Source organism: Serratia sp. Ae19-1 (assembly GCF_059801225.1).
This window is the reverse complement of record NZ_JBCHWD010000011.1, coordinates 1-88,940: the sequence shown is the minus strand read 5'-3', so window position 1 is coordinate 88,940 and position 88,940 is coordinate 1. Positions and strand designations below refer to the sequence as shown.

Sequence of the window (88,940 nt, the reverse complement as noted above, 5' to 3'; positions counted from 1 at the left end):
CACTTCCTGCGCTTATGTTGCACAGAAGGAGTAAGTACGGAATCTCTTGTCTTTTTTCGCGCACGGGTTATACTCCCATACAGAAGCAACAACTTCTGCATGATTTGTTAAGGACCCCGTTAATCTCGCGATGCCGCCAAGTATCTAAGATTATCGGGGTTTTTGCTTTTCTGGGCTTTGCTAACTAACCACCCAGAACCTGCCACCTTCTTCGGCGTGACAACCTAATAAATTCATTTAGAACAATAAGTTCTCCGACTTTATCACCACAACAATGCAGGATCAATTTTTAGGATCTATCCGGCAGCAGGATCAAACATCACCTCTGGAGCGATGCGCTTCTGCGTCTCGTTTTAAGCTTTCGAACAGCTCAAGTGGTACAAGATAAAATGCCGGCGCGCTACGGTTCAGAATAGCAATAGCATCACCCTCTGCTGACTCGACAGTCCCTAACGGATCCCTTTTGAACTCCGTGATACCAGCGACTTTCGTGCAATGTATCGGATGTGCCATAACTCCTCCTGATTTACAGATAGCACCTACGAATTATTGTATCGTAGCATACAATCAGACACTTAAAAGCATCATTAACTAATATTATGATCGCAGATCAAATCCAGTTAAGTGTCGCCTTACATGATATAGTACATCAACACACAGAATATATCTCTAAATTTCAAATACATACGGCTCTTAGTGGATGATGTCTAAACTCGTTTCTTCAAAAAAAAATTCCAACTCGCTCCCCAGGTTTTAAACCTGATATCCAACAGCAGAGAACCGATGACAATCAAGAACGGCAATCTGCAGTATGTAGCGGTAAACCAAGCTTTTCTTCGATTATTAAAACTCCCCAACGATTATCCGATTGTAGGAAAAACGTTGGACCAGCTCCCTACCTCCTTAGCTTACCTCTCACAACGAATACATAAGCAGGAGGAACTCGTTATGGAACATGAAGATAAGTTTTCTTCAATCGTTACGCATCCAATAGGTGAGAGCAACTCCATACATGCCCTATGCTTCGAATCTAGACCCTATTACGACGATGACGGGATCTGCTCAGGAACGATGCTTCAAGTTAGGCCTGTTGATATTTTTGGGCCAGACAGCTTGCTATCGGGAGACGTTCCCAAATCGTTGGTATACAGGGTACCGTCTGAGATATTCACAAATGCTGAATGGGAGGCCATCTTCTTAATCTCTCTAAAATACAGCAGGAAAATGATGTCTCGAATATTAGGAACCTCTCTTAAAGCGGTAGAACACAGAATCAGCCGATGCCTGCTGAAAACCGGGACCTCGTCTGGAGCCGAACTATTAGACTTTTGCAAAAAGAATAACTGGGATGCATATGTTCCCCCTCGTTTTTTAAAGCCTCGGTTTCGACTATTCAGAGCTGCTCCTGATGCGTATCTAGTTGACTCATCACTAAGCAGACAGTAGTCTTCAAAGATCACAGTAAATCCTGTGATCGGGCGTGAGAACCCGTATCTACACGTGCACATAGACACGCACAAGCGTGTTTTTTTGTGTACTGAACCAGCACATCTTCGTAATGGCGGTTCAGGTAGGGCAACCGTAAGGTTGGCCGGTACCGTGTAGGCCGGTTTCTCACCCCTGCCTGGGCTGCCACCAGAGCGTGAGAACTCCTTGGTAGCCGACATAGTATCTACACGGGAGCTTCATCTATGATGTGCAAGAACCTATCAAAAATTTCTATATCCCCCTTAGCAAATGAACATGCCTTTATAGGCCTAGCTGCTAAAGCTCACCCTCATCAGAAATCCTTCGCCCATACCACATGTCGCGACAAGGTCCATGGGGTTTCTCCCCATTAAAGGGGATGCATATTGCGCGTAAATTTACTACGTATAGATTTGCTAGGGGACTTAACGATGATTAATGAAAACACTATTAACGCCCTGCATAGCGTATTTCCTGAGCTTTCCAGAAAACAGTTAGAAATCGTTACTCTGTATGCTCACGGTAATGCATATGAGACAATCGCTGACATTTGCAATATTTCTGTTGAGACAGTCCGCTCGCATCTGAAGCGAAGTACTAAAGCTCTGAACTTAAAAAGTAACGATGCAATGCGTGCAGTTATATTGTCACGCTCATATTTTTTCATGATTTCATTGATGATCACAAATTAATCAAAAAATGCACCCTTGAGGGTGCATTTTTAGGATTCAGCCTATTTACACTTTACTTCATTATACAGAGAAACAAAAATACGCACAGTTCCTTAAGTATTGCCGCCAATTTTACTTAAGGGACTAACCTACAAGAGCATCCTGAGCCATGAAGGCGCTAGAACTACAGCATGCAAACTTAAGTGTTTGTTAGTAAGACTGTTTCGCCTTCATGGTTGAGTATGTTCGACCCCATTGAACTTGAATTATCCTTTCATGGATCAATTCTGCGCGAAGCGTTCAAAAATGAATATTGAGACTGTATGTAACCAACAATGGTATCTTGCTCTCTATATTACCGGGGGCAAAAACCGCGAGAACTTATTCGACTGGCTACACGACAGGAGAATAACTCCATGGACACCTTTATCCTTAACGCAAATACGGCGTGCGGATGCCCCGCATGTTTTCAGAAAAAGGATCTCGGCCGTTTTCCCAGGATATTTCTTCCTTAAGGCAGATTTCGAATCACAGAAAATAGATATGATTCGGGCGCACTCTGCATTCTGCGACTTTGTGAAATTCGGCAGTAAAATTGCCCCTGTGAATACAAGGGTAGTCGAAGCATTAATGAAGAAATACCCCGACCCGACTCATCACCCTGCTGCAAGAGCTGAACTCGAAGCGGCATCAGATATCTGGCTGACAAAAAGCCAATACAAACGCCTTACGCAGTTAGATAAAACGGATCATCCCATATCCCGGACTGCAATGCTGTTCGATATGATCACCCATGCTGATGCGTGGGGATTTTAAAATGTACTTAACCGAGCCTCTTAAGCTGGTTCAAACCAGTTTTACACCATCCCTTTAGTTTCCCCCGTTCACGGGGGCTTTTTTTCACCGTTTTCCGGCAATGACGTCTGGGCTGGCCCTGCCCAATGAACACCCTCTGTTCCTGTAGCCAGCCTGCTTTCAGGCTTCTTTCATTCTGGCGGAATGAAGGTACAGACGTCATTGCCAGAAACCGGAACCAGAGAGAGACAAACCATGCAATCCACCCAGGAACAGGTCAGCCATCTCTTGTGGTGCATTCTCGTAGCCTTACGTACGGCAGTCGAAAACCATCACATAACCTCAGAGCGTGGCAAACGTAGATTCATCACAGAATGGCTAAGCGGAGCACGAAGAATACCAACATTCAAAGGGATGGGTAGCGAGTTTATGACTATCCGGCAGTTGCTCGAAACCGAACGAAATCGTCCCATTGATGACGTCCTGACTGCGCTCTGGACCAACGCTGTTTCAACCGGGAACTGTGATCTGTTTCGTTTTCGGGCAGTCCTTAATTCACTTCTCGGCCTTGGCTGGAAGCACTGCCTTTGCCCCTGGCCTGAGCAGGTTGTAACTGAAATCATGGAACGCCAGCGAAATCGTAAGAACCACATCCTACAGTTCACCCGTATGGAAGAAGCATTTACCGCGACAGGCTCAATGACTTCCCCCGTCACGCTTCAACTCCTCCTAAAAAAAAATGAAGATGATGAGGTAGAAAAGTCTTTCTATCTCGATCGTTTCTCTGTTGTCCGTGGCCGCGATATCTCACTACCCAAAGCCACTCTTCGCACACTCTATATCGGACATCACACACTGCCGGAGTCAGCATGGGGTGCCCGTGAAGGTGTCCGCTACGGGGATGTATGGCGCCCTGACCTTCATTAATCTTTTTGCCGAGGCTTAATCATGAAAACGCATATATTGGGCGTCCCGACTCGTCACATCCAGCTCTCTTTCATATCTGTATTTCACTAACAACTAACTCCTGAGTAAAAACATGAAACGTATTACCCTTACCGTATTGCCGCTTATTCTGAGCGCCTGCTCGTCCTCACAGCCCGATCAGCGTATTGACATAACTCACGGCAAATCAGCCTCTGTACAAAAAGTGGTTTCTCTCAGGATGGATGCGCCGCTCAGCCAACCTGTTACTTTCGACAACTCAGACAATGTCCGCTATGTAAATTCGGTCACTACTGAAGATGGGAAAATCATCAGTAAGGAATACCGCACTCTCTCTTATGGGACCACGGTCAGGGCTGTCGTCAGCGATGCAGGGGATGACAAACAACTCGTTTCACTGGCGGTACGACACGCCTGCCATCCCGAATTATCAAAACTCCCTGCTGGCTCAGCCGAGGAAGGGATAGACCTGCCCTCGCAAAATTACATAACTCAGCAGCAAAAAATTCTGATAGCGCGCGGAGACGATGTTCTGATCAGCGGTACCGGTTTTGACGCGAACTGTGCTTTTCCACGTATTACCGTTCACCCCACCGAATAACCCCCGGGGACCATCATGAAAAAACTTGCCCTGCCCCTGTTAATACCGTCGCTGTTAAGCAGCTGCGCGGGATTTAATAACCGTAACATTGCTCCTGACACACCTGCGCTCGTGTTTGTCGACGGCCAGATCAGCGATAGTGCCGATATCATTACACAGACACAGCGGCGAATTGCGCCTCCGGCGGCCACTCCCGTTCCCGTACGCCAGCCGACATCTTTAGCGGTAACATCGCAGACCTCCCCGCTGCCGCAACCAACAATGATGGCCTCCTCCGCAAAACAAGTCAGCTCAGTGAGCCCCATCATGAATCCAGCGCTGCCGGCACTCACATTTACCGGCACACCAGGTCCCGTTGCCGTTCTGTCATTATCACCGGTGCGTAACCTCACTTTCGAACAGTGGGTCAGGCGCATCATTCCGACTGGCTGGACGCTGAACTATGAGAATGGCCTGCGACCTGTACTGAATACCCGTATCGTCTCGGTCGACACCAATGACCAGTGGACCAGGGTGCTCAACCGTCTGCTGACAGAGCAATCCATCCAGGGTCAGCTGGACTGGGATCGTCATGCCGTCACATTGCAACGAAAGGGGCAAACCGCTCAGATGCCCGTCCCTGCACTGTCCACTGGAAACCTCCCTGCTCCGCCACAGGCGTCTGGCGCGCCGAGAAATCCGTTCAGCGGACCGGAGGTGACCCAACCCATACCGACGGCAGCGGTTAAAACCAGCACATCCTCTGTAACAACAAAACCGGTGAAGGCACCAACAGCGGTAGTTAAAGCACAACCAGCCACCGGGGAACCAGTCGCACCTGTGGTTCAGGGCAAAACCTGGCTGGCGCCATCGGGAACGACTCTTCGGGAAATGTTGATGAAATGGGCGCAGGATACCCGCTGTGAATCAGGCGCATCATCGCACTGGACGGTTATCTGGCCAGTATCCGTGACGGATTATCGGCTTGACGCACCACTGACCTTCCGCGGCTCATTTGAAACCATGCTCGGTCAGATGTTCGATCTTTACCGTTCAGCACAGAAACCGCTTTATGCTGAAGCTTCCCGCATGCAGTGCGTGGTATCTGTCACAGACACTCCGGCAGGTCGGTGATGGGCTGGGTCATACTGGCAATCAGCATGATATTTTTCCTGATTGTCGGTGATATAGATTCGCAACAAAATCAGACCAGCCGGACTGCAATACAGACGCAGAGCGGCCAGCTTTATGCCACCCAGATCCTGACCATCGCCAACCGCGTTAACGACTGGCGTTACAAAACTGGCCAAACGAACGGCACAGTTCCAGTTGACCAGCTGGGTCTTCCCTTTACTCCCGACGCTCGGATCCAGTACCGGTTACTTCAGAGTAGATTGTGGGTCTGGATGCCGGAACAAGCTGGACTCGTTGATGCCTTACGGGCACAGAGTCGCGGTTCGGCACTCATCGGCACCATGAGAAGCGGCCAGTTAATCTGGCTTTCGGGTCTGGCCACCGGGCTCACGGCTCCACAGGGCGTTCCTGAAGGCGCTGTGGTTTACCTCAACTAATCCGGATTTCCCCCATGAAGAAAACCCTTTTGCGGCGCCTGCTAATGGCGTCCTGCTTTGCCATGCTCGCAGGCTGTACCTTCTCTGAAATCAACAAAATGCAGACTAAGGCACAATCTGACGCCACGGTAGCCCGCGCACAGGCACAGCTCCCGCGAACACAACATCAACAACCACTGACCTGGACGGAGCGTCAGTGGATTAATCCGAGTCCTATCCCGGTCGCCGTTCGTGAACGGAACCACCAGGCTCCGTCATGTAATATCACCCAGGCAAAAAATACAATTACGCTACAGGAACTGGCACAACGCATCACCGCGCTGTGTGGAACCCCCGTTATTTTTACTCCTGACGCCCTTGATATCAGCCAGAGCAGCGTCAGTACCGGCGTCACACGCCAGATGAGTGGCACACTACCACCACCTGATGACAGCGGTCGGACGCCACTGGCCAGTCTGGGGGGTGTAAATTCTTTGCCGACTGGAGGAACCAGCCAGCCCCTCAACCTTACCGGACTGATGTGGCAGGGAGACCTGGGCGGACTTCTGGATCTGATGGCCAGCCGTAGCGGTCTCTACTGGCGAATGGATAATGGAACTATCGTGTTCTATCTGATGGAAACCCGGACCTATTCGCTGGCCATGCTGAACACTAAAACGTCCAGCACGTCGAGCGTCAGCTCAGGGACGACCAGCAGTATGGGAGCCACCAGTGGTACAGATAACTCCGCCTCCGGCGAATCCACAACCTCCCAAAGCACAACCACGGGGCAGGAATACGATTTGTATGCTGATCTGCGAAAAGCTGTGGAGTCGATGCTGACCCCGAACAAAGGTCGCTACTGGCTGTCCTCCTCCAGCTCATCACTGATTGTGACAGACACGCCGTCAGTACAAGCCGCTGTGGCCCGTTATGTGAACGAGCAAAATCTCATCATGAACAGGCAGGTAGCCCTGAATGTTGAAGTCCTGAGCGTCGGTAACTCACGAAACGAAGATTTCCGGATTGACTGGAACCTGGTGTACAAATCACTGCACTCTGCTGGCGCCACGCTTAACAACGCGACAGGGGATCTCACTGGTGGTATTTCTGCCGGCGCGTCCATTCTTGATACCGCTACTGGTAATGCCGCGAAGTTTGCTGGCTCCAGCCTTCTGCTGAAAGCATTGTCAGAACAGGGCGATGTCAGCGTCGTCACTTCTCAGTCCAGTACCGTGACTAACCTAACGCCCGTGCCTATTCAGATGGCAGATCAGACGGTCTATGTAGCGCAGTCGGCTACAACGACAACCACCGATGTCGGCGCCACTACAACGCTGACTCCTGGGATGATCACCACCGGTTTCAACATGACCCTGTTACCGTTGATTCAGGAAACAGGTAACGTTCAGCTACAGGTAAACTTCAACCTGTCAGATCCACCGACCATCCGTAACTTCACGTCAAAAGACGGGAACTCTTACATCGAGATGCCATATACCAAACTGCGCTCTCTGAGCCAGAAGGCAAATCTCCGGGCCGGGCAATCGCTGATCCTCACTGGTTTTGATCAGAACAATACCTCCGTCAATAAATCCGGCACCTTTACGCCAGGGAACCCGCTCCTGGGCGGAAGTCAGTCAGGTAAAAACGAACGGACCACCCTGGTCATCGTGATCACACCGACATTCCCGCAAAGTTCCGGAGGCTGAAATGAAGGATGAGGATTACCTGTTTACAATCCGGGATGGAAAATCCCGCAGTCGTTACTGGCTGGCGGGGATGGACTGGGCGCCAACGGAAAGACAGAAATTTCGGCTGCCGTCATTTCAACTAATAAAATCACGTTCCGGAAGAACAGACGGCGTTGGCGTCCACACCTCAACCGGTCAATTCAATACACGGGAAAAAGGGCAATCAGTCGCAGGGAGTGGCAGATTGCCCGTCCGTTATCGCCGTCACCAGCTCTTTTCGCTGGCACTCGCGTTCTGTGCCAGCACACGAAATGGATACGGTATTTATCGGCTGAGTAGTACCGACTTCGTGTTTCTGGCCAGTATTAATGGTGTGCCTGCCGTCACTGCCGATAAAACAGGGAGTGCGGACAAAATGCAGGGGCTGCTGACACTGTTCCTGAGCATGAACGAACCGCCCCCAGAAGGCTGGGACTGTCTGGCATCAGTGGAAAACCCCCTTGATGCTAACAGCCTCTTTGCCGGACTATCTGCACGCAGGCGACAGCAATGCCGTGTGTATGTAGATGGGCTCCGGAGACAACGCTGGTTACTGGCTTGCGCGATACTACTGCTCAGCACAGGCGCCATTGCCTGGTGGCAGACGGCCACACCACCGGAGGAACCGGTACTCACCGCTGAAGAAATACAGGCCAGGGCGCGCGCAATGTTCGCCAGTCAGGCAAAACCTAAGGTTTTGCCTCATCCTTGGGCACGCGAGGTAACAACCCAGGCTCTGATCGACGATTGTCAGAGAAAGACCGATCCGGCGCTACATGTTCTGGGAAGCTGGAAACTGGCATCCGGGACCTGCACTCCTGAAGGGATAACCCTTTTGTACCAGATTATGCCCGGTGGCACAGTCGAGGGATTTCTCGCTCGCAGTCAGGAGGTCTTCGGTGTCACGCCAGTATTCAACCTTAAGGAGGGGGGACGGGAAGCCCGAATTTCATTACCGCCCCCGGACAGACCACTCAGAGATGAAGCAGTGCCTGACAGTTCATTGCAGCTCATCCGCATCCTCTCCTGGTTCCAGCGTCAGCAAATCACACTCAACATCACCGATGTAGCCATGCCTCCAGTCCTGCCGGGGTCGAACGGAGAACCGCCTCCTGTGCAGGACTGGCAGGAATACGCTTTTAGTTTTTCCGCGCCCCTCCCCGCCATCATCTTATTCGACGGTCTGGATGAAACTGGTATCCGACTTACCCGTTTAACATTCGAGCTGAACGGAAGTGCGTTCAGCTATACCACTGAAGGTAAAATTTATGCGTCAGCAAAGTAAGTTTTTTCGGCAGGCGACACTCTGGCTCCTGCTGCCAATATTCGGGCCTTTACCCGTTCAGGCCTCCCAGTCCACGAACCAGCAGGTATCACCGCCAGTAGGGAACGTGATACCCGGTGTGACGAAGGGACAGCTTGAACAGCTGCATATCCGAAACGTCATTCTTCAGGCAGAAGTTCAGGGCGCGCAACTGCAGCGTCAGCTTGAGGAAAATCAATCCAGCGTCGGTACTACTGCCACCGCCCTTCCCGGTGCCTCCTTCGGCGATACTTCACTGCCTGGCCAGCCTGCACGTCCGGTTACTGTGAGTAATCGCCCTGTCGTGCTGGAGATTAACGGCCGCGATAAAAACCTCCGCGCCACACTGCAACTGCAATCAGGACTGTCATTGGTTGTATCACCCGGAAGCCGTATTCCAGGGATGGAGAGCACAGTCAAAAGCATTACCTTAGCTGGCGTCACACTCAGCGATGGCACACTGCTTGCCTTTGGGGACTAACCATGAGCGCTATTACTGCAGAATCTCTTCTGCTGTTTGATGACGGTGACAGGAAAGAAATCCTCATTGATACCAACCAGCGAGTCGACCCAGGTGTACAGGCCGCGCTGATGGACTTAATGAACAAACATCCAGGGATCAAACATCGGTTTGTCACTCTCTCAGACTTACGAGAGGCGCGGAAAAAGCAGGAAGCTCAACCGCAGGCCAGCGATAAGACAGGATTAACTCTGGCAGACCTGGATGGAGACAGCAGCCAAAGTGAGCAAAGGATCCTGAACTATTTTTCAGTGGCCAAAAAGCTCGGTTCCTCAGATATTCACTTTCTGATTTCAGATTCACTCTTCCAGGTCAAAATGCGTGTCCACGGCTATTTGCATGTGGTGGATGAACGTCGGCGGGAGGAAGGTATATCCCTCTGTGCCACCTGTATTCTCTCGATGTCGGATGTATCAGAAACCAGCTTCTACCCACACCGTGAACAGGATGCACGACTCTCCCCGGCCATGATGCGGAAAATAGGTCTTTTTGGTGCCCGCTACAGTCACCGCCCAACTGGCGATGGGCTGATTGCGGTTATGCGACTTATTCCGGATGACGGTAACAACGTACCTGACTTCCTGCAACTGGGTTATCTACCCGAACAAATCAAGCTGCTTAAACGCATGATTGACCGACCTGAAGGGAAGATCATCCTCTCGGGGCCAACTGGTTCCGGTAAATCCACCACGCTCCGTACCGCCTGCCGTGAATATCTGGATACCAACCCCGGGCAACACCTTCTAACCATCGAAGACCCACTTGAGGGGCAAGTCGTGGGAGCTGTTCAGACGCCAATCATCTGCGACAAATCAGATGAGGAAGCAGTACGTATCGCCTGGGGAAAAGCTATCTCGTCAGCTCTGCGACTGGATCCGGACGCCATTATGGAGGGTGAAATGCGTGATCTTGTCTCGATGCTGGCCACCATTTATGCCGCCCAGACCGGACACCTAGTGATGACAACCCTGCACACAAACTCAGCACTCGGCATCCCGGAGCGTATGGTTACGCTCGGTGTTAACGAAAATCTGTTGTGTGATGCCCAACTTTTAATCGGACTAATCAGTCAGCGTCTGGTACCCACACTATGTCCGGAATGTCGTATATCCTGGCAGGATAAGGTCAACACCTTAAGTGACGAGGAAAAGGACTGGCTGGAGAAATACTGCAATATTGAAGGCGTCTGCTCGACCGACAGGCTCTATTTCCATAACCCGGCCGGGTGTGAAGCATGCACACAGGTGGTGGAGATCAACGGCCAGGTGCGTGGCAAAGTCGGTCAGGGTATCAGGGGACGTACCGTCATTGCCGAGGTTATCGAGACCAATAACCGTCTTTTTAAACTGCTGAAAACTGACGGCAAGGTCGCAGCTCGCCAGTTCTGGATAAACAACATGCAGGGGATCAGCCGTGTCCGGCACGTCCTTCATAAAATCAACGACGGACTGGTCGACCCGCTGATGGCCAACCGGATCATTCCACTCGATGAAGATGAACGTCTGGAGGTGGATGATGCGTGAAATGCATTTCCTGAAACGACTCCGCTATACCCTGGTTCGTAAGACGTTCAGCGGACAGTACCGAGTTCAGTTCTATGAAGCGCTGCGGTTTCTGATTGAAAACCGACAGAAACTAAAGCCTTCTCTGGAGAAAATGCGCAATGCCTGGACGAACTTCGGACAGAAGTGGCATCCCTACGTTGAGCTGACGGACGACTGCATTGATGCGTTAAGGGAAAACAGCGGGGAAAAAACGCTTGAGCGTACACTCACCCGATGGCTACCTGCCGCAGAAGCTTCCGTTATAAGCGCCGGCATACGCAGTGAGTCACTTCCACGCTCACTAAGATACGCCTGTGCCCTGACACACGCTGGTAAGCGTATTCGTGCAGCTGTATGGCAGATGGCCATCTATCCGATTGGCTTTGCCATCATGTTGTCCAGTTCCATCTATGTACTGAATACCGAGCTACTTGCCACGCTTACAGAAATCAGCCCGCCAGAGAGCTGGACCGGGGCACTAGGGTTTCTTTACGGGATCTCAGTGTTTTTCAGTGAGTATGGAGTGATAACCGGCGTCGTGGCCACCGCGTTAATTATCTGGACGGTATGGTCCCTCCCGCGCTGGCATCGCCCTGACAGGCTTCGTCGTGTATTCGACGGGCTGATGCCATGGTCGGTTTATAAGGATATTCAGGGCGCGACCTTCCTGTTGAACATTGGAGCACTACTACAGTCCGGCGTAAGAACCAAAGACGCGCTGGAGATCCTGCAGGAAACTGCATCCCCCTGGCTTGCAGTCCGAATCGACGCAATTACCGAACACGTACGTGAAGGTAAACATTTCGGACTGGCCCTGAAGGACTGCGGTTACGATTTCCCGTCGCAGGAAGCGGCCAACTTCCTCTCCCTTCTCCAGGGTGATGGAGACGATGAAATCATCATCAACTACGGTCAGCGCTGGCTTGAGCAAACCCTGGAGCGCGTAGCAAAACGTGCTGTCGTTGTCCGCGGATTCATGTTCCTGTCAATGATCATGATGCTTCTGCTTCTGGTCTTTGTCGTTATGGATATCAATGCCCTTAGCAACTCGTCGGGCTCTTTTTAAATGAGGAAAAACCATGCAATTTAATTCTGAACCAACTTCTCAGCCATACAAACCAACCAAGACGGTTACGCACCCCCGCGGCTGGGGCTACCTGGAGCAGGGCAGTCTTGCTCTAATCGTGCTGGCCGTCATCGGATTCGTGCTTGCGGGATACTTCGCCCTCAAAAATAACGTCAACGTAGGTAAGGAGTCGTCGAACATTCAGTCGCTCATCACAAGCACCCAAAACATGATGAAAGGAGGAGATGGATACACATTCACTTCCGGTGCCAAAATGATGGGCTCGCTTATCCAGATGAAACTACAGCCTAAAAGTATGACTGTACGTGGTACCCCCTCTTCCGGCACCGCAACGCTTTATAATGGATGGGGGGGAGCCGTGACACTGTCACCTGTCACAGTCTCCGGGTTCTCAAATGGATTCTCTTTGACCTACGAAATGGTTCCTCAGGGTGCCTGCGTCTCGCTCGTCACAGCACTCAGTCGCGCCAAAATTGCTGATGCGATCACCGTCAACTCCACGGCGCACAGTGATGGGGTCGTGACAACTGAAGAAGCCAGCGCGCAATGCACAGCTGACAATGGCAGCACAGGTACCAACAAGCTGATCTTCACGATGAACAGCTAAGGAGACAACATGCGGAGAGAACGTATTCTCTCCTGCCGCCTGGTAATGACGCTGCTCATTCTGTCCTTTTCCTCCGGCCCATTGATGGCCAGCACGAACTCCCCGCCTGCGACTTTTGATGCCTGCTTTAACAATGCCGGTGCCCGATACCAGATCGAGCCACTGCTGCTTAAGGCAGTGGCCAAAGGGGAGTCTTCGTTCCGTCCATGGGTCACAAACACCAACCGGGATAAAAAGGGTAATCCGGTCAGCACGGACTATGGGTTGATGCAGATTAACTCAACCCATGTTCCTAAGCTCGTCCGGATGGGTGTCATCCAGGGGGCAGAAGACCTGCTGAAGCGCCCCTGTCTGAACATTCAGATAGGGGCGTGGATCCTGGCCAGCCACTTTCAGGTATGTGGTGTGACCTGGAATTGCCTCGGGTCTTACAACGCTGGATTCCGTAAGGATCGGCACGAAACCCGTGAGCAATATGCCAACCGTATCTGGGGGTTCTATCTGGAGCTGAAAGGTCTTCGAGTCTGTCGACAGGTGAAAGGAAAGCGAATATGCGAACCATCATAGTTACGAGTCTGACGACAGCATGGAGTCTGCCGTTACTACTGGGGTTCGCACTCATTGGCAGAGTCCTGATGTGCCGCGTGCTCGAATTTCTGGAGGAGCACCCGATAAACGTTAAGGAACAGAAAACAACCTTGATGGCAGGGATTTGGCTCTTCGCTACTTTCAGTATGATCGCTGCCCTTGCACCGGTTCCTGTTGCTGATCGGGCAGCTGCCATAGTGATGATGGCCTTCCTTCTTCAGGCCGGGAGCACAGACGCAGTCAGTGGATATCTGCCACGAACCTTCACAGTACGGCTGTTACTTGGGGGATTGCTCTGGGGAGCAGCATCAGACGTTTCAGTTGAAAGTATATCTACACAACTGGCGGAGATCGCAGCAACAGTCAGTCTGATGGCACTACTGAGTGTCCTGGTAAACCGGGGCACTCAGCGTCTGGGTCAGGGGGATTTATGGCTGATAACTGGCCTGACTGCCTGGATGGGTGGGAAAGATGCTGCACTGGTTACTCTGTTTGGAGCAGCAGCCTTTGTTCTCTGGCTGCTAACCTGGAATGTATCGGGGAAAAAAGAGGGACCGCTGGGACCCTGGCTTTGTCTTAGCGGGAGTATTTTCCAGCTCACTCTTCTGTATCAACCTGTATGGATATCGATTCTATGAAAAAGCATGATCGTGGCTGGGCAAATCTTGATGTCGCTCTGTCGCTCCTTGTTGTGATGGCAATGGCCGTCTTTGGACTCACTAAATACAAGGACTGGCAACAGGAGAAAAACTGGCAGGTTGAAGCAGCCCATATCAGTACCTACGCAGCAGCTGCGCGTGGCTACGTCGGGCGAAACTATGCCACGCTGTTAAGTGCAACCAGCACTACCGCGCCGACAGTGATCACCACAGCCATGCTTAAAAATACCGGTTTTCTGCCGTCCGGTTTTACCGAAACAAACAGCCAGGGTCAGCGTATGAACACGTACCTGGTCAGAAACGGGCAAAACACGGAATTGTTGCAGGGAATGGTGGTATCAAGCGGTGGAAGTGTATATCCGGCCAAAGCATTGAGGCTGATATCGAGGGACATCAAAACCGGATTCGGAGGATACATCGATGACGGTAAAACTGCCACCGGTGCCTTGCGGACTTGGAAAATCCCGCTGAGTAGCTACGGAGCTACTTCCGGAAATGGACATATCGTCGTGCTCCTCTCAACAGATGAGTTATCTGGTGCACAGGAGGATAACGACAGGTTGTACCGTTTTCAGGTTAATGGCCGCCCCGACCTGAATAAAATGCATACAGCAATAGACATGGGGGGAAATAATCTGAACAGCGTCGGTACCATTAATGGTAAGACAGGAACATTCAGCGGAAATGTGAGTGGTTTAAACGGTATTTTTTCCCAGAATATTACAGCGGGAGCACAGGTAAAAGGAGCTACAGTCCGTGCTGACAGTGACATCAGCGCCGGACGCAATATTACGGCAACAAACGAGGTCTCTGGTGCCACAGTTAAAGCAACAGGCAACCTTTCAGCTGGCGGTGTTTTGCAACTGGGTCAGGTAAACGTTGCAGGTATAGCCTGTTATCCGAATGGGCTGATAAGCCGTGATGCCAGTGGTGGCGTACTTTCCTGTCAATCCGGTGTGTGGAAGGGTACAGGCATAACCGAGGGTAATTACACTGTTCTCGGGACGTTTAAAGGTTCTTACTCCGGTACGAATAATACAGGAAAGCAATATCGCCTGTACGTAACAGGCGGCAATCCACCTAGCAAAAAAATCAACTATGGAGATGCTGATAACTGCGTTAATACATACTCGCTCGTCGCTGAAGTTGGGGGGCTGTACGTTGCAAGAGATTTAAATGGCAACTCTCAGTGGCAAAAATCAGGGACAGTGAACTTTGAAGTCCCGGATGGGTCTTCATTCTCTATTGTCTCAAATGGAATGATGTCTTACGGCTGTGACTACGGATCGTTCACTGTCTTTCGTTTCCAATAACCTTGCCAGTCTGATATGAGAAATGTGCTGGTTGTGTAACATGTTGCAGATTATTTACCTGTACTCTGTCGTCTTAGCTTACCAACAGTCAAACTCCACAACTCTGAATGTTAGTGGGATTTAGCGATAAATAACGGCAGTTAAGCAGCCTTTTGATCAGTGGTAGGTGACGAGATTGAAACTCCCAGGTGAGCATCCGTAAGAGGGTAAGGGGTTTGACGTTACACTAAACGTCGATCCCGCTGGGATAATGAAGTTTATAGTTCCGGATTTACTCCAATCTGAGTTAGCGGTACCAGCCGATGTAATGATACGTCCGTCAACCATACCTTTAAGATCCCATGTATTACGGCAATTGTCACCGTCTTTAATTCCTCTATCTATAGTGGAAACGCCGCCGGAAGCGTAAACCGTCATCGGGCGGCCAGTATCGTTAACCGATGTGTAAGTGGAAACAAATGCCCCTAGCGAAGAGTAACTACCGTTATAAATGGAGCCGGAAATCCACACATCGGATTGACAGTGTTATTGCATTTTTCGCACAAGGCTTTATTTTCTTCGCCTTTTGGGAGTAATGATGTCTTCTGTTGTGCGTATTAGAAAAATGTCTCTCAGTCGGGGCCTCGATAAGTATTACGAGTCGGTATCAGTTCACAAAAAGGGACATCTTCAGGAATTTTACCGGGTCAACGTCATTAAGCGTCACCCACTGGCTAACCGGAACATGGATGAGATCACCACAGTTGATATTGCAGCCTACCGTGATGAAAGGCTGATGCAGTTCAACCCAAGGACTGGGAACCCTATCACTGGCAATACAGTAAGGCTTGAACTGGCGCTTTTATCATCTCTATTCGGGATCGCTCGCGTGGAATGGGGAACCTGTCGAAGCAACCCAGTCGAACTGGTACGTAAACCTAAAGTATCCAAAGGTCGTGATCGCCGCCTGACATCCAGTGAAGAGCGCAGACTGTCCCGTTATTTCCGGGAACGAAACTTAATGCTGTATATAATTTTTCATCTCGCGCTTGAGACAGCCATGCGGCAGGGTGAAATCCTTAACCTGCAATGGGAATACATCGACCTGCAGCACGGCGTAGCACATCTGCCCGATACCAAGAATGGCTCATCACGAGATGTTCCTCTCTCACGTAAGGCTCGTAACCTGCTTCAGATGATGCCGGCCCAGCTAAAAGGTAAGTTGTTTTCCTATACGTCATCCGGTTTCAAAAGCGCCTGGCGGAATGCCCTCAAGGAACTCTCTATCGAGAATCTGCATTTTCATGATCTACGGCACGAGGCCATCAGCCGTTTCTTCGAACTCGGTACGCTGAACGTTATGGAGGTCGCAGCTATATCAGGCCATCGCTCGATGAATATGCTAAAACGCTACACCCATCTGAGAGCTTACCAGCTGGTCAGCAAGCTGGACGCGCGACGGCGCCAGACTCAAAAGATCGCCCCCTACTTCGTGCCCTATCCTGCCCAGGTTGAGCAGGACAGCGAAGAGTCAGGTGACATCAAGGTAATGCTATGCGATTTCGAAAATCTGACGGTATCAGCGCCGACTCGCGAACTTGCATTGGCCCGCGCCAGCGAACTGCTACTGCGGACACTGGCTCTTGCAGCCCAGCGCGGCGAACGAGTCCCCGCGCCGGGGGAGCTTCCTGTCAGGACAAATAATCACATCATGATATGTCCGCTTAACCCCGACCAGGCACTGTCGGCCCTGGTATAACTTTTCTTCTGGAGGGGCTGTGTTTTTGATTCTCCTTTCAGCAGTACCACTAACGCTACTGCTGTATTGCCCGATAATGACAATCGTCAGTGCCGTGACGCCCTGGAAAGGGTTCCGAACGGCCTTGGTTCGACATCGTAAGAAGCATTACACAACCCTGCATCTGTCGACATTTGACCGGGTTGGCCATCTTAATCTCCGGCGTGCGGCACGCTTTCACCGGAGCTTTCTGGCCACGTTGCAGCTGGCGCTACAAAGAGACAGCACGCCGGTGTACTTCACATCCCATCTGATGCGACCGGCACACCTGAAAAGCATGACTATCCTGATGTCAAAAATGGGGGAAACGCACCGCTGGCGCTGCACCACAGTCACGATACCTCCAGCCATCAGAAACGGGATACGGCTGCAAACATTTTTACAGGAATGGCGCTGGATAACCGTACCTGAAACCGGCGTGCTTGTACTCATTCGGCCGCGCCGGAAAGCGCGGTAAAAAAGCAAATACACAAACGTAATTAAAACGAACACGCAAACGCAGTCGATCTACACGATCGAATTAACTCGTTATACATACGCGTCACGATTAATTATTCTCTAACCCGCTGAGAAACAAAGTCTAATTTCACTTAAGGGGACCATGTGGCAAACAGTCTTACAGCAATTTTCACCTCGCTTCTGGCGCTCCCCGACCTTGATCGGAACAGGATTGCAGAACTGCTTCAGCGCAATGATAAGAAGCCCATGCAGACCACATCACTTCGGTTGCGACCTGGTACCCGTCAACTGATTGATGAGCTGTCAGGCAAAATTGGAATTTCTCAGTCAGAGTTGCTGAATATGGTAATTGAAGGCTCTTTTCGCGATATCTTCCTGCCATTCAGTAATACTGCAATCAGCGTTATAGACCGCTTTGAGCTACTGATGCAGTCACACGAGCTTAGCCCGACAGACATCGCAGAACTGCTGTCGTCATGGAATGTTCGGGTTAGTGTGCTACAGGACAGGGAACGTACAATGGACTATCTGTCCACCCCGCTTCTCCAGGCGCTCGCTGACTGGTTTTTCGTTTCTCCTGGCTGGTTGCTTGGAAGCAACGTTCCCCCTGTCGACACAGGCAGCGCGAGTCATCAATGGCCACAAACGGAAGAAACTTTCCGGGAGGTAATTATTCCTTCAGCCGAAAATAATAATGACAGCATTATTTTCTGGAAGACTGAAAATACAACTGAGGATAAAGATCAGGAACGAAACGGCATATTAATTAAGAAGAAAATATCTTCATCTCAGCTGACATATTTTCCGGTGCTATCCATTATTACGCGCACCCTGAATACAGAGCAGGAATGCTGGAAAGAGCGACTCCTCAGGGAACACGCAGCAACAGGTACTATCCGTCCCGTCACCTTAGGTGCAGGGCTGGCAACAGCACTTGAACACGGAACAACGTTACCCGTACTTATATTCAGACAGCTTTAAACCACGCTGAAAATCTGAATTAAAAAAGAAAAAGAAAATTTTGATGCTGCCGCATCAGGACCTTCTTTTGCCCTAAATCCAGACAGGACTACAGGAAATTTACTTATGAAAAAGACTCACATTGCAAAAACACTGATATCTTCCGCCGTCATGATGGCATTTCATGCGGGAGCTGCAACCTCTTATATGGAAGCCCGCAGCGATGCGATGGGCGGGACTGGCGTAGCTTCCGCACATTACGGTACAGCTGCCTTATCCAACCCGGCACTCCTGACGAAATTTGGCGCGAACGATGACTTCAGCCTGGTGCTGCCGTCCGTAGGTGTCCAGGTAGCAGACCCAGATAATGCCATCGATAATACCGATGACGTAAAGGATCTGTGGAACAATTTTGACAATGCAGTTGACCGCCAGAGCGGTGTCAGCGAAAGTGCAGCCGCATTACGCAACAAGCTGGAAGACCTGAAGGACGTAAAAGCAAACGGACAGGTCGGGGCATCTGTCATTGCTACCACTCCTAATAAAGTGCTTCCATTTGCGGTTGTCGTGAAGTCCTGGGGCACCGTTTCCGTAAACGGCAAGGTCAGTGATCACGATCTACAGTATCTCGATAATATCGCCAGCGGCGCCATCCCGTCAGATACGGTAGACAAGGATGCACTAACGTCCCGCGCTTATGGTCGGGCTGCCGTTATCACCGATGTCGGTGTGGCTATGGCGCACGAATTTGAAACAGCGGGACATAGCTGGTCACTGGGGATCACGCCCAAGTATCAACGCATCGATCTTTTCAACTACAGCGCAAAGGTAAACGACTTCGACAAAAATGACCTGAATTCGGATGACTACCGCAATACTAAAACCGGATTTAACGCCGACATCGGTCTGGCAACAAACCTCGGCGACAACTGGATGCTGGGTCTCGGGGTACAGAACATCATCGCCCGCACCGTTGACACTAAAGCAGTGAATGGTGAGAAAGAAACATTCAAAGTAAAACCACAGGCCACTGCAGGCGTGGCATGGAGTAACAGTATCCTGACCACCGCTCTCGATGTGGATCTGACCGAAGCAAGCCGCTTTGAGCGGGATGACAAACGCCAGTTCGCCAGTGTGGGTGCCGAACTGAATGCCTGGAACTGGATGCAGGTACGCGCGGGTTATCGTCAGAACATGGTCTCCAGCGAGGGCAACGCTTTCACTGCGGGTCTGGGCTTCTCTCCTTTCGACGTAGTACATCTGGACCTGACCGGTATTGCAGGAACCGATCGTACCTACGGTGCGGTCGCACAGTTGCAGTTCACGTTCTGATAGTTTAGGGGAAGCCCGCAATGGGCTTCCTCTGCCGTTTCTTTGTGTGTTATCCCCTGTGCACTGGCTGTAATCCCCCCGAAGTTTCTCCCGCTGAGACCGTTGAAGATGAAATCTTTCCGATATGTACATGTATTGCATCAGATCAGCAGTGTTGCTTTCAGCAGCCTGATAACTGCGCCAGCCACCGGTTTTTTTATTCTGTTCATGTTATTTGGATTCAACCACTCGCTCGCCGACACCTTCCTTGAACAGGCCCGATCACTTACCGGTGATGCACCACCAGGCATGGTAAGAGAATGTAAACAATCAAACGATAGCGGCCCGCCATCTCCTCTTGTAATGCCTCAGGTATGCAAAACGGTATTAATTGATGAGGATGACTGGAAAGAGCGTGTTGACGATACCATCAGGCAGTTTTATCTCACTTTCTCTGTATTCGGACTTTTATTCTGGATGACCGCAAATAATCAACCATCTGAATTAATTGGCTGGATACGCAGGAAAAGTAAACATCAAAATTAACGGCATCATAAGCCTCGCCCACTGAATCTTCTGGCTTTAATCTCCGTCGCCCCCCGGCAAGGTAACTACCATGAATTATTTAATGCTTCCCGGCGTGTTGGCCATCTCCCTGCTCGCCGGCTGCCAGTCCTGGACTACGCCATCAACGTCTCCAGTTTCTCCTTCCCCCGACCGTTACGGCGCGGCCTCATCCGTTGCCGTTACCCGTCACACACAGTATCAGATGTGGAATAACGGTGTCTGGTCCGGTTCGAAAACCGCGCCATCATCCATGGAGATCGTTCGCTCCAACAGCGCTGACGTCTCTTTCGACTGGGAAGGTGATGCTGTGGAGCTACTGGATGAACTGGCGCGGGCACGTGGCCTGCAGTTCAACTACAGCGGCGTTCGCCTGCCCTTGCCCGTAACATTGCACGTTCGTGGCATGACGTTCAGCAATGTGTTGCGCGTTATCGAAGCGCAGACCGCATGGCGCGCAACCCTGAATCAGTACCCTGGGCTGCTCCAGCTCAACTTCATGCAACCGGAGACCAGAAAGAAATGAAATGCTTTCTCTTGTTACTATTCCCTGCTCTGCTCCTGACTGGGTGTGCAGGAGAGCGGCCGGCTTCACCGACAGATACAGGGGCACCACCTCCGGATATGCAGGCCTGGCTCAACCCGGAGCGACAAAGACCAGAAGGTCTGTCCGAAACGCGCTGGCAAATGCTTACTGATGCTGGCAGAACACTGGGATTCCGGGGAGGAAAATCCCAGCGGGCATGGGAGTTAACCCAGGCACTCAACGCCCGCGAATCCACCCTCAATGCCCTTTACGATTTCCGTCCACTTATCAGCCCTGAAGGCTGGCTTCCTCCGGTTATTGATGAAGCGCAGGACGTAGCACACATCACTCCTGATCAAATTCGCACAGCCACAAAAGTCTGGACCATCATCCGACCGGAGCGATTCGTCAGTAACCCGCCCAGCTGGCGCAGCTGGTTACTACGCGGTCTGGCCACCACGGCAACCCCTGGCACAGAAGGTCTGGTTGTGCCGGAAGACAGCGCCCAGAGAAAGGTCTGGGAAGACGCACTGAAAAAAGGCTGGCAGGAAGGTCGCGAAAATGCCGATCTGACCTTTGAGGCCAGCATGAATCAACTCACCCGGGACTATCGCGGCATGATGCTTTATTCCCTGCTCTGGCGACGGGGCATGATTTCCCGGCCGGAAGTCACCGAGCAGCAGCAGACTGTTACTGGCAGTGGTCAGAAGCTCGTTACCGGCGATCGTGTTCGCCGACTCAAATCACATGCATCGTTTGAGCTACAGAAATCACGCTGGCGCCCGTCCGTTACCATCCAGTAAGGAGTTTTCCTTTTGAACATATCAGCTATCCCTGACTCGTTCGGGCTTTTCCCGTTCAGCGGTGCCTATACCGCCGACGAGTTCAGGACATTTTTTGCCTGGTGTTCGGCACATGGAGTCAGTGATGTGGATCTGGTTGGCGGCTCACCAGTTTCAGTGAGTCGTTATGGCCGACGTGAGAGAGTCTCAGACACCATACTGCCGAATATCATGCTGGGAAATATGCTTGACGACCTGCTGGGGCCAGAAGTGCGCCCCCGAGTGCAGGGTGGAAGACCGCTGGACAGAGCCATTCAAATCGACGGCGACATGCATGGGCGATATGGCCTGGAAAGGGGGGAACGCGTGCGGCTACGCGCGCACATCATCCAGGGGACATCTGCCCGGGAAGAAAAGGCTCTCTCCGTCACTCTGCGTGTGATCCCCCACATCATTCCCGATTTTCTGAAGCTGGGTATCGAGCCCGATCTGGCGGCGGCAATGCTGCCAAAAACCGGGCTGGGTCTTATTTGCGGTGAAACGGGTTCGGGTAAATCAACGTTGCAGGCGTCGTTGTATCGCCACTGCCAGGACACACAGCCCGATCGCAAAATTGTGACCTACGAAGATCCAGTAGAGTACATTCTCGGCCGCCCCGACGACCTTCTGCCGCCGCATCAGGCTCAGGTAAGACGTGACGTCGCAAGTTTTGCAGATGGGCTTCGCTCCGCAATGCGCCGAAACCCGGAGGTCATCGGTATCGGGGAAATTCGTGACACGGAAACAGCAGAGGCTTCTGTCCAGGCCGGTGAAAGCGGACATTTAACCATCGGTACACTGCACTCTAAATCACCAGGTGAAACCCTGAACCGACTGCTTGGTCTGTTCCCGCCTCAGATTCGTGATGCACGCGCCTGGGAGATGCTTGGGATGTTACGGTTTATCGTAGTCCAGGTACTTGTCAGAACGACAGACGGCAAACGCCGGGCTCTCCGGGAATACATCGTCTTCGACGATGAGCTACGCGATGCACTACAGAATCTCCCGTCAGAGAAGTGGCCGGCCCACATCGATAACATCCTGAGACTGGAGAAAAGGCGCATTGTCGATCAAGTGCGTGAAGGTTACGTAACGGGTGATATAGACAGACACGAAGCGGCACTCTACCTACCGACACAGGAGCTTAGACATTGAAACGAGAAGGATTCTGGCGCTATGCCACACCGCCTGTCACCTTTTTTGGTATCCCGCTGCCGTTCCTGTTGCTGTATCTGGTCTGGTTTCGCTGGCCGTCCATGAAGACGCTGTATATCTGTTCCGCCATTCTGGGATTCTTTGTTGCCCTGAATTTCTTTGGCTGGAGTGTACGGGCTATCTGCCTGCGCGTAATAAGTACCTTCAGGGGAAAGATTGCCTCCGGTCGCCCCTGGTGGTACCGGCATTTTGTTGAAAAACCACGAGACTGGACTGGTCTCTGAACCCGATGTAACCCGTTCGTTCCCCATAGCGCTCCCGCGCTACTCCCTCAATATCTTCCAGGAATGTGACCATGCAAAAAAGTCACCGCGTATGGCTTGCCGTACCTCACGAAGAGAAGGACGACGCCATCAACGCCCACCCGCGTCTCAGCGATGGGCAGAAAGCCCTTAAATGGGACGATGAGCACCGCCTCTGGTATGCCCGACCAGGAGCCGACCTGACCAGGTTCGAGCGATGGATGCCCCGCCCCCATGAACTGTCGATGAATGCGGACGATCCGGTAACAGAGTTTGCTCAAAAACTTGAAGAAGCAGGGCTGCTGGTTAAGGGGCTCCCCGTGATGGATGGAAGCCTTCAGCGCGTACCGACGAAACAGGACAAGAAAGGTTCGAAAAGCGGAGCTTACAAGGCTTACCTGGACGGGCGCCCTGCCGGATGGTACCGCGATTATCGCAGCGCCGACGCTAAACCGACGCAGTGGGTGTTTTCAGGTGGTGGCGAGATGGATCCGCTTGCGCGTCTTCATCTCCGTGCACACGCCCAGCAAACGCGTGAAGACAATGCCCGTGCTCTGGAGCAACAGTACAACCGGCAGGCGGAGTACGCCGCCCGATATGTTGACCGCTACCCGCAGGCTACAACGAACGCCTATCTGACCCGTAAGGGTGTGGAGGCTGCGCCGGGTATAAGAATCAACGATAAGCAAGAACTTGTGATCCCCTTCAGCAATGCGCATGGCGACATACGCTCTTACCAGCGTATTCCGCTCACCGGCGGAAAAGACGCCCGCATCCTTAAAGACAGTGAAAAAACAGGTAACTGGTTTGCACTGGGGACGCCACAGAATGGCCTGCCTTTGCTGTTTGCTGAAGGATATGCCACAGCAGCCTCTCTGCATGAGGCATCAGGTCTGCCGGTACTGATGACGGTTGATGCGGGAAACATGATTGCCGTTGGCCAGAATGCTCGTGCCGTCTGGCCTGACAGTCCTTTTATTTTCTGTGCAGACAATGATCATCAGCTGAAGAATGCGCAGACAGGACAACCTGAAAATAAGGGCATCCTGAGCGCTGAGAAAGCGGCAGAACTCACGGGCGGCAGAGTCATCGTCCCTGATTTCACCGAAGAAGAAAAAGCACGCTTGCTGACGGACTTCAACGATCTCGATATCAGCAGGGGCAGAGAAGCCTTCCGTGAGCACATCAGCGACCGCCTCAGGTCTGCCGGCATCGATATCCGGACAGACTACGCACCCAACGATGCACAATTTCTCTCACAACAGGACCCAAAAATGGAAAATCTGGAAAGCCAGGAATCCGGCCAGTCTTCGATTGCCCCGGATGAACCTGTCGTTATTCCGTCTGAAAGCCACAGGCAGGATGAGTCAGTAAACCCAGCGCCTCCCGCCCCGCCTGAACCTGAAATAATCTCTCCGGCAGCGGTGATGCCGCCCGATGAAGCCAGTATCAGTGCGGCACCGGTTGAGAATAAGGCTGAACACGATGAACCCGCCCCCACGTCCCTGCGAGACGCTGATGTTTTAATTCCTGATACGCAGAGCACCACGGACGTGACGATCGCGACATCTTCTGCGGATGCCGGTCAGCGTAGTCATAGTGCCATCGAATCAGGATCGAATATACCGGTCCCTGGCCTCGATGATTATGCAGACATACGCGCGCAGATGGACGACCCACAATTTGCTGAATGGGTGAACAGTCAGTCTGATGACATTCCCCATATGCCTGCTCAGGAACGACAGACAGACCATGAACTGTCAGAAACGGGCAAACAAACCCTGAAGCCTGAGGCAGCGTCACATGAAACAGACGCTGAGTCTCCGGAGCCGATCGTTCCTGAATTACCAATCCCTCCACAGTCCCACGAAGCAACATCAACCGGGCAAAAACAGGAGCAGACGCAAACTGCCGATGTGGATCCAAACACGTCAGAGCCCTCCCCGGGCAGGAAGGAAACGGCAGAGAGTGAGATGCATGAAGCGGATGGGCTTGTCTACGGGCCGCGAAGGCCGGAACCGCTTCAGCGAGAAGATCTCGATGAAATCATTAAAGCCCTGTCAACGGAAGAACAGCGTGACAATAAGGTGCTTTACCGTCTCGGCGGGGAAGATGCGTTTCACGATCTCGGCAACCGTCTCGAAATGTGTAACGGTGCGAGTGAGGACAAGCGCAAGGTGCTCGCCGCGCTGGCCGTGGCATCACGCTATTACGGCGGTGTGGTGGAGCTCACCGGCAGTACGCAGTTTAAAGAGCAGGCCATGCGGCTCATTATTGAATATGACCTCGATATCCGAATGAAGCTGCCTGCGCAGCGCGCGCAGCTTGAGGCTATGCGGCAACAGTTTGGGGCAACCAGGGATTCAGTCACAACACATATTCCTACGCCGGACCTGAACCGACAGACTCCATCACCTGATGCCGCATCGCCAGTGTCACCGGCAACAGCCGCCCCCGAAGCTGTTACCCCTGACGCTCCGGGCATACCCGAGCCCCCCGTATCACCCACGCCGTCAGCACAGGCAACTGCCGCAAAGCAGCCTGCCGTTTCACCCTCAACAGAGCCTGTAGCGCCTAAGCAGGCCGACAGCATCCGGGTCCCTGATATGCCCGCTGAGCCCGCCCCCTCTGCACTGAAACCAGGCCAGAGCGTCACGGCGGTCCTCAAGAACTTTGGTGAAGCGATGTACGAAAATAAAGAGCAAAAGGGCAAGAGCTTCTTTATCGAGCTACAGAACCGCGGTGGAAGTCATACCTACTGGGGGCAGGATTTACGGGAGTTGATCGCGCACCACAAAACCGGCGATGTGGTCACGCTGACGCTCAATTCCCGTGACAGCTGGCAGGTACCTGGTGAGGAAAAAGAGCGCGTAAAAAATAACTGGTCATTGACGTCCGCCTCAACAGGTCTTGCCGTGGCACATGATCGACCGGAGCAGGGACAGCCTCTTCGGGCTTTCCCGGTCGATACGTTTGGCCGCCTCACACAGCAAATCCGACAGGCTTGGCCTGAGTACACCACAGACCTGAAGCTGCCACCTCGCCTGGAAGAGCGTCAGTTTTATCTGGGCGAAGACAGGCATCCTGTAAAGTCACCGGTAGCCGCGGCCAGCATTTCGCCACCGTCCACGGAAGCACCAGACAGGCTGGTACCCGTCATGGCCTCTATGGACACACAGTCAAACCAGTTAGATCTGCTGCTTGTCCAGTCTGCGGGGGAACACCTGCAGGGGATGGTTCGTCTGGATGGCACGCTGTATCCGGCACTGGCCACGCCAACCACAGACAACAGTCAGCTGGTTATTAATGCCATCACCGATGACGGTCCCCGCTTTGTAGGCTACGGACAGGCGGTGAATTTCGAACCCGACGGCACCACCCGTGCCGCACCTCAGCTGATGACGTTCCACCTGAAAGGTCGGGAAGAGGATACACCGCTTCCCGCCCGGCTCTACACACCGGAAAAACAGGCAGATACCTTGTTCCAGCGCCTCGGTTTTGAACAGACCTGGAAACAATGGGATGACGCCCGAAAGCCGGAGGGCAGACAGGAAAAAGCGCTTCATCAGGAACACTCCCACAGCCCCGGCCGCTAAGCCGATAAGGAGAGAGAATGCGATATCACATGCTTAAAGCCGGACTTTTGTCCGGCTTCATGCTTTTTTCTGCCGCCGCTGCGGCGGCAACCTGCCGAGCAGGAAGTGCTGCTGAAGCGGGTAGCCAGGCTGGTTATGAGCGAGCCAGGGCAGCCGCAACAGCCTGGGAACAGCGCGAAAGCAATGTCTCATCCTCCCTGCAGTCCTGTCTGTCCCGTATCAAGAACGTCAAGGTGACCCTGCCGCAATTCCCCGGGCTCGATGAAATCATTTCGCAACTGGAAAATAAGGTCTGCGAAGCGGCCCTGGATAAAGTCAACGAACAGATCCCAGACAACATCGATCCCTGGAAAAACTTCAACTCCTGAAACCTATGACAAAACAGACACAATCAGCCCCCCCTGCAAAGGGGCGGGCCCCCTCCCCTGCGGAGGATCCGCTGAAAAACGCCGTGAACATGATGAAAACGGCAGAAAAACGCCAGAAAATGGCACCAGAGCTGATGAAGAGTAACCTCCTGCTGGGGAGTGGCCTGCTTATCAGCATCATCCTCAATGCTGGCCTGACCTGGGCTCTGATACAACAGCCACGGGATTACTTTGCCACCGACAGTGGGCGCCTGGTTCGCCTGGCTCCCACTTCCGAACCAGCATGGAGCCAGGACGATGCCATCGCCTTTGGCAGCAAGGCTCTGATGCGGGCCTTCAACCTGGACTTCGTTCATTATCGTGAACAGGTATCCTCTACAGCATCGCTGTTCTCTGAAGCAGGACACGCCAGTTACATCCAGGCGCTAACCAACTCCAATATCTACGATGCCCTGAAACGCGAGCGTATGAATCTTACCGGTTCCGTAGGGGCTGGTGTCGTCATCCGGCGTGGGCGTCTGTCTGACGGAACCTGGTTCTGGACAATGCAGTATCCGGTACGTTTGCGCCTGGTTGGGCAGACGACCAGCAAGCCTGAACAACCGTTTGTTTTCGAAATTACCATCCAGCGCGTAGATCCACGACAGAAACCCGTCGGGATGGAAATCCGCCAGATGATCTCACGCAACGCTCCCCGCAACCTCTGAGGCTCCCGCCATGAAACTTCGTTATCTCATGACCACACTACTGCTGTGTGGTCCGGCCCTCGTAGCCGCCGCTGACAATACTGGCTGGCAGGATGCCAGGACGCCTGGTGCAACAACTGCCGCCGCTCCTCAGGGGGCAGAAGCGCAAACAACAGGTGTACCGGCAACCCGGATTAGTGGAGAGCTCCCGCCCCCGGAACAAAGCTCGCCGCTGGTAGATGAGGCAGCAGGTTTAGACTCGCCTCTGTCAGCGGATGAGATACGCGAATTGAGGCTTCGACTGACCGACAACGAGCGTTCTGTAAATGCCCCAATGATAAGCGTGGTTCCGCGTATCAGTTCATTAACCCTCAATCTTTCTCCAGGCGCCAGTATCCCGCTGGTACGCACGGCCATGAATAACCAGAGCGTCGTCACCCTGACGGACATCAGTGGCGCACCGTGGCCACAGTCAGATCCGCCAATTAATGCCAGCCCGAAGAGTTTTGATGTGAAGTTCAATGCTGGAACCAACATGCTGGCCATAACACCACTGCGCCCGTGGGCTGCGGGGAATATTTCCGTATATCTGAAAGGGCTTGATGTTCCAATCATGATCAATGTGACAAGTGGTGAGACAGACACCCGTACTGCCAGTCAGGAGATCGACAGTCGGCTGGATTTACGCGTCCCGCGTCTGGGTCCTGGCTCAGCAGCCCCGGGCGTACCCGTCGATAAAATCGCACTCCACAGCGCCACGTTGCAGGCTTTTCTGGATGGCACACCACCAGAAGATGCCCGTCGCCTTAAATTCCAGGGCAACGTCCCTGACACTGCGATCTGGCAAAGCGGTGATGATCTGATGGTCCGTTCCCGCGCAATGCTGCGCGACGAGTTTGAACAGACACTCTCTTCAGCGGATGGTACGCATCTCTGGAAACTCCCCGTCACCCCGTTACTGACCTTCTCAGTAAACGGGAAATCCGTTCACGTCACGCCGGAGCTTCAGTAATGAGCGCAGAACAGGATGCCGGTAAGAACGGCAAAAAACTTTTTTCAATAATTGGATTTAGTGCCCTGGTTTTAGTGACCGCGGGTTATCTGGCCATGTCGTGGCTGACACATGACCCTTCAGGAACAGATTCTGCCGTCAACCTTAACGGTACGGCCTCAAGTGCCGTAACCACCACGACGGAGAGCCCGCGTTACCGTGAACTGCTTAAAGCCTCAAACGATTTAGGCGCGCAGGAAGCCGCACGGACCGATTCATCCTTCATCGCCAGTCTCCCGGTCGGCCTTGAAGTCACGGAACCCCCTCCGGATAAGGTGCCAGAAACAAAACCGGTGGACCTGCCACCTCCGCCGCCAGCAGCATCACGCCATGCGGAAAACCCGGCCGGAGAAGAGCAGGCAAACGAAAAGCGCCAGGCTCAACTGCAAAAACTGCTTAAGCGGATCAGTGACGCACAGACTGGCGGCGATGCACCGGTGCTGGCAACTGCCCTGGCAAGTGTTACGCAGACATCGCCAGCGACTGGCACAAGAAACCTGGCAGAGACAAAAACTGAAACAGAGAGTGCACAGGTCTTCATCCACGCACTTACGCGTGCGGCCGGTTATATGGAGACTGCCGTGGATTCAGATAACCCCAACTCAGAGGTTGTTGCGGTTATTCCTGCCGGGCCGCTGGCTGGCGCAAGACTTCACAGTTCGTCAGTAAAACTTGCCGGCAATGGACTGGATATCAGATTTACCAGTATGAGTTGGAACGGCATGGAGCTGAACGTCAATGCAAGCGCACAGAGTGAGAAAAACCTGATGTCTTCTGTGGCCTCCGATGTTAACCATCGATGGGGAACACACATCGTTCTGCCCGCTGTACTGGGAGGTCTTGGTGATCTTGGCGGTCTGTACAAGGATGCTAACACTCAGGTTATGCAGTCCAGTGTCGGTACCGTCACCGGACGAGTGGGTAAACCTGATGGCAGCACAGTGGCTGGCGTAATGGTTGGCGGCACAGCCCAGACCGGGGCGGAAGTCATCAAACAGGAGATGGCCCGTGAGCCGTTCCGCCAGGTCACCGTGAAGCAGAAAGAAGTTATCTCCATTCTCTTCGTTGACTCGGTTACTTCTGACGACATTGTCAGCAGTAATAAAGCGGCTCGTCCCGCAATCAATAGCACCTTATCAGCACCCGCTGCCGCAGAGCAGCAAACCGAAACCCGCCTGCAGGAAGCCATCGCGCGCCGCCAGGCTGAAATCCGTCGTCAGTATGGCGATACCGTACCCGTGAGGAACAATGATGAACCAGAAAATTGATATGCCTGAAGAAGAAACACTGGAAAGCGAGGATGATTTTGGCACGCCAGATCCTCGCGAGAAACCGCCCTTCTGGAAGCGAGACCTGCTGTTTGGCTATTCTCTGCCGTGGCTTCTCGGGATAACGCTTCTGGCAGTGGCCAGCCTCTGGTACCTGTTCGGTCCATCACTGTCATTGACGAATAATACGCCGTCTGAAACCAGCTTCAGTGAAGTTGAAAATACACTCGACGGTGCACAGCATAGTACGGTTGAGTCTGTTCCGCAGCAGGCTGTCTCGCCAGCCGCGGCGCAACCGGCGGCACATACGTCCCTGCCAATGGCTCAGGACGACAGGGCGAGCATGATGACGGATATCCGTGACGAGCTGAACGATCGTGACCGCAAGATAAATGACTCTCTGACGTCGCTTAAAGACAGCGTTACGCGCCTGTCTGATGCTATCAAAAGGGATGAGGCTTACGCAGTAGAAACGCGTGCACAGCTTAATGAGCTGACACAGAAGCTGGCTGTTCTGGAAACCCGCGTAAGCACCTCTGATGCCTCAAAAACAGCTTCCCGGCCCCAAAAACGGCAGACAACCAGTGCTGTTGCAGGCATGAAAATCATGTCGCTGGAAGCAGGAATGGCGTGGATCAAATGGCAGGGCAGTACCTGGTCAGTCCGGGAGGGGGATACGCTGGGTAAAGTCACTATTCGTCAGATTGATCCTGCCACGCGCTCTGTGGTGACAACCGGAGGAACCCTGCGCTAATGGCACTGGATGCCGTCACGCTAATAGAGAATCTTGCTTCGGGCATCTTCACCGCTGGGCTGGATTTATTATTCAGCTGGTCCGAGATGATTGGTTTTTTTGGCCTCATCGCACTTCTGACCCGGCAACGTTCCAGTCGAAGTCCATTGTCCCCGGGCAAGTTTGCTATTGGCCTTTTTTCCTGCGCCGCGCTGGTATCTCTCCCCTCCATCATTAATGCCAGTGGTGCGCAGCTTGGCTTTGGCGCCACATCTTTTGATGCAATCGCGTATGTGCAACCCGCCACCTACGGCGTTGCTGCCGGGGCTGCTAACGCCGTACTTTCTCTGGTCCGGCTAGCAGGAGTGGGGTTTGTCTATGCGGCACTCGATATGTTTCGACGATCAGAGCTTGAGGGGCACACCGCACTCAGTTCAAGTGAAAGCATTCGCGCTGCGACAGTAAAACTGTTTGCAGGGACCGGTATGGTCTTTTCACCTCAGCTCATCGATGCCGCACTTGCCACTCTCGGCCTCTCTTTTTAACACACTTCGTTTTTTTATAACCCAAGGAGACACTATGTCACTTTTCCGTGCTATTTCCGCGCGTCTTTATGCCGTCGTTATTTTCTGCCAGCTGACCATGATGCAGTGCCGCGAGCGCATGATTCAGGGGCTGTGTGCTCTGGTCACGTTCCTGTTACCCGGCATGGCCTTCGCTGATGGCGATCTCGCCGATATGTTTGGTAGCGCCGCCTCTGGTGCCAAAAGCGGTAAAACTTCCGGTCTGGAAATTGCCCAGGCGATCGGTGTGTTCATCTTCATCGGTTCCCTGCTGTCCTTCAAAAAAGTGGGCACCAATCCGCAGATCACTGTGGGCCGCTGCTGTGCAGGTCTGGCCATCGGCGCACTACTGGCCGTAGTCCCTGAAATTATGGGACGAACCCAGAAACAGCTCGGTACCAGCTCTGTCAATATCAGCTAACCACAGGAAAGGGTCGGTGTTTACCGACCCTTTCAGGAGAAAACGATGAGCAAAAAGAAAAAGACACCTGACTGTCCATGGCTACATCCGCTTCCGGTTCCTGATGTTGTCCATTCCACAGCCCCTTTACTTCCTCCCCCCGAGAGCGTTTCTGGAGGGCGGTGTTATTGCTGTAGTGCTGACATGAAACATCTGTTTGTGTTACCGGAATCCCTGCCATTATCCCGACTTGCGGAAGACGCGCAGGATGCCAGGACCCGACTCGTCAGAGCGAAAGACACGCTGGCTCAGCTGGAGTCACGTCCCACCCCGCAGGTACCGGTTGAATATGAGAAACACGCCCGGGCTCTGAAAGCTGCCCGGACCGGGATGCAGCACGCATCACTCGCCGCCCGCCGGATTGCTTTGCGACAAATCCCCAAAACACTGCTGACCGACACCAGTCTGCTGTCTGACATCGAACATGCTGAATTAGAACGGCTCACGACACCGTTTCACCTCTGTTACCTATGCCATTCCTGGCATGCCCTCAACGGATTTGCTGCTGCTCAGGGGGTCATGGTCTGGCTACCGGACCTGCACCCACGTAATGTTGTTGCCCTGAACCGAAAAGCCCTGCAGGCCGTCTTCAGCACCAGACCAGGCGAGGTTCGGGAAGGCCGCCGGGTACTGTCGGAACTGACCCGCCATCGTCTTCCTCTGGAAGAACGTTTCGGGGGATGGCGACCAGCTGACTATGCAGATGCGCTTAAACGTTTCCCGCCAGTCATGCGCGATGAAATGCGACAAAAAATGAACGGAGTGGCGTTGATCCTGACACCTGATTCAGTGACGGACAGTGACGTTCTGTCAGGAGCCTCGCAGACAACAATATTATCCTCACAGTCATCTGGTACCACTGTCACGTAAACCTAACGCAAGCCTTATCCCGCAGATGCGCCCACAGAAGCGCCTCGCCCATCAATACACGCCATTCCGGTGGAGTCTTCGCAGCTATGAATATCAACCGCCTTGTCTTCACTATTGAAGACGTTATGAATACCTGTTCCCGTTTCGCCGTCTCTGCTGACTTTGTCGACTACTGCGACATTCGTACGGTGATCGGACTGGACAAACAAGATCTGGAGCTCAGACCCTGGCTGGAAGCGCCTTATATAGGTGTCACCCATCATGGCTATTTCCTTTCTGTATTCGAAATATCCGGGGCATTGCGTGAAATGTCGGAAACAGCCTCAGACGATCATCCGGATGCGTTTGAAGGAATGATCGCGCACCTCGCGTCCACGCTCAGCACCACCTGGAAAAATATCGGCCATAAACTGGCCTTCATTTTCGAACGTGACCCGGAAAAAGGGCGTGACGAAGTCAGCGCCATGATCGCCCCGCAAATGCGTTCAATTCAGCACATCGGCGTCCAGCTGGATGACCTGCTTAATGAGAAGATCAATGTCATTTCTCCGTGGCTTGTTCGTGAGCGCTGCTGGCTTGCCGTCTGGAGCTCTCCGACACTGGTGAGTCATCAGGAAAGAACCGATTTTAACGCCACCGTTCGGGCCATTCAGGATAAAGCACCTGTCGCGCGCTTTGGTCAGGAGCCCTGGCGCTGGCAAATGTCTGGTCTGAAGATCCGGCACGACAGCTTTATCACCACTCTTGAAAAAGCACTCGTACGCGGTGGAGACGGCTTGCTTGTCCGCCTGCTTGATGTGCCTGAGTTCTGTAATGAAATCAGACGTGAAACAGCACGCAACAGCACATCGGCCGCATGGCGCCCGGCATTACCGGGGAAGGCTGCGCCAGCGGGTGCGCTTCAGGAGGGCGACACTACAGCACTGCTAGCTCCCTTCCTGAATCTTCAGGTATTTGGTTGTTCGCCAGAAACAGAAGGTAATCTGGTGCATGCAGGGGGGCTGTGGCACGGCATGGTGGCCATAACACTTCCGCCTCAGCATCCCCGCCCATTCAATGAGCTTGTGAAATTGGTTCCACGTTCCGTTCCCTGGCGCATACGAATCGACATCATGCCTGGCGGGATGAAAGCGCTGGGCTGGAAAAAGACTATTTCATCATTTGGACAATTTATTCCCTCTATTCGCCCACTTTACGACGCTTTCACACAGCTGGCTGCAACGGATGAACGCGATCCGGTCTGCGTGATGACCATTGTGGCGTCCACCTGGGGGCATACCCGGGAAATATGCTCCCGTAATCAGATGCTGCTTGAATCAGCGTTGCAGGGCTGGGGAGTCTGTAACACGACCACCACATTCGGTGATCCTCGCAGGGGATGGGTCAACAGTATGCTGGCCGCGTCAGCGGGCTCCGGCCCTGTTCCGCTTTACCCGCCACTCTCCCATGCGCTATCGATGTTGCCCTTCAACCGACCAGGTACCGTCTGGCGAGGGGAAGGCAACCTGATGCTGCACACGGAAGACGGATGCGCCTGGGAAGTCGGGCTGGGGTCTTCTCGCCAGAACAAGCATACCGAACTGGCCCCTGGCGATTCGGGTCTGGGTAAATCGGTACTGATTAATACCCTGACGGAAATACAGGTATCTTCCGCCCAGGTTTCGCTTCCTTATGTGGCTCACATTGATAAAGGATTCAGCGCGATGGGGTTAATCCAGCTGATACGTGACAGTCTGCCAGAAGAGCGAAAGGACGAAGCAGTCGGCATTATACTCAGCAACGACCCATCTAAGTCACGCAATGTCTTCGACATCCTGTACGGCGCTCGTAAGCCAGTGACACCAGAGAAGCAATTTATCGCGTCCATGTTGACAGCCTTCTGTATCGAACCGGATAAAGGGACCCCGCCTAACCCTACAGATACCCGGCAAATAGTGAACCGCCTGATTGATCTAGCGTATGACATGCGTAGTGGTATTGAGCCAAACATGTTCCGTTCAAACGTAGAGCCAGAAGTGGATGCGGCACTGGAGTCATCCGGTTTGTGGGGTGAGCACGATCCGGAGTGGTGGACCGCGACACCATGGTACGAAGTACGTGACCTCCTGCATGAACGTGGACAGTTATCTGCAGCTCAGCGGGCACACTACCAGGCGGTACCAGAACTTGCTGATATGCCCGCGCTACTACGCAGTGAGGTCATTCAGGAGACTTTTGGCCGAATACAGCGTAACGGCTCACAGGAGCCCCTGGTGGAGTACATTGAGCGCTGCATGATTCAGGCCCGACAGGACTACCCAATGATGGCCAGTCGGACTCGTTTTGCGCTGAACCCGAACACACGCATTATTGCCGTAGACTTAAACAACGTCGCCGGCGATAAGACCCCGGCAGGCAGACTGAAAACCGGCATCATGTTCCTCTTTGCTGGCCACATCACTGCGGGTGATTTTTTGCTGCCGCAGTATCAGGATGAGGTAATGCAAATACTGCCGGAAGCCTACCTCCCGGGCATTATGCGACGCATCAACCAGCTCGATAGTGAAATGAAAACCAAAATCTATGACGAACTGCACAACGTCAAAGGCATTGATTTCATCTTCGAAGCACTGGATACGCAGGATCGTGAACAACGTAAGTTTGGTATCCGCACGGTGCTGAGTACCCAGTTCCTTACCGACTATCCGAAAAGCCTGCTCGACTCTGCCAACACCCTCTGGCTGCTGCGCTTCCGCCAGGAAGATATTCCACTTTTACGGGACAGTTTTAAGATCCCCGAACACAATCTTCATGCATTCCTGCGTATGCCAGCTGGTCCGGCTGCAGACGGTAGTGGCGTACCGATGCTATGTATGATGCGCACAACCCAGGGGACGCTGGCACGAATTGTCCGGTTTACGCTCGGACCGCTGGAGTTGTGGTCGCTTAACTCAGACAAAAAAGACGGCGCGCTACGCAGAAATCTCTCGGATACGATCGGTACTGCCCGTGCCCGTCAGTTACTGGCGGAGAAGTTCCCTCGCGGATCCGCAAAAAAACTCATTGAGTACAGGGAGCGTAACAGTGGCGCCCGTGGTGATAAGGGCGTCATCGAATTGATGGCAGACGAAATGATAAATGAGCTGGGGTATGACCTTTGATGTGTTCCATCCACCTGACGCCACGCTGTCGCCGCCCGGTAAAGGGCCAGGTCAGTCTTTCCCGCCTGGTGATCGATGCCGACGGCGTGGAGTTCGTCCTGCCGTCCCGGCACTTCCGTACAGACAGTGCAGTGAACTCCCGGGCGGTATACGCGACCGATCGCCGGGCAACGCAAGAGGCCTGTGGCGTGCTTCTTTCACTCAAAGCGCGACCACGCCAGCTGGTCACAACAGCCATCTGGCAGGTCAATGAGCCAGGCGAACCGGTGCGGGAATCGCGTCATGTGGTCCAGTGGTTGCTACCTGAAAATACAGGGGCGGTGTTAACTGATGATACCTGGTTATGGCCGGAGGGGGCAGATACCCCACAACTCAGCCCGGGAGACTGGCCGGTACTGGATATCACCCCTCCAGCTCATGCAAGAATCACGCGTCGTGGGCTGACAATCATAGACACCCGCAGCCGGGAAGGACGTATCAGCAGACGCTTTCAGACCTTCCCTCTGGTCGCCCTCGCCCCCGGCACACAGTCACCCCGCCTTCCCGACGTGTTTACCCCGCTCAAATAAACGGAGAATTTCATGATACAACGTCACCTCCCCGCGCTGGCGCTGGCCATCGCGTCCAGCCTTCCCACTGTTGCCAGTGCTTTAACGGTCAACGTGAACTCCAGCGTTCCGATCACGACTCAGGTTCTGCCTGAGATGGCCACCATCCAGGCAACTCTGGTCGAAATACTACAGATGCAACAGGCCACCGGCACAGCCATCACACAGAACGCCGACAAGCTCGGCGCCCTGATTAATCAGGATGGGCAGGCTACTCGTCAGCAAATGATTTTCAATAATGAAACCCAACGTCTGGAGGAGGCACGGCAGAGTTTTTCGGTACCGGATTCGATCTGTAGTGATTCCGCATCCGGTGTGGCAGCACAAAGTAAAAGAGCATCAGGCAGCGCCGCGTCAAAACTCTCATCAGGCAAAGGTGTTTCCAGTTCAGCGGTGCGGAAGAGGATTTCTACAGCATCGGAAGAACAGGCCCGCGACGCTTATGACGGTGCGAACGTACATGCCGCGTACTGTACGGCAGCAGAATATGAACGCTTTGGCGGAACCGGTATCTGCCCTGCCGTCAGTAATTTGCCCGGAGGTGACAGTCAGGTACGCTCCATCTATGGCGGCGCGGGACCTGAAGGGCAGGCACCGGCACTTTCCTGGTCACAGGAACAGATTGATGCCGCTATGGCCTACATGAAAAACACGGCTCGCCCTTCAGCAGGCCGCACGCCTGGCAAAGGTGAAGTCAACACTGTTACCGGTCGTACGTATGTAGGGTTGCTCAACGAATACAACGGTATCATCGATGCCGCGTCTGAACCTCAGCTCTCGCTTATTGCCGACAGTAAGACCAGTGAAACTACCCGTGATGCCCTGAAAGAAGCACTGCAGTCACCTTCCGCAGCGCAGTATTTTGACAATGTGGCTTCGCCGGAGGCGAAGGCGAAGGGCTACATGAGCCAGCGGGAATTTGAATCGTTTGAGGCCGGACGTCGATATGCCAACACAGCCTATCTCTCTGACCTGCAGCAAATGGACGGAGATAACCTTATGCGCGAACTCATCCGAACTACGGCACAGATGAACTGGCAACTTAACGACATTAAAGAGTTGCTGCGCAAAGGGAACGTGATCGACGGCCAGCTGCTCGCCGCCTTTGCCCGTCAGTCCTACGCCCCACGACTGAAACAACTCGAATCAGCCATGAACCAGGGAGCTGCCAAATGACACTGGAAAAAACAGTCACACGGAAAAAAGGACTACCTGGACGAATTACCCGGGGACTGCTGAGCATATTTCTGCCATTGCAGGAAACGAAGTGGTATTTGCGGGCTGCCCGGCACATGACCTCACGAAATATTGAGCGAATGCGTGATGCTTTTCCGGAGTTCATTACTGACGACAAACCGCCGGCTTCTCCTGACTGGGAAAAAGCCGTTGCGGAATCAGGTTGTACCCCCGCACAGCTGGATAAGGGGTATGTGAGCCAGCGCAGGCGCTGGCGAGTGCTGTTCTGGCTTATGGCCATACCGGTTCCGCTTGCAGCACTGACACCATTCATTATTGGCGGGAGTATCTCCGCACACCAGATCAGCACCTGTGTGGTGCTGTTTTCCGGCGCTGGCGTGGCATGGTCAAAAGCGCTAATCGTAACCTACCGACTGTGGCAGTTACGCAACCGTCGCGTGAGTCTTGCTGAAAGAGGCACCTTTCAGCATTTCATGGCAGAAACACATGCCGTACGAGATGCCATTCTCGGGAAATAGCTGCCCTTCTCTGCCTCCTGCCGACATCCCGGCATTCATGCATTATCCGGAGTTACCGTGAAAAATCTCATTCGTGCGCTTTGTGCAGGGCTGCTTATCTCTGTTACCCCGGCACGCGCAGGTGTCACTTACGATGACATAGTCTCTGCTGCAACCAATGCACAGGATCTCTCCCGACAGGCACTGGTCACTATCTTCGGCGATGTGGTGCTGGACCCTCTCGCAGCCGGCAATACCACGATGATCGGGAATCTGTTTGCTCTGTTTAACGGAATTATCGCCGTCCTTGCCGTCGTCTGGTTTGTATTTATTGGTCTGAAGCACATTAATAAAACGGGGCATCAGGGCAAGGTATTCAGCGGGGATCGCGATATCACCAGCACACTGAGCACAGTGTCAGGATTTTTGATGATTATCCCGACCGCCAATGGCTGGAGCATGTCCCAGCTAATCATCCTCTGGGGCGCGTCGATTATGGGCGTAGGTTCTGCCAACCTGATGGTGTCCAAAGCTGCCAGTGATATTGCCAGCGGCTACTCCCTGACTGTCCAGCCCACACAGGCTTCGACCCGCACTTCTGCACGCGGTATTTTTGAGATGCAGCTTTGTAAACATGCCATCAATACTGCGCTGGACGATTACAACAGCACGGCAAGCTCGACCACAGCCAGAATGGCAGGGGTATCCGGTTCTTCTGGAGGGAATTATACCTACCGGGTCACTAATGGCAGCGGTGTGTGCGGCACGGCGACGATACCGGAGCAACAGAAATCGGACTCCTCGTCTAGTTCCCAAAGCTTCTTTAACCCCTTCAGTAACCGCGATACAAGTGAAGTGGTGGATGCGCAAAACAAAGCTATGGAAGCAATGATCCAGGATATGGACAGCGCGGCCAGCGAGTTTATGGCTGGGTTTATGAATAAACGAACAACCGGCAACGGCACACTCCCGGATATTGAAACCCGCATTCAGAGAGCAGCCAGTACGTACGAACAAACTGTTCAGCGCGCATTACCGGCGCAGAGTGAACAAAATGGCATACAGGACGCTGTCAGGAATTATCTCGACACATATGGCTGGGCGGCTCTCGGTGCATGGTACCAGACTTTTGCAACGGCCAATCAACGCCTGACAGAAGTTGCCAGTCGCGCGCCTGCAACCAGTGGAATGTCATCTCTTGGGGAAATTGGCAGCGGAGACCTGTTCAGTGCGGTAATGAGCGCCTACCGTACCCAGTTACAAAACTCTAATTATGCACCTCCAGCAGGTACAACAACATCACAAAACGAGTTAAGTGCTTCTGAAGGTAATGACCCAAATAGCATATTAATGAACTCGTTCGCTCCATTTTTCGTAAGTTTAACCAGCAACATCGCAACAAATTATAGTGGGACAGGAACCTCAACGGGGCAGGTAAACCCATTAGTTAAAATGAAAAATGTTGGAGATTACACGCTGGTTGCAGCGGAGGGAACTTTAACAGCATACACAGTCATACGGGCTGCTGTTGCGGGTGGAGAGTCATCCCTTCTCGGGAAGGTTGTCAATATGACAGGAGCAATTAGCGCTGTAGATAAAGGGCTTGATGCCATTTCGCCAGCAGTATATTTCTTGTTACTACTTATGTTTAGCGCGGGATTTACACTTTCAATCTATTTGCCATTTATTCCGTTTATCTTCTGGATGACTGGTATTGGTAACTGGATTGTCAGTGTTCTAGTAGGTTGCGCAGCGGGACCTCTATGGGGGGCAACTCACCTAGGTACGTCTCAGGATCGAGGCAGTCGTGCGGCTTATGGTTACATTTACTTTATAGATACCATGATTCGTCCCGCACTCATGGTTTTTGGATTTTTCTTTGCATCTGTTGCGATTGTTGCTACTGGAACTATCCTTCATGCACTTTTTGGTGTCGCACTGGTCAATGTTCAAGCCAACTCGTTAACAGGTTTATTCAGCATGGCTGGTTTTTTAATGATCTATGCTCGAATTTGCACGACACTGGTATCCAGCATATTTGCCTTACAGGCATATTTACCTGACTACGTCATTTCGTTCCTTGGCGGTAGAGATGCAGCAAATACTCTTGGAAGCATGGCTGGTTCTGTCAAAGATATGTTCGTAGCCGGTGGGAGGAATATACGGCATACCCCTGGCGTTAATACGAAGGGTATGAATGGTCCTGGGGAAACAAATAATGATGGAATAAAAAGTTGAGATGTGGACATCTATCCAGTAGTGCTATAACATTGAGTGAAATACCTAAGGAGGGTTTACTGTGAAAGATAGATTCCCTAAGTGGTGGGTTTTATACTCTGTTGCAAAGTCTTTATTTTTAAAGTTCGGTATAATCTCTTTCATGCTGATTTTTTTTCTATGCTCCATTTCAATCATCATGGATGAGTACGTACGCCCGGAGGCATATCTATACGCCATAACAAGTTGCTTACTGTTATTCGGTCCATTTGCCATCAATTATGTTATAGCCAAGAAACGCAAAAAAAAGATCCTTGCTGTTGTTGAGAAAATCAAGGAGACAGGGCATTTCAACCCGGAAAGCACTTCTGAGGGCTGGCTCTTCTGGAAAAGTACCTACCTGGGTTTTGACTTTCAGCAAGGAACCTTTTTGTACGTCCGAATCTACCCGGGCAATGTCATGGATGTCATTGGCTTCGATGCTTACAGCCTGACACGTACAGAGGTTGAAGATTCAAAGTTGCGTCTCTTTACAAGGTTCACATCATTGCCGATGATTCCTATCGATACCGGTGCTGCATCCAGTATTGCTAACCATCTGCATGCAATGAACAACAAAGGATACACCTATAACTTCAACTTCCACGATGTCGTGAATAAAAAACGTGCCGAGATCGAATCTCTGACAGGACTACCTGTTCCCATTCTGGCCTGAAACACATCCAATACCCTCCAATAAATAGCCGGTTTAATTGCCGGCTATTTTCATTGATTTCATTAACGCAGATCATCGCTCTGAAAATTCACTTTAAAACAGATGATGATAATAAAAACCACAACCCATCTTATTAATGCCACTCACTAAAACAAAGGAGATCCGTATCAGATCCTCAACAATCTAATATTTGACCAATCAATATAATTTCACCTGCCGTTATTACCAGTAAATACGCTTGCTAACTTTTCGTAAGCTCGGGCTCTGCTGCCCTCTTTTATTCAGTTAGTCTTCATCGTTTTTATTTAGGGAGCTTTTCCATGACATCCGCTCGCGCGGGAACGACTGACCCGCTTGAATTTCTTGGAGCCCTCGCCATCCTGGGCATTATGCTTCTGCTTGTTGCATGGCTGTTCTTGCCTGAGTTTGTGTACTGGTCATGTTTCATTTTGCATACCCTGTGGGGCATGGCTGATTTTGGCCCCTTCCACACCTGGGCCGCACCGCGTTATAACCTGCTGGCCGTCACCGCCAACAATGCCGAAAACATCACTTACGATCAGTGGATCAACGTGATGAAGCAAACGACGGTGATCCTGATGATATTCCTCATTCCCCTGTCTACCGCTTCGCTGTGGAGCTGGTTATGCCATCCTGCACGAAACTGGCAAACGCGACGGGTACTCAATATCAGCACGCTGCCCTTCGCTATGGAAACCATTTCTCCTGCAATTGCCCCCATTCTTAATGAGGGGGATTCCAGTCGCCTGTTGCTTGATAAACGTCGTCCAGAAAGACGTCCGGCACAAAGCCCTGAGGGTTTCGCTGAAGAGCATGAACTCATCAGTAATATGCAGCTCGATGTTGCCCGCTGCCGGGCTGTTTTTATGGCCCAACTGGGGCGTCCACTTAATGGATGGAAAAGTCTCGCCCCTCATGAAAAGGCATTATTCGCAATATTCGGCCTTCAGTTTTTCCTGGACGACCGACCGGCCGCACGTCAATTAATGGATGCCCTGAACCGCTCCTGTCGGATAAAAAGCCGCCGTGATAAGGGGAATTTCTCAGTTCCGGTCTATGCGCTGGCGAGAACCGCTTTTAAGCGCGTCATCCAGAGCGAAGGCGCGAAACAGTGGTTGCGTGAGCACCGTTACGTCAGAAGTGGTCTGGTCTGGCTGTACGCGCATGATTTACGGCTGACACCACCTAACTGGCTATGGCTAAAGGGGGTAGACCGCCCACTCTTCTATGCCCTGCACCGGGCAAACACCACCAAAGGATTTATTGAAGGTGCAGGTATCGTCGCCGTCGCCCGCACCGAGAGCGAGGCTATCCGACTTGGCCTCCCCTGCCCGCAAGCCTGCGTCGATGAAGCCATTGAGGGATTGCGCATCGATATGCTGTCCCTGGGTCTAATCTGGAACGAACCTCAGCCAGACCGCGACCGCAGGCGTCGCATCCGGACCAACTGGTCACTCACGGAAGACGTCATCACTCGCCCGGGTGACGATGACGATCTCATCTTCTGAAATTTCGCTCATTTCTGACGCTAATTATCTTACTGTCTACTGGAGTCTCATTATGTCGCTGGAAAGCACCTACACCACCTTTCGTTGTAACGACACCATTGTGGTTTTACATCAACACGGACATGGTGTTCCTCAGGCTCTGTTCACCTTTCGTGAGCCTCAGCATATGGCCATCCACGATAAAAAGCTCATCGCTTTTTATCCATATTCAGCAGAAGCCGTGACACTTCTTGATGACCCGATGCACGATGCAGCGGAAGTCTTAAACACCATAGCGCGACACCTCAAAACCCAGAGTAAGGCAATAATGAAACGCCGTATTAAGTCCCTTGCCCTGTTTGTGAGCGGCGCGCTGATAGCATCTTCGTTATGGCTCCTGGGTACGGACAACCATTTCTCACTCAATGTGGGAAACCAGACACTGACTATCCCGGCAGAACCAGGCGCAATCGCACCGGCCCGGTCGCGGCAGACTGTTGCTGTTCAGGAGCCAGCCAACCCAGCGGCAGGCAATACAGTCATTCAGGCTGCCCAGGCTGAATCCGACAACATGCAGAATATTATGAAGGAAAGTCATAAATCCTTACCGGCTTCGCCTTCTGAAGCCCTGAAAACAGCACCGGCAGCGGTAACGTCAACCACATCAGTAAAAAAAGAAGCGACGGAACAGCCAGCGCGACAGAAGATGGTGGAAATACTGAAGCGCAGTACCGATCGCGGTCTGTTCACCATCCAGCTCTCAACCGGGCATGAGCGTACGCTGTATGCATTCCTCGATCCAACCTGTGCGGTCTGCAGAAGTATGGAGCCGGCAATCGAACAGCTGGCGCAGCGTTACAACGTTGTTGTATTCCCTGTATCAGTCGTGAATGACGGCGGCGATGCTGTAGAGAAGATCATTCCGGTTTTATGCGAGAAGGACCAGACAGCTCGTGCTGTTGCATGGAGTGATCTTTTCCGACCGGACGCAGGTATGCTGGTTCCGGGACAGACAACACCTCCACAGATGAGCTCAGACTGTTCCGCGTCGGCTCAGGCCGTAGTAGCCGTTAACGATACTGGCTTCCGCACCTTTGGTTTTTCAGGTACGCCGACAGTGCTGACTGACACGGGCATTCGCCTGGCAACGGGCATGCTGACCGCGCCGGATAAAATTGATCACTTCCTGAAAATTACAGATCCAATGTCACCAGAACAGGTCGACCGCTTTGTGAGTTCCCTCAGTATCCAGGAGTAAACCATGAATTATACGCCCGTTAACCAGGCGCTCATGAAGCGCAATGCCTGGAACTCCCCTGTTCTTGAGCTTTTACGCGACCACCTGCTGTATGCCGGCATTATGGCAGGAAGTGTGGTGGCGGGGTTTATCTGGCCACTCGCCATACCGCTTTTGCTTTTGCTGGCCATCGTGGCCAGCATCAGCTTTGGAACACACCGCTGGCGTATGCCCATGCGAATGCCTGTCCACCTGAATAAAGTAGACCCCTCTGAAGATCGGAAGGTACGGCGCAGCCTGTTCAGAAGGTTCCCCTCACTGTTTCAGTATGAAACAACGCAGGAAAGTAAAGGTAAGGGAATATTCTATCTCGGCTACAGGCGAATGAATGATATCGGGCGCGAACTCTGGCTCACCATTGATGACCTGACCCGTCATGTAATGTTCTTTGCCTCGACCGGTGGAGGGAAAACCGAAACCATCTATGCGTGGATGCTCAATTCATTTTGCTGGGGTCGGGGCTTCACCTTTGTTGACGGCAAGGCGCAGAACGACACGGCGCGCACCTGCTACTACCTGGCCCGCCGCTTTGGGCGTGAGGATGATGTGGAGTACATCAACTTCATGAATAGCGGCATGTCCCGCAGTGAGATGATCCACAACGGTGATAAAAGTCGGCCACAGTCTCACCAGTGGAACCCCTTCTGCTATAGCACTGAGGCCTTTGTTGCTGAGACGATGCAATCAATGCTGCCGACCAACGTACAGGGGGGAGAATGGCAGTCCAGAGCAATTGCAATGAACAAGGCGCTGGTTTTTGGCACGAAGTTCTATTGCGTCCGTGAAAACAAAACCATGTCGTTGCAGCTGCTGCGCGAGTTTATGCCACTGGAGAAACTGGCAGAGCTTTACTGCCGTGCCATAGACGATCAATGGCCAGAGGAAGCTGTCTCTCCGCTCTATAATTATCTGGTAGACGTACCGGGTTTCGATATGGCCACCGTTCGCCAGCCTTCAGCCTGGACAGAAGAGCCGCGCAAGCAGCACAGCTACCTGACTGGGCAGTTTCTGGAAACCTTCAACACATTTACGGAAACGTTCGGTAATATCTTCGCTGAGGATGCCGGTGACATTGATATTCGCGACAGCATTCACAGCGACCGGATACTCCTGGTCCTTATCCCGGCAATGAACACCTCTCAGCACACAACCTCTGCACTGGGGAGAATGTTTGTTACCCAGCAGAGCATGATACTGGCCCGGGACCTGGGACATCGTCTGGAAGGGCTAGATTCCGAAGCTCTCGAAATCACCAAATACAAAGGCCCCTTCCCCTACATGAACTATCTCGACGAGGTGGGAGCCTATTATACCGAGCGTATTGCCGTTCAGGCCACACAGGTACGTTCCCTGGACTTTTCTATCGTCATGATGAGCCAGGACCAGGAGCGCATTGAAAGCCAGACCTCAGCCACAAACGTTGCCACCCTGATGCAAAACGCCGGCACTAAGGTTGCGGGTAAAATCGTAAGTGATGATAAAACGGCAAAGACAATCACTAATGCCGCAGGACAGGAAGCCCGGGCGAACATGGTCAGCCTGCAACGGCGTGACGGTATCATTGGTACCTCCTGGATCGATGGCGACCACATCAATATTCAGATGGAGAACAAAATCAATGTGCAGGATCTGATTAAATTGCAGCCAGGTGAGAACTACACGGTGTTTCAGGGCGATCCGGTTCCGGGAGCATCCTTCTACATCGAGCCGCAGGACAAAACGTGCAATGCACCCGTCATTATCAACCGATACATCACGATTAACCCACCGAACCTTAAGCAACTACGTAAACTTGTTCCACGAACAGCGCAGCGCCGTCTTCCTGCTCCGGAGAACGTCAGCAAAATCATTGGTGTTCTGACAGAAAAGCCCTCGCGTCGGCGTAAAGCGGCAAAAGCTGAACCCTGGAAGATAATCGATACCTTTCAGCAGCGTCTGGCCAATCGCCAGGAAGCGCATAATCTGATGACTGAATATGATACGGACCACCGTGGACGGGAAGAAAACCTCTGGGAAGAAGCGCTGGAGGTAATCAGAACAACCACTATGGCAGAACGTACAATACGGTACATCACGCTTAATAAGCCTGAATCGGAACCGACGCAAGTAAGCGCTGAAGAAATTCAGCTCGCACCAGATGCGATACTGAGAACGCTGACACTCCCGCAGCCGGCTTATATTCCTCCTTCCAGATATCGAAACGAGCCATTTATCTCCCCGAAACTGCCTGATTCACCACATCCGGATATGGAGTGGCCAGAGTGATAGTTCAAAAAAATTGTCTTGTTTCAGGAACAGCTGCCGATAAACAAAATGATATAGAAATGAAGGAAATGAAATGAAGAAACTACTATTTGCCGCCCTCTTTGGTATTTCATGCGTTGCCGCTGCAGCGCCCCAGCCCGTTATCGACACCGATGCCGTGGCGCAGCTGACTGAAATCCGTAACATCCTCCTCACGAACCAGCAGAAGGTGTACGCCTGCTCCGATGGCGAGAAGCTTTATACTGTTGGGTTGCAGATAAAACACGATGGTTCTGAATACAAATGTGTTTTAAAGAAAGACCATGCTGAATGGGAATTAGTCCCACGCATCGCATTCAACTAAATAAGGCCGCGAAAGCGGCCTTTTTTTTGACCTGATTATGCTACCCTCCGGATTGGGCACAGATTCACACTATCCCGTTCTGCTGGCAGTACGAGAAATTGATAAGTATGATTGATAAAACAGGGGGCAGAGAATGAACATTCCTAAACAGACACTGGTTTTATCTATTGCAGGTTGCTCACTTCAGTTATTCTTTATTTTCGCTTCTTTCATAGGTGCTGATGATAGTTTTGCTGTCTTCTGGACATCATGCGGCTTTGCCTATGTATTGCTTGCGTTCCATGTAGTCACGGGCGTTGTCGCTTGTTATGACATAAAACATCCTCTAAAAGTTTAAAAGGCCGCATTTGCGGCCTTTTTTATTTCTTATCTGCGGGCTAAATTCCATCTGGTCCCCGAATGCTTATAACGGTGAAGGTGGTTTCCAGTTTGGTCCTGACTCATTGCGCACAGCTTCTGTATTACTCCCCTGATTCGTCATTTCAGCAAAGCGCATCTCGCTTTCAACACGCACCTGGTCGACCTCCGGTCGCGAGATCTGGTATTCACCTTCATCACGGTGGTTCACATTGTGCCATGCCACCATTTTGGCAAAAGCTGTATTGAACTGTTCATTATTCCCTTCCGGAGCCATCGCGACGCTCGGAGAACGGCTGAAGAGAACCGGCGCGACTTTGACCATATCCCGCTTAAGCGCATCGTAATCGCCACTGTTCCGGAAAATAACCCTGTCGCCATAGTCGGTACAAATATGGCGGCCTGTCTCCGGATCGCGGAACTGGACGCGACCGTTCTTCTTCAGTGAAGCCCGCAGGCCAGGAACACCGGAATACATCGGCGTTCCGCCTGGCTCACAGATAACGACACATCGGTTGTCTGTTGTGGATTTCACCGCATTACCACGACGATCCCTGTAATCCCATCCTCTCAGCTGCGATATCGCAGCCTTGTCACCTTTCACCGCTTCAGCTTCAACCCACTGCCGGTAAGACGGCGGATACCATTTCCCCTGCCCGATAAGCTCAGCTCGTTCAGCCTTCATGGTTTCTTTCAGCGCAATCAGTGCCTGCATGCGCTGAAGCTCTGCAATATGATAATGCAGCTTCCTCACCAGAGGGTCACGATGTTCGATACGGATGCGCGCTTTACGTATCCTGCATTCGCCATGAATCGCCTGGTAACGTTCACGGCCATGCAAATCAGGGCGCTGCCAGTTAGCCCGCCAGGCTGCATAACGGGCTTTCAGATCTTCTCGCGCAGCTGCGCGCGCTTCGCGACGCTGGCGACGCAATTCAGGATCACGCTTCATACCCGGAATATCGCGGTCGCTCACGGCCAGTTCCGGATTGTAACGGCTGGCCGGCTTAACACGTTCAAAGATGTCTGCCGGCACCGAAACAAACGAACCAGCATGGGGTTCCGCACGCGCAAGCGTCAGATCAGGATGAACGTGGCTGGCCTTTACAGGGGTCTGTTCGTGATTGTAAGCGTCCATCACAACCAGGCCCTGCTGCTCGCGCATCAGCAACAGCCCCTGACGCGCCAGTAGCTCATGACAGCGTTCCCAGGTAAATTCACCACTACCGATAAGCGACTCAATGTCCTGACGGCAGTGTGAAACCGCATAGCCCCAGAGGCTTTCCTTATCAGAGAAAATCTCACGTTTCAGCGCCCCCTGCGGGCCCGAACCTGTTCGCAGTTTTCGCCATTCCCGGTCGGATACTGGGGTGGCTTCCAGACTGCCGCCGGTGAACTGTTCCGCAGGGGGAACCTGCTGGAAAATGTCTTTCGGTACCGGCTGCCAGCCTCCTTTATACGAGTCCAGAATAGCCTTCGTTAGCGCAGGCCACACACGTTCCGCCCTGACAGGTGTACGCGTTGAGTCATACCCGTCACAGATAACCAGACGGTCATGCTGTTCTTTCAGATACAGTCCAGACTGTGCCAGAAGCGTATGCACTGACTGTATGGTTCGCTGCGTTGGATCCTGATCAAGTGCAATCAGCGGCGCCCGTAAACGTGCGATCGCATAGTCCGATAAGGATTCTTTCTCTGTCATCCGTTCAGGGCGAGACGGCATAATAATCTTGTCTGGTTCATAGCGGCCGACAGCCGGAACTTGCGAGAAAATGTCCTGTACAGGAGGAACAAACTCACCCAGTTTACGAATAAGTTTATCGGTATCAAAGGCGTGTCCAAACGCAGAAAGCGTAACGCCAGGACGTTCACTGTCCCAGCCATCCTTCACTTTTAGCTCGCCGCTCTCCTTTGTCAGGAACAGGCCTTCTTTCGCAAAACGCTGATGGAGAGAAGACCAGTCGGTCACCGGTGACTCCCGTAAACCAGCTATTGCCGTGTCAGCGATATATTCTCTCAGGCTCTGATTACGGCCACGTTTCCAGGCACTTTGACGATCGCGTTCAACAGAGGTACGACGAACAATACGATTATCAGGGGCAATCACATAGCAGCCATTGTCAGGTGAAAACCCATGTTTGAGCTCCAGTTCACGACAGGCCTTACTCAGTTTTTCCTGGCTGTAAGCAAGACGGTTAAGATAACCAGTCTCCGGATGTACGCGATTTACAGCGATGTGAACGTGGAGGTTATCCGTGTCAGTGTGAACGGCAGCAACGAACTGATGACCCGCTAAACCGAGACGGGAAAGTGTATGGCTGACCGAATCGTAAATCTGTTCAGGGCGCGGACTTTCGTGCGACTGCCAGCTCAGAATATAGTGGAATACAGGGTCGCTTTTGTTATGGGCAAACTTCGCTTTACGTGCGGAGAACTCCATTTCTTCAGCTGCACTTTCAATTGATGTGCAATTGTGGAAACAGGTCACACCGTAAAAATTCACCCATTCCCCGCCGTCAGGCATCACGTCAACCAGCGAGATAAACGACTCATCACGCAGTTTAGTAGCGTAGTCAACCAGACGGGAAAAGCGGCTGCTGTGCGGCATTTCTGGCTTTGTTCCGGAAGCTTTAACGGCTTCCATTAAATCATCATCGCGCGGCTCATCACGAACAGAAACGTACGAAACCAGGTCCCCAAAGGAGGACTTGCCGTCTTGTCGTTTCGGTGGAATAACCGGGATCATGATGTTGTTCTTCTCTCCGTGCTAATCGTTGTTCATGAGTTTATTTCTGAGCGTGGTCGACAGTTCTGTTATTGCGACAAGGACCGTGGAGTATTCCTTATCACCCACTCGTTTCCCTTCAACAAAGAGATGCTTTTGCAGTCTCCCCAGCCTTAAAAGCTCGGTCATAAAGCTGTCGTCGATGAGTGAAATCATCTTTCTGTTCATCGCTGCGTTACGGATATAAGCCGATACGCTTTGCCCCACTGCTTCCGCTTTCTGTTCAATCTCTTCGATTTCATCCGGCGTGAATCTCAGGGTCTTGATTACGGTTTTCTGCCGTTTATCACTTCCCCTTCGGGATGCTTTGTCGCTCATGTGTGCTCCTTACTCGGGTGTCGGGGCGGAGCCCTGACCAGGTGGCATTTGTAATATCGTGCGTGCGCGGTATTACAAATGCACATCCTGTCCCGTCTTTCGAGCCATTATACGCTTCGCTGGCTGTTTCGCCTAGTGGCGATTTGACGGCATAGGCAGTGCGGAGCACTGCCACTTTTGAGTGGTCAATGTTATGATTTGGATGACAATATTCTGAAAGGGGTAAGAAGATGAGTAAGAAGGCGTTTTATTCAGATGAAGATATCGAGCTGGCAAAGGTTGCTCTGGCTGGTTTACCGGATCTGACACCTCAGCGCAAATCACAAAAGGAATTTCTGGATGCAATCCGTGATGACCTGTTAGCACTGGTAAAAACCAAAGGTTACACGGTCTCAGACATTAAAGAGACACTAAAAACCACGGGGTATGAAATCAGTGAGAGAGCACTTCGTGAAATCGTTCGTGATGCTGATAAAAACAAACCAGCCCGTAAAAATCGCAGGTCGACGGCAGGAAATTCGTCATCACCAACGAAATAATTCCTGCATCCTGAAGATGTGATGTACTGAAATTTTTCTTACCAGGATGAAATATTTTTTCAGCCTGGTAAGAAGGGAGATGATGTAGAAATTACCATTCAAAGGTCGGAACGTCTGCCAGCATTTCTCCCCATGAAGTAAAATGAACCATGCTGATGTCAGCCTTTATCATGGCAGTGTAAATCACTATTCTCGCCGCTTTTGAAATACCATGATGTTTCAGAATGAGAAGCGGATAACTGACGGCATCAACACGAATGATGTAACCCAGATCGGATTCATGGATCCATTCGCTTTCATACTCGGCGTGACATAGTTCGCTCAGAATCTCGCTATCCCTCCGCGTAATATGGCTCAGACTACATTCCAGAACAGAACGCAAAACTTTGTGATTAAGTTCAGTACGCTGTCCCCATCCGAGCGATGCAGTAACATCCTCCCATGTCCATTTAGGGTTATCAGGAACCTGAGCAGTAAGCTGTTTAAATGGCAAGCTAAGTACCGTCGACAGGTTCAACCCTGATGCAATAATACGCGGATAAAGTTCACTGGCTGTACATGAGGAAATCAGTTCTCCATTCACAAAGAGAGCTTCATCACCGTTATCAAGACGGATACAGGTGACGCCATGAGGCGCACGGGATATGTAGTGTGGCATGTTCCATTTCTTCCAAAAATGTGCCGGATAATACTCCGGCACTGTGTTATTAAATTACCGCCCCGTTGCAGGGCGGTGGTTATCAGGCGTACGCGCGGGAAAGCTCAAGCGTACTCAGGATGTGATCCCATTCAGCCCCGTTAAGTGCTGGAATATGGATCGGTTTATGAATACGCCCGCAACGGACAAGTGATGTCCCCAGTTGTTTCAGATGTGGCGCGATAGCGTCTGGTTTCAACGTTTCGCGGATTTTCCGTGGATGACGGGTTTTAACCCGCTCCTTTACAAAGTATTCGCGACATGCGACGATGAACTGGTCTTTCATAGTGCCTCCTCAGAGTCATTGTGATAACGAGCTGTTACAGCAGCCCGTGTAAACAGGCAGGGCACCCGCCCTGCTTTTTTATTGCCAGTCTTCCGGCAATATCCTGCGCGTCTTACGACGCAAATCTTGCAGGCCATCCGGCCTTTTCTGCCGTCGTCCTTTTCCGTTTTCTTGCAATGAGGGAAATGCCTTCATTACGCTAATGCCCTGACAGGGTGACGATGGAAAGCAGGGGTGAAGGACAGATTATTTGGAGCCTGCGAGAAAAAATCTGGACGGAAAGCGTCAGCGTCCCTTGCTGAACAGAGGCGCTCTGTCAGAGTGCATAAGTAATGAAAGGCTTTCACGGCAGAAACGGACAGGACGGCAGAAGGCGCCGGTTAATCCGGCGTTCCCTTGCGGCCGCCGTGGCGGTCAGTGGGAGCGGCGCTGCCGGAACGGCAGCTGCAAGCGGGATGGGTTCAGGTATCGCTTGCTATCCGTCAGGACGGAGACGCGTGCGGCTCCGCGTAGCGCGGTGGGCGTACGGCCACCACGCGAAGTGCAGGCGACGACCCGGCAGCGACGGGGAGCCGAAGGTACCCAGATGTCAGTCCTGACAACATGCTTTTCGTCGTCATTTAGCATCAAATTAATCCACAAAAAAAAACCAATAAAAGTGCAGAATCTGCACTTTATTCATATGTACTTTCCCACAAAAAAAACACTAAAATAAGTGCAGAATCTGCACTTATTTAGGTATCAGAAAATGACGGGTTACGAACTTCGTTTATGGCGAAAAGGTATGAACTGGAGCAGTGACAGGGCGGCCGAAGAGCTTGGAGTCAGCCTGCGAACATGGAAAGTTTACGAGAAGTCGGAAAAGGTATCGCGGGTAGTAGAGCTGGCAACCGTAACGCTTTCTATCGCTGCTGCTGTTCCTTCCTTCGGACACCGGAAAACCACCAAAGAAAAGATAATTACCATGATCCAGACTCTAACCGGAGCAGCTGGACTCATCGGGAGGCGCTGAGCACCTCCCCTGCCCTTATCAGGCGGCTTTCGATAAATCGCGCATAAAGTCCATCATGGCTTTAAGTCTGCGCTGAGTGTTCAGCTTCGCTTCAAAGTCGTTGAGATAGTAAACAGGCGTATACCGTACACGATTGAACTGCATCGTGAGCGTGTTCCCTGTCACCACCTCCGCCGCAATCCCCAAAAGAGACAACTGGATAAATGCCATATCGGCAGCAACCGGATCAATATCGATGCAACTGGCGAACAGGTGCGCGGACGGATTGATATCAGCCTCAAGCAGACATTCAGCATAGGCAATAATCATTCCTGCCGAACCGCAGGCCGGATCGCTTATCGTCGCGATACCCTCCCGCGTGACCGTCTCTTTGATGCCGGAAACCAGCATTCTGGCCATCATTGACTGGACAGAATAGGGGGTAAAATATTGCCCCATACATCCCGACCCCAGCTCAAGCTCCATAAAAATTGAGCCGATGAAGTCATGGAATTTAGCCTCCAGCGCGCAAACCATCAGACGGAACAACTCATGAAAATTGCGGATATCGTCCGCATCGTATCGCGCGCAGATCTTCCGGCAGTTTTCCGCGTTCTCTGGCGTTCTCACCCGCGCAATATCCAGTTCGCTCGCGGCAAGTCTGACAAAATCGCTGAATACATCCCAGCGGTGAAGGTGGCGGGCAGTCTGGTTAAACAGACTGATAAACTGCTTACGCGCGGTGTCGATGCTGATAAGACGCGGGGGGACTTGCTCTGACTGGACAGCCGGAGCCGTCTGCACGACAGGGCGGGCGGCTCCGCGCCTTTTTGTCTCATTGAAGAAATCGGCAAAGCAAATCTGGGTCATGTTTTTTCTCCTGCCGCCCCGTCAGGGGCGGCGTTGTTGTCAGTTACAGGCGCGGCTCAGTTCAAGCGTGCGCAGCACATGACCCCACTCGCTCCCGCGCATGGCGGGAATACGTACGGATCGCCCCTTTTTCCGGCAGTGCGCAATATGACGCCCCAGTGCCCGCATTTCCGGACTGAGGGCATTGCAGGCGATTTCACCGCGTTTGATACGCACCTGCTTTTTCACGGGCGCGTTTTGAGCCTCCTGCATCTGGACATAGAGGGCGGTTGGTGTAACAATCGAAACTTCACTGAATTGCATGGGTTTGTTCCTTTTAGTGAAAGCCGGATTTTTTCGTTGGAATCGCTCAAATCCGGCGTGGATGGAGCAGGCGTAAGCCTGCTTTTTTCATTTCTGGCTCTGGCTCTCAGGGCTGAATGCTGCTTTCACCTTCGCCACGATATCGGCGTGATTCAGGTTGCTGTAATCACGTACGCGGAAATAACGCTTTCCAATACGGACAAAAATGTCCGTCACGTTCATACAGATCATCTCTGCCAGCATGAAGGTTTCAGTGTCCTGCGCGGTGTCACAACGCCAGTTGATCATCGGTGGGTGCATTCCTGCCGCATCGTGGAATTTGTTCACATCGATTTCCACGGGGGCGATCAGTGCGGACTTTTCACGGCTCAGCCAGTAGGCCATTTCCGATTCGGCGCTGGCGCTGGAATCAAGAGAAGCGAAAGAATCAGTCGTGTGTAAATGCATGGTTTATCTCCTTTTATCAGTACATGCCGGATATCCGGCGTGGGGTTACAGCTGTACGTATTGCAGGTTGCGTTTCAGTTCAAAAAGAAAATCAGGTTGAAACGACCAGGCGCGCCAGTTAAGCGTTCCGTTGGTGCGGATCTCCACCTGCACATCGCCGTATCGGGACACATCGGACACGGTAACAGTGACGCCCTCTTTCAGCGCAGTGGCCTGAGCCACCCACTCCTTCGCGACAGAAACAGGGTTTTGTTCTTCCTCCATCTTCCTGGAAGATTCTTGAGCGGCGGTTTTGACGTTGACGTTTCGTGTGTGCATCCTGGTTTTCTCCTGTGGTGATGGTTGCCCATCTCCCTGGTGAGTTCTCTCGCGGCAAAGGGCAAAGGAGCGACGGCGGGGCGGCAGGAAAAGGGCGCAGACAAAAGTTTTTGCAGTCCCCTGCAAAAAGTTTTGGCGGCGTTCATTTAACCCTTTGGATGACGACCTGACGGTGCTACGACCAGCCCTCCGCGTGAGGACACACGGGGGATGGACTCACGCGGGTGAACAGGATTGCACACACCCGACACGTCGGAACGGCGTGTCGCCATTAGAGCGACGGCTTTGCCGGCGCGGTGAAGGCGTTCCGGACGGTACGGCCGGAGAAGCCGCAGTTGTTGACCTTTGCCATCAGACCCTAGCGATAGCCCGAAACCGCTTGCGGGTTCGGCGGAGACTGGCTGGTGCGTAAGCAGCTGCCTGGCGGAGTGGGGCTCGACGACTGGACCGCCACGCGGGCCAGGAGCCGAAGGTGGCCATTGCCCTGCCCGTCTTTCTGGTTCTGGCCATCACGGAACTGCTGCTGAGAAAATTAACCGGCAGGAAATAGTTCAAAACGGTAAGGGTGAGGCACACGGTGAAGCCCTGCCTGAAGAAAAGCTTCAGCAGACTAATCACAACAGCGTGTATTAACAGGACTAACCGGAGGGAGCAGAGGGGCAGCGCCGGAGGCGCGTCCCCCTTCCCCCGTTCCCCGCAGGGGAACAGCCCTTCCCGGAGGTTCAGGCGTGCGGTCGCGTCAGGAAGGAAAAAGGGGCTGACGGCGAACCGGCAACCCCTTCATAAAGGCGCTTCAGGTATGTCAGAGCAACTCAGCCCTGAAAAGGCGGGGTTTCCCCCGCCTCCAGGTAGCTTACTTACCGGATTCGTAGGCCATAAAAGCCGCCACCTCCCTGTTCGTGTCCCTGTACCGGATTTCGCAGAGCGATTTCCGTGTCAGGTAAGTGAATATCAGCAGTGTGAGACACACTATCAACACACACCAGAGCAGGGTACTTCGTGGCAGTTTCATAGCTTACTTCTCCTTGCCTTTCGGCAGGTAAGCGGCTAATCTGATGTTGTTCAGGCATACAGATTAAGCCTCGTGGTTAATGAGAATTAACTTCGGGGCTTTCTGCTTTCTGCCACACAACACGGCAACAAACCACCTTCACGTCATGAGGCAAAAAGCCTCAAGCGCCATCGCCATTATATCCCGACGAGCCGATTCTGCCCAGGAATAACAGCCTGATTACTGGATAAATCTTCACCTTTGTCTGATTTACTCAGGCTCACTTTTGCCGGTAGACCAGGCGTATATCTGTTCGTCGAGCGCCTCAAGATGCTGATCAATGCTTTCTGCGAGTCGCTCACTTTCTGTTTCCAGCCAGCCGCTTAACCCGTCCCACTCACAGCACATGTCTTTCAGCTTTTCCGACATGGTTTTCAGCTTATTACGCTGGCTGCGGGCTACCTTCAGCTCTGTTTTCCACGGGTTGTTTCTTACGGCCATACCGACCTCAGCGTAATTTTGTTTGGTACCATCCACCGTTCAAGCTCTTTTTCCGCCGGTGTCGAAGACTCCGCCACATCATGTACATCAAGTACAATCTCATGCGCACGGTCGTAGTAAGCCTTCACCAGATGAGATAGTGACGGGCTGCGTTCCGTCCACGCCCACAACATTCGCTGGATGTCATAGTCCCGTATATCCTGCTGGGACCAGAACTCATACCATGCACGCAGTGTCTCCGGTGTCTGAAATGCCAGGTCGATTTCAGCCTGCCCCACGCGGTTCTGGTACTTCTCTTCCTTTTCACGGTGTCGCCGTGATTCCTGACGGGAATAAAGATTATCCTCGCGCACTTCCCGCTGCGTGTGGCGCTCTCTGATGCTGAACGCCTGCTCCGGAAACAGGTTCTGCACCATGTCCCTACCGAGCGGAGGGTAACACAGGCGACCGCGGCTACTGATCAGTATGTCAAACGCCTCTTCATATCGGGCCAGAGAAATTTTATCGCCCTTCAGCCAGTACGCCCCGCGCACCTGGTTGATCGCCTTTCCGCTAATTTTACTGCTACCAGTCAGGAACCGGAAAAATGTTCTGGCATAGGGATACGGCTGCGGGTGTCGGCTTCCGTACTGCCCGCCCCCCTCTTCTACGGCAATAATGGCTCGTAATGCTGCCTCACGCTCCGGCAGTTGCGTGACAAGAGAAAGGTGACGAGGAATCATCAGGCCACCTCCATGCGCAGCGTTGAGAGAATATCGAATATTGAGTACCCATCACTGTCCAGCCTGCTGGTCAGGCTCAGCACATGGTTTATCACAGCAGCGTCAAATTGTGGGCATGAGCGGATACAGGATACTTCCTGCCCTTTTCTCCATACCAACAGCATGATCCAGTCCTGACTAAACTCACCAGGACTACACAGAACCACTTCAAATCGGCCATGAGTGGGCGAAAAACGGATCTGCACGGGAAATAGGCCCCCGAACTCGCTACGATACTCTCCGTTAACATCCCAGTTTGCAGGCGCACTCAGTGCCCCCATAACAGCGTGTGTCATCTCGCGGCGGTAGGAGTAACCAGCGGCGCGGCAGGTTTCGAAATCTTCACCGATCATGGAGGAAAGCTTAAAGTTTGGCATATTCATCAGATATCTCCTTATTGCCGCCCCGCAGGGCGGCTATCCTTATCAGGCGGCAATTGCCGCGTTGTCAGTGTCGGTATCGGTGCTGTCTTTTGCATCAGGCTGCGGTGACTGTAACCATGCAGGAACCCAACGGTTCTGCTTCATAAAGAACTCCGCATGCACTGCCGCGTCGCCTTTCTTCATTTTTTCTGCGTCAGCAGCGGCACCAGTCAGACCTGCATCTTTAAGTGAAGTGACTATCTGTGAATGTTTCAGGCTACCGAAGTAGTTCTCTTTTGTAGGCTGCCACCAGTCGCGAAGGTGAAAACCTATCGCGGCCTCAACCGTATCGAGAGGGCTGCGTGATGTGTGTCCATTATCACGCGTCTGTACACCATCTACGGAACAAGCCGCACAGAAGGCCAGCAATGACATCAGTACCTCTCCGTTCAGGGCGAAGAAGGTCGTGAAGTCCTTCTCCCATCCTGTCGGCAGCAGGGTTTTCAGGCGCTCTTTTTCGGTCATCAGGGCTTCAAACGCTGCGCCCTCTTTACCGGACGGGGCGTTCTCAGTGAGGCTGCTGTGAGAAACGGTCAGGTTGATACGGAACGGATGCGGCGTGGTCACACATCCAGCAAAAACGCAGGTACACATACGCCAGACCATAAGCGCCACAGCCTTTTCAGGTTGCTGCATCAGCGCGGCCTGTACCGCCAGAGTGCGCTCGGATGACATTTTGGTGAGCAGCGGGATGCTGATCCCTTCTGCTGCATCAGGTCGATGCATATGAGTCACGGCAGGAGACTGCGCGGAATCCTCTCCGTTACTGTCATGGTCAGGTAAATCAGACATGCGGCATATACCACGCTGAATACGAAGCGCACCGTGCATGAAGCTCACCACCACGCCTGATTTTGCTTTCAGATCTTCTGTCCACCCACGAAGCTCAGCGGCATGTTCAATGAGGGATATTTCGCTGCTAATGGCCTCGGCTTCATCACTGTCAGGATCCAGAGCGTTAAATTTGTCGGACAGTTCATCGATACGGCGGCTGTCATCTTCGCTGTAGATTGCATCTGGCTCCGGCAGAATGCGGTAGTCCTTTCCGTCAGGTCCGTAAAGGTTAATTGCAGCCAGACGTCCGGTACCCCACATCCAGCCCTCTTTTTGATGGATTTCCTGAGCGATCAATTCAAGTTTTTCCAGTACCAGACGTTCAACAAGCAGACTGTCTACTGTTCCGTCCCCTTCCTGCTCACTGAACAGATCTTCACGGACAATTCCGCCTGCGGCTTCATAAACTTCCCGCCCGATAAATGCGAAACGTGGATGCGAGACAGAAATTTCACTTTCCGTAATACGATTTTTAAGTGCGTTTACGGTAGTGCGTCCCCATTCCTCCTTTACGCTTTCGTAAACAGCAACCTGACGCTCAGGATCGCTTTCAAGACACAACACCTGACACTGTTCAACATCAAGCTGACCTTCTGCCAGAAGTGCAAGCAGTGACGGGGCAAGACTGGCAAGTTTGAGCATGCGCTGGACGTGGCGGGAACCGTACCCAAGCACCTCACCAATCTGCGCGGGAGTTTTTCCCTGCGCCGCCAGCGTACCAAACGCTGTGATCTGCTCGGCAGGGTGCATGGTTTCAAGCTCGTTGTTCTCGGCGTAAGAAGCCTCAACAGCAAGCTCGTCGCTGACACGTTTAACCGGAACCTGATAATCCGGTTTGATACGCCCCATTTCAGACATGAGCGTCAGCGCAGTCAGACGCCGACCACCTGCTGCCACACCGTATTTTCCCTCGGGCAGGGCATGGACAACCAGATTGTGAAGCAGTCCGAGGCTTTCAATGGAGTTAGCCAGTCGCTTAACGCTCTCGGTGGTGTAGGGAATCGTGCGCACGTTCAGCGGTGATTTAATGAGATCGGTCAGCGGAACATACTCAATGACTGCCGCATCGAGGGCAGTTTTCAGCGCCTCGTTTCCGGCAGTTTTATTCTTACTGGTTTTTTTTGGTGCTTTTGATTTAACATCTGCAACTGTCATGATTTAGTACCTCTCAGTATTAATGATTGTCTTGCCCTGCGGAGTGACAGCTCCGACAGGGCACCTTCTTACTGCTGTTTTCTGGCTCTGTAACTGGCAAGAGCGCGGTTAAGCAATGCCCCCACGTCGTTCTCAAAGTTCCACGCGCACTTCGTCAAAAACCCTTCTTCACCCCGCACAACAAGCTGAAAATAAGTACCCTGATCGTTCTCAATACTGACGTTGGTGTACTGCGCCACCAGAGCGGTCGCCTCTTCACGGGTAAACGGCCCCTGAGGCAGCACCACGGGTGCAGTGACGGTACTGCCATTCAACAGAGCCGCCAGTTCGTTTTCTTCGGCGGTGGGTTCGCGCAGCAGCACTGGCTGATTCAGAAATTTCTGTAATGTTTTTCCCACTGAATACTTCCTTTAAAAAAGTGGCTGGTTTTAAAACCCATCACCCGTTGAGTTACGGGAGCCGCGGTTTTGACGTTTCGCGGGAACCTGCTGAACTTTCCCGGGGGATAAAACATCACCCGTTTGAGAACCTTCGCCGCAGGTGCGTAAACGACACCGGCCGAGGCAGATGTCCGGGGCGGACGCAAAAAGTTTTTGCCTGCAAAAAGTTTTGGTGGCCGTGCGTCAGCATTCACCCTGGACAGCCACGAGGACTGTGGCGGTCTCAGCACCCGGAGGAGGGACTCAAAGGGGTGTAAAAGGACCGGATGGAATGGGCAGGGACACGCCGCAATGACGGGAAGCCGCGCGCGGCGAAACGACATTGCCCCCTACATCACGACGGGGTATTTACGGCGTGATGCAGGGAGCGCAGGAAACGGCGCGACTGAGCGGCGCAGCCGGAACGGCTGCTGCAAGCGATGGGGGTTGCGTCATGGGATGGACACCCGCTGCCCCGCAGGGGCCGGGCAGAGACAGCTTTGCTGGCTCTGTGCGAAGCATGACAGCCCGCCCGGACGCCCACTGCAACAAAGGCAATGAGTTTGATTTACAGCATATCTTACTGAAAAAATTACTTTTTATTTGCCTCGGCCATTTCTGAATATTGTGGGTCGCTGGCTTTCGGCAACTGCTGGCTAAGCTGGCGGTAATGGCGCAACCTTTCCAGAAAATATTCGCGAAGCTCTTCGGGCACCTCTCGTGCCACAATTTCCGGCACCACTGGCTGATTTAGCCGCTCTTTAAATGCCACACCTGACGCGGCCAGGTCTACGGCGATCCTGTCCTGATCCTCTTTTGAACGTACCGAAAGATTAAATTCGCTCATGTTTTTCCTCTCTTTCACGCGCCTGCAACGAGATCGTTGCTGACTTTTTCTGCCGGGGCCGTTTGTAGCTGCGCCGCAGGCGCGGTAACAACCGCCGGCAGGCAAAGCCTGCCAGGGTTTTTCGCGCGGGCTAACAGGCGGATGATACCGCCTGCCAGGTTATCAGTTACCTTTTCCACCCTGCAAAATGAAATGACCGCCGATATACACCGCACGCTGGCAGGTCATGTAATAGCATATTTCGTCGATCACCTGCTCCGTTCTTAATTCCCGTTGACCATTTTCACGTCGACGGGCGTTAATTATATTTTTGTACTGACGCAGGATGTCACGGGTCTGTGGATCAAGTTTCATTTTTATTCTCCTTTGTGGCGGGGCCCTGCCCCGCCTCTGACATCAACCGTTGAACACGTAGCCATCCAGAAATACCAGACCATCCAGGAACAAATCCCGCGCCCAGGCTCCCATATCGAAATAGCAACGCAGCGATTCCGGAATGTCATTGAGAAGGCCGCACTCTTCTGCCATAGTCCAGGCGTAGTCCTCTTCGCTCTCAGCTTCTCCGCAATAAGCATCCTCGAAGGCGTCATAATCACACTCTCCGGAGTATTCCACCCAGGCAATAAATGCAGCATCCATACCGTCTTCTACTGCGCGCTTGTAGGCTTCAATGAAATTCCAGTCAACGGAAGATTCGGATGCAAATGCTGACGGGATCCCTTCCCAGTCCTGGAACATGAGTTCCGGGTCGGATTCATTGGCGTGCAGCTCGTTGCAGGCTTCCAGAAACTCTGCTTTATCATCAAAGTCGGTGAGGTCAAACCATTTACCGTAGAGGCTACCGCAGTTGTATTTGTGGTATGTACCTACATAAATCGCCGGGGTGGTAGTGTTCATAAAACTCCTCCAGTGTCTGTGTCGTCTGAGTTCCGGCTTACGCCGTGCCGACACGACAGCCCGACTTCGAGCGGAAGATGCAGGGGCGACACCGGAGGCCGCAGCGCAGATAAAAAGCGATGACGGTCTGGACGGTTCTCCCGCGAATATTGAGCGGGAGAACGACGGGAAGAACGGCATCAGGCGTAAAAATCTGCGACCGGGCGAGGATGGCGGCGGAGCGAACCCTTGCATCTGAAGCGATCGGGCTAAAGTGAAGGCACGGCGTTAGCCGCAGACCGCACGGACGTTTTCACCTGCGTCCCGGTAACATCGTGGAGGGGGCGCCGGTAAAGCGGAGCGTGCGACATCCTTTTCGCAATAAGGCGGGGCGCACTGCCCCGCCCAAAATCAGGCGGCAATCCGGATGCCGGAGAAGGATTTCATCATCGCGTCAATCTCGGTTCGTGCGCTGCTGACCACATCCCGCAGCCAGTGTCTGTCAAACCAGTCGCGGGATGGGCTGTCAGGGTGACGAAGGGCATAAGGCACGTGGGTCTGCCCGACTGTACGGCCATTGCATTCCAGACGGATTTGCAGACGGCGAAAGGTTTCCTTCCCGTCGAGTACCGCTTTAAGACGGGCGTCGAGCGTCTCATTATCCCACTGCGCATCATCCTGCACCTGCTCCACTTCCGTTACTGTCAGGAGGAAATTACGGGTTCGGCGGGTAAATACCAGCGGTTCAGCGGCGGGGCGCAAGGCTTCCATCAGGCGGTATCCGGCGGATGCCACGCAGCTACAGACGTGGTTAATCTCATCACGCAGGGCTTTCAGCAGACAGAGGATATGTTTCGTGGACATACCTTCAGGGCAATTATCATATTCAAGCGAAATGGTTCCGGCATGAGCCTTACGATGCCCCAGCGAATTACGATAAAGGCGGACAATCAGTTCACTTCCTGCCAGTAATGGCAGCAGCACCTTCATTGCCTGATCGGACATCAAACCACGCAGTGCAATCTCAGGTAACAGACGCTGCAACTGTAAAGCATCGAGCTGGCCATAGAACGCAACGCCTTCTCCTCTGGAGTAATTCAGGCTTGTATCGATATCCATGTTGGCTGGCCAGCCGCGGGCTACAAGCGTGTTTCGGGTATGACGGTGCATAAAGCGGTAAGCAATGGTCATGATATTCTCCTCTTCTGAATGCGGCGACGTCTTCGCCGTGCCGACACGACAGCCCGACATCGAGCGGAAAATGCAGGGGCGACACCGGAGGCCGCAGCGCAGATAAAAAGCGATGACGGTCTGGACGGTTCTCCCGCGAATATTGAGCGGGAGAACGACGGGAAGAACGGCATGAAGCAATAAATCACTGCGACCGGGCGAGGATGGCGGCGTAGCGAACCCTTGCATTTGCAGCGTTCGGGCTAAAGTGAAGGCACGGCGCTCACTTCCGCCGCGCCAGCGCGGCATAAAAAGCGGAGTTAACGACATCCTCTTTCGCTGTGAATTGTCACCGGTTGCCGGGGACGCTCCCCCGGCCCGTTCTCAGGCTACCAGCGCGTCTTTCAGTGCGTAGACGTCATTCCTTGCTTCCTTTACGGAATCGGGTTCAGGCCGCCCGGCCTCCCAGGCCATTCCGGCGCGATGCTCCAGCTCACACTCATAGTCGCGCAGGACGCGTGCAAGTAAAGCTGCCGGTACACTCACCTGACGGTTTGCCGCTTCCCGCTGATGGGTCAGGAGATCGCTGATAGTCAGATTATTTACCCCCTCCTGGCGGTATTGCGTCATTTTCATTTCACCAAGCGCCTTCATCACCGCCCGGATTTCAGCCTCGTCCGGTTCTGGCTGGGTTTCACGGCAGGCCACGCTAATCCCCTCTTCCGTCCAGACCAGCAGGACCAGGGGTTCGTCAGACGTGAACATGGTTTCAAGCTGTACACAAAGTTCTTTGCGGGTTCCGTACATCTTTTTATCTCTTTCGTAAGTGGTTACAGGCCGGGCATCAGCCCGGCAGGGTCAGTCAGTCCTGAAAGGTTTCGTCCAGCACCAGGGCTTCGCGGTAGGCTTCCAGAAGCAGGGTGTTGATCCGGCGCAGGGTCTGGGCGGCCATACGTTCAGCCAGCGTTGCCGCGTCGTGCCGGTGCTGAGATTCGAGGCGGTTCAGCAGCATCCGCACGTCACACATGGCATTGCTGAGCGCGGCCACGTCCGCGCGCAGGGATTCAAGGCCCGAGTAGTTCATGCCGCCTCCGGATAATCAGGGTAAAACGTACCGTCATTGGCCGCCGGCATCCTTCTCGCCCGTTCAACCTGTGCCAGACGGCGAACGCCGGCGGCGTGGTACTGCTCAAGCATCTCGATCCCGATATAGCGGCGGCTGGCTTCGGCGGCGGCCACGCAGGTAGAGCCGCTGCCGGCGAACGGGTCAAGGACAATGGCCCCCGGACGCGTGAGCGATTCAATCAGTGGCCGCAGGCTCTGCACCGGCTTCTCCGTCGGATGGTGTCGGTTGCCCGTGTATTTCCAGGGGATCACGTCCGGGATGGGGCGGTCCGGGGTTTGCGGTCGCCCCTTCGCGAGCAGGTAAGCGTTCTCATGGGTGTAGCCCACGAACGTTGATTTGGAGGCATAACTCTTCGCAAAAACGATATGGCCAACAACACGGAACCCGGCCGATTTCCACGCATTGAGAAACAGATCTGCGCGGTTCCATGCGTAAAAGCTCACCATCAGACTGTCGTTTTTGAGTACGCGGTACATTTCGTGGCACGCTGGCTGAAGCCATTCCGACGAATTGTCCCCGGCCAGAGTGCGGCCGGTACGGTCCTTAAAGCCAACCAGATACGGGGGATCGGTAAGAATAAAATCAACGGCACGTGCCGGAAAACGGGACATCACCTGCACGCAGTCACCCAGGATATAACGGGACATAGACACACTCCTCTCTGATATGCGGCACCCTGTTGCGCCGTGCCGCCACAAAAACCCGGCTCTGAGCGGAGGGCGCAGGGGCGACGCCGCAAGCCGCAGCGCAAGCCTTTCACGGGCTGAATGCGCCGTGAAAGGTGCGAACGGGTGAGGACGGAGACAACGTGAACCCTTGCGACCGCAGCGGCCGGGTTAGCGTGAAGGCACGGCGTTGAACACGCCGCCGACTGGCGGCAGAAAGGCGGAGGGCACCGACATCCTTTGGTACTGATTCTGGTAGCTGAAGGCGCCTCCCGTGTATGACAGAATGACCATAAGTGCGTGTCAGTACACCACTTTGTAGGATCATAAGCCTGGTATATTTTGGGACGCCTCCGGCCGGTGGCGCCCTTTCTTCTGTCAGCGCCCCTTTACCTGGTCGATAGCGAACTGCAATGTGTCCCAGTTAAAACCTATGCAGGCATCATGGCTGTGGTAACAGACACGCATAGCATCAGCAATCTCCCCCTCTGTCAGGCTGTCATTAAGGGACAGAAAGTCATCAGCCAGCCAGAACGTTCCCATACACAGTGCATCCGGCGGATACTGCTGTAATCGCGCGATGAGAGCTGCCACGGTTACACCCTCGCGGCTGGCAAATAGCGGCGGCAGCACGCGATCGGCAATGTCATTCCAGCACCACTCTTCGTCCTCCGGAACTGCCTCTTGAATAGTGCAGGTTTCCACACCCGGCATCAGGGAAAGCTGCTCCAGCACCTCACCCATGTAGAGTCGTTCCCCGCTGGCATCCTCACTCCACAGATAATGGTTGTTGATATACACGGCAAATTCGCCGTTATTGAGTTCAATACAGGTCAGTCTGAACATGGTTGTATCCTCAGCATCCGGCACCCAGTTGCGCCGTGCCGACACGACAGCCTGACTGCGAGCGGAGAATGCAGGGGCGACACCGCAGGCGGCAGCGCAGATAAACAGCGATGACGGTCTGGACGGTTCTCCCGCGAATATTGAGCGGGAGAACGACGGGAAGAACGGCATGAAGCAATAAATCACTGCGACCGGGCGAAGATGGAGGCGTAGCGAACCCTTGCATTTGCAGCGTTCGGGCTAAAGTGAAGGCACGGCGGGGAACTTCTTTAAGCAACAGAGAGTTAAAAAAATGGGCAAAGCAAAAACTTGAAAGTACACTCAATAAAGCAATAATACTGTATATAAATACAGTCCTGAGGTGCCTATGTTTGAATTATTGCGTGTCGATTGCGAGCCAGAAATTATCCCCATCCCTCTTTATAGCGAGAGGTGTCCGGCGGGGTTCCCGTCCCCGGCCCAGGACTATGTCGAAGCCGAACTTGACCTCAACGATTACTGTATATCCCGGCCCAGTTCGACATATTTTGTGCGAGCTATTGGTAATTCCATGACTGATATAGGGCTACATTCTGGCGATCTGATGATCGTTGATAAAGCCGAAAAGGCACACCACGGCGATATCGTTATTGCTGAGATTGAAGGTGAATTTACTGTCAAGCGATTACTGTTGAAACCGAGGCCAGGGTTGCAGGCAATGAATCCAGCCTACCCTACTCTGTGGCCAGAACCTGAGCAGCTACAAATTTTCGGTGTTGTAACTGCCTTTGTACACAAAACCCGGGGACATGACTAATGTTCGCCCTCGCAGATGTGAACAGCTTCTATGCGAGTTGTGAGAAAGTCTTTCGTCCTGACTTGCGTGATAAACCAGTGGTCGTTCTTAGCAATAACGATGGTTGTGTAATAGCCAGATCGAAGGAAGCGAAGCGGCTTGGGATCAAAATGGGGATCCCCTGGTTCCAGCTGAAGGCAATGCAGTTCCCGGAGAAAATTATTACGTTTTCCAGCAATTATGAGCTTTACGCGAGTCTGAGCAACCGGGTCATGGCACATCTGGAAGAACTGGCGCCCCGCGTTGAGCAGTATAGTATCGACGAGATGTTCCTGGACATTCGCGGCATCGATGGCTGTACCGACTTTGAAGATTTCGGACGGCAGCTGCGCGAGCATGTCCTCATCGGAACCGGACTGACAATTGGCGTCGGGATGGGCCCAACAAAAACTCTAGCAAAATCAGCGCAATGGGCTTCTAAGGAGTGGCCTCAATTCGGGGGCGTACTGGCCCTTACCACTGGCAACCTCCGTAGGACGGAGAAACTGCTCTCATTGCAGCCAGTGGAGGAAATCTGGGGGGTTGGTCGACGCATAGGCAAAAAGCTGAATACATACGGCGTGACGACTGCGCTACAGCTGGCGCGCATGAATCCTTCCTTTATACGCAAGAACTTTACCGTGGTGCTAGAGCGAACCGTACGCGAGCTGAACGGTGAGGCCTGTATATCTCTCGAAGAGGCACCACCCGCGAAGCAGCAGATTGTCTGCAGCCGATCATTCGGGGAGCGCATCACGACTTACGAAGCGTTGCGGCAGGCTATCTGCCAGTACGCCGAACGCGCTGCTGAAAAATTGCGGGGAGAGCATCAGTTCTGCCGGCACATATCGGTCTTTATCAAAACCTCCCCTTTCGCAGTCAACGAAGCGTATTACGGCAACGTGGCCAGTGAAAAGCTTCTCGTGCCTACCCGTGACACCCGGGACATCATTAATGCCTCAGTAAAGGCCCTGGACCGTATCTGGCTCGACGGGCATCGATATGCAAAGGCTGGCGTAATGCTGAATGATTTCACCCCTACGGGAGTAGCACAGTTAAATCTTTTCGATGACGTTAAGCCGCAGGAACGAAGCGAGGATCTAATGAAAGCCCTGGATGGTATAAACCATTCAGGGCTCGGGAAGGTATGGTTTGCTGGCCGCGGAATTGCACCAGAATGGCAAATGAAAAGAGAGATGCTTTCTCCGGCATACACGACCAGGTGGTCCGATATCCCCAAAGCCTCAATTTGAGTATCAGAAGAGGTCTTTCATTTTGACCCGGGCCTCTTCCAGTCGGCGCTGCTCATCATCTTCAGCAATTTCAGGCTTGATTGCAGAATCAAATTTACCCGCGCCCAGTACAGCAAGCACATCACGGATATTGGCCTGGGATGGCTTCCATCCCGTTGTCTGACTGATTAAACCTACCAGGCTATCAGCCGTGAAACTCTTATCCAACAACTGTGCTAGTAAGCCAGGAAGCCGCGGGTCGAGGTGGTGAAGTGCTAAGCCGGAGATAAGTGCCCTCCTATATAAATCCCCTCTATCGTTCCGTGGGACAGAATCAATAATGTCTAAAGACACATTATCCGCCACCTGGTCCGGATGAAGATAAACCGTTAACTTCTTCCGTTCATCGCTCACAGTCTTATTCCCCTTTAAATGCAGCGATGGCTTCAACGAGTGATGTTTGCGGCGAATCCATCATGACAACCTTCGAGCCCAGATGATGCCATGCAGCTTTAACAGCATCCTCGATCAGAGGGGCACCGCCACCAACAATATAAACCCGGTTAACGTCCTTGAATCCTGCCAGCTCATCGACAACCTGGGCACCCAGTGTAGCGATCGCGCTATCGATGGTATCCAATACCAGTGCTGTCTTGCTTTCATCGTTAATAACCTGACGGACGAAGTCAGCGTTTGTACGCTGTTTGATAAGTTCATCGGCGACCATAGCGCTCGTGTTGCTGGATGCCATTTTTAACGCCGTGAGTGCAGCCTTCGTTACCAGCGATACGCCGATATCAGAGTTTCCGTGTATCGCGCTGACAGAGTCGAACTGTCCAACGATAACGCCAACGTCGAGAGTTGTACCACCGAGGTCAATCACCAGAGACTTTTCGAACTGCCCTACATTGTCTTTCACCAGACGTTCAAATACGGCAGGCAAGGATTCTGGCATGACTTCGACGTGCTCGATGGTAAACACCTCGCCTTTGTTCAACTTGACTGGACGCATCAGGTTGTCGATTTTCCTCTGAATATTCAGCTCATTCTTCTGACAATCCCTCGTGTAGAACTCGCTGATAGGCAAGGTCACAGTCAGTGAGACAGGCTGAGGTTTCAGACCGCTGTTCAGAAGTGCATGATGAACCGCCAGAACGTTTACATCGGTATACTGATACTCAATATGAGTAGTAAGAATGGATTCATTACTGACTTCGTCATAGGTGTATTTTTTACCATCAAGCTCATAGTTGAAGGTCTGACGTACGCCCATCCCTTCCACCTTCCAACCCTGACGAAAAGAGTTAGATGACAATGACTTATAAAGTTTTTTATTGTTGAGCCATGCAAGTTTTACAGTTGTAGAACCATCATCACAATACACTTTCATCCTGAACCCCTTGATACTCAAATTGAGAAAAATGATTGAGCTTAAGTGCCTAAGCACTCAGATTGAGTATTAAATCATAAATATGAAATATTAAAACACAAGTAATATTTATGATTTATTAAAAAATAATTCATACATCATACTTCACATTTCATATTTTTGATTACAGTTGTTGACTATAACTACGTATGTGACAAAATAAATCATACTTCACACATCATATTTATGAGGCAGAAATGATTACTGTCGTAGGTGGAAACAAAGGCGGTTCAGGTAAAACTACAACGGCATCAAACTTAGCAATAGCTCTAGCCCATGAGGGCCAAGACGTATGCCTGTTAAATGGAGACTTACAACGGACTGCCGCTAAGCACCATGCTGAGCGTGAAGCATCGGGGATAGAGCCAACTTTCACGCTCATCGAAAAATTCGATAATCTGACACAAACCCTTCGAGCATTAGACGAAAAATATGATCATGTAATAGTGGATGTGGCAGGCAGAAACTCAAGAGAGTTCATTACTAGTGGAGTGGTCGCACATCAGATCATTGCACCATTACAATGCTCACAGCCCGACCTTGATACATTGACGGAACTTGCTCAGCAGATTGAAGCTATGCGTGATCTCAACCCTGAACTGAAGGTCTATTGCTTACAAAGCATGGCCACAACAAACCCAGTGCTTAGAGGAAATGAGCGGAAGGAGTTTCTGGAATACCTTGAAGAGTTTCCAACTATTGAAACGCTGCAAACAGTAATCTGTTTCCGCAAGGTCTATCGAGATTGCATGAGCAATGGAACTGGTGTCGTAGAAACGAATAATGAAGCGGCTAAAGCAGAAATTATGCAGTTAATGAAAGAGGTATTCGGATAATGGTTAAAAAGCCGAGCCAGCAAGCGACAAGCAGAACAGGTGTCACAGCAGAACAAGCTGAAGCCCTCGCGCAGCGCCTTGCCGATAAACCCTACGGAGCACCAGAAAAACCGGAACCTGAAAAACAGTGCCGCACGACAATCTCATTAGGGGAGTCTATGTTAGTGAAGGTCGAAGATATAGCACTGCGGAACAAGCGTAACGGGAAAGATCCTAAAAACGTCAGTGCAATAGTCAGAGAAGCCCTTGAACTTTACTTTCAGAAAACTGGCGAGTAAGAACGATATTACATCATAAGTATGATGTGTGAAGTATGACTTAGGCCGCATTAGCGGCCTTTCCAATATCATGCAGATCCTCATAGCTTACTGAGAAGTTAAATGGTTCCTTTGAGTAATGCCACAGCTTCAGTCTCCGGCATCTGGAACTGCACGCGGTGACGCGCCGCCACATCGAGCGCAAACACCTTCGTATACACCTCCGTCGAGCTGATGCTCTTATGCCCCATTAAACTCTGAAGCACCTTGAGAGGAATACCGGCATATAGCATGTGCATGGCATAGCTGTGACGGAATGTGTGCGGTGTCACCGGCACGGAGAACGTCACCCCGTCAGCCGCTGCTGCTTCAACCGCTTCGCTGAGCCAGGTGCGGACCGTCCGGTCGGTAATTTCCCAGATGCGCGCCTTCTCGGTTCTGCCGCCTCGCTTGTTACGTCGTTCAAGAGGTATTTTAAGCGTGGCCACCATCATCTCCAGCTGGCTGACATAGCTCGCATCGGAAAGCGGTACCAGCCGGTGAGCCTGACTGCCGGCGGGTGCCCGGCCTGCCGTTCTGGCGGCTTTTTCAGTCCTTTGTTTGAGTGTGGCCAGCTGCACGAAAGGGTAGGGTGGCACCAGGGAAAAATCACTCCGGGTCAGCGCCAGCGCCTCGTTAATGCGCGCACCAGTGTTCCAGAGGGTGGCCAGCAACATCTTGCGGTGTAGATCAGGCACATAGTGGAGCAGGGCGCTCACTTCCGGCGCCAGCAAATATTTCGGCAGTTCGTCCTGAACGAGGGCCATCTGGCGCAGTGCCAGTGCGGCAGGATAGTCGATGGCCACCGGCAGCTGTGCGGCAGAAAAGGAAACGCCCTGGCCTGGGATTGCCGGCATCATTGCTTGTTGTCCCTGCCGGACAGGTATTGCTCAGTAAGTCGTGCCAGTGCTTTCTGCGCGTAATCCTCGCCCGCGAGCACACTGATTTCTCCCCGGCGTTCCATCTCGGCGCCGATGGCGCTCATGGTCGTCATCACAGGCAGTATCCGGCGCAGCAGCAGGGCGTGCCCGCATGCGGAACGGATGCGATCGGCAAATTCATCCTCATCGCGGGAATAAGCCCCGGGCTCCGGCCGTACCCTGCCGTCCTTTTCTGACTGCAACTGCTGGCACAGTTTCAGTAAGGCGATGACGTCATCGGCGCCCTCGTTTGCATGTGGAGTTTTCAGATAATCTGTTTTCATTGATTTTCCTTTATTCCTCATTATCGCCTTCAACGGCGTGAGGACATTTCCTCTTGTCATCACGCAGCTGATTCACAATTCTGAACGTCGCCAGAGACTGAGCCATCAGCACCGCATGCGCATGTCGCCGCTTTCTTTCAAGACGCCACTCCTTCCAGAGCACATTCTGCGCCGACCAGGGAGAAGCATCGAGGCGAGTATCAGGTAAGCCTGCGAACTGTCGCAAACGGCGCGACTGGATGATGGCTTTGAGGCCGAGGCGGGTGTACTGGTACTGCCGTGCCTCAAAAAATTCGTCGTAATCAGGAGGGTAAGCTTCAGCAGCGGCGATGGCGCGATCGGCCTCTCCCTGAATAACCGGCAATTCCCGGATGTGGTACATCAGCTTCGCCGGTAAAACCCGCCAGTCGCCTGTGACTGCGGAGTAACTGAGATTCGGAACAGTGGTTTCCGGTACGGTAATCCTGTCCTGATTTAAGTAGCCATGATCGGTTGCGACCCCGGCGCAGGCTTCGGCAAATTGCTCAAGCAAAAAAACCAGCTCTGTGGCTATAAATAGTCGTTCACTGGCCAGCCTGGTTTCTGCCGCTCTTTCCTCGCGCTTACGGGTGTAATGATGCGTGAGACTGACACCGCCCAGAGCTGCACCAATGGATGAAACCGCCGTGATGATCTGCGGCCACAGGCTGGCGCTGTCCTTCACCACCTTCACGCCCTCAGTTGCAATAAACCAGTCAGCCATATTTGTTCCCTTACTGAAAAATTCCGCCGGTCATACTGACGCCGCGGTACCACGGAACGACTCAAAGGCCCGCATGGCGTCCGCCCTGGAGGGCAGCTCGATGCAGTCCCCGCGCTGCGGGTCTATCTCTTCGTCAGTGGCCTCGTTATACCGCATGCGCAGCCGCCATCCCGTCACGGGAGGCGCGTTCTGTATGGCCAGCACCATCCCTTCCGGCGACAGCAGCTCACGGAGGGTGTAGCAGGCGCCGATCCGGGTCGAGTCCCGCAGCCACATCACGGGATACTCACTGGCCAGCTGGTCGTACACACATTCCGGCGTATGGAAGTAATTCCCGTCCGCCCTGCATAAATCACACATAACACTTCCTTTACTGAGAAATACCGCCTTCTATTTCTTTTGATTAGCTGCAGCAGCTTTTACGATGGCGTTTATCGCCTTTTCTATCGAAAACGGTCTCAGCTCACCGTTGCTCAGCTGGACCTTGTAGCAGGGATGCGATACCCAGCGGCCATTGGTAAAACGAGGTTCATTCTGAACCGTGAAATGTTTAATCAGGCGGCCGTTCAGTTCCCATCCCGGACAACTGTCGCAATAGAGGGTGAACAGTTCTTTCAGCTCCTCAAAATAGTCACCTTCTGAAATGATACCTGCAGCCTTCACATCTGTACGTTGATTCATGTAGTGGCTGACAGCTGCAGTTTTGGATTCATATTCCTTCTGACCAATCTTCACCGGTACTGAACGTCCCATCCTGATCTCCTTTCTGGTTTGCTGGCAAATAGTCACTCAGAGTAATTATGACGCGCAGCACAACCCACTGCGCACAACCCTGAGTCTGTCACCCGGATGATTTTTCCCTGCTGTCATCATTTTCAGGCTGATAATAAGCAGACATATAACCACGCCGTTAAATTACCGGAGAGCCGTTTCCGGCAGATCCGGTTTTATGGCGTATCACAACTTTCCGGAAGTGTACCACGGTCAGGGAATAAACAAAGCGGCAATATCGGCCGCCGGGCAGCAGGTCACGATCAGGGGGCGGAATACAACATATAGCGTCATCGTCAGCTGAAAAGGACACTACATGTTGTGTGGCGGGGCCGGTGAACAGCCAGTGACGATCAGCAGATCCGGAACATGCTTTTTTCGGATCTCAGTGGAGAAAACTGAAAGAAAACCAAAATGCACACATCAATTAAAATATCAATACCAAAAACAACGAATAGCACTTTTTGTATTCACGGATAGCACTAATTGCTAAAACGGGGTATATTTGCGTCATCGGCTGCTTCAGGTGGCCTCATGACCATCTTTAAGGAGAATATTGTGGACACAAGTCTGATTGGACCGATCCTTACGGCGCTGCTTGCCGCTGCGGGGTTCTACTGTAAGTTTTGGTTTACGCGTTATCAGGCCTCCCGTGATCAGGCCCAGAAAGTCAGCCGGACGATCGAGGATGTCCTGAGCAATATGGCCGCGCTGTTCGGACAGAAGAAACCTGCCCGGATACTGAGAGAGGAATTTTCCGCTGTTATTGCGCCGCTTCATCAGGAAATGCGCAGCCTTGACGATATGACGTCCCGTCTGCCGCTGAAATGGCTGCAGCGCGAACAGCGCCACGTTCTTTATCATGCCCGATGGCTGCAGCGGTATCTGGATTCGCGCAGGGGCGGCAGTGACGGGGACTTTTTCCTGCTATTGCACGATGTGGCGATGGGGACCGATTATCAGGTTGCTGACATTCTGGCATCGCAGCATGACTGTAAGCGGCGTCGTGGATCACAGCTGCCGGTTAACCTGAAAACCTGCCCCTGAGAGGGGGCAGTTGAAAGCAGATAACTATCCGGCATCAGTCGGGTGATCCCGACACCACATATGGCATGCGTCTGGCTTCATCAAAGTCCCGCAGCTCCTGCGCCTGCCTCATGATCTCTGCGCTTGGTACCGGGAGTTTACCCAGGAGTTCCTTAAATCGACTGGCAACCGACTGGATTGACACGCTGTTGGTCCTGGCTGTTTTCAGATTGGTATAAACAAGGCGGGAAAGTGGCTTTGTCAGCGCCTTGTCTTCCATGAATCGCTTGAATGTCCAGAGATAAATATCTACCAGCTCCAGACCTGCACTCTTGGTACCGGACTGGAATACAAGTGGTTCAGCCGGCATATTTTTCATGTTCATAACAGGTAACCCGGGGCCCAGTTCCCAGGGCATCTCCCGTATCTGGTAGTAAAACTCGTTAAGTTCACGCTGGGTGGTGTTGAACTGTGACTGCTGGTCAACAATGATACTGGCCTTTCTTTCTGGTGCCCCCAGGCGGGAACAGATCCCGTGCAATACGGACTGAAAGCCAATCATATTGGGCATAATCCGCAGCCTTTCCTTGTTGGTTTTACAGTTATAGCCCAGCTGTTCAAAATTGGCTGACGCCCAGTTCAGGGCATCGGTGATCAGCTGCTTCGACCGGTGGTCCAGCGCGCTGGCTGCCATCCTGCTGATCAGTTCATCACTGACGGTACAAAAAAGTTCCGACGCCCGCTCATCATGCGCCTCCAGCCTTGCCGTCCATGCGTTTGAAGCAAGTTCATCATCAAACAGGCTGGCCAGATTCAGCAGCAGGGGGTAGCGCAGAGGGGTCCAGTATGCAGACCAGGGAACGGCCGGATTCATTCCCTGATCAAATACCTGGTCGAAGAACGAAATAATGGCATGATCGCGCTTTACTACCTGCCAGATGTCAAACCGTATCCGGTGCTTTTTCTGCAGAACCAGCAGCGTATCTACAAGGTCAGAAAGGCGGTGCAAGCCCAGTTCCGCAGCGTGCAGGCGCTGCACGCCAAGCGTTTTGCGTAATACGGCAAGATCCGCTTCAGCAACCTTATCCAGATTAGCATCAGACGACAGCACTCCGTAGGAGAGGACTGGCTGGGTTTTGTCAAAAAGGTTTCGGCCAGTCTGGCCTGTTTCATCCACATAAAAGTGCATTCAGAGATCCTTTACCAGGCAGGAGGAAGGGAAACGGCATAATCAGGGTCAATGTAAAACCTTTCTGCAGCCAGCTGCAAGTGATCCGCTTAAGGCTTTAATGACCTCAATACTGGGTTCACGGCAATGAACAAACGGGCCGGATCACAGACCCGTTTTTTAGGGATTACATCTGCCCGGGCTGCAGAAACTCGATTCTGGCAATGGCCGACCTCGACACAGATTTCCCGTCACAGTCTATGCCGAAAGTTGCGTTTCCGTCCGGCGGGAGGTCACGGACTGATGTATAGGCATATGACAGAGCCGTTTCAAGAACCCCTTTTTCATAAACAATATCCGCCTCGAACCAGACAATACAGGGATGAAGCACGCTCAGATAATGCGGTGTAAGATCGTGGCCGTATTTCTTCTGGTAGGCCTTACAGACATCCTCTACCAGCTCCGGCAGCCAGAGGTAATCATGCAGTCCATTTTCACTGGCGTTAAAATGTAATTCCCGGACTAAATGGCCAAAAGGCCCCCAGTGGATTTTATCGCCGGTTCTGAGCTGAAACATCTCATCCGGGACGCCCCCCGGAACATCCCATTCCTTCAGGTGTGTACGGACCATCTCATTCGGGGCCAGGTCGAGCAGCATTTTCATGGCGAGGGATTCTGACTGATTTAGCGCCAGTAACCCCGCCGGAAAAGTATTACCGGCGAAAGTCCGGGTGCCATGAAACCACAGAGCCCGGGTGAATGGTCCCGGTTCGCCCAGTTCCGCACAGACGTACTCTCTCAGATACTGAGGTGCATCAACCAACTGGCGAGGATTAAGCTCGTAGATACTTTCAAGATCGAGCGAAAGCAGCACTTTTTTCAGCTTTTCAGGGGGACAGCCAAACCCGGCAGATAATGTATGCAACGCCTGAGTTCGTGAGGAGCAATCGAGAATCAACATGGTGTAAATCCCTTACAAATCCAATATGTTAACAGCGGGGGCTCGACGGCGGGCCATATTGTCGAGCAGCAGGGTCGCATAATATTTCAGAAAGGGTAAAAGCTCCGGAGCGCTGAAGCTGGCGTAGACTTCTCCATCTCCCTGAGATTCCCTGAAAACAATCCAGTCTACAAGGTGTGCATCGCTGGCTGACTCTACCTGGACGCAGAAATGAGCAACTGAATTCCGCATCTTATGGATCAACTCCCGCAGGTTCATTTCCGGTCCGGGCAGCTGTGACTCATGTAATCCCATTTCAGCTTTACGTTGCCGCGTTAAACGGTCGGCAGGCAGGAAAGAAAGCGCCCTCTCTTTCGGTAACACGATAAGACCCAGAAGGCAATTCAGGGTCAACGTGTAGTTGTACTGCTCCCTGAAGGGTTTGCCCAGCTCCTCAATCATTTCGTTATATTGATCGATAAGCGCCAGTGTTCGCTGAACAAAATCGGTCTCAAAATCTGAATAATTTCCCATTTAACCCTCCCGTTCCGGTTCGAGGATCCACTATATCATCCGGCCAGCCTGACGGCTCAGGTACGGCATTTCCTACTAAGCATCTTTTCGGATCTGCACGGCGGGAAACACGCAAAGGATATGATAAATAAACCACGCGCATAAAATCATACCGAGTGTGATATTCATCATTATTAGTAACATTATATCTGATATGATATTTACATAATGAGTGGCAAATCATTTGAGATATGATTTTTCACTCAACCGACATTATCAGACGGAGCGTGCAGAATGGATCAGGAAACGACGTTTTCACTCAGCTATGAGCTGCTGACGCAAAAGGCAGAGGAAGAAATCAGGAAATGCGACCTTCGCCTGGACGGCCCGTACTACGTCCAGGAGCTGAACAGGGCCTCAGACATTCTCCGGTTCTGGTTTATCCTCGCAATGAGCGGGTACCCGGGCGTGCCGGACATGGAGCGTATTGACGCTGACAGACTGCGCCTTGAGGGGCTGATCCATGCTCTCAGGGAGATCCGGGCGTGACGGAGAAAAAAAACCGTCGCCCGTCACCGCTTCAGCGGCGGGTGCTGATTGTGCTGGCCGCCCTCGATGCGAAACGTCCGGGACCGGTGGCGACAAAGGATATTGAGCGGGTGCTGGAGCAGGCCGGGGACGCCCCGGTGTACGGGCCGAACCTGCGCGCCTCCTGCCGGCGCATGGAAGCCGCGGGCTGGCTGCATACCCTTCGTGCCCCGAACATGCAGCTGGCCGTTGAGCTGACGGACGCCGGCCGGGCGCTGGCCGCCCCGCTTCTCGCTGACGAACAGGCGCGCGTCCTGGCGGAGCAGCGCGCGACAACGGTCCGGGTTCTGCCCCTGAACCCGCCCGGCCAGGCGGACGAGGCTCACGACCGGCCGGTGGCGCTGGACGGCATCTGGCACCTGGCGTGCCGGGGCGACTACGTTATCCGCCTCGACGGGACCACCTGTCTCCAGCTGTGGAACACGGCCGGGCAGGTGACGCGTCTGACGGGCGATCCCCTTCAGGTGGCGCAGTGGCTCCAGGCCTGCCACGATGCGGGTATTGCGGTCCGGATGCAAATCAATGAGAGCACCACGCCGGAGGCGGGCACGCAGAATGGTACCGCGCCGGAAGACCTGACCGGCACCTGGTACCGCCAGCTGGACGCCGCACTTCAGGCACAGGGGATCACCGGACTGACTGAGGATATTCGCCTGGCCGTGGTCAGGCCTGAAGTATCCCTGCGGCCACTGCCGGCACCGGCACGCCTGCTGCGCGTTCTGCGCGACAGTCCGGAGGCGTTCCCGCTCGCGGCTGCCGGCTGTGAGGATGACACGCAGGCCGCGCTGGCCGACCAGCTGGCGCGCGCAGGGTTCACGGGCGAACAGGCGCAGGAGCTCCTGTGGCACCGCATCCGCTGGCCGCAGATGAGTCAGGAAGACGCTGACCGGCGCGAGCTGAACAGCCTGCTGGACGAACTGGAACAGCGCCAGCTGTACTGCAACCGCGAACCGCTGACGGAGATTGTGTTTTCGCCGGTCCGTAAACCCGGCGAGCGCTGGACTGACCGTCTGCAGTGGCTCCTGATGACGGACGGATTCGGGTTCCGGAGTCCGCTCTCCCGTGACGCAGGCTCCAGGGCGCTGACGATCCTGGCCGGTTACACGGGGCAGGAGGTGGCGGACCATCTGGCCACGGTTATCGTCTGGAACGACGACAGCGCGGGGATGCCGTCATGAGCACAGGCAACGTCAATCTCATCGTCACCTGCACGCGCCGCAAAACCATAACAGCCGGTCAAACCGTCTTTCCATATGAACACGACGCCGGAAATGCTTATGAAGTCTGGCTGGAAAGGCTGGCCAGGGCGCGGAACGACGGCGCTGCCATAACAGCAGGTGAACTGTATACGGGCCAGCACTGGAGCAGGGCAGCAGCAGCAGCGGCGCGTAACGGTGCTGAGATGTGGGTGATTTCAGCGGGTCTGGGGCTGCTGCACGTATCAGACCCGGTGGTCCCTTATGAGGCAACGTTCTCCTCGATGCCGTTCAGTCACAGCAGACTGTGGGAAAGCCTGACAGCTTGCCCGCCTGCTGAACGACGGTATGCTTCCCTGAGGACGCTGATGCAGGCGAGGCCTGACGATCGGTTTGTGGTGGCCGCCTCTCCGGTGTACCTGCGTGCCGTCGATTCAGATCTGTCTGCAGGAAGGGAGGCGCTCTGTACCCCGGAACAGCTTGTTGTGGTGACGTCAAAAGGTTACCAGGGAATCCTGAAGGGCAGCGTCATTTATACCAGTGCAGACATGATAAATGCGCTCAACACGAATATGACTGGCCTCAATATCAGCTATGCCACTCAGTTACTTGTTAACGGCGTATGTAAATAAGCATCCAGGCAAGACGTAAGACAAACACTCACGACTTATTTTTGGTATACGTAGCTGAGAAACGATATCATAAGATATCAGGGAAATATTGCGTGCTCTGCTTCCCGATAGACTGACCACAATCTAAATAACCATAAATATGTAAATGTAAGGTGCCATTATAAAATGGATTTAGTTTTAGATAATCATACTAAAAGCTATGCAGTACAAAATTACCGGCAAGACATAGACGGTCTCCGCGCTGTCGCTGTCCTGCTTGTTATATTATTCCATGCAGGATTATCGTACTTCCCTTCGGGCTTTATTGGTGTTGATATATTTTTCACCATATCAGGATTCCTGATTACCGGAAAAGTCATCAGTGAAATTGAAAGAGGAACATTCTCACTAACTAATTTTATAAAAGGCAGATTATGGCGATTGCAGCCTGCACTGCTGGTGACAATTCTCGGCGCCATCATTGTAGCGACATACTGCTACATTCCTGACGATTACACCGCATTCGCAAAAAGTGCCAAATACACCACTCTTTTCTTATCAAACCAGTATTTTGATAAGCTTAGTGCAGCATACGCATCTCCTGACTCTGATTACTTCCTGCTTTTGCATACATGGTCTTTGGCAATTGAATGGCAGTGGTATTTTTTCTTTGCGCTTTTCGCGACCATTTTGACACTACTTGCCAGTAAATTTAAAAGAAAATTTGCGTATAAACCGTTCCTTTATGGCTGGTTGTTACTTACCTTAACTGCAACAATAATTGTTATTCTTATCAGCCTGTACTCGTCCAGACAGCATTACTACTCATTAAATATGCGCGCTTTTGAGTTTCTGATTGGTGGAAGCGTAGCTTTATTAAAGGACAGAATTCAGATAACCAACAGATGGATAACTAATCCTCTGGCAGTAGTAGCTATCGCTGTACTTATCTGTACTTCAGGTTTAAGCATACCAGTTGAGGCATATCCAAATAGCTGGACACTGCTTGTTTGCCTTGCCTCAGCAATATTACTGATAAACCAGAACACATTCGTAAATCGAACCTTACAATTAGCACCGATAAACTACACAGGTAAAATTTCTTATTCTCTGTACCTCTGGCACTGGCCCATATTTGCAGCGTTCAATTATCTTGAGATCACTCTGTCCGGCAAGACACTGTGCATTGCGCTGGTGATAACTGCAGCACTGGCAGTGCTTACCTATCACGGTATTGAAGAGCGCTTCCGCCGGGTTAAGCTGTCATTTGCAAAGAGTATGATCCTGCTTGTATTGCTCCCCCTTACGGTCTGCACGGGCCTTTACACATTAACCGTGAAAACGAATGGTTTGCCACAGCGCTTCAGCGATGAATACAATCACTCGTTACAGCTGTTGAATTCCGCTTCCGAGAATGCCGCATCGAGGGATGGCTGCCTTAGTGGAAGCCAGGACCTTACGGACTGTCAGTTCGGCGACCATGAAGGTTCGAAGAAAGCCTTTCTGATTGGCGATTCAAATGCTAACCATTTCTGGGGGTTTTATGATGTCTTGGCTAAGAATGCTGGCATAAAAATGTACTCCCTCACCACGTCTTCGTGCCTGGCATTACCGGGAATTTATCAGTATGACTGGTGGAAATATAAAGGCGTCAAATATGAAGAATGTCATGATAACGCTGAGAAATATTATGATTATATAAAATCAAATCACTATGACTATGTTATTTTAGGGCATGTGTGGTCAAATTATTTTTCTGCCCAGTTAATCACTAAAGATGAGGATGAGCGAAGTGAGGCACTCTCAGCCAGTCGATACGAAATGGCGTTACGTACAGCCATACGTACTATCATAGATTCTGGTTCAAAGCCAATAATCATGTTCACCATTGCGAACATGCCACGCAACTATCAAAACTGTATAAATCAGCATGTTATTCATCGACGCCCATTTGACATCAATGAATGTGATATGCAAAACCCGGCAAATACCAACGGGGAAAAAGTCACGCAACTGATGAGTAAAATGAAGGCTGAGTTCCCAACGCTGACCTTTATTGATCCTAAATCAATACAGTGCATTAGTGGTAAATGCATTACAAATATTGATGGCGTAACTGTCTATCGTGACGTGGGACATCTTACCGACTATGCTTCCTATAAATTCGGTCAGCTGTACCTAAATGAATTTGGTAATCCATTAAAGTGAATATGGTGTACTTATAATATCTGATGGTAACTTAAAGGGCACATTGTGCCCTTTTTAACGCACCAGTCCTTCTCTATAAGACACATCCACTATTCACGTCATCGCGATATACTTTGCCGTCTCAAAATGAGACACTCAATGTATAAAAAAACCAGAGATATAGACATGTTTCGGACACTGTACATAATTAGTTTGCTCATCGTGACTTATCCGGTAAGTGCGGATATTAACGGCAGGATTGTTCGTGTGCTCGACGGGGATACCGTTGAGATTCTTGGTGAGGGGAACCAGCTGAAGCGTGTTCGTCTTGCCGGTATCGATGCGCCTGAAAAGAACCAACCCTTTGGCCAGCGTTCCAGACAGAAACTCTCATCGATGGTGACACAGCGCATCGTTACCGTCACTGGCGAGGATGAGGATCGTTACGGCCGGCTGCTTGATTCCTGACACGCAGATGGCTCGCGATACAACATCATTCATTCGTGATACTGAATCGGATTTACTCTTCAACCATTCCAGCAGGGTTTATTACTGGGCAGCCCTGGCTGCTCAGAAACGGGAAATACATGTCGATCATGAACTTCTCTATGTTGGATGTATGTTCCATGATATAGGTTTAACTCATGAGCACTGCAGCTGTGATAAACGTTTCGAAGTGGATGGCGCGAATGCAGCTCGTGATTTTATGAAAAGCTATGGTGTAACAAAGGAAGATATTGATAAAGTGTGGACTGCAATTGCCTTGCACACCACGCCTAGTATACCAGAATTTATGGCCCCAGAAATCGCTTTTTTAACGACCGGGGTTGAGATGGATGTTTTAGGTATTGGTTATGATACATACAGTGATGAGGAGAGAACTGCCGTTGTAAACCAACATCCCCGCACTGAAAACTTCAAGGAGGACATAATTCAGGCCTTTTATGATGGCATTAAGCATCGGCCAGAAACCACATTTGGGAACGTGAAAGCAGATGTCCTTAAGGACAAAGACCCAAGCTTTACACCATTCAATTTCTGTAAAATCATTCGCCAGTCACACTGGAAAGGCTGATTTTTACGTCTTAACCGCCCGGGAACGTTAGTTATTTTCCGGGGGGTTAAGAACTGATTTGCTCCATTCATAGAACGAGCGAACCGAAGGTGGAAGATATCGGTTCTGCGGGTATACCAATGACAAAGGTAAGTCGTAGGAATACTCATTTAAGCAGGGTATAAGAGATCCATTTTTTATAAATGGAATAACCAGATAGCTTGCTACCCGGATTAATCCAATTCCGGCAATACCAGCCTGAATGTAGGCATCAGTGTCATCAACAACGAAATTCTCCTTCATGCGAATCACTCTGTCTTCGCCATCCAGCGAAAATAACCAGTCAGTGGTACGCCCGGTTCTGTGGTTCAGAAATCCAACGGCTCCGTGTCTATCCAGATCGTTCAGGCTCTCAGGTTTGCCATGCGCCTCTATATATTTTGGAGAGGCCATAACAGCCCATTGAAATTTTGCGAGCGGACGGGCCACCAGGGAAGTCGAATCCTCGATCCGACCCGTTCTGATCACACAGTCATACCCTTCCTGGACCAGATCCTCAATGTTATCACTTGAGCAGAGGATCATATCCAGTTCGGGATAAAGATCCAAAAATTCATATATTTTCGGAATAAAGCTATATCTTGCGAGGGTCTGGGGCATGCCAACTTTAAACCGGCCTTTCGGCTGTCCCGCTCTGCCTGGAAATGAAGATTCTATTGTAGCGATATCCGCCAGAATTCTTTTGCATTCTTCGTAGTATCTTCTGCCGTCGGCTGTGACACTGAGTTTTCGGGTGGTACGTTGCAGAAGTTGAAGCCCGAGATAGGTTTCCATTTCTTTTATAACACGTGAAACCGTTGATCGTGGTAAGCCCAGTATTTCTGATGCCCTTGCGAAACTATGCGTATCCACCACATGCACAAAGACCTGCATTGAATTCAGTTTATCCATAGTTATTCCCGGATCGTTAAGCAATTGTACCATTTCAGCTAACAGTCTAACCCGTATTCATATACTTATCGAAACACCTAATCAACAGTAAAATTCCTGTACGTTTAGTAGACAAGCCTCCTGAAGGGGGAAGGAATTAAAATGCAAGTTAAAGATTTCAATACAGCTGAGAGAGTATTGGTGCTGGGAGCGGGACAACTGGGAGACGCTATGCTGAGCGCACTGGTGCCGGCTGTAGAAAAACTCAATGGTTCAGTTACGGTGATCGTTTCTCCCGGCTCATGGGATGAGCAAGGAAAACTCCGGTCGGAAGCGCATAAAAAGCATACAGCTGCAGGTGCGAAATTTATTTCAATGGATGTGGCAGGAGCCACAGCTGAATCATTACAGGAAACCTTCAAATGGTATGACACCATTATAAACTGTATGGGCTTCGTCGCGGGTTCTGGCACGCAACTCAAAATTACAAAGGCTGTCCTGGCAGCAAAAGTGAAACGTTACTTTCCATGGCAGTTCGGTGTTAACTATGATGTCGTGGGTAAAGGAAGCGGCCAACCGGTATGGGATGAGCAGTATGATGTCAGGACCCTGCTGCGCCAACAAAATTCAACGGAATGGGTTATCGTTTCCACGGGCATGTTTACCAGTTTTCTGTTTGAACCTGAGTTTAATGTGGTCAACCTGGCGGCGAAAACAATTAATGCTCTGGGAGGCTGGGATACACAGGTTACAGTTACAACACCTGCAGATATTGGCCGCCTGACGACCGCTATCTATTTGCATCAGCCCCGTATAAAGAATGAAGTTGTATTTATTGCAGGTGAAACAATTTCCTACGGTAAGCTTGCTGAGACAGTCGAAAGGATGACAGAACAAACGTTTACCAAAAACGTATTTGCCCTTCCTGCATTACTGGACGAGCTTCATGCTGACCCAGACAATCAAATGCTTCGTTACCGTACTGCGTTTGCACGGGGAACAGGGGTCTGGTGGCCAATGACTGAAACGTTTAATGTCAAAAATAATATCAAAACAGAAAGTGTTGAAGACTGGTTAAAAGCGGCTCTTTAATATCATAAACAGAGAGAACATAAATGATGAAAACATTAATTTCTGTGCTGTGTATTTTTTTAATATTACCATTTACCGTATCCGCAAAAACAATAACAGCTACTGGCGATTCACTGGAGAATGCAGAAAGCAAAATCCGACAACTCACTAAAGAAGAAGGCGGAGAGTCTTATAAAATAATAGAGGCAAGAATGGGAAATAAAACACATATCACAGCAGTAATCATGCCGTAGAGAAAAAGGAGGAGCATTATGCTCCTCCTGTTATATGGAGTTACTTATTTCTCTCAGAAGCTGTTTTACCGGCAACACCCCAGTTGTCCATATCCACTTCTTCGATAACGATATGAGTTAATTCAGGTTTTTTACCTAATACTCTCTGTAGAGTATCAGTAATTTCCTCAATCACTTTCGCTTTTTGTTCAGGAGTATTTCCTTCGCGTGTGATTCTTACGCTGACGAACGGCATAGCTACCTCGTATCTACTTGAACATTATTACCAATGGCCAGCTGACTGACCGCCATCGACGTGTAATATTTCACCTGTGATAAACTGAGATTTTTCAAGAAAAATTACCGCATCTACAATATCCTGGATCTCCCCCATCCGACGAACTAAGCAGCCTGGCGGCTGCAAATCGAAGTGTGGCAGAATATGACATCCCAGAGTCTTATTGCAGCAGAGTACTCCCATGCCACATTCCCCAGCATCAGTTCGCTCACACCAAAATGGTTAAACAGGCTCTGAAGGCCGTAGCCCGTCAGAATAACTTTTCATATCCATCTGTTTTTGCTGACTTTGTCTCCGGCAATAATCCTTCCTGTACCCAGTGTGTCTGGGAAAATTTTTACCGCCTTTTCCCTGAGTCCCCGTGGCACTATGTGTCGTTTTGCCACTCCTGTCGCCATTTCGATTTGTATGCCACCGAAGCGGAGATGCTGGCGGATGACCCTCACCGCTTCTGACGGTTTTCTGCCCCGTCCGCTCAAAAGACTGTTCACGGCCAACCAGTGCTGGACCTCCTTCCTTGACGCCGGTGGACTGCGCGATATTGAAGTTGAAGCCGTCACCAAAATGCTCGCCTGTGGTACCCGCATTACCGGCGTTAAGGAATATGGCTGCGATAATCCCGGCTGTCCGCATGTAAAATATATCACCAATGCCTGCCACAGCAGGGCCTGTCCGTCCTGCGGGAAAAAGGCCACTGACCTGTGGATTGCCGCCCAGCTTAACCGCCTGCCGGACTGTGACTGGATACACCTGGTCTTCACTCTTCCCGATACGCTCTGGCCCCTTTTTGAGGTCAACCGCTGGCTGCTCAACGACCTCTGCCGTCTGGCGGTCGATAACCTGCTGTACGCCGCCGGTAAACGGGCGCTGGATATCGGCATTTTCTGCGCGATCCACACTTACGGTCGTCGTCTCAACTGGCATCCCCATGTTCACGTCTCCGTCACCTGCGGCGGCATTGATGCGCACGGCAAATGGAAAAAAATCAGCTTCCGGAAGGACGCCATGCGCGCCCGCTGGATGTGGAATATCCGGCAGCTGTTGCTGGGCGTCTGGTATGAAGGCGTTGTGCTGCCGCCTTCCCTGAGTCACATCACCACCGAATCACAGTGGCGCAGCCTGATACTGACCGCCGGCGGCGACTACTGGCATGTGTACATGTCAAAAAAGACGGCGAGGGGTAAAAACACCGTGAAATATCTGGGCCGTTACCTGAAGAAGCCGCCGATAGCGGGCTCCCGGCTGGCGCACTACGCTGGCGGTGCCACACTGAGCTTCCGCTATCACGACCACAATACAGGTGAGCAGGCCACGGAGACGCTGACGCAGCGTGAAATCGTGGCACGTCTGAAACAGCACATCCCGGAGAAGTTCTTCCGCATGGTGAGGTATTTTGGCTTTCTGGCCAACCGGGTGTGCGGGGAAAAACTGCCGCAGGTATACAGCGCGCTGGGGATGGATAAACCGGAGCCGGTGTCAAAGGTGTGTTACGCACAGATGAGCAAACAGTTCCTGCGGCGTGACCCGTTTGAATGTGTGCTGTGTGGCGGGCAAATGGTTTACCGTCGCGCAGTAGCGGGTCTGAATGTACAGGGGCTGAAAATCCACGCGCGGGACATCAGTCTGATGAGGTACATCCCGGCCTGACACAGGGAAGGTCTGCCTTGCGCACACTGGCTGCCTGAAAAATGGCCTGAAAAAGCACAAATCATCACCAGCCTGCGGAGCGCAGACTGTTCCTGCAGCACACGAATCGGATAATGGTTAAATTTCAACTACTTCATTCCAGCGCAAAAATGGTTTCAATTTCCTATACGTGAACCTCTGTGATGGCATTAAAGAAAAATTCCCCGGGTGTCAAATCCGGACGGGCATCGGTTCCTTCTTCTGCCACCGCGAGCAGGAAATCACTCTGCAAAGGGCGGACCATAGCGCGAATTAAATCCGGCAAAGCCTGGACCGGCAGAGAAGACGCAACCGACAGCAGATGTTCAAAATTATTCTTAGCCGTGGTGAGCCTGCTGTACTTTCTGTTCCCTTTCCAGAACACAATTCTTCTCCCGGTATTCACTCAGCCAGCTATGCCAGTCGTCAGATCCGTACTCGATTTTGTCAATAATAGCCACTGCACTGGTATCAAATATCACGGTAGTTGTACCGTGAAGATAGCTGTCCGTAAATATACCTTCCCAGTCATAAACGCCCTGGATACCACAATTCAGGTAAAGGCGGATCATTTCATCTGAATCTACATGCCTGTCACCCACATAAAGCATACTCCCTTTGTAAGTGCTGTATTGAGGCTCGCGCAGGGCATGCCAGTCCCAGCCTTTACTGAGTTGGCTACTGATGCTGACTGGAAGTCCATCTCTCAGACGTGCCGCGATATCGGGCTGCTCTGCGAGCGGCAACCGGTGATTAGCGATAATCGCCCCGGTGTTCAGTTCACACCGGCAAACCAGTGGCAGTCCGGGATTTCTGTTTTTGAATAACGCATGATTGCTGGCTCCTTTAAAATTATCCGTAAACCAGCAGGCAGCGATGTTTCCGGACTCACCAGTTCCTTTGTATGCCACATCAAACTTATCAAAACGCTGTCTGGTTCCGTGAAAAAGCTGCATTGCCGGCACCTTCAGTCAGACCTTATTGAGTAGGAGGATCACATTGTTCTTAAATGTAGGAGCAGTATGCCGCCTGGCTACATGGAGGCGCCAGCGAATGTTAACTATTAAAATGAAGGCCAGTGGCGCCGTAGCCCGGCAAAGCCGGTAACGCAGCTACCAGATTCTGGTGTGAAAATGCCGAGCAGCGCGCAGGCATTCAATAAATGCGCCGAAGGCGCATGAAGGCGCCCTCTGTCGCTGAATACTGCACCTCCGTAAATGGCGCCGTAGCCCGGCGCAGCCGGTATCAGTTCTGATAGGTTCCACCAATCCATCTCTTCGCCCTGCTAAGCCATAACCCGCAGACAGGCGGCACAGGAAATGATGTGCGCCGTCGGAGTGGTCACGACAAGGCTTCGCCGCAGTCGGGGCGTATCTCCGCGTTAGCGGGCCGTTAGGACCGCTTACGGGCGTGTTGCACAGGGTCTGCCGCAGGTGTGAATTAAAGCGGCTCGGGTTCTAGTTACAACATCCATCATTAAAAGCGATGTTGTTCCGGGCCTTCGGCCCGGGCGGCGGCGCTTTTCAGTGGTGGGTTTTTTGTGGGGAGCTGAGGATCCTAGGAGTAAGTGGTCGACTGTTGCTGTTGTAACGTTCTGCACCCTGCCCGCCATTTTTGGCGGGTGCTAACTCTAGGCGCAAAGCGCCTGAACCGAACCGGCGCGGACTTTGTCCGCTGCAAGGGCGGGCGTTATACACATGTCCACAGGACAGGTGGCGAATAGGTTTTATTTTTAAATGTAAGTAATGACTGAAGTTTAAAAGATAGGAGATCAGAAGTTTAAAAGGATCATCGCGGTTTGTAGAAATTCCTTATTGTGGTTTAAAAAGCATCCATCCAGTAGCTTATCACTTTAGCCTCTTGTGGTTTATGTGGATAACTGGATGAAAACCTAAAAGCGGTGAAATATTGGGCGTTCGGTCACAGAAATATGCGGGCAACAAAAGAAGAATTTTGGTTAAGTTTATTAAACTCGGCATCAGCAGGACATGTTTGTCATTCAGGTCCCCGACGGGGGCCTGAAACAGGGGCTGAAGAAGGTGAACACGGCAATAAAAGCCGAAAAGTGGGCAGGCGTAAACCGATGCCAGGGCACCAGATTCAAAAAGGCAGCGTATTAGCTGGCGTTAGGTTGTGACCAGCAACGCATCACCAAGTCGTGCGTAATGGCCACGCGAAAGCTTCATTCGCTCCGAGACACGGCGTTCTATCTCTGCCCGAACCGCATCAAGATTACCGAAGAAGCGGCCTTTCCTGATTTCTTTTTGGATTTGCTGACGAACCAGCAGCTCGATCTCTTTGCGCGTTCGCGGAGCGTCCTTACGCGCCCTGTGACGTTTCATGCCGTGTTCATAGCGTGACTTGTGGTACTGACGGAAGCGTTCACGAACGAATGACCAGGCCGCACTGATAAGTTCATCAGCACCGGCGCGAGGAAGCCCTTTCTTCTCACGCTGCTTATTTTCCCACTCAATACGGCTGCGGCGCGCAGCAGCAACGGCTTCTTCAGACACCCCAAGCACCTGCCACATCAACGGTGTGAAAGTGATGTCTGTGGGGATATTACAGCCAATTTCTTTATCGTATTCGGTGTTATAGGTAATGAGGTTCAGCTGAGCGAGAAACTTCAGGGCACCTGTCAGACGGGTGATCGACAGACGTTTTTTTTCTGTGGCCAGTCCGCAGCGAATGCTCATGGTAGTGAGCGATGAACCAACGCGATTAGCAAGGGGATTAAAATAGTGACACATTGCCTGTACGGATGCTTCCAGTGCCCGTATGCGTAACACTGGCGGGCGCCTTTTGCGCTCACCACGGGCGATCAGCATAGCAACCAGTGCCTGGAACTCTGCACGCTCAGTGAAGCCAACAGCTTTCTCGCGAATTTTTTCACAGAACGGAAGGGTTTTCTTTCCCTTTTCAGGAATGAAAACTGGATTCGGATTTTTTACCTGACGGTAAAGTGTAGTGGTTTCGGAATTCTGCTTACTCAC

The 88,940-nt window shown here is 52.2% G+C and carries 96 protein-coding genes and 2 pseudogenes; 60 read left to right on the top strand and 38 right to left on the bottom strand.

Annotation, left to right across the window (positions count from 1 at the left end):
* Window positions 1-759: 759 nt before the first annotated feature.
* The 44 genes and pseudogenes from AAIE04_RS23695 to AAIE04_RS23480 all read left to right on the top strand — a co-directional run bounded on the left by AAIE04_RS23695 (window position 760) and on the right by AAIE04_RS23480 (window position 46,956).
* On the top strand, window positions 760-1,446 hold the full coding sequence (locus AAIE04_RS23695; protein WP_498577779.1) for a helix-turn-helix transcriptional regulator: 687 nt from the start codon (window positions 760-762) through the stop codon (window positions 1,444-1,446).
* Between the two features lie 452 nt (window positions 1,447-1,898).
* Window positions 1,899-2,159 (top strand): helix-turn-helix transcriptional regulator, encoded by a 261-nt coding sequence (locus AAIE04_RS23690; protein WP_022650064.1) that lies wholly within the window; start codon window positions 1,899-1,901, stop codon window positions 2,157-2,159.
* Between the two features lie 285 nt (window positions 2,160-2,444).
* The gene (locus tag AAIE04_RS23685) at window positions 2,445-2,954 is read left to right on the top strand and encodes a transcription termination/antitermination NusG family protein (RefSeq protein WP_032623570.1); all 510 of its coding nucleotides are present in this window, start codon (window positions 2,445-2,447) and stop codon (window positions 2,952-2,954) included.
* A 234-nt stretch (window positions 2,955-3,188) separates the two neighbouring features.
* Window positions 3,189-3,860, top strand: coding sequence for a hypothetical protein (locus AAIE04_RS23680; protein ID WP_045347674.1), 672 nt, complete (start codon window positions 3,189-3,191; stop codon window positions 3,858-3,860).
* 112 nt (window positions 3,861-3,972) lie between these two features.
* Window positions 3,973-4,479 (top strand): hypothetical protein, encoded by a 507-nt coding sequence (locus AAIE04_RS23675; protein ID WP_498577775.1) that lies wholly within the window; start codon window positions 3,973-3,975, stop codon window positions 4,477-4,479.
* Between the two features lie 15 nt (window positions 4,480-4,494).
* A complete protein-coding gene (locus AAIE04_RS23670) occupies window positions 4,495-5,592 on the top strand; it encodes a toxin co-regulated pilus biosynthesis Q family protein (RefSeq protein WP_498577774.1) in 1,098 nt (365 codons plus the stop codon).
* Window positions 5,592-6,029 carry a type IV pilus biogenesis protein PilM gene (gene pilM, locus AAIE04_RS23665; protein ID WP_032650419.1) on the top strand — a complete coding sequence of 146 codons (438 nt, stop codon included), beginning with the start codon at window positions 5,592-5,594 and terminating at the stop codon, window positions 6,027-6,029. Before AAIE04_RS23670 ends, pilM begins: the two co-directional genes overlap by 1 nt.
* A 14-nt stretch (window positions 6,030-6,043) precedes the next feature.
* Window positions 6,044-7,720, top strand: a complete 1,677-nt coding sequence (gene pilN, locus AAIE04_RS23660; protein ID WP_059291124.1) for a PilN family type IVB pilus formation outer membrane protein — start codon at window positions 6,044-6,046, stop codon at window positions 7,718-7,720.
* Window position 7,721: 1 nt separating this feature from the next.
* Window positions 7,722-9,026 carry a type 4b pilus protein PilO2 gene (gene pilO2, locus AAIE04_RS23655; RefSeq protein WP_498577773.1) on the top strand — a complete coding sequence of 435 codons (1,305 nt, stop codon included), beginning with the start codon at window positions 7,722-7,724 and terminating at the stop codon, window positions 9,024-9,026.
* Entirely contained in the window at window positions 9,010-9,525 is a 516-nt protein-coding gene (gene pilP / locus AAIE04_RS23650; protein WP_498577772.1) for a type IV pilus biogenesis protein PilP, read from the top strand. Before pilO2 ends, pilP begins: the two co-directional genes overlap by 17 nt.
* A 2-nt stretch (window positions 9,526-9,527) precedes the next feature.
* On the top strand, window positions 9,528-11,087 hold the full coding sequence (locus AAIE04_RS23645; protein ID WP_498577771.1) for a GspE/PulE family protein: 1,560 nt from the start codon (window positions 9,528-9,530) through the stop codon (window positions 11,085-11,087).
* Window positions 11,080-12,174, top strand: coding sequence for a type II secretion system F family protein (locus tag AAIE04_RS23640; protein ID WP_498577778.1), 1,095 nt, complete (start codon window positions 11,080-11,082; stop codon window positions 12,172-12,174). Before AAIE04_RS23645 ends, AAIE04_RS23640 begins: the two co-directional genes overlap by 8 nt.
* A gap of 13 nt (window positions 12,175-12,187) precedes the next feature.
* A complete protein-coding gene (locus AAIE04_RS23635) occupies window positions 12,188-12,802 on the top strand; it encodes a type 4 pilus major pilin (protein WP_049222123.1) in 615 nt (204 codons plus the stop codon).
* 84 nt (window positions 12,803-12,886) lie between these two features.
* Window positions 12,887-13,369: a lytic transglycosylase domain-containing protein gene (locus AAIE04_RS23630; RefSeq protein WP_045261878.1), complete on the top strand. Its 483-nt coding sequence runs from the start codon at window positions 12,887-12,889 to the stop codon at window positions 13,367-13,369.
* The gene (locus AAIE04_RS23625; protein WP_498577770.1) at window positions 13,354-14,028 is read left to right on the top strand and encodes a prepilin peptidase; all 675 of its coding nucleotides are present in this window, start codon (window positions 13,354-13,356) and stop codon (window positions 14,026-14,028) included. The genes AAIE04_RS23630 and AAIE04_RS23625 overlap by 16 nt, the downstream gene beginning before the upstream one ends.
* The gene (gene pilV, locus AAIE04_RS23620) at window positions 14,025-15,362 is read left to right on the top strand and encodes a shufflon system plasmid conjugative transfer pilus tip adhesin PilV (protein WP_022649980.1); all 1,338 of its coding nucleotides are present in this window, start codon (window positions 14,025-14,027) and stop codon (window positions 15,360-15,362) included. Before AAIE04_RS23625 ends, pilV begins: the two co-directional genes overlap by 4 nt.
* 577 nt (window positions 15,363-15,939) lie before the next feature.
* Complete coding sequence (locus AAIE04_RS23615; RefSeq protein ID WP_194514698.1) at window positions 15,940-17,100, top strand: site-specific integrase; 1,161 nt, start codon at window positions 15,940-15,942, stop codon at window positions 17,098-17,100.
* A 19-nt stretch (window positions 17,101-17,119) separates the two neighbouring features.
* Window positions 17,120-17,596 carry a hypothetical protein gene (locus AAIE04_RS23610; protein WP_498577769.1) on the top strand — a complete coding sequence of 159 codons (477 nt, stop codon included), beginning with the start codon at window positions 17,120-17,122 and terminating at the stop codon, window positions 17,594-17,596.
* Between the two features lie 146 nt (window positions 17,597-17,742).
* The gene (locus tag AAIE04_RS23605; RefSeq protein ID WP_137042063.1) at window positions 17,743-18,579 is read left to right on the top strand and encodes a ribbon-helix-helix domain-containing protein; all 837 of its coding nucleotides are present in this window, start codon (window positions 17,743-17,745) and stop codon (window positions 18,577-18,579) included.
* Window positions 18,580-18,684: 105 nt separating this feature from the next.
* Window positions 18,685-19,890 (top strand): conjugal transfer protein TraF, encoded by a 1,206-nt coding sequence (locus tag AAIE04_RS23600; protein ID WP_498577768.1) that lies wholly within the window; start codon window positions 18,685-18,687, stop codon window positions 19,888-19,890.
* 108 nt (window positions 19,891-19,998) lie between these two features.
* On the top strand, window positions 19,999-20,415 hold the full coding sequence (locus AAIE04_RS23595; RefSeq protein WP_125365859.1) for a hypothetical protein: 417 nt from the start codon (window positions 19,999-20,001) through the stop codon (window positions 20,413-20,415).
* A gap of 70 nt (window positions 20,416-20,485) precedes the next feature.
* Complete coding sequence (locus tag AAIE04_RS23590; RefSeq protein ID WP_333018132.1) at window positions 20,486-20,959, top strand: DotD/TraH family lipoprotein; 474 nt, start codon at window positions 20,486-20,488, stop codon at window positions 20,957-20,959.
* On the top strand, window positions 20,956-21,762 hold the full coding sequence (locus AAIE04_RS23585; protein ID WP_498577767.1) for a type IV secretory system conjugative DNA transfer family protein: 807 nt from the start codon (window positions 20,956-20,958) through the stop codon (window positions 21,760-21,762). Before AAIE04_RS23590 ends, AAIE04_RS23585 begins: the two co-directional genes overlap by 4 nt.
* Window positions 21,763-21,774: 12 nt before the next feature.
* Window positions 21,775-22,935 carry a plasmid transfer ATPase TraJ gene (gene traJ, locus AAIE04_RS23580; protein ID WP_225828800.1) on the top strand — a complete coding sequence of 387 codons (1,161 nt, stop codon included), beginning with the start codon at window positions 21,775-21,777 and terminating at the stop codon, window positions 22,933-22,935.
* Complete coding sequence (locus AAIE04_RS23575) at window positions 22,932-23,219, top strand: hypothetical protein (protein WP_022649988.1); 288 nt, start codon at window positions 22,932-22,934, stop codon at window positions 23,217-23,219. The genes traJ and AAIE04_RS23575 overlap by 4 nt, the downstream gene beginning before the upstream one ends.
* Before the next feature lie 71 nt (window positions 23,220-23,290).
* A pseudogene (locus AAIE04_RS23570) lies at window positions 23,291-25,567 on the top strand (LPD7 domain-containing protein); the annotation flags it as partial.
* Window positions 25,568-26,850: 1,283 nt separating this feature from the next.
* Complete coding sequence (locus AAIE04_RS23565) at window positions 26,851-27,201, top strand: hypothetical protein (protein ID WP_022649990.1); 351 nt, start codon at window positions 26,851-26,853, stop codon at window positions 27,199-27,201.
* 5 nt (window positions 27,202-27,206) lie between these two features.
* The gene (locus AAIE04_RS23560; RefSeq protein WP_022649991.1) at window positions 27,207-27,908 is read left to right on the top strand and encodes a DotI/IcmL family type IV secretion protein; all 702 of its coding nucleotides are present in this window, start codon (window positions 27,207-27,209) and stop codon (window positions 27,906-27,908) included.
* A 10-nt stretch (window positions 27,909-27,918) separates the two neighbouring features.
* Window positions 27,919-28,899, top strand: a complete 981-nt coding sequence (locus AAIE04_RS23555) for a DotH/IcmK family type IV secretion protein (protein ID WP_045891814.1) — start codon at window positions 27,919-27,921, stop codon at window positions 28,897-28,899.
* Window positions 28,899-30,206 carry a conjugal transfer protein TraO gene (traO, locus tag AAIE04_RS23550; protein WP_095427106.1) on the top strand — a complete coding sequence of 436 codons (1,308 nt, stop codon included), beginning with the start codon at window positions 28,899-28,901 and terminating at the stop codon, window positions 30,204-30,206. Before AAIE04_RS23555 ends, traO begins: the two co-directional genes overlap by 1 nt.
* Window positions 30,187-30,960, top strand: coding sequence for a conjugal transfer protein TraP (traP, locus tag AAIE04_RS23545; RefSeq protein WP_498577766.1), 774 nt, complete (start codon window positions 30,187-30,189; stop codon window positions 30,958-30,960). The genes traO and traP overlap by 20 nt, the downstream gene beginning before the upstream one ends.
* Window positions 30,960-31,484, top strand: coding sequence for a conjugal transfer protein TraQ (gene traQ / locus AAIE04_RS23540; protein WP_022649995.1), 525 nt, complete (start codon window positions 30,960-30,962; stop codon window positions 31,482-31,484). Before traP ends, traQ begins: the two co-directional genes overlap by 1 nt.
* Window positions 31,485-31,518: 34 nt before the next feature.
* Window positions 31,519-31,923 carry a DUF6750 family protein gene (locus AAIE04_RS23535; RefSeq protein ID WP_022649996.1) on the top strand — a complete coding sequence of 135 codons (405 nt, stop codon included), beginning with the start codon at window positions 31,519-31,521 and terminating at the stop codon, window positions 31,921-31,923.
* Between the two features lie 183 nt (window positions 31,924-32,106).
* Complete coding sequence (locus tag AAIE04_RS23530) at window positions 32,107-32,832, top strand: conjugal transfer protein TraT (RefSeq protein ID WP_498577765.1); 726 nt, start codon at window positions 32,107-32,109, stop codon at window positions 32,830-32,832.
* Between the two features lie 86 nt (window positions 32,833-32,918).
* On the top strand, window positions 32,919-35,972 hold the full coding sequence (locus AAIE04_RS23525) for a putative type IV secretion/conjugal transfer ATPase (protein ID WP_194514684.1): 3,054 nt from the start codon (window positions 32,919-32,921) through the stop codon (window positions 35,970-35,972).
* Between the two features lie 581 nt (window positions 35,973-36,553).
* Complete coding sequence (gene traW / locus AAIE04_RS23520; protein WP_498577764.1) at window positions 36,554-37,756, top strand: conjugal transfer protein TraW; 1,203 nt, start codon at window positions 36,554-36,556, stop codon at window positions 37,754-37,756.
* The gene (gene traX, locus AAIE04_RS23515) at window positions 37,753-38,295 is read left to right on the top strand and encodes a conjugal transfer protein TraX (protein ID WP_160251423.1); all 543 of its coding nucleotides are present in this window, start codon (window positions 37,753-37,755) and stop codon (window positions 38,293-38,295) included. The genes traW and traX overlap by 4 nt, the downstream gene beginning before the upstream one ends.
* Before the next feature lie 57 nt (window positions 38,296-38,352).
* Entirely contained in the window at window positions 38,353-40,512 is a 2,160-nt protein-coding gene (locus tag AAIE04_RS23510) for a DotA/TraY family protein (RefSeq protein ID WP_498577763.1), read from the top strand.
* Window positions 40,513-40,573: 61 nt separating this feature from the next.
* The gene (gene excA, locus AAIE04_RS23505) at window positions 40,574-41,206 is read left to right on the top strand and encodes a plasmid IncI1-type surface exclusion protein ExcA (protein WP_194514681.1); all 633 of its coding nucleotides are present in this window, start codon (window positions 40,574-40,576) and stop codon (window positions 41,204-41,206) included.
* A 320-nt stretch (window positions 41,207-41,526) separates the two neighbouring features.
* The gene (locus AAIE04_RS23500) at window positions 41,527-42,735 is read left to right on the top strand and encodes a secretion/conjugation apparatus DotM-related subunit (RefSeq protein ID WP_045347613.1); all 1,209 of its coding nucleotides are present in this window, start codon (window positions 41,527-41,529) and stop codon (window positions 42,733-42,735) included.
* Window positions 42,716-43,972: a thioredoxin fold domain-containing protein gene (locus AAIE04_RS23495; protein WP_114078570.1), complete on the top strand. Its 1,257-nt coding sequence runs from the start codon at window positions 42,716-42,718 to the stop codon at window positions 43,970-43,972. The genes AAIE04_RS23500 and AAIE04_RS23495 overlap by 20 nt, the downstream gene beginning before the upstream one ends.
* A 3-nt stretch (window positions 43,973-43,975) precedes the next feature.
* Window positions 43,976-46,276, top strand: coding sequence for an F-type conjugative transfer protein TrbC (gene trbC / locus AAIE04_RS23490; RefSeq protein WP_022650006.1), 2,301 nt, complete (start codon window positions 43,976-43,978; stop codon window positions 46,274-46,276).
* 73 nt (window positions 46,277-46,349) lie between these two features.
* The gene (locus tag AAIE04_RS23485) at window positions 46,350-46,619 is read left to right on the top strand and encodes a hypothetical protein (RefSeq protein WP_498577762.1); all 270 of its coding nucleotides are present in this window, start codon (window positions 46,350-46,352) and stop codon (window positions 46,617-46,619) included.
* A gap of 133 nt (window positions 46,620-46,752) precedes the next feature.
* Window positions 46,753-46,956: a hypothetical protein gene (locus AAIE04_RS23480; RefSeq protein WP_123839396.1), complete on the top strand. Its 204-nt coding sequence runs from the start codon at window positions 46,753-46,755 to the stop codon at window positions 46,954-46,956.
* Between the two features lie 66 nt (window positions 46,957-47,022).
* Here AAIE04_RS23480 and AAIE04_RS23475 read toward each other — a convergent pair whose 3' ends face one another.
* Window positions 47,023-49,722 (bottom strand): relaxase/mobilization nuclease domain-containing protein, encoded by a 2,700-nt coding sequence (locus tag AAIE04_RS23475; protein ID WP_498577761.1) that lies wholly within the window; start codon window positions 49,720-49,722, stop codon window positions 47,023-47,025.
* A gap of 21 nt (window positions 49,723-49,743) precedes the next feature.
* The gene (mobA, locus tag AAIE04_RS23470; RefSeq protein ID WP_311382344.1) at window positions 49,744-50,079 is read right to left on the bottom strand and encodes a plasmid mobilization protein MobA; all 336 of its coding nucleotides are present in this window, start codon (window positions 50,077-50,079) and stop codon (window positions 49,744-49,746) included.
* A gap of 230 nt (window positions 50,080-50,309) precedes the next feature.
* On the opposite strand from mobA, the gene AAIE04_RS23465 reads away from it, so the two are divergent.
* Complete coding sequence (locus AAIE04_RS23465) at window positions 50,310-50,618, top strand: hypothetical protein (RefSeq protein ID WP_032650552.1); 309 nt, start codon at window positions 50,310-50,312, stop codon at window positions 50,616-50,618.
* Window positions 50,619-50,709: 91 nt separating this feature from the next.
* Here AAIE04_RS23465 and AAIE04_RS23460 read toward each other — a convergent pair whose 3' ends face one another.
* The 21 genes and pseudogenes from AAIE04_RS23460 to AAIE04_RS23360 form a co-directional block, all read right to left on the bottom strand.
* On the bottom strand, window positions 50,710-51,276 hold the full coding sequence (locus AAIE04_RS23460; RefSeq protein WP_498577760.1) for a DUF5983 family protein: 567 nt from the start codon (window positions 51,274-51,276) through the stop codon (window positions 50,710-50,712).
* Window positions 51,277-51,358: 82 nt separating this feature from the next.
* The gene (locus tag AAIE04_RS23455; protein ID WP_498577759.1) at window positions 51,359-51,601 is read right to left on the bottom strand and encodes a hypothetical protein; all 243 of its coding nucleotides are present in this window, start codon (window positions 51,599-51,601) and stop codon (window positions 51,359-51,361) included.
* Window positions 51,602-52,631: 1,030 nt separating this feature from the next.
* Window positions 52,632-53,462 (bottom strand): N-6 DNA methylase, encoded by an 831-nt coding sequence (locus AAIE04_RS23450; RefSeq protein ID WP_498577758.1) that lies wholly within the window; start codon window positions 53,460-53,462, stop codon window positions 52,632-52,634.
* 39 nt (window positions 53,463-53,501) lie between these two features.
* A complete protein-coding gene (locus AAIE04_RS23445) occupies window positions 53,502-53,765 on the bottom strand; it encodes a hypothetical protein (RefSeq protein WP_022650015.1) in 264 nt (87 codons plus the stop codon).
* An 87-nt stretch (window positions 53,766-53,852) separates the two neighbouring features.
* A complete protein-coding gene (locus tag AAIE04_RS23440) occupies window positions 53,853-54,212 on the bottom strand; it encodes a hypothetical protein (protein ID WP_022650016.1) in 360 nt (119 codons plus the stop codon).
* A 45-nt stretch (window positions 54,213-54,257) separates the two neighbouring features.
* A complete protein-coding gene (locus tag AAIE04_RS23435) occupies window positions 54,258-54,530 on the bottom strand; it encodes a hypothetical protein (protein WP_022650017.1) in 273 nt (90 codons plus the stop codon).
* Window positions 54,531-55,383: 853 nt separating this feature from the next.
* Window positions 55,384-55,509: a type I toxin-antitoxin system Hok family toxin gene (locus AAIE04_RS23430; RefSeq protein ID WP_223540704.1), complete on the bottom strand. Its 126-nt coding sequence runs from the start codon at window positions 55,507-55,509 to the stop codon at window positions 55,384-55,386.
* Window positions 55,451-55,600 (bottom strand): annotated as a pseudogene (locus AAIE04_RS23425) (DUF5431 family protein); the annotation flags it as partial. The gene AAIE04_RS23430 and the pseudogene AAIE04_RS23425, both read right to left, overlap by 59 nt.
* A gap of 191 nt (window positions 55,601-55,791) precedes the next feature.
* Window positions 55,792-56,022: a hypothetical protein gene (locus AAIE04_RS23420; protein WP_498577757.1), complete on the bottom strand. Its 231-nt coding sequence runs from the start codon at window positions 56,020-56,022 to the stop codon at window positions 55,792-55,794.
* On the bottom strand, window positions 56,013-56,744 hold the full coding sequence (locus AAIE04_RS23415) for a plasmid SOS inhibition protein A (RefSeq protein WP_160251414.1): 732 nt from the start codon (window positions 56,742-56,744) through the stop codon (window positions 56,013-56,015). Before AAIE04_RS23415 ends, AAIE04_RS23420 begins: the two co-directional genes overlap by 10 nt.
* A complete protein-coding gene (gene psiB / locus AAIE04_RS23410; protein ID WP_120784901.1) occupies window positions 56,744-57,166 on the bottom strand; it encodes a conjugation system SOS inhibitor PsiB in 423 nt (140 codons plus the stop codon). The genes AAIE04_RS23415 and psiB overlap by 1 nt, the downstream gene beginning before the upstream one ends.
* 42 nt (window positions 57,167-57,208) lie before the next feature.
* Window positions 57,209-59,194, bottom strand: coding sequence for a ParB/RepB/Spo0J family partition protein (locus AAIE04_RS23405; protein WP_498577756.1), 1,986 nt, complete (start codon window positions 59,192-59,194; stop codon window positions 57,209-57,211).
* 68 nt (window positions 59,195-59,262) lie between these two features.
* Window positions 59,263-59,508 (bottom strand): DUF905 family protein, encoded by a 246-nt coding sequence (locus AAIE04_RS23400; RefSeq protein ID WP_032623592.1) that lies wholly within the window; start codon window positions 59,506-59,508, stop codon window positions 59,263-59,265.
* A 697-nt stretch (window positions 59,509-60,205) separates the two neighbouring features.
* On the bottom strand, window positions 60,206-60,460 hold the full coding sequence (locus AAIE04_RS23395) for a DNA polymerase III subunit theta (protein WP_022650024.1): 255 nt from the start codon (window positions 60,458-60,460) through the stop codon (window positions 60,206-60,208).
* Between the two features lie 162 nt (window positions 60,461-60,622).
* Complete coding sequence (locus tag AAIE04_RS23390) at window positions 60,623-60,814, bottom strand: hypothetical protein (protein ID WP_022650025.1); 192 nt, start codon at window positions 60,812-60,814, stop codon at window positions 60,623-60,625.
* A 42-nt stretch (window positions 60,815-60,856) separates the two neighbouring features.
* The gene (locus tag AAIE04_RS23385; protein WP_022650026.1) at window positions 60,857-61,357 is read right to left on the bottom strand and encodes an antirestriction protein ArdA; all 501 of its coding nucleotides are present in this window, start codon (window positions 61,355-61,357) and stop codon (window positions 60,857-60,859) included.
* 390 nt (window positions 61,358-61,747) lie between these two features.
* Complete coding sequence (locus AAIE04_RS23380) at window positions 61,748-62,836, bottom strand: YubG family protein (protein WP_498577755.1); 1,089 nt, start codon at window positions 62,834-62,836, stop codon at window positions 61,748-61,750.
* Between the two features lie 54 nt (window positions 62,837-62,890).
* Window positions 62,891-63,313, bottom strand: coding sequence for a DUF1380 family protein (locus tag AAIE04_RS23375; protein WP_045347629.1), 423 nt, complete (start codon window positions 63,311-63,313; stop codon window positions 62,891-62,893).
* A gap of 55 nt (window positions 63,314-63,368) precedes the next feature.
* A complete protein-coding gene (locus tag AAIE04_RS23370) occupies window positions 63,369-63,590 on the bottom strand; it encodes a YubE family protein (protein ID WP_498577754.1) in 222 nt (73 codons plus the stop codon).
* Window positions 63,587-64,279 (bottom strand): DNA methylase, encoded by a 693-nt coding sequence (locus tag AAIE04_RS23365; protein ID WP_022650030.1) that lies wholly within the window; start codon window positions 64,277-64,279, stop codon window positions 63,587-63,589. Before AAIE04_RS23365 ends, AAIE04_RS23370 begins: the two co-directional genes overlap by 4 nt.
* Window positions 64,280-64,675: 396 nt before the next feature.
* Window positions 64,676-65,143 carry a hypothetical protein gene (locus tag AAIE04_RS23360; protein ID WP_498577753.1) on the bottom strand — a complete coding sequence of 156 codons (468 nt, stop codon included), beginning with the start codon at window positions 65,141-65,143 and terminating at the stop codon, window positions 64,676-64,678.
* 367 nt (window positions 65,144-65,510) lie between these two features.
* On the opposite strand from AAIE04_RS23360, the gene umuD reads away from it, so the two are divergent.
* Both umuD and AAIE04_RS23350 read left to right on the top strand, forming a co-directional pair.
* Window positions 65,511-65,939 (top strand): translesion error-prone DNA polymerase V autoproteolytic subunit, encoded by a 429-nt coding sequence (gene umuD, locus AAIE04_RS23355; protein ID WP_045891864.1) that lies wholly within the window; start codon window positions 65,511-65,513, stop codon window positions 65,937-65,939.
* Window positions 65,939-67,210 carry a Y-family DNA polymerase gene (locus AAIE04_RS23350; protein ID WP_498577752.1) on the top strand — a complete coding sequence of 424 codons (1,272 nt, stop codon included), beginning with the start codon at window positions 65,939-65,941 and terminating at the stop codon, window positions 67,208-67,210. Before umuD ends, AAIE04_RS23350 begins: the two co-directional genes overlap by 1 nt.
* 3 nt (window positions 67,211-67,213) lie before the next feature.
* Here the strand turns inward: AAIE04_RS23350 and AAIE04_RS23345 are convergent, their stop codons facing one another.
* Window positions 67,214-67,603 (bottom strand): plasmid partitioning/stability family protein, encoded by a 390-nt coding sequence (locus AAIE04_RS23345; RefSeq protein ID WP_498577751.1) that lies wholly within the window; start codon window positions 67,601-67,603, stop codon window positions 67,214-67,216.
* Between the two features lie 4 nt (window positions 67,604-67,607).
* Window positions 67,608-68,579: a plasmid segregation protein ParM domain-containing protein gene (gene parM, locus AAIE04_RS23340; RefSeq protein WP_049221677.1), complete on the bottom strand. Its 972-nt coding sequence runs from the start codon at window positions 68,577-68,579 to the stop codon at window positions 67,608-67,610.
* 236 nt (window positions 68,580-68,815) lie between these two features.
* On the opposite strand from parM, the gene AAIE04_RS23335 reads away from it, so the two are divergent.
* Both AAIE04_RS23335 and AAIE04_RS23330 read left to right on the top strand, forming a co-directional pair.
* Window positions 68,816-69,454, top strand: a complete 639-nt coding sequence (locus tag AAIE04_RS23335; RefSeq protein ID WP_047345412.1) for an AAA family ATPase — start codon at window positions 68,816-68,818, stop codon at window positions 69,452-69,454.
* Window positions 69,454-69,732 (top strand): ribbon-helix-helix domain-containing protein, encoded by a 279-nt coding sequence (locus AAIE04_RS23330; RefSeq protein ID WP_022650037.1) that lies wholly within the window; start codon window positions 69,454-69,456, stop codon window positions 69,730-69,732. Before AAIE04_RS23335 ends, AAIE04_RS23330 begins: the two co-directional genes overlap by 1 nt.
* A 98-nt stretch (window positions 69,733-69,830) precedes the next feature.
* Here AAIE04_RS23330 and AAIE04_RS23325 read toward each other — a convergent pair whose 3' ends face one another.
* From AAIE04_RS23325 to AAIE04_RS23305, 5 genes are read right to left on the bottom strand one after another with little or no spacing between them, the layout of a single operon-like run.
* Window positions 69,831-70,610 (bottom strand): site-specific integrase, encoded by a 780-nt coding sequence (locus AAIE04_RS23325; protein ID WP_498577750.1) that lies wholly within the window; start codon window positions 70,608-70,610, stop codon window positions 69,831-69,833.
* Window positions 70,607-70,954: a hypothetical protein gene (locus AAIE04_RS23320; RefSeq protein ID WP_063155946.1), complete on the bottom strand. Its 348-nt coding sequence runs from the start codon at window positions 70,952-70,954 to the stop codon at window positions 70,607-70,609. Before AAIE04_RS23320 ends, AAIE04_RS23325 begins: the two co-directional genes overlap by 4 nt.
* Window positions 70,955-70,964: 10 nt before the next feature.
* Complete coding sequence (locus AAIE04_RS23315) at window positions 70,965-71,696, bottom strand: hypothetical protein (RefSeq protein ID WP_063155945.1); 732 nt, start codon at window positions 71,694-71,696, stop codon at window positions 70,965-70,967.
* A 30-nt stretch (window positions 71,697-71,726) separates the two neighbouring features.
* Complete coding sequence (locus AAIE04_RS23310; RefSeq protein WP_498577749.1) at window positions 71,727-72,056, bottom strand: hypothetical protein; 330 nt, start codon at window positions 72,054-72,056, stop codon at window positions 71,727-71,729.
* A gap of 30 nt (window positions 72,057-72,086) precedes the next feature.
* The gene (locus AAIE04_RS23305; protein WP_049279083.1) at window positions 72,087-72,449 is read right to left on the bottom strand and encodes a hypothetical protein; all 363 of its coding nucleotides are present in this window, start codon (window positions 72,447-72,449) and stop codon (window positions 72,087-72,089) included.
* A 552-nt stretch (window positions 72,450-73,001) separates the two neighbouring features.
* Between AAIE04_RS23305 and AAIE04_RS23300 the strand changes: the two genes are divergently transcribed.
* On the top strand, window positions 73,002-73,514 hold the full coding sequence (locus AAIE04_RS23300; RefSeq protein ID WP_498577748.1) for a hypothetical protein: 513 nt from the start codon (window positions 73,002-73,004) through the stop codon (window positions 73,512-73,514).
* A 34-nt stretch (window positions 73,515-73,548) separates the two neighbouring features.
* On the opposite strand, the gene AAIE04_RS23295 is transcribed toward AAIE04_RS23300, so the two are convergent.
* The 3 genes from AAIE04_RS23295 to AAIE04_RS23285 form a co-directional block, all read right to left on the bottom strand.
* Window positions 73,549-74,682, bottom strand: a complete 1,134-nt coding sequence (locus AAIE04_RS23295) for a DUF3800 domain-containing protein (RefSeq protein WP_498577747.1) — start codon at window positions 74,680-74,682, stop codon at window positions 73,549-73,551.
* A 166-nt stretch (window positions 74,683-74,848) separates the two neighbouring features.
* Window positions 74,849-75,622 carry a hypothetical protein gene (locus tag AAIE04_RS23290; RefSeq protein ID WP_498577746.1) on the bottom strand — a complete coding sequence of 258 codons (774 nt, stop codon included), beginning with the start codon at window positions 75,620-75,622 and terminating at the stop codon, window positions 74,849-74,851.
* A gap of 12 nt (window positions 75,623-75,634) precedes the next feature.
* Entirely contained in the window at window positions 75,635-76,135 is a 501-nt protein-coding gene (locus AAIE04_RS23285; protein WP_498577745.1) for a HEPN family nuclease, read from the bottom strand.
* Between the two features lie 273 nt (window positions 76,136-76,408).
* Here AAIE04_RS23285 and AAIE04_RS23280 point away from each other — a divergent pair, with 273 nt between their 5' ends.
* From AAIE04_RS23280 to AAIE04_RS23255, 6 genes are all read left to right on the top strand, one after another.
* Complete coding sequence (locus tag AAIE04_RS23280; protein WP_047716072.1) at window positions 76,409-76,663, top strand: hypothetical protein; 255 nt, start codon at window positions 76,409-76,411, stop codon at window positions 76,661-76,663.
* The gene (locus AAIE04_RS23275) at window positions 76,660-77,880 is read left to right on the top strand and encodes a hypothetical protein (protein ID WP_498577744.1); all 1,221 of its coding nucleotides are present in this window, start codon (window positions 76,660-76,662) and stop codon (window positions 77,878-77,880) included. Before AAIE04_RS23280 ends, AAIE04_RS23275 begins: the two co-directional genes overlap by 4 nt.
* Window positions 77,877-78,530 (top strand): DUF6884 domain-containing protein, encoded by a 654-nt coding sequence (locus AAIE04_RS23270; protein WP_498577743.1) that lies wholly within the window; start codon window positions 77,877-77,879, stop codon window positions 78,528-78,530. Before AAIE04_RS23275 ends, AAIE04_RS23270 begins: the two co-directional genes overlap by 4 nt.
* 165 nt (window positions 78,531-78,695) lie before the next feature.
* Complete coding sequence (locus tag AAIE04_RS23265; RefSeq protein WP_498577742.1) at window positions 78,696-80,717, top strand: acyltransferase family protein; 2,022 nt, start codon at window positions 78,696-78,698, stop codon at window positions 80,715-80,717.
* Window positions 80,718-80,855: 138 nt separating this feature from the next.
* Window positions 80,856-81,164 (top strand): thermonuclease family protein, encoded by a 309-nt coding sequence (locus AAIE04_RS23260; protein ID WP_498577741.1) that lies wholly within the window; start codon window positions 80,856-80,858, stop codon window positions 81,162-81,164.
* Window positions 81,130-81,771 (top strand): HD domain-containing protein, encoded by a 642-nt coding sequence (locus AAIE04_RS23255; RefSeq protein WP_490299823.1) that lies wholly within the window; start codon window positions 81,130-81,132, stop codon window positions 81,769-81,771. Before AAIE04_RS23260 ends, AAIE04_RS23255 begins: the two co-directional genes overlap by 35 nt.
* 27 nt (window positions 81,772-81,798) lie before the next feature.
* Here the strand turns inward: AAIE04_RS23255 and AAIE04_RS23250 are convergent, their stop codons facing one another.
* Window positions 81,799-82,701 carry a LysR family transcriptional regulator gene (locus AAIE04_RS23250; protein WP_414670352.1) on the bottom strand — a complete coding sequence of 301 codons (903 nt, stop codon included), beginning with the start codon at window positions 82,699-82,701 and terminating at the stop codon, window positions 81,799-81,801.
* Between the two features lie 141 nt (window positions 82,702-82,842).
* Between AAIE04_RS23250 and AAIE04_RS23245 the strand changes: the two genes are divergently transcribed.
* Together AAIE04_RS23245 and AAIE04_RS23240 are read left to right on the top strand one after the other, a co-directional pair.
* A complete protein-coding gene (locus tag AAIE04_RS23245; protein WP_498577740.1) occupies window positions 82,843-83,772 on the top strand; it encodes an aromatic alcohol reductase in 930 nt (309 codons plus the stop codon).
* Window positions 83,773-83,798: 26 nt separating this feature from the next.
* On the top strand, window positions 83,799-84,005 hold the full coding sequence (locus tag AAIE04_RS23240) for a YdgH/BhsA/McbA-like domain containing protein (RefSeq protein WP_498577777.1): 207 nt from the start codon (window positions 83,799-83,801) through the stop codon (window positions 84,003-84,005).
* A 40-nt stretch (window positions 84,006-84,045) separates the two neighbouring features.
* On the opposite strand, the gene AAIE04_RS23235 is transcribed toward AAIE04_RS23240, so the two are convergent.
* Complete coding sequence (locus tag AAIE04_RS23235) at window positions 84,046-84,240, bottom strand: tautomerase family protein (protein ID WP_114647790.1); 195 nt, start codon at window positions 84,238-84,240, stop codon at window positions 84,046-84,048.
* A 260-nt stretch (window positions 84,241-84,500) separates the two neighbouring features.
* On the opposite strand from AAIE04_RS23235, the gene AAIE04_RS23230 reads away from it, so the two are divergent.
* Window positions 84,501-84,737 carry a hypothetical protein gene (locus AAIE04_RS23230; RefSeq protein WP_498577776.1) on the top strand — a complete coding sequence of 79 codons (237 nt, stop codon included), beginning with the start codon at window positions 84,501-84,503 and terminating at the stop codon, window positions 84,735-84,737.
* Complete coding sequence (locus AAIE04_RS23225) at window positions 84,718-85,929, top strand: IS91 family transposase (RefSeq protein ID WP_498577739.1); 1,212 nt, start codon at window positions 84,718-84,720, stop codon at window positions 85,927-85,929. The genes AAIE04_RS23230 and AAIE04_RS23225 overlap by 20 nt, the downstream gene beginning before the upstream one ends.
* Before the next feature lie 356 nt (window positions 85,930-86,285).
* On the opposite strand, the gene AAIE04_RS23220 is transcribed toward AAIE04_RS23225, so the two are convergent.
* The 3 genes from AAIE04_RS23220 to repA form a co-directional block, all read right to left on the bottom strand.
* On the bottom strand, window positions 86,286-86,903 hold the full coding sequence (locus AAIE04_RS23220; protein ID WP_022650047.1) for a hypothetical protein: 618 nt from the start codon (window positions 86,901-86,903) through the stop codon (window positions 86,286-86,288).
* A 107-nt stretch (window positions 86,904-87,010) separates the two neighbouring features.
* The gene (locus tag AAIE04_RS23215) at window positions 87,011-87,220 is read right to left on the bottom strand and encodes a hypothetical protein (RefSeq protein ID WP_498577738.1); all 210 of its coding nucleotides are present in this window, start codon (window positions 87,218-87,220) and stop codon (window positions 87,011-87,013) included.
* An 853-nt stretch (window positions 87,221-88,073) separates the two neighbouring features.
* Window positions 88,074-88,940, bottom strand: an 867-nt coding sequence (repA, locus tag AAIE04_RS23210) for a plasmid replication initiator RepA (protein ID WP_498577737.1), incomplete at its 5' end; no start/stop codon positions are given.

Bases quoted from the DNA above. Each gene is read 5' to 3' on its own strand.
- AAIE04_RS23690 (WP_022650064.1), top strand. From the start codon at position 1,899: ATGATTAATGAAAACACTATTAACGCCCTGCATAGCGTATTTCCTGAG.
- AAIE04_RS23685 (WP_032623570.1), top strand. From the start codon at position 2,445: ATGAATATTGAGACTGTATGTAACCAACAATGGTATCTTGCTCTCTAT.
- AAIE04_RS23680 (WP_045347674.1), top strand. From the start codon at position 3,189: ATGCAATCCACCCAGGAACAGGTCAGCCATCTCTTGTGGTGCATTCTC.
- AAIE04_RS23675 (WP_498577775.1), top strand. From the start codon at position 3,973: ATGAAACGTATTACCCTTACCGTATTGCCGCTTATTCTGAGCGCCTGC.
- AAIE04_RS23670 (WP_498577774.1), top strand. From the start codon at position 4,495: ATGAAAAAACTTGCCCTGCCCCTGTTAATACCGTCGCTGTTAAGCAGC.
- pilM (WP_032650419.1), top strand. From the start codon at position 5,592: ATGGGCTGGGTCATACTGGCAATCAGCATGATATTTTTCCTGATTGTC.
- pilN (WP_059291124.1), top strand. From the start codon at position 6,044: ATGAAGAAAACCCTTTTGCGGCGCCTGCTAATGGCGTCCTGCTTTGCC.
- pilO2 (WP_498577773.1), top strand. From the start codon at position 7,722: ATGAAGGATGAGGATTACCTGTTTACAATCCGGGATGGAAAATCCCGC.
- pilP (WP_498577772.1), top strand. From the start codon at position 9,010: ATGCGTCAGCAAAGTAAGTTTTTTCGGCAGGCGACACTCTGGCTCCTG.
- AAIE04_RS23645 (WP_498577771.1), top strand. From the start codon at position 9,528: ATGAGCGCTATTACTGCAGAATCTCTTCTGCTGTTTGATGACGGTGAC.
- AAIE04_RS23640 (WP_498577778.1), top strand. From the start codon at position 11,080: ATGCGTGAAATGCATTTCCTGAAACGACTCCGCTATACCCTGGTTCGT.
- AAIE04_RS23635 (WP_049222123.1), top strand. From the start codon at position 12,188: ATGCAATTTAATTCTGAACCAACTTCTCAGCCATACAAACCAACCAAG.
- AAIE04_RS23630 (WP_045261878.1), top strand. From the start codon at position 12,887: ATGGCCAGCACGAACTCCCCGCCTGCGACTTTTGATGCCTGCTTTAAC.
- AAIE04_RS23625 (WP_498577770.1), top strand. From the start codon at position 13,354: ATGCGAACCATCATAGTTACGAGTCTGACGACAGCATGGAGTCTGCCG.
- pilV (WP_022649980.1), top strand. From the start codon at position 14,025: ATGAAAAAGCATGATCGTGGCTGGGCAAATCTTGATGTCGCTCTGTCG.
- AAIE04_RS23615 (WP_194514698.1), top strand. From the start codon at position 15,940: ATGTCTTCTGTTGTGCGTATTAGAAAAATGTCTCTCAGTCGGGGCCTC.
- AAIE04_RS23600 (WP_498577768.1), top strand. From the start codon at position 18,685: ATGAAAAAGACTCACATTGCAAAAACACTGATATCTTCCGCCGTCATG.
- AAIE04_RS23595 (WP_125365859.1), top strand. From the start codon at position 19,999: ATGAAATCTTTCCGATATGTACATGTATTGCATCAGATCAGCAGTGTT.
- AAIE04_RS23590 (WP_333018132.1), top strand. From the start codon at position 20,486: ATGAATTATTTAATGCTTCCCGGCGTGTTGGCCATCTCCCTGCTCGCC.
- AAIE04_RS23585 (WP_498577767.1), top strand. From the start codon at position 20,956: ATGAAATGCTTTCTCTTGTTACTATTCCCTGCTCTGCTCCTGACTGGG.
- AAIE04_RS23565 (WP_022649990.1), top strand. From the start codon at position 26,851: ATGCGATATCACATGCTTAAAGCCGGACTTTTGTCCGGCTTCATGCTT.
- AAIE04_RS23560 (WP_022649991.1), top strand. From the start codon at position 27,207: ATGACAAAACAGACACAATCAGCCCCCCCTGCAAAGGGGCGGGCCCCC.
- AAIE04_RS23555 (WP_045891814.1), top strand. From the start codon at position 27,919: ATGAAACTTCGTTATCTCATGACCACACTACTGCTGTGTGGTCCGGCC.
- traO (WP_095427106.1), top strand. From the start codon at position 28,899: ATGAGCGCAGAACAGGATGCCGGTAAGAACGGCAAAAAACTTTTTTCA.
- traP (WP_498577766.1), top strand. From the start codon at position 30,187: ATGATGAACCAGAAAATTGATATGCCTGAAGAAGAAACACTGGAAAGC.
- traQ (WP_022649995.1), top strand. From the start codon at position 30,960: ATGGCACTGGATGCCGTCACGCTAATAGAGAATCTTGCTTCGGGCATC.
- AAIE04_RS23535 (WP_022649996.1), top strand. From the start codon at position 31,519: ATGTCACTTTTCCGTGCTATTTCCGCGCGTCTTTATGCCGTCGTTATT.
- AAIE04_RS23530 (WP_498577765.1), top strand. From the start codon at position 32,107: ATGAAACATCTGTTTGTGTTACCGGAATCCCTGCCATTATCCCGACTT.
- AAIE04_RS23525 (WP_194514684.1), top strand. From the start codon at position 32,919: ATGAATATCAACCGCCTTGTCTTCACTATTGAAGACGTTATGAATACC.
- traW (WP_498577764.1), top strand. From the start codon at position 36,554: ATGATACAACGTCACCTCCCCGCGCTGGCGCTGGCCATCGCGTCCAGC.
- traX (WP_160251423.1), top strand. From the start codon at position 37,753: ATGACACTGGAAAAAACAGTCACACGGAAAAAAGGACTACCTGGACGA.
- AAIE04_RS23500 (WP_045347613.1), top strand. From the start codon at position 41,527: ATGACATCCGCTCGCGCGGGAACGACTGACCCGCTTGAATTTCTTGGA.
- AAIE04_RS23495 (WP_114078570.1), top strand. From the start codon at position 42,716: ATGACGATCTCATCTTCTGAAATTTCGCTCATTTCTGACGCTAATTAT.
- trbC (WP_022650006.1), top strand. From the start codon at position 43,976: ATGAATTATACGCCCGTTAACCAGGCGCTCATGAAGCGCAATGCCTGG.
- AAIE04_RS23485 (WP_498577762.1), top strand. From the start codon at position 46,350: ATGAAGAAACTACTATTTGCCGCCCTCTTTGGTATTTCATGCGTTGCC.
- AAIE04_RS23480 (WP_123839396.1), top strand. From the start codon at position 46,753: ATGAACATTCCTAAACAGACACTGGTTTTATCTATTGCAGGTTGCTCA.
- AAIE04_RS23475 (WP_498577761.1), bottom strand. From the start codon at position 49,722: ATGATCCCGGTTATTCCACCGAAACGACAAGACGGCAAGTCCTCCTTT.
- mobA (WP_311382344.1), bottom strand. From the start codon at position 50,079: ATGAGCGACAAAGCATCCCGAAGGGGAAGTGATAAACGGCAGAAAACC.
- AAIE04_RS23465 (WP_032650552.1), top strand. From the start codon at position 50,310: ATGAGTAAGAAGGCGTTTTATTCAGATGAAGATATCGAGCTGGCAAAG.
- AAIE04_RS23460 (WP_498577760.1), bottom strand. From the start codon at position 51,276: ATGCCACACTACATATCCCGTGCGCCTCATGGCGTCACCTGTATCCGT.
- AAIE04_RS23455 (WP_498577759.1), bottom strand. From the start codon at position 51,601: ATGAAAGACCAGTTCATCGTCGCATGTCGCGAATACTTTGTAAAGGAG.
- AAIE04_RS23450 (WP_498577758.1), bottom strand. From the start codon at position 53,462: ATGACCCAGATTTGCTTTGCCGATTTCTTCAATGAGACAAAAAGGCGC.
- AAIE04_RS23445 (WP_022650015.1), bottom strand. From the start codon at position 53,765: ATGCAATTCAGTGAAGTTTCGATTGTTACACCAACCGCCCTCTATGTC.
- AAIE04_RS23440 (WP_022650016.1), bottom strand. From the start codon at position 54,212: ATGCATTTACACACGACTGATTCTTTCGCTTCTCTTGATTCCAGCGCC.
- AAIE04_RS23435 (WP_022650017.1), bottom strand. From the start codon at position 54,530: ATGCACACACGAAACGTCAACGTCAAAACCGCCGCTCAAGAATCTTCC.
- AAIE04_RS23420 (WP_498577757.1), bottom strand. From the start codon at position 56,022: ATGGCCGTAAGAAACAACCCGTGGAAAACAGAGCTGAAGGTAGCCCGC.
- AAIE04_RS23415 (WP_160251414.1), bottom strand. From the start codon at position 56,744: ATGATTCCTCGTCACCTTTCTCTTGTCACGCAACTGCCGGAGCGTGAG.
- psiB (WP_120784901.1), bottom strand. From the start codon at position 57,166: ATGAATATGCCAAACTTTAAGCTTTCCTCCATGATCGGTGAAGATTTC.
- AAIE04_RS23405 (WP_498577756.1), bottom strand. From the start codon at position 59,194: ATGACAGTTGCAGATGTTAAATCAAAAGCACCAAAAAAAACCAGTAAG.
- AAIE04_RS23395 (WP_022650024.1), bottom strand. From the start codon at position 60,460: ATGAGCGAATTTAATCTTTCGGTACGTTCAAAAGAGGATCAGGACAGG.
- AAIE04_RS23390 (WP_022650025.1), bottom strand. From the start codon at position 60,814: ATGAAACTTGATCCACAGACCCGTGACATCCTGCGTCAGTACAAAAAT.
- AAIE04_RS23385 (WP_022650026.1), bottom strand. From the start codon at position 61,357: ATGAACACTACCACCCCGGCGATTTATGTAGGTACATACCACAAATAC.
- AAIE04_RS23380 (WP_498577755.1), bottom strand. From the start codon at position 62,836: ATGTCGTTAACTCCGCTTTTTATGCCGCGCTGGCGCGGCGGAAGTGAG.
- AAIE04_RS23375 (WP_045347629.1), bottom strand. From the start codon at position 63,313: ATGTACGGAACCCGCAAAGAACTTTGTGTACAGCTTGAAACCATGTTC.
- AAIE04_RS23370 (WP_498577754.1), bottom strand. From the start codon at position 63,590: ATGAACTACTCGGGCCTTGAATCCCTGCGCGCGGACGTGGCCGCGCTC.
- AAIE04_RS23365 (WP_022650030.1), bottom strand. From the start codon at position 64,279: ATGTCCCGTTATATCCTGGGTGACTGCGTGCAGGTGATGTCCCGTTTT.
- AAIE04_RS23360 (WP_498577753.1), bottom strand. From the start codon at position 65,143: ATGTTCAGACTGACCTGTATTGAACTCAATAACGGCGAATTTGCCGTG.
- umuD (WP_045891864.1), top strand. From the start codon at position 65,511: ATGTTTGAATTATTGCGTGTCGATTGCGAGCCAGAAATTATCCCCATC.
- AAIE04_RS23350 (WP_498577752.1), top strand. From the start codon at position 65,939: ATGTTCGCCCTCGCAGATGTGAACAGCTTCTATGCGAGTTGTGAGAAA.
- parM (WP_049221677.1), bottom strand. From the start codon at position 68,579: ATGAAAGTGTATTGTGATGATGGTTCTACAACTGTAAAACTTGCATGG.
- AAIE04_RS23335 (WP_047345412.1), top strand. From the start codon at position 68,816: ATGATTACTGTCGTAGGTGGAAACAAAGGCGGTTCAGGTAAAACTACA.
- AAIE04_RS23330 (WP_022650037.1), top strand. From the start codon at position 69,454: ATGGTTAAAAAGCCGAGCCAGCAAGCGACAAGCAGAACAGGTGTCACA.
- AAIE04_RS23325 (WP_498577750.1), bottom strand. From the start codon at position 70,610: ATGATGCCGGCAATCCCAGGCCAGGGCGTTTCCTTTTCTGCCGCACAG.
- AAIE04_RS23320 (WP_063155946.1), bottom strand. From the start codon at position 70,954: ATGAAAACAGATTATCTGAAAACTCCACATGCAAACGAGGGCGCCGAT.
- AAIE04_RS23315 (WP_063155945.1), bottom strand. From the start codon at position 71,696: ATGGCTGACTGGTTTATTGCAACTGAGGGCGTGAAGGTGGTGAAGGAC.
- AAIE04_RS23310 (WP_498577749.1), bottom strand. From the start codon at position 72,056: ATGTGTGATTTATGCAGGGCGGACGGGAATTACTTCCATACGCCGGAA.
- AAIE04_RS23305 (WP_049279083.1), bottom strand. From the start codon at position 72,449: ATGGGACGTTCAGTACCGGTGAAGATTGGTCAGAAGGAATATGAATCC.
- AAIE04_RS23300 (WP_498577748.1), top strand. From the start codon at position 73,002: ATGACCATCTTTAAGGAGAATATTGTGGACACAAGTCTGATTGGACCG.
- AAIE04_RS23295 (WP_498577747.1), bottom strand. From the start codon at position 74,682: ATGCACTTTTATGTGGATGAAACAGGCCAGACTGGCCGAAACCTTTTT.
- AAIE04_RS23290 (WP_498577746.1), bottom strand. From the start codon at position 75,622: ATGTTGATTCTCGATTGCTCCTCACGAACTCAGGCGTTGCATACATTA.
- AAIE04_RS23285 (WP_498577745.1), bottom strand. From the start codon at position 76,135: ATGGGAAATTATTCAGATTTTGAGACCGATTTTGTTCAGCGAACACTG.
- AAIE04_RS23280 (WP_047716072.1), top strand. From the start codon at position 76,409: ATGGATCAGGAAACGACGTTTTCACTCAGCTATGAGCTGCTGACGCAA.
- AAIE04_RS23270 (WP_498577743.1), top strand. From the start codon at position 77,877: ATGAGCACAGGCAACGTCAATCTCATCGTCACCTGCACGCGCCGCAAA.
- AAIE04_RS23265 (WP_498577742.1), top strand. From the start codon at position 78,696: ATGGATTTAGTTTTAGATAATCATACTAAAAGCTATGCAGTACAAAAT.
- AAIE04_RS23260 (WP_498577741.1), top strand. From the start codon at position 80,856: ATGTATAAAAAAACCAGAGATATAGACATGTTTCGGACACTGTACATA.
- AAIE04_RS23255 (WP_490299823.1), top strand. From the start codon at position 81,130: ATGAGGATCGTTACGGCCGGCTGCTTGATTCCTGACACGCAGATGGCT.
- AAIE04_RS23250 (WP_414670352.1), bottom strand. From the start codon at position 82,701: ATGGATAAACTGAATTCAATGCAGGTCTTTGTGCATGTGGTGGATACG.
- AAIE04_RS23245 (WP_498577740.1), top strand. From the start codon at position 82,843: ATGCAAGTTAAAGATTTCAATACAGCTGAGAGAGTATTGGTGCTGGGA.
- AAIE04_RS23240 (WP_498577777.1), top strand. From the start codon at position 83,799: ATGAAAACATTAATTTCTGTGCTGTGTATTTTTTTAATATTACCATTT.
- AAIE04_RS23235 (WP_114647790.1), bottom strand. From the start codon at position 84,240: ATGCCGTTCGTCAGCGTAAGAATCACACGCGAAGGAAATACTCCTGAA.
- AAIE04_RS23230 (WP_498577776.1), top strand. From the start codon at position 84,501: ATGGTTAAACAGGCTCTGAAGGCCGTAGCCCGTCAGAATAACTTTTCA.
- AAIE04_RS23225 (WP_498577739.1), top strand. From the start codon at position 84,718: ATGACCCTCACCGCTTCTGACGGTTTTCTGCCCCGTCCGCTCAAAAGA.
- AAIE04_RS23220 (WP_022650047.1), bottom strand. From the start codon at position 86,903: ATGCAGCTTTTTCACGGAACCAGACAGCGTTTTGATAAGTTTGATGTG.
- AAIE04_RS23215 (WP_498577738.1), bottom strand. From the start codon at position 87,220: ATGGATTGGTGGAACCTATCAGAACTGATACCGGCTGCGCCGGGCTAC.